A 98,545-nucleotide genomic window follows, 5' to 3' on the forward strand; every position below is an offset into this window, starting at 1 on the left:
GTCGTTCGCGCCCGCGCCCGTGCCGTCGTTCCCGCCGTCGCTGCCACCGTCGTTCACGCCCGCGCTCCCGCCGTTGCCCCCGCCGTCGTTCACGCCCGCACCCCCACTGTGGGAACCGTCGTTGGTTTCCAGCCGGACGGGAATTACCCGCCAGGCGATGATGCCGGCAACTGCCAGGATGAGTGCGGCAATCAGGGATGTCACCTGCACGGCATCCGTGAAAGCATTCTGGGCGTCCGCAATCAGCTGTGTGGCGCCGTCGTCGAGCACCTGCAGCCCGGAGGCCAGAGAATCTGTCACCGCAGCGCGTGTGCCGGCGTCGAGCTCCGACATGGCTGGAAGATTCGTACGGTACAGGGCGCTCAGGACGGATCCGAGGACAGCGATTCCCAGGGCGACACCAAGCTCGTACGCGGTTTCCGAGATGGAGGACGCCGCTCCCGCACGTTCCCTCGGAGCCGAAGCGACTACCGCATCTGTTGACAGCGTCATCGCCAGACCAATACCCAGCCCGGTCACGACCAGCGCAACAGCAATCCCGAGGTAGCCGCCAAGTTCCTCCGCACCGGCAAGCAAAACAAGGCCCGCAGCTCCCAGAAGCAGACCGCCGCCCACTGAGCGCCCGACGCCGAACCGGGTCACAGCGAACCCAATGACAAACACCACCGCCATCATGGCGATAGTGACGGGCAGCTCGGCAAGCCCGGCCTTCAGCGGACCATAACCACGCACCAGCTGCAGGTACTGGGAAAAGAAAAAGAGCAGGCCACTGAGGGCAAAGATGGACAGCCCGTTGGCGACGACGGCGCCGCGGAACGCAGGCAGGCGGAACAGTTCAATGTCCAGCATCGGGTTGCTGGAGAGCCGCTGCCGGCGGATGAATACCCACCCGGTCAGGAGGCCCAGAACCAATGCCGCGAAGCCGATGGCGTCGACCCCGCTGCTGAACGTGTGTTTGACCGCGTAGACAACGGCAACAATCGATGCGATGGAGAGCAGCGCGGAAAGCAGATCCAACTTACCCGGACGCGGGTTACGCGACTCCGGCAGCAAAACGGCGCCGCTGATCAGCAAAAGGAGCATAACCGGGATGTTGATGAGGAACACCGATCCCCACCAGAAGTTCTCCAGCAGGATGCCGCCCACCAGCGGTCCCAGGGCGGCACCGCCGCCGGCTCCGACGGACCACACGGCAATGGCGCGGGTGCGCTGAGCCGGGATGGTGAAGACGTGCCGGATGATGGACAGGGTGGACGGCATAATGGTGGCACCGCTGACGCCCAACAGGGCCCGGGCTGCGATCAGCACTTCGGGGGATGGGGCAAATGCGGCAATCGCTGACGCGATGCCGAAACCCGCCGAGCCGATAAGGAGCAGTTTCTTGCGGCCGATACGGTCGGCAACGTTACCCATGGTGACCAGCAGGCCTGCCAGCGCGAAGGAATAGATGTCGCCGATCCAGAGCAGCTGGGTCGATGTGGGTTCGAGCGATGCGCTCAGCGACGGCACGGCCAGGGCCAGGACGGTGCCATCTACCGCCAGCAGCATGACCGCAAGCGTAAGGACACCGAGGGACGCCCATTCACGGGGTCCGGCCGGTGAGGGGGCAGGGGACTGAAGGGTCATGCCTTCACCGTAATAGACCATCTGGTCGGTTCTGAGTTCGCCGTGGTCTGTGACACGCGGGGGCCCGCCTGTACAACTTACCCGACAGTCCGGTCCGCCAGCTACAAGCCAGCTACCCCGTGGCGGCTACCCAGCTACCCCGTGGCGGCTACCCGGCGGAGTCGGCGTCCAAGCCGGCATACGTGGACCAGAATGAGGCCGGATCTCGAGGCCGGTTAGTCAACAGGCCTTCAAGATACAACAGGTGGGTATGCCATCCGGGAAGGTAGCCGCCGGCTTCGGCGCCCAGACCGTCGTGTGCCAATTCCAGGTGCGTCCCGTCGCCGTCGGCCGCGAGGGAGATCCGAAGGTGGGACAACGGCTCGTCCGGAAATTCCCACGTCATGGACAGTATGCTGCCCGGCTCGCAGGTGAGGACTTTGCTGGTGCTCGAGTAGTCCTCGGCGTGCCTGATGATCACCACATCGCCGGCTGCGAAGCGGCCGGAGGATAACGTGCCCAACCAATGAGGCAATGCCTCGGAATCGGTGAGGCCCCACCAGACCCGGGCGGGCGGAGCCGGCATGGACCATTCCAGCACAACGCGGTCAGGCCCAGGTTCGATACCAGGCCCAAGTTCGATACAACGGCTGATCAGCGGCATGCCCGGAGCCTACCGCAGCAGTGTCATTCCCGGCACCGCGCGCCGCACCGGCCCTGCCACTGGCATGCCCCACGTACGTACGCAGGATGCCGCCTGCACGGCTTACCCGACAGCCCGGTCCGCGTTCGGATTGCGCATGCCCAGCACCGCTATCAGGGCAGCCGCAAAAAACAGCCCCGCCGCCGTCAGTGCCGTCTGCCGGAAACCGGGATACCCCAGCGCACCGCCGGACACCGTCCCCACCAGCGCCACCGCAATCAGCCCGGCCACCCGGGAGACGGCGTTGTTCACTGCCGAACCGATCCCCGCCTCCTCTTCGCGCAGGGCGCCGAGGACGGCAGTGGTCAGCGGAGCGACGATAACACTGAGCCCGAACCCGAAAAGCAGCAACCCGGGAAGCAGTTCGGTGACCAGGTCCACCGGCGGCTGAACGGTCAGCAGCAGCAGGAAGCCGGTCCCGCAGATCGCCGGACCGGCGGCCATAAAAGCCTGAGGCCCGTACCGGCCGGACATCCTGCCGAAATACGTGGAGAACAGCAGCATGGCCACAGGCAGCGGCAGCGAAATGAAACCGGCCTCAATGGCGCTGTACCCGGCGGCCTCCTGTACAAACACGGTCACGGCAAAGGACCCCAGCGAAATTCCCGCGTAGGCCGCCGCGGTGACCAGATTGCCGTAGCGGAAGTTCCGCGCCCGGAACAGGGACAACGGCATCATGGGAGCCGGAGTGCGTGCCTCGCGCAGGAAGAAGAACACCAGCGCCGCAACGCCACCGACCAGGGGCACGACGACGCCGGGGTGGCCCCAGCCGCGGCGCTCCTGTTCAATGAGCGCGTAAACGGAACCGGCAAGCCCCGCGACGGCCAGCGCCGCCCCCGGAATGTCCAGGGACATGCGGCGCAGCGTGCCGCGGTCCCGGAGGCCCGCGCTGAGCAGGAGGGTCACCGCCACGGGCAGCACATTCACCGCGAAGATCCACCGCCAGCTGGCCCAGTCCACCAGCACGCCGCCCAGCAGCGGGCCGATGATCGCCGCCGTCCCGGTCCAGGCCGTCCACTGCCCGACGGCGCGTCCGCGCGCCTCGTCCCGGTACGCCGTCGTAATAAGCGCCAGGGAGCCGGGCACAAGCAGAGCGCCCGCCATTCCCTGAAGGGCCCGGGCAATGATCAGAACCTCCGGACTCCAGGCCAGGGCGCAGGCCAGGGATGCGGCGCCGAAACCCAGGAGACCGAGGCGCAGGACCCGCAGGCGGCCGAACATGTCCGAAAGGGAGCCCGCGAGCAGGATCAGGGCTCCGAGAGTGAGCAGATATGCGTTGACGGTCCATTGCTGGGTCGCCAGCCCGCCGCCGAGTTCCGTGCCGATTGCAGGCAGCGCCACGGTAACGATGGAGCCGTCCAGAAAGGCGATAAAGGAGGCGAGGATGGCGACGGCGAGAAGCCGGGTGTTTCCGCCTGGAACCGGCGCGGGTGCGGTGTCCGGCATATCGGGTCCCTTTCTTCAGGTGCTGCCGTTCGCCAGCGGGCCCCCGGTCAGCAGGCCGCCCAGCTCAGCAGGCAGCTCCGGTCAGCAGAGAACCCGGCTCAGCAGAGAACCCGGCTCAGCAGAGAACCCGGGCGGCTCCAAGGTCCAGCGGCTTGAGCATGGAAGACAACCCGAGCCGCGCGGACTCGGAGCAGAAGTCCAGCGTGCCCTCGTATTCGACATGCAGCACTGCCTTGCCCGCCTCGGTGAAGGGTGCATAGCTGTCGCATTCGCTGTACCGGACGCACTCCTCATTAATCGCGAAATCAAAGTGCTCCACAAGCTCCGGAATCTGATCCAGGTCATTCTTCAGCGCAACGGACAGGCCGCGGTCCCGGGCGAGTGCGGCCACGGCACGGTTGTAGGCCAGCTGGTCCTCTGCGGTCAGCGGGAAACCGGATTCATTGACGTAGCCGTCCACGTTGTCCGGTTCCACCGCATCGAACCCCTTGGCCACACACGTGTCCATCCGGTCCGCCATGATGGGCAGCAGGATGTCCATCCGGCGGATGTCCAGCCAGCGTTCATCCGGCCAGCCGTCGAGGACGGTGCCAAGGACGGAATCCGGGAACTGGCCGGCGTCGCCGCGGTATTCCTCCCAGGATCCTGCGGAAAGGTAGCAGATGACGCCGCTTCCGGCCCGGTGCAGGGTGTCGACGTCGGCCGCCGTGGTGGTTTCGTAGTCGACGTCAAAGCTGTCGGCGGCCACGTCCAGGTCCAGGGGGCCGGAGAGCTGCCACTGCCAGCTGCCGCCGGGTGACGGCGCCCAGTTGCTGCCCGACGACGGCGCGCCGCCGGGCGACGGCGGGGAAGGGGCACCGGCGCCAGTGCCCGCCGTGTGGGCGGCCGGGGACCCGCCGCCGTCGGCCGTTGCACACCCGGCCAGAAGCAGCAGCAGTGCGGCAGCTGCCGGAAGGCGCGCCTTCACCGGTCCGCCGGGTGGCCGGCCGCCAGCTGGTCCGATACCGCAGTGGGCGGGCCGAGCCACGGATTGGGCAGGTGCCGGTCAGTAGCGAAAAGATGGCCGGCACCGTGGCGGGCGGCTGCCAGCCGGAGAGCAGGCAGTTGTCCCGGGGCGCCGGTGTGGACGAGGTGCCACAACCGTGCCGGGGGTACCCGGCGCGCCCAGGCGGGGTGCCGGAAGCCGGCGTAGGCCTCGGCGGTTCCCTCGAAGACCGAGGTGACATCAAAAAGTTCCAGATGAGCAGGCGAGGGAAACACTCCCGGGTTGGCAGCGAGCAGGGACACCCCGGCGTCCCGGGCCGCACCTGCGTATTGCCGGCAGCGGCGCACGGTCCCGGTGGTGGAGGGGACTTCATCGAACATTATGCCGTCCACGTGGTAGAGACGCTGCCATGCCCGGATTTCGCGGATGACCTCCGCGGTGCGCCGGTGTCCGTAAGCCAGGGTGACGTAGCCGAGCAGGCGGATGCGGCGCAGCCGGGCCACGGCCTGCGGATAGTAGGGATCCTCATCCCCGCCGGGGCCATTGTGGACGTTGAGCACGGCAAAGGACACCTCCTGCGCGGCGAGCCATGCCCAGTCCTGCGGCGCGGCTGCGGGGTGGACATACCAGGGGATCGCCAGCCTGGGCGGGGTCATGGGCGGTGCCGTCAGGCGAGCCTTCACAGCCGGGACTTCCTCACTGCCCGGACCTCCTCACGGCCGGGACACCCTCATGCGTACGTCCGCGGATCGGCGACGCGTGTGAGCAGGACGGTGAGGCCGATGGCCAGGAATCCCAGGGCCACCAGAAGCCCGGCAAGGTTGCCCACCACAATCCAAACCGCTGCCGAGAGTGATGCCGCCGCGGCAAAGCCCACTGCACCGCGCGGCAGGCCGAAAGCGTTGAGGGTAGTGGAGGTGGTGGCCAGGGAGCTGAAGGTGGCGGCAACAATGATTGTGGTGGCCACCCGGTTTTCCTCCACCAGGAAAAGGACAACCAGAGCGGATACCACGGCGGAAATCACCACGATCGCAGCGGATATGGCCATGGTCAGCAGCCAGGCGTTCCGGGCGGCATGCCGCAGCAGGGGAGTGCGCTGGGAGGACCACTGGAGGCGTTGGCGCATCAGGACAAGTGCCGGGTCTGTTGCCGCAGCGGCGACCACGGTGGCTGCGACCAGCGCCGTGCCCTCCCAGGCCGGCAGCCGGGTCAGGGCCATCGATAGCGCGGCGGCCAGGAAGCCGGCCTGGGCTGCCGGCGGGATGGCGGCTTTCCAGTCACCGCTGTTCAGCACCCGCCGTTCCTTAATGGTGCGCTGCTGGGCGATGAAGAGCGCGGTCACGGACACGATCACTGCTACGGCCACGATCGCCACGATAAGGGGAGCCCCACGGTAACCGAGCAGGATCTGCAAGGTGACGACGCCCGTCCCGACGGCCAGGACGGCCAGTAGGAAACGGGACCGGCCAAGAATCACGAGCATGGACACAATGCAGGAGTACCAGCACCAGGCCATGAGCAGTGCAGCCGCGGAGCCGTCGTGGCCGGGCAGCAGGAGGGAAACCACCAGATAACAGGCCAGGACCGCGGTCACCAGCAGCGTGGCTGCGGTTCCGCGGGCAATGCCGCGTTTGAGCTGTCCCGCGCCCGCGTAGGCCCAGACAATTCCGGACACTGACTGGCCGATCACCCAGGCGCCGATACCGGCTATCAGGATTTCGCGCGTGTTGGCCGCCAGCATGGTGGCGGTGAGGCCGCCAAGGACAGCACCGAGGATCAGGATGATGGCCCGCCGCGCGGCTTCCATCAGGGCGCCCTTGCCGAGCCAGCCCCGGGGACCGTGGGGAACCCGGGTGGCGCCGCGGACCTGCACCATCGTCTGCGCATAGGCGAAAACGTCGGCAGCACCGTGGCGCTGACGGACCAGGCGGTCGCTGAGCCCGGATGCCTCCAGTCGTGCCGTAATTTCAAACGTATCCACGGCGTCATAGGAAATGCCGTTTTCGTCAAAATTCGGCAGGGGGTTGCCGGAGGCGGGCAGGGTAACGCTGTCGGCGCTCATACCGAGAGTCCCAACGCGGCTTTGTCCACGCTGAACGGCGCGGTGGCGGGCAGCGGACCGGGATGTTCAAAGAGGACCCGGTCCCTGGCGGCGGCATAGGCCTTGCGGTAACGGGCGAGGCAGCGTTCCAGCGTGAACTCGGCGAGGGCACGACGTCGTGCGGCCGCTCCCATGGCGGCCCGCAGTTTGGGGTCCGTCAGCAGCGTGATGCAGGCGTCTGCGAATGCCGCAGCATCCCTGGCGTCCACGAGCATGCCCGCCGTGTGCTCGTCATCGAGGCATTCGGCCACACCGCCGACGTCTGTATTAACCGTGGCACGCCCGCACATCATGGCCTCGATCAGGGTGAACGGCAGCCCCTCGGAAACACTGGACAGTGCCACCACGTGGCCGGCGGCGATGGCGGGGCGGCTGCCCTTAGTCAGGCCTTCCCAATGCACGGCGTCGGTAATCCCGAGCGTTTCCGTCTGGCGTATCAGACCGGCACGGTAGCCCACGTTCTCGGCCGGGGTGGGGCCGAAGATGCGCAGCTGCGCGTTGGGTATCCGCTGGCGCACCAAGGCAAAGGCGGAGATGAGGGTCCCCAGGTCCTTTAGCGGATCTATCCGTCCCACAAAGCTGATGGTGGGGAGTTCGGGCTCCGTGGTGACGGGCTCGAACTTCGCCGGGTCCACGCCGTTGGTGATGGTGTGGATACGTTCCGGGCGGGCCCCGAGGCGCCGCTCCCAGCGTGCGTTGAACCGGTTCACCGGCAGCACCATGTGCGCGCTGGTGACCGCCACCTGGCACAGGCGGCGCAGGAACGCCGTCACTGCCCGCCGTACCGGCCAGGAGAAATCGGCGCCGTAGAGCGCCAGGTACCGCTCACGCAGATATACCCCGTGTTCGGTGAGCAGTATGGGGGTGCCGTGCCGCCAGGACTGGGACAGAGCGATCAGTGACGACGGTCCGTTGCTGGAGGCGTGGATGACGTCCATTCCGGACAGCCGGCGGTCTACGAGGGCCAGCGCGCGGTCCACAATACTGGCGGTCATCACCGCGTCCGCGACGGACATGGGCTCTTCGCCGGTGCTGACCAGATGCCGCGTCCAGGCGGTGAGAATGGGCTCCACCGATCCGCGGGTGGCCAGGGCACGGGCCAGTCCTACCCTGTTGCTGATGTCCACCAGATGCCGGAGGGCGTTTTCGGTCCTCCCCACCGGGTCCGCCGTATCGGACCCCAGCGCGGCGTCCCAGAGACGGGTGAGTTCATATTGGACGGCTTCGAGCGCGTACCGGCGCCGGTTGCCGTGCCGCAGCGGTGACACGGCAGGCCCCCATACCGGGACCAGGCTGACTGACCGTACATTTGGCGGCAGTTTCCAAATGGGCCGACCGGCGTCGCCCCCGGTCAGCGCCACCAGGTGAAACTCGTGCTCCGGCATGCCGGTTACCAGCTGGTCACACCAGGTGCTGACGCCGCCGGTTGCTAGGGGATACGTGCCTTCAGTGATCAGCGCTATCTTCAACGGGTCATCCGTTCGGTGCGCCGAGGGTGCCGGGGCGCCCGCGGGTCTCCGGACTGGACGGGATGGATCACATGCGGCATGTTGAGGCCTTCTCCTGGACGGATACCGTCACCTGGCGGCGGTATCGGCTTCCAGTAGACAGCTTCCGGCGGCGCCAGACATAAGTACCGGCTACGTGCGCACTACGTGTGCGGCGCTGATGTGCCAGCGGCGGGCGGCCGCCCGGCTCGGCGTCGCCGTCCTCCTCAACCCCGGGCGTCGGTACACCGGCCCGCCGGCGAGAGTTCCGCGTGCTGCTGCCGGAACTACTCGACGTCGTAGACGGCGGCCGGATCGCGCTCGAGAATGCGATCGCGCATCTGGAGCTTCAGGACCTCCAGATGGGCCAGCTCGGCGGCCGTCTTATCCGGTTTGCCCGTCAGCTCGATGAACTCGTCCGCGACGATGCCGTCATTCCGGAGCACGCAGGTCACCGTGGCATCCCCGGTGCTGAGCTCAAAGACGTAGCGGGCCAGTGTGTTGCCGCGCTCGGTGCGCGCCAGTTCGGGAAGCACGTTGTAGCGGTTTTCGGTGACTGCCCGTGTGACCAGCTCGAAGGTATCCCGGGCTCCGGGGCCGCCGAACGGGGTACGCACGGTGATATCGCGGCGCTCAACCCGGCCGCCGGCACTACTTGCCGCCAGCACCGGCAGCGCCCGGCCGAGCGCGGCGAAGGCATGCGCCACACCGCCGGGGAAACCCGGTCCGTGGTACTTCATGCAGTCAGCGAACGTGAAGGTCAGCTCGACACCGTCCTCCCACACGGTGAGGGTCCGGTCCGGATGGGGGATGGGCGTCGGTTCGGGACGTTCGGGTGTTGCTGCATGCTTGCTCATGAGGGTCTTCCGGGGTTTCGTCTTTCGGACCGGCGGGTATCCGGCGGTCGCTTCAGGGTGCGGGCGCTTGGTGCGTTTTGCTAGGCGGCGGTGTCCTTGATGACCGTGTAGGAGGCAACCGTGTTGGGTGCCTGCATGCCGGGTGCCTGGTCATCGGAGTGCGAAGCCTTGAAGGAATCCGACTTCAGCCACGCAAAGAAATCTTCCTTGGAGTCGAACTCCATTGTGGAGAGGTACGTGTTGCTCTTTCCCTCCGGACGCATGAGGGTGCTGCGGCCCAGGCCGGGGACGCCTTCCAGATTGGCCATGCTGTCGATGAAGGCCTTCTCAAAGGCTTCGGCCGTTTCCGGCCCGACTTCCAGGGTGTTGACCACTACGTACATTTTTGATCCTTCACGGTGTTCTGCGGACAAGGGATTTGTCCCGGGGACATTATATCGACGCGGTGTCGGGAACATGTCCCGGCGGGAGGTGGTTCCGCAGGGGGTTGATTTCTCTAGATCGCCTTGCTAAATAGCACGTACTCGCCTTCCTGCCCCGTGGTTGCGTAGGCCGCACCCTCTAGAGCATCCGGACGTGGTTGTTTCTATGCACGCCGAGCTTCGCGATGCGGGCCCCGCTTTGGCCTGCTCTCTGTTCAAACGCATTCAGCAGGAGACGTCCGAGCCCGTGGCGGCGGCGGCCGCCGAGAACATGGATCGAAACGAGGGTTGCACTGTCACCATCGTGGGTCCGCATGGCATACCCGAGCGGCCGCCCGTCGTCGTCGATGCAGAACAGCGTGTGCGGAAGGCACTCGATCCAGAATGCAAGGTTCACGGCGATAGCGGACATCCACCCCTGGAGCTCTTCCAGCTCGATGGTCTCCATGTACGAGTTCCCCGCGGAAGATAAAAGGGAGATCAGCTGCTTCGGCCGGTCGCAGGCGGGTGGGTGTGGTCATGGACCTGAGCATCTCACGCCGGGTAATTCGGGAGCGGTACCGTCCCGGCGCCCCGATGCCGGACCTCGCCGTCGCACCTCACCATGGCGCCCATGCGTCTCTGGAATCGGACGGCTATGCCTGGGCAACGCCCAGTCCCGCACTCGTGAACCTGCATGCGGCGTCGGGGTCCGACAATGCCATGGGTGCCCTGACCAATGCCTGGCACGCGCACACGCCGCTGGTGATCATCGCCGGCCAGCAGGTCCGGTACACCATCGGCCAGGAGGTATGCTCGCCGACGCCGACGCCGTGTCCCTGCCGCGTCCGCTGGTGAAGTTCAGTGCCGAACCGGCGTCGGCCCGCGACGTCGTCCGCACCATGGGGCAGGCCATCCATACCGCGGTCCTGGGACCGGCCGGACCGGTGTATGTGTCCATTCCCTACGACGATTGGGTGCCGGGAGAGGAACACCTGGGGGAGCGGACGGTCGAGACGGCGCAGGGCTGGGTGAGTTGGAGGGCGAACTCCGTGAGCAGGTCGCCAAGGCTCTGGCCTCAGACCGTCCCAGCCTCATCGAAGTCAGGATCAGTACGGTGTCTCCGTTCTAGGTTCTAGGGTTCCGGTGCTGAACCGCGTGCGGGGCTCCGCTTCGAGCGGGGGTGCACAACGATCCCTCCCGACGAAAAATTGAGGCATCTCAGTTTGCTTGTCCCACCGTTCTCCGTGACTTCAACCCGTCAAGTTCCGCGCTTCGGCAGTTTGAACTTCTGTGCCAGCTATGGCCTCAAGACGGGTGACGATGGTCTCCCACTCGGAAAGGAGCACTGCAGGTAGATTAACCATGCTTGACCTTCCATGGAGAACGTCTGAGGTCCGCCGATAGATGTGACGCGCAAGGCGTACGAGCCCGAGCAGTTCCGAAGGCGTCGCGCGTGACTCGTACGCAACGAGTACGAACGCCATTCGCTTGCTTATATCGGTCTGGCCAACGTCAACCAATTGACCCGGGAAAGAATCCGTGACCGCACGCACTGCAATATGCTCCAACCGTAGGCGAAGTTTCATGACGGTTAATCGCGTTCCGGAATCATTCGTGACCTCGCCGGCCGTCATGACGCATTGGCCAATGTCTTACAAGCATTACGCGCCGCACGGATGTCCTCTATTGTGGAGTCGCTCGACTGTAAATTTCCATGAATCGATTGATTCCAAGACAAAAGATACGCTTCGCATTTTCGTGCGGCGCGTGTCACTGGGTTCGTGGAGGCGTGAGTTGTCCCCTGCCAAAAGGTTGCCGCGACCGCCAAGCGATCTTTAGTTTTATATGCCTTGTCAAGCTCGGCAAGGTCCTCCTCGGCGTTTCTACCGAATACAACAGCATTTCGAAGAACGAAAGCTCTGAGCGCGTTATCGATACTCATTCGGCATAGGCCGCGAATTGAGTCGGTGACATCCCTCGTGGATCCGGTTTCCTGGAGTGCAAGGTCCAGAACCGTGCGCGCATCAATAAGCAATTGATCCCAGAAGTGGCTGCTGTCGGTGACTTCAACTTGACCTGTGGCACCCGAGCGATCCACCAACCGAGTGTCGCAGTGATGCACTCTGGCAGCGAGATGTTCCTTGAGGCGGTCGTCATGCGTCAGAACAATAACGCGACGGGTTTCAGCGAGTTTGGCCAGCGCGCTGGCTAGCCTATCAATTCTCAGTTCGTCGAAGGCGTGTACTGGGTCGTCGAGGACGAGGAATCCAAACGGCCCGCCGTCCGCCGATGCAAGCAGGGGGGCTAACAAGACAGCGTTTCTCTGTCCTGCGCTCAACATGCCGAGTTCGACAGGATTGTCGTTCTGATCGACGAGTTCCATCGATGCCTTGGTCGCAAGGACACTGATTTTCTTCAGTCTAAGCTGGGCATCTGCGAGTAGTTCCATTACGCGCAAACCGGCTTTTCCTTCCAGGGAGTCAGTCCGCCTTTTGCGCAATTCTTTTCGCAATTCGTCGACTCGACCAGAAGCTGCTGTCCACATGGCTGACTCAGCAGCTGAGTCGCCATCTATGTCCCAGACTATGGCGAATCTTTCGACCGCTCGTGCTCGGGCAATACGCCACTGCTTGGTCGCGTCAGTCCGTGCCACCGCCTCGTTCACCAATGTCTCCGCTCCTTCGGAGCACAGCCATGTCGCTAATTCTGCCGTTGCAGTTAAGACCGAATGCTGCGTGGCTAATCCGGCCTCACGGGCAGCGCCGAACTTGTTCAACATCGTCTGTCCCTCGGAACTCAAAGTTCTGATGGGATCAGAAATGGCGGCCTGAACGCCGACCTCGAGGATCGGAGTCATCAGCTGGTCTGCAAGGGCCGCAAGAGCTTTCGTATCGGTGGCGACCTTTTCCCTGAGGGACTTCAGTTTCTGGTTCCGCATCACGGTTTCGGCCAGTGTCGCCAGCCAGGCTGAACCTGTAGCTGCACACACTGGGCATTTGCCGTTATCGAGATGACGACTCTCCGCTTCGTCGTGTAATTGTTCCAAGGTTGCCGCGAGAAATTGCTCTGCAATGGTGCCGGATTCCTCGAAACTCTGGATGCTGATCTGAACATTCATGGCTGCGTTCACAAGTTGGTTCAGACTGTCAGCAGGCAAAGACTCAGAATTTTGGCCTTGCTCAAGCAGGTCTGAATCCTGCATCCATTTATCCTTAGAATCACCCACTGCTGGTACCGGCACCGGAGCAAGAGGCATCAGGTTGGTTGTGTCGCTTCGCTCATTGTCTACCTGAGCAAGAGCACGCATGGCTTCGTCCCGTGAGCTGCGCCACCGGCCCAGTGCCTCGGAGGACGCGTTCCCTCTTAAAGTGATCGTTTCTTGAAGGGCGTTGAAGCTTCCCCCTAAGGCCAATAAGCCTTCGAAATAAGTCGCTAGGTCTTTGCTCAGCTGAACTCGACGCTCAAGCGAAGCATAGGCGAAGACGGGTTGATGACTGGCTAGCGCTTGATGCCAGTCCGATCCCAGTTCTACGCTCTCCGAGCCGTTCAGATTTTCGAGGGATGCTATGTGAGACTCAACCTGTCCTGATTCATCCAGAACTGTCGCAACTACCAAGCGCTCTTCACCGGTTGTAAGCGTCACCTCAACACGAGCCGATGATGATCCCATGGCGAGATGTACCGGTTCCCAGAGAGCAGTCTTACCAGCCCTCCCGCCAGTCGTGGCAGGTATGGATCCGCCAAGCGCGACCTCTATCGCGTCACTAATGCTTGATTTACCTGCGCCGTTCAGCCCATGCAAGACCGTTATTCCTGGTGTTGGATCGAAGAAGAGCTCCAACGGATTTTCATTCAAGATTCCACGATAACTTGTGATGGAAATCCGTTCGAGTCCCCACGTCTTACTGGGGTTCAGCCAGTTTGCCTTGCCCCCAGAAGAACCAGCAAGTTCGGATGCAACAGCGTGAAGACGATCCCAACTCTCGGTGCCTTGGCGTGCGGACTCTCGTTTACGGGCGATCTCATGCACGATTTCATCAAACGAAAACATGGTGAGAGCATCTCTTTGTTCTTCATTCGCTACCAGAGTCACGTAGGTCCCCCACTTCGTGGCCACAAACGATGTTTTTCTACTAACCCTCGTAGAAAGCATGGGCGTCGCCGACTTCGTATTTCTTGGAGTATAGGCCTCTTTGGTGAGCAACATCGGCCTTCGGCAATGTGAGTCCTCCAAGCTTTGGATGATCGCCGAGGACTGTTGCTGCCCGGACAGGTCGAGACCAAACGTCATGCTGGCTAATCGCTCGTGTAGCTCCCTATACCTGGGTCTGCGCATCGATATCGTTGAGTGAGTTCCGTTGGATCTCCTCTGATTCCAGACTTCTATCGAAGTGCAAGGCGGCGGAGTCCTTAGCTTGTGTACGCCGTGCTTCTAGAGTCTCGGAGCTGACTGCGGATAAGGCTACGAACGCCGCCCTCATTGGCGACTCAACTGTGCCCCGAAGTTCTTCCATGAGGTCACCGTCCTACCCAATGAAGGAGGGTTCATATCCAAAGGACTTAGTAGGTCGGTTACCGACCTGTCTTCCATTAGCTATATCGAAATGTCCAACGAGCCCGTTCTTTCGATTTGGGTCCTTCGAGAAGCGCCCAGGAAGTGTGCGGGAAAGGTAGTGCTGGCGAATGCTCGTGGTTTTGTTGCGGATGCTCATCTTTGAAGTCCTACCTCGGCAATAAGCCATGACTAAATAAGGCTCCTACAAACTTCACCGCCTCGCGCGAGATGGCGGCGCAGTGGGCCTGCGTCACTCTGTATAAACCAGGGTTCCGGGACGATGATTTCGTCGGGGTTAGGGCTATGAGCAGGGAGCCAAACCCTCTGTGTAACTATGTGCGCAATAAGTTCTCGGCCGACGAAAGACCTATGCACCCTCCCAAGCACCAGCGACCCGTCACGCCCCACACCCCCGATTCCGTCACAGACCGCGCCACAGCGTACCCTTGAGCATGTGAAAACCTTCGAAGACCTCTTTGCCGAGCTGAGCCAGAAAGTTCAGGACCGCCCCGCCGGGTCACGCACCGTGACCGAATTCGAGTCGGGCGTGCATGGCATCGGTAAGAAGGTTGTTGAGGAGGCCGCCGAAGTCTGGATGGCCGCCGAATACGAATCTGATGCCGAATGCGCCGAAGAAATCTCCCAGCTGCTGTACCACCTCCAGGTCCTGATGCTCGCCAAAGGCCTGACTCTGCAGGACGTTTACAAGCATCTCTAGCCGCGCGCTGACCTTGCGTCAGTGTGTGGCCCGCCGGTCGAACCTTCTCAGTAAAACGAACTTCCAGCGAAAGATGCTTCCCATGCTCCGTGTAGCCGTACCCAACAAGGGTGCCCTGTCCGAATCCGCCTCCGCCATGCTCAACGAGGCGGGCTACCGCCAGCGCCGCGACTCCCGCGAACTGGTCATGGTGGACCCCGATAACGGGGTTGAGTTCTTCTTCCTCCGCCCCCGCGACATTGCCGTGTACGTCGGTGCCGGCACGCTCGACGTCGGCCTCACCGGCCGCGACCTGTTCCTGGACGCGCAGGTGGACGCGGAGGAACTGATGAGCCTCGGCTTTGGTGCCTCCACGTTCCGCTTCGCCGGCCCGGTGGGGGACTTCAGCTCCATCGAGCAGCTCGAAGGCAAGCGCGTGGCCACCAGCTACGACGGCCTGCTGCGCGCCTACCTGGCCGAACGCGGCATCAGCGCCTCCGTGGTGCGGCTCGACGGCGCCGTGGAATCCTCCGTACGCCTCGGCGTCGCGGACGCGATCGCCGACGTCGTCGAAACCGGCACCACCCTGCGCGCCGCCGGCATGGAAATCTTCGGCGAGCCGATCCTGAAGTCCGAAGCCGTGCTGATTGGACGCAGGAACGCGGAACACCCGGCCGGCCTGGACGTGCTGATCCGCCGCCTGCGCGGCGTCCTGGTGGCACGCCAGTACGTGATGATGGATTACGACGTGCGCCGCGACCTGCTGGAGGAAGCCGCCGCACGCACCCCGGGCCTGGAATCGCCCACCGTTTCCCCGCTGCGCGACACCGACTGGGTGGCCGTCCGCTCCATGGTCAAGCGCACGGACACCAACCGGATCATGGACGAGCTGTACGACATCGGCGCCCGCGCCATCCTCGTCAGCACCATCCACGCCTGCCGGATCTAGGGGAGACGCACCATGAGTGTTGCCATCCGCGTCATCCCCTGCCTGGACGTCGACGCCGGCCGCGTGGTCAAGGGCATCAACTTCGAAGGCCTGCGCGACGCCGGTGACCCGGTGGAACTCGCGCACCGGTATGACAAGGCCGGGGCTGACGAGCTGACCTTCCTCGACGTCACCGCGTCCTCGGGCAACCGGGACACCACCTTCGACGTCGTCGCGCGCACCGCCGAAGAGGTCTTTATTCCACTGACCGTCGGCGGCGGAGTCCGCTCCATTGCGGACGTGGATAAGCTGCTGCGCTATGGCGCGGACAAGGCCTCCATCAACACCGCCGCCGTCGCCCGGCCGGACGTGATTGATGAGATCACCCGGCACTTCGGCTCGCAGGTGCTGGTGCTGTCCGTGGACGCACGGCGCACGCACGACGGCGCCACGCCGTCGGGCTTCGAGGTCACCACCCACGGCGGGCGCACGGGAACCGGAATCGACGCCGTCGCCTGGGCGAAGGAGGCCGCCGACCGCGGTGTGGGGGAGATCCTGCTGAACTCCATCGACGCCGACGGCACCCGCGAGGGCTTCGACATCGAAATGATTCGGGCGGTCCGCGCCGCCGTGGACGTGCCGCTCATCGCCTCCGGCGGAGCCGGTAAGCCGGAGCATTTCCCGGCCGCCGTGATCGCCGGGGCCGACGCCGTCCTGGCCGCCTCGGTGTTCCACTTCGGCCCGGATGACGCGATCCACCAGGTGAAGCAGGCCATCCGCGACGCCGGCTACCCGGTCCGCTAGCGGCTTTCCCCTCACGGCCGCACCGGCCGTGAGGGCGGGCTCGGCCGCGCCGGACTTGCGCGGCGAACACCGACGTATGTGGCATGCTTCGCTCCATGACTATGCCAACACGCGTCCGGCGCGCTGAAGTAAGCGACCTGCCCTTCATCCTGCGCCAGGAGCGCGAATACATGGAAACCATCGAGCCGCATGCGCTCCTGGGGTGGCTGACAGTTCTCGACCAGAACCTGGAACTGTGGATCGATTGCCTTCCCCATACGTTCGTCTGCCCTGATGCAGATGGTCGTCCTCTTGGGTATGTGATGGGGAGCCTCGACGGCGACAAAGCCACTCTGGTCTCGATCAGTGTCCTCGCCGGCCTTCGTCGCCAAGGCCTCGGCAGGCTCCTCCTGGAGGCGTTTGAGCAGGACGCCGGCTCAAGCGGAGCCCGCGTGCTGGAAATCGGCGTGTACCCAGGCAACCAGGCCCATCTGCTGTACCGGGCTGCGGGTTATGAAGCCACGGGCCAGGACGGCGAGTATGTGCTGTTCAGCAAGAGCCTCAGCGCTGCCGCAGGGGGAAACCGGGCAGTGCTGCGGTAACCCGTCAGGGTCCTAGGCCGCGCGGGTCTGGACGAGATTGGCGAAGGGGAGCCGGCCGTATTGCCGGATAAACTCCGCCTGATACTCCGCCAGGGCAGGGGTGAGCTCTTCCGGCGGCAGCTCCTTCCAGGCCACGAGAAGGCTTTCCGCGTCCGCCAGCTGCCAGATCAGCCGGCCGTCCCAGTGGCCCGGCGGCTTGCCCCGGCCGAAGTCCACAAATTCGGAGATCTGGCGCCGCAGCCCCCGGTTGCCCTTGCTGCCCGCCCCGGCCTTGCCAAGAAACAGGACGTCCGCGTCATCCACCCACTCGGCGGCGAGGTCTGCCTGGGACAGGGAAGGATTCTTCTTCTTGAAGATCCCGGCCGTGCTTTTGGCCAGGAACCGCGGTTCCATCCCCGGAGGGCGCAGCACGGCGAAGATCCCCTGCCGCTGTGGAATCCGGTTGGTATCCAGGTCTCCAAGCGGCCGGAAGCCGGTGAATCCGTGCTCTTTGAGTGATTTTCGATTCAACGGGATCGGATTCCTTGCAGTGTGAAGTATGGGCGCCGCCGGCCGGGCGCCTTCAATGCTATCCGGGCCGGGCCACGGACATAGGGGGACACCGGGCTACTGCCGATAACGGTACGGTGGTTTTTGGTCGCTTAGGCGGGACCATCCGTTTCCGCCACTGCCCGAAGGGAAAAGCTTGCGTTCTGCCACCGGCCCCGGCCTGCTGTTTGTCCTGGTGTGCGCCATGGGTGCCGGACCAATGATGAACTACGGCATCTCCGCCACCAGCACCCTCATCATGGCGGACCTGGGCATCAGCGAAGCGCAGTTCGGCCTGCTCGCCGCCACCTGCTTCGCCGGAGCCGCCCTGTCCTCGATGTCCCTGGGCCGGCTCAGCGACCGGATCAGTTCCCGCACCCAGCTGCTGATCATCTTCGGCGGAACCGCCCTCGCCCTGGGACTGATGGCGGTGTCCGGGAATTACCTGTGGCTGCTGGCCGCCGTCCTGCTCTCCGGCCCGGCCCAGGCCATTTCCAACCCCACCACCAACCGGATCATCAGCCATGACGTGGAACCCGGCAAACGCCCGGGCTGGATGGGCATCAAGCAGTCCGGCGTGCAGGCCAGCCAGCTCTTCTCCAGCCTGTTCTTCCCGGCTGCCGCACTCATCGCGGGATGGCGAGGCGCCGCCGTCGGGGCAGCGCTGGTCCTGGGCTTGCTGCTGGCCTACGCGTGGCACCGGCTGCCCGCTGAACCACGGCGTAGAACGACGACGCCGACGGCGCCCACCAACCGGAGGTTCCCCGCCCCGGTCTGGCTGCTGGCAGCCTTCGCCCTGTTTTCCGGGGCGGGGATGCAGGCCACGAATGTTTATCTGCCCCTGTTCGCCCAGCGGGAGATCGGATTCACTCTGCTGATGGGCGGCGCCACCGCAGCCGCGGCCGGCGTGGTCGGCGTGGCCTCGCGGGTGCTCTGGGGCCGGCGGATGGCCGCCGGCGTCCGTGCCTCCACCCTGCTGCTGCTTCTGGCCGCAGGCGCCGTCTGCGGCGCAGTGCTGTTGCTGGTGGCTGGCCAAACCGGCGCACAGGGATGGCTATGGGCCGGCGTCGTGTTCCACGGGGCCTCAGTGCTGGGCGTGAACGTGGTGGTGATGGCCGGGGTGCTGCGGGAGGTACCCAAAGAACGGGTCGGAGCCGCCTCCGGCGCCGTGTCGCTGGGCATGTACACCGGGTTCGCGCTGGGGCCGCTCGCGATGGGTGTGCTGCTGGAAGCCTCCGGCGGTTTCCTGGCGGGCTGGCTGTGCATCGGGGCCGCATATCTGGTCTGTGCCGGCATCGGCCTGGCCTACCGGGTACGGGATGGCAGAGGCCTGTCCGCCGTCGCCCGCGGGAGCGTCGGTAAGGTGCCCGGGAAATAAACGACGCCGGATCCGCCTTGTGCTCTAAGTGCCCTACGGCACTGATTCCCCCACAGTTTGGAGAAGTATGACCACCGCACGCGCCTACGCCGCCACTTCCGCCACGGATCCGCTGGTTCCCACCACCATTGAACGCCGCGAAGTCGGCCCGCATGACGTGCTGATCGACATTGCCTATGCAGGCATCTGCCACTCCGACATCCACACCGTCCGCGGCGAATGGGGCCCCATTGCCTACCCGCAGGTGGTGGGCCACGAAATCGTCGGCACCGTCGCCGAAATCGGCTCCGAGGTCACCAAGCACCAGGTCGGCGACCGCGTGGGCGTAGGCTGCATGGTCAACTCCTGCCGCGAGTGTGAGAACTGCAAGGCCGGCATGGAGAACTACTGCCTCAACGGCAACATCGGCACCTACGCCAGCAAGGACGTGGACGGCACCATCACCCAGGGCGGCTACGCCACCTCGGTAGTGGTCAATGACGACTTTGTGCTCCGCGTCCCGGAAAGCATCTCCTACGAGGCCGCCGCCCCGCTGCTCTGCGCCGGCATCACCACCTACTCGCCGCTCGCCCACTGGAACGCGGGACCGGGCAAGCGCGTCGCCGTCGTCGGCATGGGCGGACTAGGCCACATGGGAGTGAAGATCGCCGTCGCCATGGGAGCGGAGGTAACCGTCCTGTCCCAGACCCTCAGCAAGCAGGAGGACGGGCTCCGCTTCGGTGCGAAGGACTACTACGCCACCCGTGACGAGAGCACCTTCGAGAAGCTGGCCAACACGTTCGACCTGATCATCAACACGGTGAGTGCACCGATCGACCTGCAGCAGTACCTCTCCCTGCTGCGCCTGGACGGCACCATGGTCAGCGTCGGAGCCCCGCCCGAGGCGCTGCCGATCTCCGTGTTCGCCCTGATGGGCAACCGGCGATCCTACGCTGCCTCAGGCATCGGCAGCATTGGGGAGACCCAGGAAATGCTGGACTTCTGCGCCGAGCACGGCATCGCCCCCGAGGTGGAGCTGATCGAGGCCAAGGACATCAATACCGCGTACGAGCGCGTGCTGAAATCCGACGTGCGCTACCGCTTCGTCATTGACACGGCCACCATCTAAACCTGCCTAGTCAGCAGAGGCGCCTCACCGGCTGGTGGGGCGCCTCTGCTGTGCTTACGGGTCATTACTTGCGTCTCAGGCCCGGGAATCTGATCTCTTGTTTTTAGGGCCTAAAACAGGTGTCGGGTCTGGAATTTACAAGTAGTTTTGGGTAAGTCATTGGCTTAATTGGCCTGTGTTGGTAAGTTCTCCCACGACCGGTCGCCGGCATTAAGCGCTCGGCGGGTAAATGTCATTAGAGGGGGAATTCCATGTCACGCGTGTTGTCCACCGAGCAGGCGAAGTCTGCTATCAACCAGGTGCAGTCCATCATTAACGGCGGTTTCACCGACCAGATCTCGGCATTGGATGCGCAGGGCAAGATCCTGTCTGATCCGAATACCTGGGACGGCCCGCTGGCTGCCCAGTTCCGCGGATCCACGTGGCCGGAAACCAAGGCCGCCCTGGACAAAGCCCGCCAGGAGCTCGAAGAGCTCCGCACCCAGCTCCAGAAGATCTCCCAGGACATCTTCTCCGCAGGCGGCGGCGCCTAGTTTCCGTCACCTGCAGGTGACGGGAACGGTGGGTAGCCGCCGGCTCACGCGAGCCGCCGGTTACCCACCGTTTTATCGTTCTTACGTTTCCCGACGACCCTGAACGCTACCGGCAAGGACCAGGAGTCCCTGCCTCTGGTTTTCGGCGGCGATTCCATGCCTGGCCTGTGCTTATTCCGGGTCAGGCCCTGCCGGGGTTGATGAATTCTACTTTTGCTTTTTCTTCCGGTTCATTCAGTGGGGGGCCCTGATTATGTCTGACACCAAGTTTGTTGAAGTGCCGTTGTTGCCGGAAGATTCCCGGGGACGGTTTGTCTATTCCGTGGCAGAGGAACTTAAATCAGCGTTCGAACAGGCGGCGTCACGGCTCGACGGCCAGGCAGGGGCGCGTGCCTCCTATGTCGCAACCGGCAAAGAGGACTTCGACGGAAACTTCGCCACCAAGTTCCAGGACAATGCCTTGGTGGCAGCCAATGACGCCCGGAACCTTGCTGCCGCGCTGCGGGATGTGGCGCGCTACGCCGGGCAGATGATCGAGGCCGGGCATGAGGAAGATGACCGGCGCCGGGAAAACAACGAGTGGGTGTGGCGGCACAACAACCGCTCCTGGCTGGAGGAAATCGGCGACTGGTTCGGCGGTGAGGAACCGAGGCCCAACCAGGACCGCGGATCCGCCCCAACCTTCCCTGCGGCGACGGCAGCGACCGGCCAGCGGGACACGCCCCCGCCGGGCAGCGGAGGATACGGGGGCGGCACATCCTCGGCCCGGCCGTCGAACCTGCGCTCCTTCGCCGTCGGCTCCCGCGGCCTGGACACGGACTTGTCCGCCACGCCGGGAACCCTGAGCCAGCACCTTTCCTCCTTCGCTGCGCAATGCAACTGGGGCGGAATAGACGCTCAGGGCGTCCTCAATGCCTATAAGGACTATCTGGACGCCAACGAGAACGACGCCCGGTGGGCCACCGTCGTGGCGGATGCCTTCGCTGCGGCCGGCGGGGAAGGGAACGTCTCGACGGTGTCGGATGCGGCCCTGGAAGCTGCGCTGGCCGCTGCCGGCGTGGACGTCACCAGGGACAGCCTGCAGATCGATCCGCCCCAGGCCTACGGCGCGGTTCCGACCACCGGGTATGCCAATGACCCGGTGAACACGGCAACCGGTAACTTCGTCGAACCCGAAACGGACCTCGGGTTCCCCGGAGCCGCGTCCAACCTCGTGCTGTCCCGGATGTACAACTCGCTGGCGCCGCAGGAGGTTTCCGGGGTATTTGGTCCGGGCTGGTCCTCGGTGCTGGACCAGGAGCTGGTGCTCTCGGATGAGGGCTGCCGCTGGATTATGGCCGACGGCCGCGCCGTGGACTTCCCCCGAGAGGGGGAGGCATGGTCCCGGGCAGTGGGGGAGAACTACTGGCTGACCCGCGAGCCGGACGCAGGCTTTGCCGAACTTACCTCTCGTCCCGGCGGCACTACGGAACTGCTGGTGGTCCGGAACAACGAGGGTGCCTGGTGGGCCTACAGCTTGGCCGGTCTCTGGCTCGGTGCCGGGTCCGGCCCGGGCCGGACGGTGTCCGTGCACCGCCAGAACGACAACGACGCCGACCGCCCGGGTCTGGTAACCCGTCTGTCCCACGTACGCGGCCGCTTCCTGGACATCGACTACGTCAACGGCCGTGCCGCCGTAATCCGTGCCTCGGACGGCCGCCGGGCGGAGTACGGGTACGACGACGCCGGCCGCCTGGTCTCAGTGACGACGGAGACGGGCACCCGGACGTACCGGTGGAACGATGCCGGGCTGATCGATGCCGTTTACTCCGCCGCCGGCGTGCTGGAAGCGGAGAACACCTATGACGAGCAGGGCCGGGTGGTCCTGCAGGTCACGCAGCACGGCCGCCGGACCCGGTTCGCGTACCTGCCCGGCCGCGTCACTGCCGTCTCTGATGAGGACGGCACCCGTTCCAACTCCTGGATTGCCGATGCCAAGGGCCGCCTCGTCGGGGTGCTGGATTCCCATGACCAGCGCCAGTCCATGGCCTACGACAAGCACGGCAACCTGGTCTCCCTCACTGAACGGGACGGGTCCGTGACCGTCCACGCCTACGATGACCGGGGACGGAAGATCCGCACCGTCACCCCCGAGGGCGCGGACCTGACCTACGGGTGGGACGAGCGGGACCGGATCACCACCCTGGTGACCGAGTCAGGGGCCGTCGTCACCTATGAGTACGCGGACGATCTGTCCCGTGACCCCTCGGTGATTGTTGATCCGCTGGGCGGGCGGACCGAGCTGGTCTGGGACCACGGGCTCCTGACCCGGGTGACGGACCCGGCCGGGGTATCCGTCGAATTCGACTACGACGTCTTCGGGGACCTGGTCGCCACCCGCAACGCGTTCGGCGACACCGCACGGATTGTGCGCGATGCCGCCGGCCGCCCGGTCGCCTCGATCACCCCCTCCGGCGAGCAGACCCGCTTCAGCTACAACGCCGCGGGCCTGCTGGTCCGGCGCGAAGACCCGGATGGCGCCGTCTGGTCCTTAGAGTACGACGACGCCGGGCGGCTCACCGCGTCCGTTGCCCCGGACGGGGGCCGGACGGCACTGGAATACGCGGCCAACGGGGAACTGGTTCGCACCATCGACCCGCTGGGCCGGGCCATTGAGCGGGTCTTCGATGAACTGGGCAACGTGACCGCGGCGATCCTGCCCGACGGTGCCCGCTGGGGCTTCACCCACGACACCCTCTCCCGACTCACCGGCATCACCGACCCGGCCGGGCACGACTGGATCCGTGAGTACGACAAGGTCGGCAACCTCACCGCCGTCGTCGACCCGACCGGCGTCCGCTCCGAGGCCGCCACCGACCGTGGGGCCGGCACGGCCACCGTGGCCGATGCGTTCTCCTCCTCGACCTACAGCTTCGACGAATACGGCCGTCCCGTGCGGGCCGAAGCCGCGGATGGTTCCGCGGAACTGACCACCTATGACGCGGCCGGCAACCCGGTGGAACTGCTCGACGGCGAGGGCGGACTGACCCGCCTGGAACGCGACGCGGCCGGGAAGATCATCTCCGTGACGTCGCCCTCCGGTGCGGTGACCCGGTACGAGTATGACCTCTGCGGCCGGCCGTGGAAGACCATTGACCCGCTCGGCGCCGAGACTGAGCTGGTGTATGACGTCGATCAGCGCGTCATTGCCCGGGTTCTTCCCACGGGGGAGACGGAGACGTTCGAGTACGACGCGGCCGGGCGGCTCATTCTGCGGGTGACCCCAGGGCGCGGTAATGCCCGGTACGGGTATGACAAGGCCGGCCGGCTGAGTTTCTCCCAGGACTCCTGGTACGGGACCCGCAGGTTCAAGTACAACGTGGCCGGGGAACTGACCGAGACCGTCAACGGTGTGGGCGGACGGACCCGGTTTGAGTACGACGTCCGGGGCCGGCTGATCCGCATCACCGATCCGCTGGGCGGGGTCACCACCCGCACCTATACCGCGACGGACAAGGTGGAGTCGGTCAGTGATCCGCTGGGCCGGGTCACCACCGCCACCTATGATCCGGCGGGCCGGCAGTTGTCCCAGACCGATCCGGACGGGAACACCACCCGCTGGACCTATGATGCGGCCGGACGGGAGCAAAGTACCTCCCGGAACGGGAAGCTGCTGGCGTCGGTGGACCGCGACCGGATGAACCGGCGGGTGGTGGTCACCGACTTCACCGGGGACGACGGGCTGACGGTCGAGCATGAACTCGGCTTCAACCGCCGGGGCCAGCTGACCTCCCGCACCCGCGGAGCCGAGGGCATGTCATGGTCCTATGACGCGGACGGGAACCGTACGTCCTTCACTGACACTGCCGGTACCACCACCACCTATGCCCGGGACGCAGCCGGGCGGGTGAAATCCGTGCACAACCCCCGGCTCGGGGCAGCGCAGTTCACGCATGACGCCTCCGGCCGGCTGACCGCGGTCACCGCCGGGGACCTGGTGCAGGAATGGGCGTACCGCAACGGGTACCTGGCCGAGCACACGCGCAGGATGGGCTCCGCTTCGGACGCTTCCGCGGACATCACCCTGATGGGCCGTGACGAGGACGGCCGGATCACCTGCCTGACCCGTGCCGGTGCCGTCACCCGGTACGGGTACGACGGGGCGGGACAGCTCGTGGCTGCCGCCACGACGCCCTTGGGGGAGTCCGGTGCTGCCGCTACGGTGCGGTCTCAGGTTTCGGAGTGGGAGTACGACGCCGGCGGGCGGCTGGTCCGCGAACACACCCCAGCCGGGTCGCGGCTGTATGCCTATGACGTTGCCGGTGAACTGACCTCCGTCACCGAGCCGGACGGGTCCCGGACGGAATATGTCTACGACGGGCTCGGCCGGAGGTCCCGGCTGATTCGCCCGGACGGGTCCTGGACCGAATACGCCTGGGGGCAGACCGGGTACCTGCACGGAACCGTGGACCGTACCCCGGACGGGGCCGAGACCGCCCGGCACCGCTTGTGGGTGGATGCCCTCGGTGAGCTGGCGTCGGTGGATGGCTGCCCGGTGTGGTGGGACAGTGCCAGTGCAGTGCCCAGGCTGGCCGGTGTCGGCGGGGAGCAGGTGGTAAACCTGCCCGGCGGGGTGACCGGGGTAGGGGAGGCCTGGATCGCACCGGGATGGCGTGCTGCCCGGGCCACTAATGAAACTGATCCTTGGGCGGTGCTGGGGACATCGGTCATTCCGGAACCGGGTGCGGTATCCGGAACGGGTGCTATGCCCGGGGCGGGTGTGGTGGCCGGTGGTTTGCCGGCCGGTATCAGTCTGACCGGTGACGGTGGCCTGGATATTGCCGGCCTGGAATGGCTCGGTGTCCGGGCGTACGATCCGGGAGCCAGGGGCTTCCTCTCCACCGACCCGTTGGCCCCGGTGCTCGGTGCCGGTTGGGACGGCAACCCGTACTCCTACGCGGGAAACAACCCGCTGAACGCCAGCGATCCCACGGGTCTGCGTCCGCTGACCGATGAAGACCTGAAAGCCTACGACGCCTCCAGCCGCGGTGCGCTGGCAGCTGCCGGGGACTGGGTTAAGGACAACTGGGAATACATTGTCGGCGGTGCCGCGATCATCGGCGGGGCGGCACTGATGTTCGTGCCCGGCGGACAGGTCTTCGGTGCGGGGCTGATCAGCTTCGGTGCCGACGTCGTGATCCAGAAAGCCACCACTGGTGAGGTGAACTGGGTCCAAGCCGGGATTTCCGGAGGCCTAGGCATGACCGGCGCCGGCGTGGGAATGATCGCGGGCAGGATGGTCAACAATCCCGTGATCCGTGCGGCCGTAGAAGCAGGTGTCGACGGCGCGATCACTGGGGGCGGCGAATACCTGGCTCAGACAAAAGACCCGAGCCTTGCCGGGCTCGCCCGTGCTGCGGGAATTGGTGCCGGATCGGGATTGATACCTGGTCCTGGTACTGGCGCTGGCCGGGGCGAACTAATGCCGCCCGCCAAACCAAGGCTAGGCGAGATTCCGCCGGTACCGGATGGTGTGGTCTATAAACGAGTCGACACATTAGGGGGCATAGATGACTACGTTGGGCAGGCAGAGAGCGAACAGCGGTTCCTCAAGCGACAGCGGGAACACTACAGGAAGTATCCTGATGCAGTGTTTATATTCCCCGTCTTGGACCGTGCAGAGCCAGGAGTCGAGCTAGATCGACTCGAGGAGTACTGGATTCGAAAGCTGGGCGGACCTACGAATAAGGGGAATCCGGACGGTTTGCTGTCGAACAAGCGACATCAAATGCGGGACAGTAGATACCAAGAGGCCGGAGGAGATCCATCACGGTACAGCGAATGAAGTTTCCAAAGCTGAAAGACGGAGATGTCTTTAAAGTTCCCCTAGGCGATGGACGAGCGGCGGTTGGGCAAGTTATATCGACCTATTTTTCGGCACATTATGTGGTGATTTTTGACTTTGTCGCACAGGAAGATGACATCGAGCTGAACGTTACGAGTGCCCTCCAATCTCGTCCAGCATTTGGCGGTCTGACTTTCGATGCCCTCTTCCGCCCAGGACGCTGGCAGGTGCTTGGGAATAGTGTAGTGGACGGCAGGAAATTCCTCCCCGCATACAAAACCGGGGCAAGTGAGATTGGAAATTGCGTCATCGAGGATTTCAAGGGAACGCGGAGACGGCCCGCTACCGAGGTGGAAGAGGCGATAGTTCCCTTTCGGACGACCATCTCCCCAATTATTCTTGAACGCGCTATGAAGGCTCACGTAGGCATGGAACCCTGGCTTGACGCCTTCGACGAAGTTCGTTTGGGGCAAACGGTTAAGAGTGCGGACATTTTTGACGATTGAAGAGCTCAACTCATTTTAGTGTTGGTGAAATCACTGGTTGCGCTTGATGGTGTGTGCGGGCTCCCAGGGAGCGGGTTTAGGTTTAGGAGGCAGTAATGGCTATAACAGCAACGGAAGCCCGCCGGGATCTGGCTCGTCTCATCGAACGGGTAAACGATGACCGCATCGAAATCGAGATCGTGTCTAAGCGGGGGTCGGCCGTATTGATGTCGAAAGACGAGTATGACTCGTGGATGGAAACAAACTATCTGCTTAGCTCACCGCAAAACGCGCAGCGGCTCCTGGCGTCACTCACGTCTGCACGGAAAGACGACACGGCCGAGTATGAGCATTGTGAACAGTGAGCCGGCAACACAGTGACCACTCGACCTGTTCCGCTATCCGCTCGGCGCGGAAGAAGACGCATAACAGATTGTTCCGCATCCTCGTCTCAGTTAGGCGGACGGACACCGTTTGGCTCGGAACAAAGCAAACGTCACGCCAAGTGCATGATCAAGCGAGGTCTTACGCGGCCTATCCGACATGGATGTCCCAGACAGGCATCGACTCAATCAGCTCAACAGGACCAATGAGGTCCGATGCGCCGTCAGCTTGATTATGGATCTGAAACCGGGCCGATCGGGTTAAGCCGGTATGCCACACGAGTGTGGCCCATGGCACGGTATGGCTGGGCAGACACCTGGGACCTAGGCATGTCGTAGGCAGCCAAATTGTCTTGAGGCGCGATGTAAACGCGCGTCCACTCGCCGCGTTCGGCTGTGATTGCAGACAGTTGACGGGCAAATAGTCCGTCCTGGTACAGGTGAACACCTTCGTCGGCCCGTGCATGAACCCAGTCGCTGTATCGGTCATACACGAACCTGAAGGTCACGAAAGGCGTGAAGTCCTGGGCATTGGTTAGCCAAAAGCGTCGAACGTTCTCGTCAATGGGTACCCGACAGGCAGGTCGACGCGATCCCGCAACGGTGCTTCCAGGTCGCACAGAACGACTTTTCTTTTTGTGCGTGCCTTCGATCATGTCCTGGTCGGAGCGACAGCACGGGACAAGACTGAGGACCCCGGTGAATTTGTCGATCTCGTACCTGAACGCCGTGACCGAGCATCCCCAATCTCGCAGCTCCAGGATGCTGCCAGCGGTCTGAGGATGGATGGATTCTCCGATGATCATGAGAGCCGGAGATTCATTCACGGTTTCTGGAAGCGGGTGGCCGAAGCGCTGTTGGAAAGCCACCGCCAGGTCGATACGGTCACCGTGACCAACGACGTGGATGAGCTCCTCTCTTTTCAGCTGCTTGAGAGAGTGCCGATAGTGGAGAATCTGGCCAATGACGGAGGGTTTGGCTTCGTCCCGCCTCAGCTCAACGATGTGTAGGAGGCCAGTCGAGTCGATCGCGAGTAAATCAACCTCGCCTCCGGATATCTTCACCTGTCTTCCGATGACCAATAGGTCCTGCCCGGTAAGCCATAGCCGGGTTTCCAGATAGTCCTCTAAGTCCTTCTCATAACGGAATCCCAGCAGTTTCATGAGTTGGGTCACCACCAGTCGCCCTATTCTTTGTGGAGTGCGTGGGAAGGTGCTGTGTGGTGGATGGGGCTTACACTTACCCGGACGCAACGGAAAACTGCGCGCGATTCAGGTAACGCTGTTGACTTGCAGACCCGCGAGCTCACACACAAGGGAGGAGGTCTGGCGGCCGAGCTCCTGATCCAGGACGACTTTCAGGCGAGCAGCGAGGACCTCTCGGTAGAGAGAACCTGAACCTTCCCTAATACGCTCTGGACGCTCCGGCGGAGAATTGTCACCGGACGCAGAAAGTGTGCTGTCAGCAAGGAGACGGCGTATCGCCGAGTCCCACATCTGGGTGCCGGTCGTTTTCCAGACTGTGTCAAGAAGGGCCTTCTCCTCGTTGCTGGCGGCACCGCTCTGAGCAAGCACGGTCAGCATCGCAGCACCATATCCAAACTTGAGGTCGCTAGGGGAAGAAATCGCCTCAAAGGCCCACATGGCCCGCGTCCACCATTCCCTATTGGAATAGAAGTTTCTCGGACCACAGAACGAGGGCACCATACCGTTCATGTTCACATGGCGTTCCATGCATCACCTCGAATCAGCAGCACATCATTCATTACGGAAGTCCCGGAGTGCAATCCTGACGCGGTAATCAGCATCCGACGTCGGATGCCTAAATAATAAACTAACGATGCGACTTTTGCGAGTTCTTCGAAAGTAGGCGAAATGGGCATATCTTTCGCCGTGATAATCCATTGATAAATGAGGATATATTGCATATTTAGCTATATCGTCTGGATGGGCCGGCCGTCGTTTGCTGAGGCCGTGACCTTTCGAAGGGAAGCTCAGGGCGACGAGCATCCGGTCAAGGCTGGGCAAACGAGCATCGTCCGCGCACTCCTCGCAGCAGCGCTACCTCATCCACCCCCCGTCTTCGGACCCAGTTTTTCAAGCCGGAGGGAACGCCGTTGCACAATGCTTGCACCCCCCAATAGTTTCGTCGTCGCGATTCCGCGGTGTCAGCCATCCCGGTCGCGCGCCCTGGACAACCACACCGTCGATCCCCGGGAGCTGAGGCCGGTGTGTTCGTTGCTAACGGGTGGAGCTCAGCGGGGACCTAGGCCGAGGCCACATCCCGGATCCCAACGATGGTTCTTCAGCCCGCGTTTTCTTGCTTTCTGGCGGACATCAAAATAACTGAATGGACCGGAACCAGCCCGGTTCTGGTCCGGTTCGGGGCCAGAACCGGGATATCGATAGAGGCCGCCCTGCACTGTGTCCATTTGTGGGCCGGACGTGGGCCATTGTTGGACCACGAAAGCGCTGTTGATCGCACTGGGTCAAATTAGGGTCCGATTCGTCCGGATCGTGCCGAGATCTGGCCCAAAAAGGGCCAGATACCCTTGAAAGCCCGCAAGTAATCAAAACATCACTCAAGAACACCAGTTGTCGTCCTTGGCAGGACAATTTTTGACCAGAATCGAGCCAGCTTTGTCCACAACGTTGCAGCCTTAGGGCTGCATTTTTTACCATCCCGGCGGCCGGGGGCGCCAAGCCAGGGCGGAAGGCAAGCTGCCAGGAGTGTGGACGGGTGGAGCGGGTGGCGATTCGAGCTCCGGAACGGATCCGCTGAGGCCGCCGGCTACCTCCCTTTGGGAAGGATCCACAGAGTCCGCCGGCGATCCTGGAACGACGTTCTGCAGTACCTTCGGAACAGCCGGCTGCAGCCGGCTGAGCAGTTCGTCGCGGCCACGGTGAAGCTGTGGCCACGGCACCGGAACAGAGGTCGTGACAGCCGCTGCAGCGGCTGCGTTACCGGTACGCCGGCGTCGCCGGAGAAGGCGTGTGGAGGGACCCTGACGGGCCGTTGAACCCAGTCCAGGGACAAGCTTGCAGCTGCTGCTTCGCAGCGCCTTCGGCACCCCCGTGGATCCGTCTTCGTCCCTCAGCCGTCACCGCGTGGCCACCTCGTATGGGAACGCTGTTCCTGCGTCACAGCGGCCTGCCGGTGAGTTTGGAACGGGGACTGCGTCCCCTCTTTTCGGGCCTGGAACACGCTCCTACTCCTCCGTCGCAGGACCGTGGCGCTGCGTTGCAGCAGTGCTTCCTACCGGGTGCCATGCACCTAAGAACCCGGTAGGAAGCAAAAGGCCCGAAACCCGCGGAAAGTAGCGCCACCTCTACCCTCCCTCCTACGAGTAGGAACCATAAATGGTCGGGTAGGAAGCAGTGGGTAGGCGCTACTTTCCGCTGAAACACCAGCAGAAACCCCCTCAGTCTTCCGCTAAAGCTCCAGACGTGAGGGAAAAAGGGAAAGGGCATAAGAAAGGGTGGCACCTCGCTACGCTCGGTGGTCGGCACAGCCGACACCCCTCGGTCGCTGCGCTCCCTCGCCCTTCGCTGCGCTCAGGGTTTCTACTGCGTTCGCTGGCGCTCTCTTGCCCCGCCAATGCTGCGCATCGTCGGGGTGCCCCTGGAACCATCGCTGGCGCGAGTGGTCCCAGCTCCCACTCGGGCTGCCGCCCGTCGTGGACAGAGACCCCTGCGACGTTGTCGCGGTGTCTCTGAGACAAGCGAGAAGTGAACCCGCGGCCCCTGGCGACAAGGGCTGTCTGGAAGGTGCCTCAGGGCACCGGTCGGCTACCGCCGACCCGGGGAGAGTGGGACCGATGTCGCAGGGAACCCTGCGATCTGGATCCTGGGACCGTCAAAGAGAACAATCTTAGAGAGGTGTCGGATGCACGGCGGTCCACACATACAAGATTCACTGTCCCCTTGGTCACCCGTGCGGCGAGAAAAAACGCTGATTAAGAACGTTGCCCGTCGGTGACGCACCTGCAGTTCCAAGGAGAATTGCAGTTACCGGGAGAAGAGGAAACTAGCGAAGATGGCATCTTGAGAGCGTCCGGCGAGCGGCATGGCTCCCGCCCGAGAATCCATTTCGGAAATCATTTCCGGGGCGAAACAAGCAGAAGCATCTTCGTTGGTGGTTTCAAAGAGTCGGCGTCGTGCCCCGCAGCCGCGCCTTGCCCTCAGGGACGGCGATGCCCTCGCGCGTCCGCACCGCATATAACGGGGTGTGGGGGTCTCACCTTAATGGACGATGCAGATGTGCAATGCTTCGCCGGGACCCTACGCGGCGCCCCGGAAGATCCACCTGAAGCACTCGAAGGGAAACAGGTCGCAGCCGACGAACGGAATGACTAGACGAAATGGAAGCCATAGCGGTCCGCCCCGTGCCACCGCTTCCTTTCAGTGCACCTACTTGATGACGTCTACAGGAACGTCTGTTTGTCGGTCCACTCCGGCGTAATTAAGGTAACCCCTTAGTTTCGGCGCATCCCCCAACGCTTCAAAGTGGCCCGCGGGGTATGGCGTCAGAATTTGGTTTCCGTCTTCCGTGGCAGGAATGTAATCGAAGTTTTCTTGTTTGGCTGCAATGTGATCGAAGACGAAATAGGCAGCCCTGGTGCCGTTATGGAACTTGATACCAAACTGGCGGAAGACCTCTCCGCTCCGGCTTTTCCCATGGATGCCGACGAGGAATGTCTCTCCCTGTGGTGCAGGGCTGCTCAACTCATATTTAACAAGCATGGATCCGTTGCCTTCGAAGACTGTGACAGCGGAAAGCGTCGGTATGTGAGCTGTCATAGTCACAGCCTAACTGGACAAAAGTGGTCGTCCCATGCTAAGCCAACTCGCCATTGAGAACGCACGGGAGGGGAGATCCGCCTAGGATCGTTTCTTCCGCCAGTTGTAAAGAACGTCCGATAGCCTGGAATGGCTCGGCGCCCGCGCGTATGATCCGGCGGCCCGGGGCTTCCTCTCCACCGACCCGCTGTCCCCGGTCCTGGGTGCCGGCTGGGACGGCAACCCGTACTCCTACGCGGGAAACAACCCGCTGAACGCCAGCGATCCCACGGGTCTGCGTCCGCTGACCGATGAAGACCTGAAAGCCTACGACGCCTCCAGTCGCGGTGCGCTGGCAGCTGCCGGGGACTGGGCTAAGGACAACTGGGAATACATTGTCGGCGGTGCCGCGATCATCGGCGGGGCGGCACTGATGTTCGTGCCCGGCGGACAGGTCTTCGGTGCGGGGCTGATCAGTTTCGGTGCCGACGTCGTTATCCAGAAAGCCACCACTGGTGAGGTGAACTGGGTCCAGGCCGGGATTTCCGGAGGCCTAGGCATGACCGGCGCCGGCGTGGGAATGATCGCCGGCAGGATGGTCAACAATCCCGTCATCCGGATGGCGGTGGAGAATGGGGTTGAAGGGGCAATTACCGGGGCGGGGGACTATTACAACGGTCCGGGCCCGCATACAGCCTCGGGTGCGTTGGCGGCTGCCGCACGGGGCGGCGCCACGAGCGCAGTACCCGGTCCCAGCCTCCCGTACAAAAAGCTTGGAGACTTTCCGGTAACTGTGCTCGACCCCGCTGACGTACGTTTCAGCCAGCGAAGTGTAAATGAGCTACAAGAGAAAATCGATAACATGGCTAAGGATGGATGGAAAGATCTGGATCCGGCCGACGTCGTCATCATGCCTGACGGCGGGTACACAACACTTGACCACAGGCGAGTGCTGTCCGCCCGGTACACAGACAATCCCCTTTATGCTCATGTCCATCATCACTCCGACCCTTTTGATGATCCCACGACGGGAGACCGCTTTCCAGCCACGCGTGGGCCAAATAAGGGCTTGCCTGCCAGCAACTGGGGTGAAGCGGTTGAAAATAGAATTGGAAAACAGGGGGCAGCCTTCCGCAACGCGTATCCGCAGGGGTCACCGTTCATCGGATGGTCCGGGGACTAACATTTCGAAGGAACTAATGCAATGAAAGAGATAGAATCGCTCCCCGCTTTGTATGAGCACATGATTGAGTGCGGGATTACCGATCTGGATCCATGGGCGGTGTTACGGGGAGAAATGCAGCTGCGGCGGGCTCAACATATTGAGAAGGTACTCCCAGGCTGGGGGATCATTCCTTTTGCGCGGAGGACTGATAACGATGATGTGGCGTGCTGGACCGGCAGCAAGGTTGTAGTGATCGATGACTGGGATGTCTGGCCGGACGAGAATGGCGCGCCTTGGCGCAAGGTGGAACGGGAATACGCCTCCATGGAGGAATGGTTCCTTGCTGCCGCCCGGGACTTCATCGAGTTCGACTGGAGTTGACCTGGGCCCCCAGAAGGGTCTGATAGGGGGATTGGCCCTTGTACCCGGATTGCTCCCAGGGGAGAAAATGAACAGTTCCGCCCGGCACACCGAAAGGCACCACGCAATTGACGAGTACTCCGAGCCGGTCAGCGATCAGCAGGGTGTTATCCCACGCGCTTCGCCATGCCCCGGGTGAATATGGACTGGTGCTGGATCCGGAAGGGTGGGCGCCGGTTCCTCAGGTGCTCGCTGCCCTGCATCGGTTAGGTCCGGAGTGGGAAGCCGTTGACGAGGTGATGCTCCACGGGGTGCTTGAGGCTGCTGGAAAAAAGCGCCATCAGATAAGCGATGGACGAATCCGGGCCGTGCACGGACATTCCGTGCCTGTGCGCCCGGCGGAGGAACCCATGGAGCCGCCCGCGGTGCTTTTCCACGGGACCGCGCGGGATACTGTGCCGGTGATTCGGGCTGCCGGAGTTTTGCCCATGGGGCGCCGGTATGTTCACCTGGCGGAGACCGCGGAGCAGGCGAGGGAAGTCGGGCAGCGTAAGGACAGCTCCCCGGTGATTCTTGCCATTGATACCGGTCTGGCCGTCTCGCGCGGTGTTTCCTTCTATCGGTCGGAGTCCGGAGTCTGGCTGTCCGGTCCCATCCCTGCGGCCGCGGTAAACATACTGGACGTTAGCGACTGACAACTAGGTATACGGGCGGCAGAAGGTATGGGAGTAAGGGGGGTACGAGTAAACCATGCAAAACAAGACTGGTCTGCTAACTGGAGATATGTCCCGCTTCGCCTTCATTCTGCGGGTGATGGGCCTATCGGATTTGGCACAGGGGTATGACGAAGTCGCCGGGAAGCTTCGAAAAGATCAGTCACCCGAGACTGTGTTGGAGGCTAAGGCTTGGGGTCGCGAGAAGTTTCGGAAACGGCAGCGGCAGTCTTAGCGATCGTTACGTTTACAGCGATGGAGTAATCGATGAGTCATTGAATGCCGAATACGAAGCCCTCCTTCACAAACTGACTAACTTTGCGAATGGCGCCTAGGCCGTCCGGTGCGCCCTGCAGTCCTGCGTCGGGCTAGGTCCCTGGGGCGGACAAGCAGTGCCCCGGGCCCCCGACGACGTCGTATGTCACCGCTCCAACGAGCGGCTCGATTCTCGCAAGCGCATTCAGAAGACAATCAGCAGAGAGATTGACGGAGGTGTGTCTAGGGCGGTGCCTTAGAACACACCCCGGCCGGGTCGCGGGTGTATGCCTATGACGTTGCCGGGGAACTGACCTCCGTCACCGAGCCGGACGGGTCCCGGACGGAATATGTCTACGACGGGCTCGGCCGGAGGTCCCGGCTGATTCGCCCGGACGGGTCCTGGACCGAATACGCCTGGGGCGAGACCGGGTACCTGCAGGAGAAACTGTGGACCGCACCCCGGACGGCGCCGAGACTGCCCGGCATGAGTTGTGGATAGATGCCCTCGGCGAGTTGGCGTCGGTGGACGGCTGCCCGGTGTGGTGGGACAGTGCCAGTGCAGTTCCCACGCTGGCTGGCGTTGGTGACGAGCAGGTGTTGAGCCTGCCCGGCGGGGTGACCGGGATCGGTGATGCCTGGATCGCACCGGGATGGCGTGCTGCCTGGGCCACGGACCAGGACGATCCGTGGGCGGTGCTGGGTGCCTCGGTCATTCCGGAACCGGGCGCCGTCTCCACCGGGTCCGCTCTGGGCGCCACCCCCGGAACAGCCGGTGGGTTGCCGGCCGGTATCGGTCTGACCGGTGACGGTGGCCTGGATGTTGCGGGCTTGGAATGGTTTGGTGCCCGCGCGTATGATCCGGGAGCCAGGGGCTTCCTCTCCGCCGACCCGCTGTCCCCGGTGCTCGGTGCAGGCTGGGACGGCAACCCGTACTCCTATGCGGGCAACAACCCGCTGAACGTTTGCCGGTCCCGATTTATGACTTCACCAGAAAGCACCTGTCAGAACGGCATCACGTCGGCTTGCACGTATGGGCGAATGAGAAGTGGATTAATAATCAAATAATGCAGGGCAAGGATCTTGTGGACATTGGAGCGCCGATGGGTCCTCGGGTCGGGGGATAACGCCAATGGATCCGAGCCCCTACTACGACGAGGAACTAGAGCGCGTAGCAGGTTATCCTGGCTATAGTCAGGATCCGCAGGCATCTTGGGACCTGAAACTCTAGGAGATGCACATATTATGCCGCCGAATAATCCCTCATACTTCCGGCTCGTGTCTTCACCGCGACGTAGGCTGTTTGGGTTTGTAGCCGACCCTGAGTACCTTGTCTTGTCACCTGAAAACGAGCCCAAACGTGTTCGGTTGAGGGATCTTCCTGCGGCGCTGGGTGTCCCTCCCGGAGGATCGCGCCGCGACTGGCAGGAGTGCGAGATGATTGCGACTGCCTTATACGAGGAAGGAGGGACAACAAAGTGGGTGGAATATCCCACCGGGAGGGTTTATAACGATTCCCAATTGCAGCGGTAAATTGCTTCGCATGCCGGCGGGGCCAGCTGGTCTCCCGCACCCGCGGAGCCGAGGGCATGGCCTGGTGTTATTACGCGGACGGTTACCGTACGTCCTTCACTGACACCGCCGGCACCACCACGACCTATTCCCGAAACGCTGCGGGCCGGATTAGGACCGTGCACAACCCCCGGCTGAGGGAAGCGCAGTTCACGCCGCAGGTACACATTCCCAAGTCGCACACACAGGGCAGAATCATCAACGATTGGGAGCTGAAATTGACTGAACCACGACTAGATGTGGGTATTCGACTCTTGTTGAAGCTCTCGACCTATCTTGAAGAATATGGGAAGGGTACAGCAGCTAATAGGTTTCAACGATGGGCAGATGAACTCAAAACGAATCCTTCAAAGAAGGATCTGTACGAGGTGTGCCGCGGCATCATTGAGGCCTTAGGCGCTGGATCGGGCCGGGTTACGGACATATATTTTGCTCACCCTGATGGGAGACCGAACATTGAACGCACGAATGATTACATGGAGACAATTCAGGCTGTGCGGCGGTTCGCGAGACGGGCTGTACCGCCTCGGTCGTACTTTCTTCGGTAGCCACGCAGTAGTGGGAACGTGGGGGATGCCAGCTCTCCCAGACTGATCCGGACGGGAATGCCACCCATTGGACGGACGCCGCTGGACGCGAGAAAAAGCACCTGCCATAACGGGAACGGTGCGGCCCAGGTGTTGAACCTGCCCGACGGGGTGACCGGGGTAGGGGATGCCTGGATCGCACCGGGATGGCGTGCTGCCCGGGCCACGGATCAGGACGATCCGTGGGCGGTGCTGGGTGCCTCTGTGATCCCGGAACCGGGTGCCATGTCCGGAAGCGCCGGGCCCGGCCCGGGCGCAATCCGCGGAATGGCCGGTGGTTTGCCAGCCGGTATCGGTCTGACCGGTGACGGTGGCCTGGATATTGCCGGCCTGGAATGGCTCGGCGCCCGCGCGTATGATCCGGCGGCCCGGGGCTTCCTCTCCACCGACCCGCTGTCTCCGGTCCTGGGTGCCGGTTGGGACGGCAACCCGTACTCCTATGGGGGCAACAACCCGCTGAACGCCAGCGACCCCACGGGTCTGCGTCCGCTGACCGATGAGGATTTGAAGGCGTATGACGCCTCCAGTCGCGGTGCGCTGGCTGCTGCGGGGGACTAGGTGAAGGGCAACTGGGAATACATTGTCGGCGGTGCCGCGATCGTCGGCGGGGCGGCAGTGATGTTCGTTCCCGGCGGCCAGGTCTTCGGCGCCGGTCTGATCAGCTTTGGTGCCGACGTCGTCATCCAGAAAGCCACTACGGGGGAAGTGAACTGGGTCCAGACCGGAATCTCCGGGGGCCTGGGCATCCTTGGTTTCGGCGCCGGCGCGGCGGTGGGCAGGGCCGTTCAACAACCCTGTGGTGCGTGCGGCGGTAGAAGCAGGTGTGGACTGGGCGATCACCGGGGGCGGCGAATACCTGGCCCAGACTAAAGACCCGAGCCTTGCCGGGCTCGCCCGTGCTGCCCCGAAACGCGGTGGCGCCGAGCTGGTAGCTAAGGGGCAGAGAGGTGTAGATGCATCGATTGACGCCCTCTTACAGTGCGGCGACAAACTGCTTGGTACGGAAGTTACGTTTGACGTGGGCGGTGTCCGGACACAATTGGACATTGTGGCTGAACGACCCGACGGTACTGTTTACCTTATTGAGGCAAAAACGGCCCGCACGCGGGCCCAACGAAAAACCAGAAGATTGCGTATCCCATTCTTCGTGAAATGCGTGGCATACCTGTAGGGGAACATGCCCACGAGGCCCAGTTTGAGCCCGGAGTGCCTATCGGCCCGATAGAAGTGCAAGTGGATAAGTACGTCCCGGCCATATAAGTGAAACGGAGCTTGGATGTCGTTGCAGGATGAGGTGCTTGCCGCTTGGGCAGGCTTGTTGAAAGAGCATGGTTTTCGCAAGGTCCGTGGTTTGAGCACGATACCTTTCGGAAAAGATTGGCTTGGCGTGGTAGGCGTGAATCTGGCGACGTACAACGGTGCGGGGCCGGTGGATGCACTGCCGGTGGTGGGAGTGCGGTGGAAGCCTCTGGGTACGATATTTGAAGAACTGAATCCGAAGGTTCCCAAGAGTACGACGTCCACTCTGTCCAGGCCGCTTTATACCCTCGTTCCAGGTCACGACGGGGCGCAATGGCGTGTACGGGCCGACAAAGATGCGCCGGTGCATCTGGAAGAGGCTGTTGACGCCGTGCTTCGTTGGGGTGTTCCGTTTATGGAATCTCTCTGCGATCCGTCGGTGGTTGTCGAAAGACTTCGTCCGCCTTCGCAGTTCGCGGTTAACCCTGCGGCCTCCTGGATGACCTATCCAATTGCTTTGGTATTGACTGACCGCCGATCAGAGGCCGTAAAGGTGGTGACTCAGCACTTACAGGAAGTTGCTGATAAACCGGACCTGGCTTCTAAATTCTATGTTGAATACGCCGACCGTTTCCTGGAGAAGTACGCCTGAGAGCGCAGCCGACGTACGTCAGGGCAACCAAGGTGACCCGAAGGCGCCTATCCCTGTTGTGTGGGAGGACATAATTCTTCCTAGGACGTTCGCTTTAGAGTCGGTCGGGTCCAAGAGCATGTGAACCTGGACGGTATGTTGCGAGGTGCCCGCTATCCAGCTGATTATCATACGGTGAAAGAAGGTGCGCAGGGGTGGTTGCTTATTATCGCTGTGCGACTGGGGGTACTAGGTGATTTAGTAACACCAAGATTGGAAATAGTTGGCCTCATTGAGCAGAAGATAGAGAGACAACCGATCTCTTGAGAAACGTCCGTGTATCAAGGATCAAGACACCGACGGAAAGGTAGTCTCCACGTTATGACTTACGATATTTTAGCGTTCGAATCCGACAGTGTGGTTGAAGCAGATTTCCCCGCATGGTGGGCTGAACAGTCGCGTTGGGCAGAGAATCATTCATACGATGACGTAGCCGTAACAAGTCCCTCGTTGAACAGGTTTTACAAGGAGCTAATTCAAACCTTTCCTCCCATGAACGGACCTGATTCTCCGACGGATGTGGAGCTCGACCAGGATCCCGGCTTGGAAGATCGTCTTGCTGACTACTCGATCGGAACCACAGTGGTCTACGGGGCGTTCGCGTGGAGTCAGGAGCCGGAAGCGCGGGAGCTTTTCACTTCTTTGGCTTCCAAGCATGGTGTTGCTGTTGCTTTGGTCAGCGACCGTGGAGAAATTCTTCGACCACCCGGACACTGAGGGGACGACGCCCCTGCGGAGACCCCGATGTTCGACGCGTTAGCGGCGCTGAATTGTAGTGTTTTTGCATGCGTGGGCCCATGCAGCGACGCCTAAGATGACGCGATGAGAGAAATTCAATCGCTGCCTGCTCTTTATGCCCACATGATTGAGTGTGGCATTACCGATCTGGATCCGTGGGCGGTATTACAGGGAGAGATGCAGCTGCGGCGGGCTCAACATATTGAGCAGGTATTCCCGGGGTGGGGGATCATTCCCTTTGCCCGTCGGACCGATAACGACGACGTGGCGTGCTGGACCGGCAGCAAGGTTGTAGTGATCGATGACTGGGATCTTATTTGGGATGAGAACGGCCCCCGACGTTTGGTGGCACGTGAGTATGGCTCGATGGAGGAATGGTTCCTTGCTGCCGCCCGAGACTTCATCGAGTTCGACTGGAGTTGACCTGGGCCCCCAGAAGGGTCCGGTAAGGGGATTGGCCCTCGAACAGTTCCGCCCGGCACACCGAAAGACCACGCAATTGACGAGTACTCCGAGCCGGTCCGAGATCAGCAGGGTGTTGTCCCATGCGCTTCGTCATGCCCCGGGTGAGTATGGGCTGGTGCTGGATCCGGAGGGATGGGCGCCGGTTGCTCGAGTGCTTGCTGCCCTGCATCGGTTAGGTCCGGAGTGGGAGGCCGTTGACGAGGTGATGCTTCACGGGGTGCTTCAGGCTGCTGGGAAAAAGCGCCATCAGATAAGTGATGGACGGATTCGTGCGGTGCACGGCCATTCCGTGCCGGTTCGGCCGGCGGAGGAACCCATTGAGCCGCCCGCGGTGCTTTTCCACGGGACCGCGCGAGATACTGTCCCGGTCATTCGGGTTGCCGGGATCCTGCCGATGGGGCGCCGGAATGTTCACCTGGCGGAGACCGTGGAGCAGGCGAGGGAAGTCGGGCAGCGTAAGGACAGCTCCCTGGTGTTATGGCGGGCCAACAAACAAGGGGAATCCGGATGGTCTGCTTTCGAACAAGCGACACCAGATGAATGATAAGCGATATGCAGATGCCGGAGGAGATCTATGGTAAGGGCTCAAAAATGGGCTTCTTTGAAAGACGGTGACGTCTTCAAGATTCCTCTAGGCGATGGCAGGGCGGCGGTTGGCCAAGTTGTTTCTTCATACTTGTCCGCCTATTACGTGGTTATTTTCGATTTCGTGGCATCGGAGGAAGAAGTGCCTCCGCTGGTCACGGAGGCGCTCCAGTCTGAGCCAGTCTTTGCTGGATTGTCGAGGGATGCTCTGTTCCGACCAGGGCGATGGCAGGTACTCGAGAACAGGACCGTAGACAGTCGAAAATACCTCCCGGCATACAAAGTCGGGTGGCAGGCCCCAGGAGAGTACATGGTGGTGGACTTTTCTGGTGAGAGAATGCGCCCTGCCACTGAATTGGAAAAGGAGATACTGCCCAACAGGACTACATTATCTGCTGCGATCTTTGAAGATGCTCTCCGAGTCCACGTTGGTTTGGAACCTTGGAGAGACTCCTTTGATAACCTCCGAGCAGAAAAGAATGTTAAGAGTGCAGATCTCTTCCGAGACTGAAAAGGTTGGAGAGGCCCAGACGCAGCGGGCACAGCATATCGACAAGGTACTCCCCGGCTGGGAAATCATTCCTTTTGCCCGAAGGACCGATGATGACGACGTGGCGTGCTGGACCGGCAGCAAAGTCGTAGTGATTGATGACTGGGATCTTTGGCCGGACGAGAACGGGATGCCGATACGCCGTGTGGGGCGGGAGTACTCCACTATGGAGGAATGGTTCCTAGCAGCGGCTCGAGACTTCATCGAGTTCGACTGGAGTTGATCCACGGCGAGTTCAGATCCGTAGGTACGATCCCGCGATATAACCGATAGGAGTGCTGCGTGTCAGTAGAGGACGAATTGTTCGGCGCGTGGGACGTTCTCGTCAGGGAGCACGGGTTTCGTAAGTCGGGATTCATTCATACGCTGCCTTTGGGGAAAGACTGGCAGGGTTGGCTGGGATTGAACTCGGCGGGCTATCGCGGTGCGGGGCCGGTGGATGTGTTGCCTGTGGTGGGGGTGCGCTGGAAGCCGCTTGAAAAAGTTTTTCGGGAGCTGAATCCTCAACTCCCGAAGAGCGTGTCGCCGACGCTGTCCCAGCCGTTGAGTTACGAGCTTGTGAAGGGGCCGCATAACGGCGCCCAATGGCGTGTGCGGGACGCAGCAGGGGAACCTTTTCAGCTGGAAGGTGTCCTGGACGATGTGGTCCGTTGGGGAATCCCGTTTATGGAGTCCCTCTGTGATCCTGAGGGAGTGGTCGAGAGGTTGCGGCCGCCCTCGCAGTTCAGCGCCCATCCGGGTTTACCGCGGAAGACTTACCCCATAGCCCTGGCACTGACAGGCCGACGCGAGGAGGCTGTGGACTTCGTGAGGGAGCAGCAGCGGGAAGCGGCGAATAAGACGGATGCTGCCTCTCGGGATTACGTGGCATATGCAGACCGTTTTTTGGAGAAGTACGCCTGAGAGTGAACGTCCGTACGACGGCGGCTCACCTGGTTACTGCAACGACCACGCCGTAGGGCGAGTCGGATGCTGCCGCAGAACTGCGGGCGTGGGATTCTGAGCGTCATGGAAGAGCGACTAACCTTTCCCACGCTGAAAGACGGGGATGTCTTCAAGGTTCCCTTGGGAGATGATCTGAGAGCAGGGGATATTGTCACCAGTGCGGACCTCTTCGGCGACTAACGTGAGCGATGAAAGAGGCGAAAGGATGAGAGGAGCCGAATGGGCAAGGGTCAAAGAGCAGCGACCCCGAGGGACGGTGACATCTTTACGATCCCGCTGGGCGACGGAAGGGTCAGCGTGGGACAGGTTATCTCGTCCTTCCATAGCGCGTATTACATAGTTGTACGGGACTTCGCTGTGCGGGTGGACGAACTTCCCTTGCGGCTTCCGGAAGCCCTTGGTGCTGAGCCGGTCCTCGCGGGATTGACCTTTGATGCACTGATTGGTCACGGGCATTGGAAGGTAGTGGACAATCGGCCAGTGGGTGGAAAGAAGTATCTGCCTGCCTACAAAACCGGCACTGCTGAGATGGGGAACTGCATGATTGAAGACTTCAAAGGCGAAGTCTGGCGTCCCGCCACGGCAGTAGAGGCCGAGGTCATCCCGTTCAGGGACAACACGGCACCCATCCGCTTCGAAAAGGCGATGAAGGCCCATATGGGGTTGGAACCCTGGGATGATTCCTATGAACGTATCCGCGTTGGAGACGTTGTCACCAGCGCAGATATTTTCGGCTGGTGAGCTCAAGGAGGATTCGCCTGGACAGAGACCGTGGACGTACTTCCTTTGGCGATAGGTCCTGTTGAGCCGGGAACCTGCTGCCCGCCGGTTCTATAATTCCGGTATGCCAATTTTGCGCCTCGAGGGCGCTCTCCATGACCAACCGCCCGGATCACATCAGCACGGAGCCGGCCTGTGAGCGGCGGGCTCGTCGCCCTGCTGGATGACGTCGCCGCCCTGGCACGCATCGCGGCCGCATCCGTGGATGACATCGCAGCGGGAGCAGCGAAAGCCGGAGCCAAGGCCGCCGGCGTCGTCATAGACGATGCAGCGGTGACGCCGCAGTACGTCTCCGGTGCCGACCCGTCCCGCGAACTCCCGATGATCAAAAAGATCTTCTGGGGTTCGCTGCGGAACAAGCTGCTCATCATCCTGCCGGCCCTGCTGCTGATCAGCGCCTTCATCCCGGGCGTGATTCCGTTCATCCTGATGCTCGGCGGCACGTACCTCTGCTATGAGGGCGCAGAGAAGGTCTGGCACAAGTTCTTTGGCCACCATGAGGACAAGGAGGCCCCGGCGGTAGAGCGGGGGCCCGACGCCGAGTCCAAGGTGGTCAAGGGAGCCATCACCACGGACTTCATCCTCTCCTGCGAGATCATGGTCATCTCCATGAACGAGGTGGGCGATGCCTCCATCTGGGTACGTGCGGTCATCCTCGTGGTCGTCGCCATTGCGATCACCATCCTTGTGTATGGAGCTGTGGGGCTGATCGTCAAAATGGACGACATCGGCCTGCATCTGGCGAAGAAGGAGTCAGCCGGCTCGCAGCGCCTCGGCGGCCTGCTGGTGAAGGGTATGCCTGCTGTACTGGCGGCGATCACCTTCGTGGGAACCATCGCGATGCTCTGGGTGGGCGGGCACATCATGCTGGTAGGGGCGTCCGACCTTGGCTGGCACGCACCCTATGACCTGGTCCATACCCTGGAGCATCCGTTCGCCGGAGTTGCAGTGGTGGGCGGTTTCCTGGCCTGGCTGGTGAACACGCTGTGCTCAGCCGTCGTAGGACTCGCCTGGGGCCTGGTAGTCATGACGGTGTTGATCCCCGTGAAAAAGGTGCTGCCCTTTGGTAAGAAGGACGCGCACACCAGCGGTGACACGAGGGCGGCAGCCGCCGGACACACACCGGACAAAGCGGACACTGATCCCGCAGGTTAGGCGCCGGAACCAACGGCGCCGTGCGGGGGTCGGAACCTAGATTCCGATCTCCGCACTTTCCAGCAGTGCAACCGCATCCGGCTGGCCCTCGAACATCACCAGGGCATGGCGGGTGCGGCCGTGGGCATGCATCAGCAGCTCACCGGGCTCGCCGACAATCGCCACCGACACGGGCGCCCGCTTGGCCACATGCCGGGGGCCGTCCGGGCGGACCAGGACGATTCCCAGGTCCACGCCGCGGTAGAGGATGGCAGCACGCTTGATCAGCTCGGCCCAGAGGGCATCCGAATAGTCGTTGTCCAGGGCCCGCGGCGCCCACCGGTCGGTGCCGGCACGGCGGATGTCCTCGGTGTGGACAAAGTACTCGCTGAGGTTGGCGCTGTTGTCCACGGACTTGATCTTCATGGGGGAGAGCAGCGGCGGTCCGGACCGGAACTGGCGGACAAGCCTGGCATAGCTCTCCGTGGTGGAGGCTTTCTGCGCAACTTCTTCGAGGGCACGGTCAGCCCGCCCGGCCAGCGGCTTCACGAACAGGCCCACGGCGGAACTGATTTTGTGCTCGCGCAGGTACAGGTGTGCGGCCAGCTGCCGGGTCTGCCATCCGTTGCAGAGCGTGGGCGCATCAGGACCCGCCGCGAGCAAGGTCTCGGCAAGGACTTCACGGGACGGTTCTACGTAATGCATCACTGCTGAAACTAGCACGGAACGCCGGAAATGGGCGGCGTGGCGGCACATTACCCCGGGTTGGGCAGTGAGATGGCAGCGGGCAGTAGAATCAGTACGATGTCCTCCACACCTTCTCCCCAGACTCCTCAGCTTGCCCCCGAGCTCCGCGCCGCCCTGAAGCGCGACGACGCCGGGCTGGTGGCCGCCATCGTTCAGCAGTACGACACCAACGAGGTCCTGATGCTGGGCTGGATGGATGAGGAAGCCCTGCACCGTACGCTGACCAGCGGACGGGTCACCTTCTGGTCCCGCTCCCGGCAGGAATACTGGCGCAAGGGCGACACCTCCGGACATGTGCAGTGGGTAAAGTCCGTGGCGCTGGACTGCGACGGCGACGCCCTGCTGGTCCGTGTGGATCAGGTCGGGGCTGCGTGCCACACCGGCACCCGGACCTGCTTTGACGGCCGCGAACTCGATGCCGCCGTCGGCACCCGCTGACCGGACCTCCCGCAACGCCGCACCATCATCACCAGCCGTACCCGAACCCGATAGGGAAGCAGAACACCATGCGCGATCTTGGAGCCATCCGCCCCGGCCTGGAGGAATTCCGGTCCCTGGCCGCCGACCGCCGGGTCATCCCGGTCCGCCTGACGGTCCTGGCGGACGCACACACCCCTATCGGGATCTACCGCAAGCTCACCAACGGCGAGCCGGGAACCTTCCTGATGGAATCCGCCGCGTCCGGCGGCGTCTGGTCCCGGTATTCCTTCATCGGCGCCCGCTCCCGGGCCACCCTGACCACCCTGGATGGAAAAGCGCACTGGCTCGGCCAGCCGCCGGCCGGTGTTCCCGTGGATGGCAGCCCGGTGGAAGCCCTGGCCCGGACCGTGGAGCTGCTGGCCACTGACCGCTTCGACGAGGTTCCCCCGTTCACCTCCGGCATGGTGGGTTTTGTCGGCTGGGAAACCGTGCGGCACTGGGAAAAGCTGCCCAACCCGCCCGCGGATGACCTGGACCTGCCGGAAATCGCCATGAACCTGGTCTCTGACATGGCCATCCATGACAACAGTGACGGCACGGTGACGCTGGTTGCCAATGCCATCAACTTCGACGGTTCGGACGAGCGGGTCGATGAGGCGTGGCATGACGCCGTCGGCCGCCTTCGCTCCATGCTCGACCGCCTCGCGGCACCCACACCACAGGCAGTGTCCGTGCTGCCCGCAGGCGGAGTCGACGCCGCCGACCTGACCGCCAACGTCAAGGAAAGCTGGCCGAAACCCGACTACACCCGGGCAGTGCAGCGGGGCAAGCAGGCCATCGTGGACGGTGAAGTGTTCCAGGTGGTCATTTCACGCCGCTTCGAGGCCGAGTGCCATGCTGCGGCGTTGGATGTCTACCGGGTCCTGCGCACCACCAACCCCAGCCCCTACATGTACCTCTTCAACTTCGAAGACGCCCACGGCAACCCGTTCAATGTAGTGGGATCCTCGCCGGAAGCCCTGGTCACGGTCACCGGCCGCGATGTCATCACCCACCCGATTGCCGGCTCCCGCCCCCGCGGCCGGACCTCCGAACTCGACCGGGCACTGGCCGAGGAACTGCTGGAAGACGAAAAGGAACGCGCCGAGCACCTGATGCTGGTGGACCTGGCCCGCAACGACCTTTCCAAGGTCTGCCGCCCCGGCAGCATCGACGTCACCCAGTTCATGGAAGTGGAACGGTTCAGCCACATCATGCACCTGGTCTCCACCGTCGTCGGACGCCTGGCCGACACCTCCACGGCCTACGACGTCCTCGCGGCCACCTTCCCAGCGGGCACCCTCTCCGGTGCGCCGAAGCCGCGGGCCCTGCGCCTGCTCGACGAAGTTGAGCCGCACCGCCGCGGCATCTACGGCGGCGTGGTCGGATACCTGGACTTCGCCGGAGACATGGATATGGCCATCGCCATCCGCTCGGCGCTGCTGCGGGATGGAAAGGCCTACGTGCAGGCCGGCGGCGGAATAGTCAACGACTCTGATCTGGAAGCCGAAGCACAGGAAACCGTCAACAAGGCGGCTGCACCCCTCCGGGCGGCGCTCATCGCCGGCTCGCTGAAAACTGTCGCCGCACCGGGTGAAACCGGACCGGGTAAACCGGCGGACCGCACTTCCGCGCCCTCCGCACCCGCCACCCGACCGCAGGAATCCGTACCCCAGGAAGCAGACAAGTGAGCACCACGCCCGCCGCATCATCCCGCTCCACCCCGCCGGCACCCCGCTGGCGGCGCAAGGCAACCGTTGTGATGGGAACCGTCCTGCTGGCGGCCCTCGCCTTCGGCACCACAACCCGCACCTGGCTGAACGTCACACTCCCGGCCACCGACGTCGTGACCCCGGATGTGGCTGTCGCCGGCAGTGACGCGGCCACCGCAGTCACCGCCTTCGCCGTCGTGGCCGTGGCCGCCGCCCTGGCAGCCGCCATTGCCGGACGGATTGCCCGCTGGATCATCGGCGTGATCCTGGTGATCTCCGGCATCGGAGTGGCGGTGGCCAGCTACCGGATCATCAGCGACCCGCTCCAGGGCGCCGCCGGCGCCATTGGCAAGGCCATCGGCGTCAGCTCCGCCGAGGGCACCGCGGTGGAAGTGACCGCCATGCCGTATGTGGCACTGGTGATCGGCATCCTCATTGCCCTGGCCGGTGTCTGGCTCTCCCTCGCGGGACGGCACTGGAGCACCTCGCGCCGCTATGCTGCGCCGGCGGCAGGTGCCGCGGGGGACCGCGAGGGCGGAACCGGCGCGAACACCCCCGGAGACGCCGCAGCCGGCAGCAATGACCGGGACGCGGAACCCGTGGACGAGATTGACGGCTGGGACCAGCTCTCCCGCGGCGAAGACCCGACCGACAAATAGACCCGCACCAAAGCTACATATAAGAGGGTTTCCGTCCAGCTAATGGCAGAATGGAACCCAGATTCGTTAATGAGGAGATTCACCATGAGCACAAACACCACTGACCAGCGCCTCGAAGCCGGCCAGGAAAACGAGGGCGAAGCCCACGCCAGCATCCACGACGAGACCATTGGGCACGGCAACACCCCCGCCGCCTGGACCTGCGTCCTCATCATGATCGTTGGTGCCGCTGTTTCATCCGTCGCCTACATCATGGCCAGCTTCGTTGGCTTCTTCGCCGGCATCGCCGTGATGCTCATCGGCCTGGTTGTGGGCTTCATCATGCGCAAGGCAGGCTACGGCGTCAACGGATCAAAGCTGAAGAACAGCAGCCACTAGGTGAGCGTTCTCGACGACATCATTGCCGGCGTCCGGGAAGATCTCTCCCGGCGCCGGCAGGGCGTATCGCTGGAGCAGGTGCGCGACGCCGCTGCCCTGGCTCCGGCGCCGCTTGATGCCTTCGCGGCGCTCGGCGGAAACGCTGATCCGCGTACCGAGCTGCGGGTCATCGCCGAGGTCAAGCGCAGCAGCCCCTCAAAGGGCGCCCTGGCCGACATTGCGGACCCGGCTGCCCTCGCAGCCAGCTACGAGCGCGGGGGAGCGGCCGTTATCAGCGTCCTCACCGAGGAGCGCCGGTTCGGCGGCTCGCTGGCGGACCTGGACGCCGTCCGCGCCGCGGTAGGAATTCCGGTCCTGCGCAAGGACTTCACCGTTGACGAGTACCAGATCTGGGAGGCGCGGGCACACGGCGCGGACCTGATCCTGCTGATCGTGGCGGCGCTGGACGACGCGCAGCTGCGCAGTTTCCTCGACCTCACCCACGAGCTGGGCATGAACGCCCTCGTGGAGACGCACACCCCTGAGGAAGTCGAGCGCGCCGTGGCGCTGGGTGCCCGGATCATCGGCATCAACGTCCGCAACCTCAAGACGCTCGACGTCGACCGTTCGGTGTTCGCCTCGCTCGCCGGCAGCATTCCCGCCGGGCCCGTGGTGATTGCCGAGTCCGGTGTCCGTGATGCCGCCGACGTCGAACACTATGCCTCCCACGGGGCAAACGCGGTGCTGGTGGGTGAGGCGCTGGTAAAGCACGCCACCCCGGCACAGACCATCGGCGAATTCACCGCAGCGGGGGCAGGCGCCATTGCCGCGCGCGGCGCCGTGGAAGCCAACCCATAGCTCCAAACTCCCTGTCCGGGCAGCGATAGCCCGGGCTCAAGCAGGACAGGACAGAAACCCCATGATCGGGAAGTCGGAACAGGCACAGGCAGCGGGCGCTGCCGCAGAGACCGGATCAGGAAGCGTCACCGAGGCCTTCCTCAGCGGGGGAGCCTCCCTCCGCCATGCCTCCGGTCCGTATTTCGGCGAGTACGGCGGCCGATGGATGCCCGAATCCCTGATTGCGGCCCTCGATGAGCTGGAAGAGACCTTCGAGAAGGCCAAGGCCGACCCGGAGTTCACTGCCCAGGTTGCGGACCTGAACAAGAACTACTCCGGCCGTCCGTCCCTGCTCACGGAGGCCAAACGCTTTGCGGAGCATGCCGGCGGGGTGCGGATCTTCCTCAAGCGCGAGGACCTCAACCACACCGGTTCACACAAGATCAACAACGTCCTGGGCCAGGCCTTGCTCGCCAAGCGGATGGGCAAGACCCGGGTGATTGCCGAGACCGGTGCCGGCCAGCACGGTGTCGCCAGCGCCACCGCCGCAGCCCTGCTGGGGCTGGAGTGTGTGGTCTACATGGGGGCAGAGGACTGCCGCCGCCAGGCCCTGAACGTTGCCCGGATGGAACTGCTCGGCGCGAAGGTCATTCCGGTGACCAACGGCTCCGAGACCCTGAAGGACGCCATCAACGAGGCCCTGCGGGACTGGGTGGCCAACGTGGACAACACGCATTACCTGCTCGGCACCGCCGCGGGGGCGCACCCGTTCCCGGCCATGGTGCGGTACTTCCACGAAGTCATCGGCGAGGAAGCCCGCGCCCAGATGCTGGAGCAGACCGGCCGGCTGCCGGATGCAGTCTGCGCATGCATTGGCGGCGGCTCCAACGCCATCGGCATCTTCCACGGGTTCCTGGATGATCCGTCAGTGAAAATCTACGGCTTCGAGGCCGGCGGCGACGGGGTTGAAACCGGCCGCCACGCCGCCACCATCACCCTGGGCCGCCCGGGTGTGCTGCACGGCGCGCGGTCCTACCTGATGCAGGATGAGGACGGGCAGACCGTCGAATCGCATTCCATCTCCGCCGGCCTGGACTACCCCGGCGTAGGTCCGGAGCATTCCTACCTCTCCGACATCGGCCGGGTCAGCTATGAACCCATCACCGACGCCGAAGCCATGGACGCCTTCCAGCTGCTGTGCCGCACCGAGGGGATCATTCCCGCCATCGAATCCGCGCACGCCCTGGCCGGGGCCATCAAGGTGGGCCGCAGGCTCGCGGAAGAAGGCGACGCGTCCGAAAAGATCGTGCTGGTTAACCTCTCCGGCCGCGGCGACAAGGACGTGGCCACCGCCGCTGAATGGTTCAACCTGCTGGATGATCAGTCAGCCGAAGCCGAGATCGGCAAAGAAGGGGAACAGCTGTGAGCACCGAAGTCCGGCAGAGCAAGGCCGCGGCCGCCATTGACCGGGCGGCTGCCGAAGGCCGCGCCGCGCTGATTGGCTACCTGCCGGCCGGATACCCCACCGTGGCGGAAACCATCGCCGCGGGTATTGCCCTGGCGGAGAACGGTGCCGACCTGATTGAAATCGGCATTCCGTACTCGGACCCGGTCATGGACGGCCACGTTATTCAGGCCGCCACCACCCAGGCCCTGGCCGACGGTTTCCGCGTGGCCGAGGTATTCGACGTCGTTGCCGGTATTACGGCGGCCACCGACGCAGCCGTGCTGGTGATGACGTACTGGAACCCCGTGGTGCGGATGGGCGTGGATGAGTTTTCCCGCCGCCTGGCCGAGGCCGGGGGAGCCGGACTCATCACTCCGGACCTGGTGCCGGACGAGGCCACCGAATGGTTCGCGGCCTCGGATAAGTACGGCCTGGACCGGGTGTTCCTAGTGGCACCGTCCTCTACCGAGGCCCGTATGAAGAGCACCGTCGCAGCGAGCCGCGGCTTTGTCTATGCCGTTTCCATCATGGGTGTCACCGGCGCCCGGGACAGCGTCAGCGACGCCGCCCGGGACGTAGTCAGCGCCGCCCGTGCCGCCGGCGCGGAGCGGGTATGCGTAGGCCTGGGCGTTTCGCGGGCCGGGCATGTCCGCGAAATCGGCGCCTACGCCGACGGTGTCATTGTGGGCACTGCCCTGGTGGCCGCCCTGCGCGACGGCGGCGTCCCGGCCGTGGCCGAGCTAACCCGTGAACTGCACTCCGGAACCCCGAAGGCCCGTTAATGAACCTGATGCCGGTGCCTGCGGGCATCCCCAGCCCCTCCTCCGACTTCAGCAGCTTTTCGCTGGGGCCGCTGACCATCCATGTCTACGCCCTGTGCATCCTGGCCGGCATCCTTGCGGGTCTGTGGCTGACCTCCCGGCGCTGGAAGGCCCGTGGCCTGAACACGGACGATGTCTGGGACATTGCCATCTGGGCCATTCCCTTCGGCATCATCGGCGGGCGGCTCTACCACGTCATTTCCTCTCCGGACGCCTACTTCGGGGCGGACGGGGACCTTGCCCTCATTCCGCAGATCTGGCGGGGCGGGCTGGGGATCTGGGGTGCCGTGGCACTGGGCGCTGTGGGTGCCTGGATCGGGTGCCGGCGGGCGGGCATCAAGCTCTCCACCTTCGCCGACGCCGCTGCTCCGGGCCTGCTCCTGGCCCAGGCTGTGGGACGGTGGGGAAACTGGTTCAACCAGGAACTCTTCGGCGCGGAAACAGACCTGCCCTGGGGCTTGGAAATTGACGCGGACAACCCCAACTTCCCCGCCGACGCCGCACCCGGCACCCTGTTCCACCCGACCTTCCTTTATGAATCGCTGTGGAACCTGGCCGGCGTGGCACTGCTACTGCTTCTGGACCGCCGGTTCAGGCTCCGTGGCGGACGGCTGGTCTGGCTCTACGTGGCCTTCTACACCCTGGGGCGCCTCTGGATTGAGCTGCTGCGCATTGATGACGCCGAAATGATTACGCTTTTTGGCGTCACACAACGGCTTAATGTGTGGACCAGTGCAGCCCTGCTCATCGCCTCCCTGGCCATGTTTGTTTACCTGACAATCAAGGCACGCAAGGGCGGTGAGGGTTCCCTGTACCTTCCCGGCCGCGAACCAGCCGCTGAGCTCCCGGATAACAAGAACGAAACAGAAGCCGCGAAATCGGAATCGGCGTCATCCGGGCGCCCCGTGCGTGCTAATCTCGCAGAGACAAAAACCGAGGAGTCCCATCCTCACCGGTCCAAGGACAACGGACCTCCCGCCTAAGAACTCCGGGTTACCTCCCGGTGCTGCAGGCGGTAGCCACATTGAAGTGGCGCCAACGGCTGCAGCCCGGGAGACCCATCCGGAAAGCGCCGGTCACGGCAGGCAGGATTCCCAGTGGAACCGGATTTTCCGGTTTTCCGGGACGAAGTGAGCCGTAGAATCAATAAACGCCGCGGAGGATCCCCCTGAGGATTTCCCGCCGTGGGGCCAGCGTTGTCCCCTCCCGACGCTCTAATAAGGGGGAAGGACTCACTTCTTATGACTGATTCCCTGTCTGCTTTTTCCGACACCGTCGTGTCACCTTTCACCCGCTTTGCCGCGCTCCCGGAGGACTCCGGTCTGTACCGGGCCGAAAACGAGAAGGACGCCTGCGGCCTGGCGGTCATCGCCACCCTGCGAGGCGAGCCCACCCACGGGATTGTCGACGCCGCCCTCACCGCCCTGCGCAACCTCGAGCACCGCGGTGCCGTGGGCGCCGATGAAGGAACCGGCGACGGCGCGGGCCTGCTCACCCAGGTACCGGACGAATTCCTGCGGGCCGTGGTGGATTTCGAACTCCCCGCAGCCGGCGGCTACGCCGTGGGAACCGCGTTCCTGCCTACCGAAGACCGAGAACAGCACACCGCCCGGGCCGGGGTGGAAGCCATTGCCGCCTCCGAAGGCCTGCAGGTACTGGGCTGGCGTGAAGTCCCCGTGGTCGCCGATCTGGTCGGCGCCATGTCCCGGGCGTGCATGCCCTACTTCGTCCAGGTATTCCTGGCCCCCGAAGAAGGCCTCGGCACCGAAGACCTGGATGCCCGGGCCTTCCGCGTCCGGAAGCGGTCGCAGAACAAGTTCGGCGTCTACTTCCCCTCGCTGTCCTCCAAGACCATGGTCTACAAGGGCATGGTCACCACCGCGCAGCTGGAACCGTTCTTCCCGGACCTGTCCGACCCGCGGTTCAAGACCAAGCTGGGCATTGTCCACTCACGTTTTTCCACCAACACCTTCCCGTCCTGGCCGTTGGCCCAGCCGTTCCGCACCATTGCCCACAACGGTGAGATCAACACGGTCAAGGGCAACCGCAACTGGATGCGCGCCCGGCAGTCCCAGATGAAGAACCCGCTGCTGGGGCAGACGCCGGAGGAACTGTTCCCCATCTGTACCCCCGGGGCCTCCGATTCGGCGTCCTTTGACGAGGTGGCGGAGCTGCTGATGCTCTCCGGGCGGCCCATTACCCACGCGATCATGATGATGATCCCGGAGGCGTGGGAAAACCATGCCACCATGGACCCGGCCCGCCGGGCGTTTTACCAGTACCACTCCATGCTGATGGAGCCGTGGGACGGTCCCGCTGCCGTCTCCTTCACCGACGGCACCCAGGTGGGTGCGGTGCTGGACCGCAACGGCCTGCGCCCGGCCCGGTACTGGGTAACCGATGACGGCCTGGTGGTCCTGGCCTCCGAAGTCGGCGTGGTGGATATTGACCCGGCCACCGTGGTCCGCAAGGGCCGTGTCTCGCCCGGCAAGATGTTCCTGGTGGACACCGCCGAGAGCCGGCTGATTGAAGACGAGGAAATCAAGTCCGAAATTGCCGCCGCCAACCCCTGGGCGGAATGGGTGAAGGAGAACCAGGTCCGGCTGGAGGAACTGCCCGAACGCGAGCACGTCCTGCACACCAAGGCCTCCATCAACCGCCGCCAGCGGACCTTCGGTTACACGCAGGAGGAACTGCGCATCCTGCTGGGCCCGATGGCCCGCACCGGTGCCGAGCCGCTCGGCGCCATGGGGTCGGATACCCCCATTGCGGTGCTCTCCAAGCGGCCGCGGCTGCTCTTTGACTACTTTGTGCAGTCCTTCGCCCAGGTGACCAACCCGCCGCTGGACGCCATCCGCGAGGAACTGGTCACCTCCATGCAGGCCTCCATTGGGCCCAACGGCAACCTGCTCTCGCTGAAACAGGTGAAAACCAGCCAGGTGGCGCTGAAGTTCCCGGTCATCAACAATGACGAGCTGGCGAAGATCGCCAACCTCACCGACGAGGACGGCGAACGGATCGCACTGAAGGTCCGCGGCCTGTACCGCCCCCAGGGCGGCGAAGCGGAACTGCGGGCCCGGATCAGCGAAATCTGTGAAAAGGTTTCCGGCGCCGTGAACCGCGGTGTGCAGTACATTGTCCTCTCGGACCGGGATTCCAACGCCCAGTGGGCGCCGATCCCGTCCCTGCTGCTGCTTTCCGCCGTGCACCACCACCTGCTCAAGAGCGCCAACCGCACCAAGATCTCCCTCCTCGTGGAGGCCGGAGACGTGCGCGAGGTGCATCACGTGGCCGTGCTCATCGGCTACGGTGCGTCCGCTGTGAACCCGTACCTGGCCATGGAAAGCTGCGAGGAACTGGTCCGCAACGGAGACATCACCGGTGTCACCCGTGAAGAGGCCGTCACCAACCTGATCAAGGGCCTGGGCAAGGGCGTCCTGAAGATCATGTCCAAAATGGGCATCTCCACCGTGGCCTCCTACTGCGGCGCCCAGACCTTCGAGGCGATCGGCCTCGGCCAGGAACTGGTGGACGAGTTCTTCCACGGCACGCAGACCCAGCTCGGCGGCGTCGGACTGGACGTTATTGCCGCCGAAGCCGGCGCCCGGCACGCCGAGGCGTACCCCGGCGACGGCGTGGAGGAGCCGCACCGTGCGCTGGACAACGGCGGTGAATACCAGTGGCGGCGCGAAGGCCCGCCGCACCTGTTCAACCCCGAGACGGTATTCCGGCTGCAGCACGCCACGCGTGAGCGCCGGTACGACGTGTTCAAGGCCTACACCAACGGTGTTAATGACCAGTCGAAGAACCTGATGACCCTGCGCGGCCTGCTGGACTTCCGCACGGGGGAGCGTCCGCCCGTGCCGCTGGACGAGGTGGAGCCGGTCTCCAGCATCGTCAAGCGCTTCTCCACCGGTGCCATGAGCTACGGCTCCATCTCCAAGGAAGCGCACGAAACCCTGGCCATTGCCATGAACCGGCTGGGCGCGAAGTCCAACACCGGTGAGGGCGGGGAAGACGTGGAGCGGCTGCTGGATCCCGAGCGCCGTTCGGCCATCAAGCAGATTGCCTCCGGCCGGTTCGGCGTCACCAGCCTGTACCTGACCAACGCCGAAGACCTGCAGATCAAAATGGCGCAGGGCGCCAAGCCCGGCGAGGGCGGCCAGCTGATGGCCCAGAAGGTCTACCCCTGGGTAGCCCGCACCCGGCACTCCACCCCGGGCGTGGGGCTCATTTCCCCGCCGCCGCACCATGACATCTACTCCATCGAAGACCTGGCGCAGCTGATCTATGACCTGAAGCGCTCCAACCCGTCAGCCCGCGTGCACGTCAAACTCGTGTCCGAAGCCGGAATCGGCACCGTGGCGGCCGGCGTGACCAAGGCCAAGGCCGACGTCGTACTGGTGTCCGGGCACGACGGCGGCACGGGCGCCTCGCCGTTGAACTCGCTCAAGCACGCCGGTGCGCCCTGGGAGCTCGGCCTGGCCGAAACCCAGCAGACACTGATGCTCAACGGACTCCGGGACCGCGTAGTGGTCCAGGTGGACGGCCAGCTGAAGACCGGGCGGGACGTAGTGATTGCCGCGCTGCTGGGCGGGGAGGAATTCGGCTTCGCCACCGCGCCGCTGGTGGTGTCGGGCTGCATCATGATGCGGGTCTGCCACCTGGATACCTGCCCGGTGGGCGTGGCTACGCAGAACCCCGAACTCCGCAGCCGCTTCACCGGCAAGCCGGAGTTCGTGGTGAACTTCTTCGAATTCATTGCCGAGGAAATCCGCGAAATCCTGGCCGAGCTCGGGTTCCGCACCCTGGAAGAAGCGATCGGACACACCGAACTGCTGGACACCCGGGCAGCGATTGACCACTGGAAGGCCGACGGGCTGGACCTGGAGCCGATCCTGCGCGGCGCCGAGGTGGACCCCGGTGCTCCGCTGCGGAACATGGTGTCGCAGAACCACGAACTGGATCTGCACTTCGACAACAAGCTGATCGAGATGAGCGCAGATGCGCTGCAGAACCGTGCACCGGTGCGGATTGCCCTGGATGTGGTGAACACCGACAGGTCGGTGGGCACCATGCTCGGTCACACGGTCACCAGAACCTTCGGTACCGACGTCCTGGCACCGGACACCATCGACATCACCCTTACCGGCCAGGCCGGCCAGTCCCTCGGGGCGTTCCTCCCGGCAGGCATCACCCTGCGCCTGTTCGGCGATTCGAATGACTACGTGGGCAAGGGCCTCTCCGGGGGCCGGATCATCGTCCGCCCGGACCGCGGGAACGTGTTTGCCGCCGACCGCAACGTCATTGCCGGCAACGTGATCGGCTACGGCGCGACCAGCGGGGAGATGTTCCTCAGCGGCCAGGTGGGCGAACGCTTCCTGGTCCGCAACTCCGGGGCCACCGCCGTTGTTGAAGGCATCGGCGACCACGGCTGCGAATACATGACCGGGGGACAGACCCTGATCCTGGGCCCGACCGGACGCAACTTCGGCGCCGGCATGTCCGGCGGCACCGCGTTTGTCATCGACCTGGTGGAGGCGAAGGTCAACAAGGAAAGCCTGGAGCGCGGGGAACTGCGCCTGGAGGCTCCGGATGCGGAGGACATCGACATTGTCCGCGGCCTGCTGGTCCGGCACGTCGAGGAAACCGAATCCGACCTGGCACGCAAACTGCTGGAAAACTTCGAGGACACCGTGTCCCGGATTACCAAGGTGCTGCCGCGGGACTACGCCGCAGTGCTCGGCGCCCGCGCCTCAGCCGTGGAAGCGGGACTCGATCCCGACGGCGCTGAAGCATGGACTCAGATTTTGGAGGTTACCGGTGGCTGACCCACGCGGATTCTTGAAGGTACGCGAACGCGAAACCCAGCCCCGGCGCCCCGTGCCGGTGCGCATCATGGACTGGAAGGAAGTCTACGAAGCGCAGGAGAAGGGTGTGCTGAAGGCACAGGCCGGGCGCTGCATGGACTGCGGCATTCCGTTCTGCCACCAGGGCTGCCCGCTGGGCAACCTCATTCCGGAATGGAATGACCTGACCTGGCGGGACAAGGGCGCGGAGGCCATTGAACGGCTGCACGCCACGAACAACTTCCCGGAGTTCACCGGACGGCTCTGCCCGGCACCCTGCGAGGCGTCCTGCGTGCTGGGCATCAACCAGCCGCCTGTCACCATCAAGCAGGTGGAGGTATCCATCATTGATGAAGCCTGGGGTGAAGGCTGGGTAACCCCGCACCCGCCGGAGCGGCTCACGGACCGCACCATCGCCGTCGTCGGCTCCGGGCCCGCCGGACTGGCAGCCGCCCAGCAGCTCACCCGGGCCGGCCACACCGTGGCCGTCTACGAACGTGACGACCGCATTGGCGGGCTGCTGCGCTACGGCATCCCGGACTTCAAAATGGAGAAAATCCAGGTGGACCGCCGCTTGGAGCAGATGCGCACCGAAGGCACGCGGTTCCGCACCGGTGTGGAAGTGGGCAAGGACATCAGTTGGGAGCAGCTGCGCCGCCGCTATGACGCCGTGGTAATTGCCACCGGCGCCACCGTGCCCCGCGACCTGCCCATCCCCGGACGGGACCTGACCGGCGTGCACTTCGCCATGGACTACCTGGTCCAGTCCAACAAGGCCGTGGCCGGGGACAGGGTGAAGAACCAGATCAGCGCCGAGGGCAAGCATGTGGTGATTCTGGGTGGCGGCGACACGGGTGCCGACTGCCTGGGTACCGCCCACCGGCAGCAGGCAGCGTCCGTCACAACCCTGGCGATTGGCCAGCAGCCGCCCGCCGAGCGTGCCGCGCACCAGCCGTGGCCGATGTACCCGACGCTGTTCGAGGTGGCCAGTGCCCATGAAGAGGGCGGGGAACGGACCTACCTTGCCTCCACCGTCGAGTTTGTGGGGGAGAACGGGAAGCTGACCGGCGTCAAGGTGGCGGAAACGGAGTTTGTGGACGGAAAGCGCCTGCCGAAGGCCGGCACTGAGCGGGTCATCCCCGCCGACCTGGTCTTCCTGTCCCTGGGCTTCACGGGTCCGGAACCGGCAGGCCTGGCCGAACAGGTTTCCGCGGAGTTCGATGACCGCGGCAACGTGATCCGGGACGGTTACTACATGACCGGCACTCCCGGTGTGTTCGCGGCGGGCGACGCCGGACGCGGGCAGTCCCTCATTGTCTGGGCCATTGCGGAGGGCCGGGCAGCAGCTGCAGCCGTGGACCAGTGGCTGATGGGCTCCACCCGGCTGCCGGCGCCGGTGGCTCCGACGGACCGGGCCATCACCCCGCTGTAGGCCCGCTGCCGGTCCCCGAAGTGCAGACCGGCTGCTCGAGGTACGACAACACACAGTTACGACAGAACACACAGTCACGACAGAAAACACAGCTACGACCGAACAGGCCCGAAGACCCAGCACCGGCGGCTGGGCCTTCGGGCCTTTTTGGTGCCCTGGAATCCCGTGCGGCTCCCGTGCCCCGGAATCTTCTGCCCGGCCCACTTCCCGCCGCAGCTACCTAGTGTTACTGTCTAGTGGTGGTCAGTACCACTAGGTAGTTGACGTGAGCAGGGGCGGTCCATGGGCAAACAGATGACGGAGATGCTCAAGGGCACCCTCGAAGGCATTGTCCTGGCCCTCATTGCCGCGAATCCGGCCTACGGTTACGACATCACGGCACGGCTCCGGGATCAGGGCTTCAGCGATATTGCCGAGGGCACCGTATACGCCCTCCTGCTCCGGATCGAAAAACGCGGTCTCGTCGACGTCGAGAAGGTGCCCTCGGAAAAGGGGCCGGCGCGCAAGGTTTACACCCTGAACGCACAAGGTGCGGATTACCTCCGTGAGTTCTGGGGCAGCTGGAGCTTTCTGACGGCACGGATAGAACACCTGCAGCGGGACGTCCAACAGCCGCACAACACGGGAGGCAATGATGGCCGCGAAATGGATTGAGCTTGTGACCGGACCGTTTGAGGATAAAAGGCGCTGGCGCCGCTTCAAGCAGCGCAAGGCCCAGCTGCCTGCGGGATACCGGACCGCCATGGACGGCCTCGAGCGCTACTTTATGTACGCGGGACCAATCGCCAAGGGCGACGTCTATATCCAGATGCTCGAAGACCTCGCTGACCTGATTGAGCGCGCCGCCGTCGACGGGACGCCTATCCGCGGCGTCGTCGGTGAGGATCCGGTGGAGTTTGCAGAGGCCTTCATCGCGAATTATGCGGACGGCCAGTGGATCGACAAGGAGCGCAGGCGCCTGGTCGACACCATCGACCGGTCCGAGGGAGAGGCATAACCACCGGGATTGGAGACCGGCTATGCGTACCAACCACACCCTTGACCCCGCCATCCGGGTAGAGGGCATTGAAAAATCGTTCCGGGATCTGCAGGTGCTGCGCGGAGTCGACTTTGACGTAAGCGCAGGCAGTATCTTCGCACTGTTGGGCTCCAATGGTGCGGGAAAAACAACGCTCGTGCGGATTCTCTCTACTTTGTTGGCCGCCGACGCCGGGACCGCCGCGGTCTCCGGCTTCGACGTCGGAACCCAGCCCGCCGATGTGCGCCGCTCCATCAGCCTGACCGGCCAGTTCACGGCGGTTGATGACGTGCTGACGGGCCGGGAGAACCTGGTCCTCATCGCCAAACTGCGCCACCGGAAGAATCCGGGTGCGGTTGCGGACGAGATGCTCGCCCGGTTTGCGCTCACCGACTCGGGGACCCGCAGGGCAGGCACCTATTCCGGCGGAATGCGGCGACGCCTCGATATCGCGATGAGCCTGATCGGGGAGCCGGGGGTGATTTTCCTGGACGAGCCGACCGCCGGCCTGGACCCCCAGGCGCGCAACGAGGTGTGGCGCACCGTCCGGGAACTGGCCGCGGCCGGAACCACTGTCCTGCTCACCACGCAGTATCTGGACGAGGCGGAGCAGCTCGCCGACCGCATCGGGATCCTGCACCAGGGCGTCATCATCCGGAACGGCACCCTGTCCGAGCTGCAGCAGCTCCTTCCGCCGGCCAAGACTGAGTACGTCACCAAGCAGGCGTCCCTCGAGGACGTCTTCCTCGCCCTGGTCGGCGACACCGGCCGGACTCCGGCCGCGGAAGAAAGGGAAAGCCGATGACTGCCCTCAGCGATGCCGCCGCCCTGACCGGCCGCTCCCTGCGGCATGTGCTCCGCAGCCCGGATACCGTGATCACCACTGCCGTCACCCCGGTCGCCCTGATGCTGATGTTTGTCTACGTCTTCGGCGGCGCCATCAGCACCGGATCGGGTGAGGCCTACATCAACTACATGCTGCCCGGCATCCTGCTGATCACCGTTGCCTCCGGTGTCGCCTATACGGCCTACCGGTTGTTCCTCGACAAACGGGACGGGATGTTCGAACGCTTCCAGTCGATGCCCATTGCCCGCTCGGGGGTGCTCTGGGCGCATGTACTCACCTCGGTGAGTGCAAACCTTGCCGCGGTTGCCCTGGTTATCGGTGTGGCCGTGATGATCGGGTTCCGCAGCGGTGCATCGCCGGTAGCCTGGTTCTCCGTCGTCGGGATCCTGGTCCTGTTTACGCTGGCGCTCACCTGGCTGGCGGTGATCGCGGGCCTGGTGGCCAAAACCGTCGACGGCGCCAGCGCCTTCAGTTACCCGCTGATCTTCCTGCCGTTCATCAGCTCGGCATTTGTCCCCACCGGGACGATGCCCGGACCAGTTGCGTGGTTTGCGGAGAACCAGCCGGTCACGTCAATTGTGGACGCCATGCGGGCGCTGTTCGACCAGCAACCTGTCGGCGCCGACTTCTGGATAGCGCTGGCCTGGCTGGCGGGTATCCTCGGTGCTGCCTACGCCGGCGCCATTGCCATCTACCGCCGCAAGGTCGGCTGACCGTTTCGGGTAGAGTGTGGCGTCCGTACCGGATCCGGTATTGGACAGGCATACTTTCGGACACGCATATTTGGGGGAGCGCAGGATGGTGGCAGGCGTTATCGGGACCGTTTTCGGGATCGGCGTCACGGTGGGGCTGGTGACGCTGGTTGTTTTCCTCACCGCACGCCGCAGGGCCAAAAAAGCCGGTCCGGGTGCGCGGGTGGAGTTTAATCCCCGGGGATTAAAGGGCGTGCTGCTGTTTGTAGGCGCCATTGCAGTGCTGGTATGGCTGGCGGTGCTGATGGCCATCAACTCCGACCGACCCTCGTGGGTGTTCAGTGTTGGAATAGTGTTCCTCCTCGGAATGCTTCGGCCGGTTATCCAGAAGCAGGCCGGGAGCATGTTTGTGGTCAGCGGGGAGGGCAAAGGCGCGGTCGGCACTCCGGCTACGCCGGACGGGTATTACAGCCCGGCACAGTTCCCAGCGGCTCAGTACCCGGCGGCTCAGTACCCGGCGGCGCAGTCCAGCCCGGCCCAGTACCCGGCGGCGCAGTCCAGCCCGGCCCAGTACCCGCCGACGCACTTTATGAGCGGCGAAGCGGTTTCTGCACAGTACGGGGCGCCGGCCGAGCCCGCCGGTGGAACGCCCGAACCGGACCCGCGCCCCGCGGGAACGAAGAAACCGCTCACCCGCAGGCAGGCGGACTTTCGGCTGCTGTACCTTCCGGCGGCGGCGAGCGTAGCGGTCGCCCTGGTACTGGGCTTCGGCGGCAACTGGACCGCGGCCGGCTTCCTTATGGGACTGGCAGTCATCAGCGCGCTCAGCTACGTGATGTTCCGGAGATCAGTGTCCGGCCCGGCGGGCGCCAAGGCCGCCGCGGCGGCACAAAAAGGAGAAGGTACGCCCGGATAGTGCTGATGGCGGCTGCACAGATTCCCACGGCTTGCCTTCCGCACTGCCGGATGCGGGCCCGCACGGCGCCATTTGCGCCTGTCTGTGGGAATTTGTGCAGGCTTCCGGACTGGCGGTACGGAATTTGACCTGCTTCGGAGCCGTCAAGCGCGCGGCACAGCGGCCCCGGCAGCCCCGGTCCCATGCGGAAACCGTCAAGGAAGACTAGGCTGGGAAATATGAGACGCGCAAAGATTGTTGCCACTTTTGGACCAGCGATCGCCAGCTATGAAAATACCGTAGCGGTTCTTCGCGCGGGCGTGAATGTCGCCCGTATGAACATGAGCCACGGCGACCACTCCGTACACAACGCCACGTATGAGAACGTGCGCAAGGCTTCCGCTGAGCTCGGCATGCCCGTAGGCATCTTCGCCGACCTGCAGGGACCCAAAATCCGGCTCGGCCGGTTCACCGAGGAACCCCACTTCCTGAATGTGGGTGATACGTTCACCATCACCACCGAGGACATTCCCGGTACCCGGGAAATCTGCTCCACCACCTACAAGGGCCTGCCCGGCGACGTCAAGATCGGCGACTTCCTGCTGATCGATGACGGCAAGGTCAAGCTGCGGGCAGTGGACGTTACCTCCACCACCGTGGTTACCCAGGTTGTTGTGCCCGGCAACGTGTCCAACAACAAGGGCATTAACCTGCCCGGCGTTGCCGTGAATGTGCCTGCACTGTCCGAAAAGGATGAGGATGATCTCCGCTGGGCACTGAACCGCGGCGTGGATATGGTTGCCCTCTCCTTCGTGCGCGACGCCGGCGACATTGCCCGGGTGCACGAAATCATGGACGAGGAAGGCCGCCGCGTCCCGGTGATTGCCAAGATCGAGAAGCCGCAGGCCGTGGCAAACCTCGAGGAAATCATCGACGCGTTCGACTCCATCATGGTTGCCCGCGGCGACCTCGGCGTCGAGCTGCCGCTCGAAGAGGTTCCCCTGGTACAGAAGAACGCCATTGAACTGGCCCGCCGCTGGGCCAAGCCGGTGATTGTGGCCACCCAGGTGCTCGAATCCATGATCGACAACCCCCGCCCGACCCGCGCCGAGGCCTCCGACTGCGCCAACGCCGTGCTTGACGGTGCCGACGCCGTGATGCTCTCGGGCGAAACCTCCGTGGGCAAGTACGCCATCGAGACGGTGGAGACCATGGCCCGGATCATCGAGTCCACCGAGGAGCACGGCCTGAACCGTGTTCCGCCGCTGGGTTCCAAGCCGCGCACCCGCGGTGGTGCCATCACGCGTGCCGCCGTCGAAATCTCGGACCAGCTGGACGCCAAGTACATCTGTACCTTCACCCAGTCCGGTGACTCCGCCCGCCGGCTTTCCCGCCTGCGCCCCTCCAAGCCGGTGTTCGCCTTCACCCCCGTGGAGGAAACCTACCGCTACATGACCCTGTTCTGGGGTGTCGCACCCATGCTCGTTGAGTTCGCCGAGCACACCGACCAGATGACCGCCCAGGTGGACCGGACACTGCTCGAAGAGGGCCTGGTGGAGGACAATGACCTGGTGGTCATCGCCGCCGGTTCGCCTCCCGGACAGGCCGGTTCCACCAACAGCCTCAAGGTGCACCGCGTAGGCGACATCGCCGACGCCGGCCAGCGCTACGAAGGCCAGGAACGGATCAAGGAAAAGGTCGGCCCGTGGCCGGTCAAGGACAGCAAGAAGGGCAAGGCCAAGGCCATCTAGCCTTCCGGCCGTGCCGCAGAAACAGCCCTGCCGCACCAACAGTAAAGGCCCCGTCCGATTGGACGGGGCCTTTACTGTTGGTGCTACGTTAAGATCAGTTGACCTGGTTGATGATGGTCTCGGCTACCTCGCGCATGCTCAGTCGGCGGTCCATGGAGGTCTTCTGGATCCAGCGGAAGGCCTCGGGCTCGGTCAGTCCCATCTTGGTGGTCAGCAGCGACTTGGCACGCTCCACCAGCTTGCGGGTGGCGAACTGCTCCTTCAGGTCCGTGACCTCTTCCTCGAGGGCCTTGATCTCCTCGTGGCGGGACAGGGCAATCTCAATGGCAGGGATCAGGTCCGCCGGGGTGAAGGGCTTGACCACGTAGGCCATGGCACCGGCTTCGCGTGCCCGCTCCACCAGTTCCTTCTGGCTGAAGGCGGTCAGCAGCACTACCGGAGCAATACGGGCCTTGACGATCTGCTCGGCTGCGGTAATCCCGTCCATCAGGGGCATCTTTACATCCATCAGGACCAGGTCCGGCTTCAGCTCCTTGGCCAGCTGCACGGCCTTCTCGCCGTTGTCTGCCTCGCCAACGACGTCGTACCCCTCGCCGGTCAGGATTTCGACAATGTCGAGGCGGATCAGGGTCTCATCTTCAGCGACGAGGACGCGGCGGGCCGGCGCGTTGGAGGACGCGGCATTCACGGCCTCGGCGGGCGCCTCAGTGGTAGACGGTGCGGGCTCGGTGGACTCAGACACAGGTGGCTCCTCAGATACGGTCTCTCCTGCCGGCGCACCGGCAGTTCACGTATTCAGCCTATCCGCATGTAGAGTTGTTTTGCGTCCAACACGGCAACTACCCGTTGTTCGTGACAGACGGCACGCCCGAATGGCGGAATTGGCAGACGCGCTGCACTCAAAATGCAGTATCGAAAGGTGTGTGGGTTCGAGTCCCACTTCGGGCACCGCTATGCAAAAGCACCCCGGTCCTCGGACCGGGGTGCTTCTGTTTGGCCTTTTGGGAACGGCAGTCGAAACCGGATCAGTGCTGCAGGGAACCGGCGGCAAACGGCCAGTTGCGGAACAGCTTCGGGCGGCCCGGGGCATAGGTCCGGACCTTGGAGGTGCTCAGCCCCATCCGGACCAGGGACTCTGCAACGGTCACCGCGGCTGCCACGCCGTCAACCACCGGTGCACCCGTACGTTCCGCAATACTGTCCTTCAGCCCGGCCATGCCGCCGCAGCCCAGGCAGATGACCTCCGCCCGGTCCTCCTGAACCGCAAGCATTGCCTGCTCCGTGATGGCACGCACTGCGGCCTCGGGATTCTCCTCGAGACCTAGCACCGACATTCCGCTGGCCCGCACCGAGGCGCACCGGTCCAGGAGTCCGGCCAGTTTCAGGCGGTCCTCAATCAGCGGAACCGTGCGGTCAAGGGTGGTCACCACCGAGTATTTGTGGCCCAGATACATGGCCGTGGCCGCGGCGGCTTCGGTGATGTCCACCACGGGGACATCGAGCAGTTCCTGCAGCCCCTCCCTGCCATGCTCGCCGTAGCCCGCCTGGATCACGGCGTCGAAGGGTTCGGGATAGGCCTTTACTGTTTCCATTACCGCTATGGCGGCCAGATAGCTCTCATAGTTTCCTTCCACGGATTCCGCCCCGAAGAGCGGTGTCAGCGGAATGATTTCGGTCCCGGGTGACGCGGCCGCGGCTGCCTCGGCGCCAATGGACTCGGTCATGGTTTCCGTGGTGTTGACGTTCAGCACAAGAATGCGCATTCTGTCTTCCTTTCGCTTTGCGTCGGTGTTGGCGTCTTTCAGTGCCGACGTCGTTTAGTGCCTGGGTCGTTTAGTGTCTGGGGGCGACGGCGATAGCCTCGCCGTCGACAGCCCGGAAGGTCCCGTGCCGATTGGTGATGATGAGGTAGATGACCGCTGCCAGGATGGCTCCGACAAACCAGGAGAATCCGGCCACCAGGCTGAACGCGGGAACCAGCGCCAGGACCAGTGCGACGACGGCGGCCGGCGTGCCCGCGATGATCGCCTTGCGGTTTACCCCGCGGGTGTAGGCATAGTCGCCGTCGGGGGACTCCGAATAGAGATCGGGCATGTTTACCCTGCCCTTACGCACCAGCCAGTAGTCGGCCATGATGACACCGAACAGGGGGCCCAGGAGCGCGCCAAGTCCGCCCAGGAAGTACACAATCACCACGGGGGAGTTGTACAGGTTCCACGGCAGGATGATGAGCCCGATGACTGCCGACACCAGGGCGGCCCGGCGGAAGTTCAGCCGGCGCGGGAAGAGGTTGGCCAGGGTATAGATGGGGGCGACGAAGTTGGCCATCAGGTTCACCGCGATGGTCAGGATGATCAGGGCAAGGGCCGCAAGCACCAGCAGGAACGTGTTGGGGATGGTGTTCACAATGTCGGTGGGGGATTCGATGATGGTCCCGTCGATCCGGTATTGGGCACCGGCCAGGACAATCACGATGACGGCAAAAAAGAGCATGTTGATCGGGATGCCGAAGAAGTTGCCGCGCACCACCGAGCGTTCGGAAGGGGCGCCGCGGGTGAAGTCGCAGAAGTTCAGGACAAAGGTTCCGTAAATGACCACCCACAGAGCTGCCGACTGGAAAATCCGGACCCACATTTCACCGCCGGTCAGGGACTCGGTGGTGGACCAGGCGATGGACCCGCCGGCTTCCACGAACATCCAGATGGCCAGGGCCAGCATGGTGACCAGGATGATCGGCCCGGCAAATGCTTCATACTTGCGGATCATTTCCATCCCGAAACTGACAATGATCACCTGCACCACCCACAGGGCCACAAAGGAGATCCACCCCAGCGTGGAGAGCCCCAGGAAGGAATTGGTGTCCAGCGGCGCCAGGTTCGGGGCCAGCGCGAGGATCAGCACGCGCAGCACCACGGACGCCAGATAGGTCTGGATGCCGAACCAGGCAATGGCGACGGCGCCGCGGATAACTGCGGGAATCTGGGCTCCCTTCACCCCGAAGGCAATCCGGCTGATGACCGGGAAGGGGGCCCCGGTGCGCTCACCCATAAAGCCGGAGAGGTTCAGCAGCAGGAACAACAGCACCGCCCCAAGCGCAAAGGCCAGCAGGATCTGCCAGGCGCCCAGGCCCAGGGCGAACAGCCCGATGGCGAACGCGTAGTTGCCCAGCGAGTGCACGTCATTGGCCCAGAGGGTAAAGATGCTGTAGGCGTGCCAGGTCCGTCCCTTTCTGGTGGTGGGCGCCAGATCCGCGTTGTAGAGCTTCGGGCTGACCCCCGGCGGCAACGGGACCGTCTCCGGTTTTGTTCCCGTTAGGGACGCCACGGCCGGGTCCCCCACGCCTCCCGGCTCCGGGTCCACCAGATGCGGGGGCACGCGCTTTGCGCGTTCGCTGCGGGCATTTTGAGACATTTTCGGGCCTTCCTGCAGGCGGTAATCCGGGACAGTCCAGCCAGCATAGTGTGATGTCCGTCATATTTAGTTTTGTGTAACGGCACGCCGTTAGGCTGATGCCGTCCGCCCCATTAAAAGGAGACTGATCCGCCGTGACCGACCGGTTCCGAGTAGTGCCAGCCAGCTATCTGATTCTTCCGCGGGGGGATCAGATCCTGCTGCAGCTTCGGCAGGGCACCGGATACATGGACGGCTACTGGGCAACCGCCGCTGCCGGGCATGTGGAAGCGGGGGAGTCTGCCGTGCAGGCGGCAGTGCGGGAGGCGCGCGAGGAGTTGGGCATCTCCGTAGCACCCGACGACGTCGTGCCCCTCACTGCCATGCACCGCACCAACGGAGGCGGTCAGGCTGTGGATGAACGGGTGGACTTCTTCTTCACCTGCACCCGCTGGAGCGGTGAACCGCGCATCATGGAGCCCGGCAAGGCGGCGAAGCTGGCGTGGTTTGCCCTCCACGACCTGCCCGCCGCCGTCGTTCCCCACGAACGTTTTGTCCTGGAGCGGCTGCGCGCGGACGTGCCGCCGGTTGTCACCTTCGGGTTCGAGCCCGCATGATCACCAGTGCCGGCATCCTGCTGTACCGGCGGCGGCAGGATGGCCTGCAGGTCTGGATAGGTCACATGGGCGGACCGTTCTGGGCCCGGAAGGATACGCATGCCTGGTCTATCCCCAAGGGTGAATACCTGCCGGAGGAGGATCCCCTGACCGCAGCGCTTAGGGAATTCAGTGAGGAAATGGGCACGCCCGCTCCCGCCGCGGAGTATGAACTGCTGGGCAGTTTCCGCCAGTCCGCGAAAAAGGCCATCACGGTTTTCACTGCTGAATCGGACTTTGATCCGGAGCGGATAGCGAGCAATACCTTCGCCCTGGAATGGCCGAAAGGCTCGGGCCGGATCCGTGAGTACCCCGAGATTGACGACGCCAGCTGGTTTTCCCCTGCGGTGGCGCGCACCAAACTGGTCAAAGGCCAGATCCAGGTGCTCGAGGCCCTGCTGCAGCGGCTGGTGGAGCAGGAACCGTAGAGGGCGTGACGCGCGTTAGCCGGCGAGTCCCCGCGCATAGGTACGCAGGGCGTCCCGGACATACCGGGCGCCGTCTGCAAACTCGCGGGTGTAGTGGACCGCGAACCGCTCGTCAGCGGCGTACATGTCCGCCAGCCCTTCGAGCATTCGCGGGTCGGCCTGCCGCTTGCCGGAGCCAGCGGCAATCCAGGCCGCGTGCCGCTGCGCTAGCTCCTGCACCTGGGGGCTGTCCGGTGCCAGTCCCTGGCGCTGGGCTGTGTCCCAGGCGTCCTGGAGCGCGGCGTGCTCGGCCTGGAAGCCTTGTTTCCGCGCCTCATCGAGCGAAGCCCACCAGCGATCCGATGCGGCATAGGCATCCGGGCCCCAGCGTTCCTCCACCTCCTCCCGATACTGCGTGTGGTCAAAACCTTCAAACATCTTCTCTGCCATGATGTCCTCTCCTTTTTGGAGTGCTGCCAGCGTGGAGCGGACAGCGTTGATTTGTGTCTGCAGCCGGTCCCGTTCAGCCTGCAGATGGCGCAGGTGCCGGGTCAGGGCCGCTGAGTCGTCCTGTTCACCGTCAAGGATCTTCCTGATCTGCGGCAATGACAGGCCGAGGTCGCGCAGCAGCAGAATGCGCTGCAACCGCACCAGGGCATCCCGGCCATACCGGCGGTACCCGTTGCTTCCCACACGCGTGGGTGGCAGCAGCCCGATGCTGTCGTAATGGCGCAGCGTGCGGGACGTAGTCCCGACCAGCTTCGCCACCTCCTTGATGGACCAGTCCATGCGTTTCCTTTCCATGCCCCTCCAGCCTAGAACTTGACGCAACGTCAAGGTCAAACGACCGCCGGCAGGCGCCCCGATCGAGCCGGGGATAGGCTGGATAGGTAAGCAGAAGCGCACCCATGGAGGGAGTATTTCCATGAAGGCATGGCAGTTTACCGGGACCAACAAGCCGCTGGAACTCAACGAGGTTCCTGAGCCGCACGCCGGGCCAGGGCAGGTTGTGGTGGAGGTCAAAGCGGCAGGAGTCTGCCACTCAGACGTGACTGCACTGGATGATCCGGGCTGGATGCCGTTGTTCTTCCAGCTGCCCCGCACCATGGGCCATGAGAATGCCGGCGTGATTGTCGAAGTCGGCGAGGGCATGGAGCACTGGAAGGTCGGGGACCGGGTAGGCCTGGCGCCGGTGATGAGTGACGGAGATGCCCTCGGCTACGGAAAGTGGGACGGCGGCTTCGGTCCGAAACTGCTCGCCACGGACGACAACCTGGTCAAACTCCCGGATGAAGTCCCCTTTGACCTGGCCGCCATGGCCACTGACGCCGGGCTTACCGCCTACCACGCCATCATGGCCGTAGGCGGAGCGAAGGCCGGTATGAAGGTGGGCGTGATTGGCCTGGGCGGTCTGGGATACATCGGCGCCCGGGTGGCAGTGCTCGCCGGTGCCGAGGTCTACGGCGCCGAAATCAACCCGCAAACCCGCGACCTGGCCGAGGAGATTGGGCTGGCCGGCGTTGCCGAATCGATTACCGAGTTCAAGGACAAAAACCTGGACCTGATCGTGGATTATGCCGGTTTTGGCAGCACGACGGCGGGGGCCGTGGAGACACTGGCGGAGTACGGCACCCTGGTACAGGTGGGAATGGGCAGGCTGGAAGCGAACATCAGCACCTACCCGCTCATCATCAACCAGCTCACCATCAAGGGCTCCAAGTCCGGCACCAAGGAGGACCTCGAAGCACTGTACGAGCTGATGAAGTCCGGGAAGCTGAACCCGCCGATGAACATCATTGAGCAGAAGGACATTCCCGACGCGATCGACAAGCTGCGGGCCGGCGGAGTAGTCGGCCGCTTCATCGCCAAGTACTAGGGCTGTCCGCTCCGGGCCGCCCGGCAGGAATTCGGCAGGAATTCGGCAGGAATTCGGCCTCCCGCCGGGCCGGGCGGCCCCGGACCGTATCCACGGAACAGGGCAGCGGGCTAGCCTCGAACGGTAAGGGCGAGAAGGTGCGTCCACAGTACAGCTCGGCTGCTTCGGAGGTATCCGCATGCCCGCACATTCAGCGCAACCGGATCAGCCCGGAACCCCTTCGCCGCAGACCCGCCGGGGTGCGGCGCCGTCCACGGCAGGCGTGTACCTCTCACCGCGTATGTGGCTGCTGCCGCTGCTGGTCCTCCTGCTGCTCGGCGGGGCGGGCACCGCCCTGTATATCGGCGGCCTGGGCAGCCCGGGAAACCACCTCAAACACTTCCCCGTTGCCGTCGTGAACCAGGACAGCGGGATGCAGACGCCTGCCGGCAGCGAGAACCTGGGGCAGAACATTACCGACGAAATGGTGAAGGGGTTCAGCAGCAACGACGAGATTGACCTGCGGGTCCTGTCCTGGGAAGAGGCGCAGGAACAAATGGGCAAGGGGCAGATCCACGGTGCGGTGGTAATCCCGGAATCCTTCTCCGCAAATGCCACCGCACTGGTCAGCGGCTCACTCAGCGACACGCAGGTCACGCGGCCGGACATCACCGTCTACACCAACCCCCTGGCAGGACCGCTGGCAAGTAGCCTCGCCACCTCTGCCCTGGACCCGGCCGTGGAACAGGCCAACAAGACCCTGGGCGAACAGCTGACCGCTTCGGCACGCGAAGCCCAGGGACAGGCACAGGCAGAACTCCAGGGCGAGCTGGCACGGCTGGGAGCGGACCTGCCGCCCCAGCTGCAGCAGCAGGTGGCGCCGAAGGTCGACGGTACGTCCTCCGACCTGCTGGCGGAGCCCATTTCCGTTACCCGGGACGTTTACAACCCGCCGCCGGAAGGGGCGGCCCTGGGCATGGGCGCCTTCTTCTACTCCGTGCTCCTGATGGTCGTGGGACTGAGCGGTACCGTGGCCATCCACTTCCTGGTGGACGCCCGGCTGGGGGTGGCGCCGGTGGAACTTGGGCCCCGCTTCTCCCTGGGCCCGCCACTGCAGCCCGCCCGCTGGAAGACCTATCTGCTCAAATGGGGCCTGGTGGTCCTGGGCGGGCTGCCCACCGCCGGCCTGATGATGTGGGTGGCCTCCGCCGTCGGCATGCCGATACCGAACGGCGGCTGGTTCTTCCTCACCACGTGGCTGTCCATTGTCACCGTGTCGGCGGTAACCATGGCCCTGATTACGCTCTTTGGCAGCGCCGGGATGATCCTGTCCCTGATCTACGTGGTGTTTATGGGCCTGCCTGCGGCCAGCGGCGTGGTGCCGCTGGAGGCGCTGCCCGGATTCTTCACGTTCATTGCCCGCGGCGAACCGCTGTACCAGATGACCATGGCCAACCGGGCGGTGCTCTATTTCAACGCCGACGCCGACGCCGGGGTGCAGAGCGGGGTGATCGGCATGCTCATCATCATGGTGATTGCCGTGGCCCTGGCGATGATCTTCGCCGCTGTCTATGACCGGATGTTCGGATACAGGGCACTGCGGGCAGCTGCCCCCGCCTAGGGGCAGGGCGCATTACTGACGGCGTGCCGCCGGCCGTGCCCGCAGGTGGGCCCGCTCGCCCTGTGGTCCGAACTGGAGGCGACGCTCTAAGCGGGCAGCTGCTCAGAGCAGGTAGACCGAGGACGGCTGGGCCAGGAAGTCCCCGGGGTGGGTGACCGGGGCGGCCAGCATCCCGGCGCAGGCGTCAATCAGGAAATAGCCGACGCCGGTCCAGTTGGGCTCTTCGACGCCGTCCTGGACGCGCGCTTCATAATCCGCGCAGACACTGAGGACCATGCCGCCGAGGATGGAGGAACGGCCGTACAGCACCGAGGGAGTGACGTTGCCCGCGGCAGCGTGGGTGCGGCGGACGAGTTCCTCCATGGCGGGGCTGGCCGCCGCGGCGTCGGTACTGACCGCGTGCACCGAAGGGACGTTTCTGATCTGGGATACAAAGCGTGCCCGCCAGCTCGGCACGGGCAGCGATGCCAGGTGCTCCACCCACGGAAGGATCATGGCCGCCAGCAGGTCCGGGAGGGCGGCATCCGCCGGCAGGGAACGAAGCAATTCGGTTCGACGGCGGTTGGTTTCCTGCAGATGGCGCGTCGAAAGGATCCGCAGCAACTCGTCGCGGCTGCCGAAGTGGTAGGCGACAGCGGAGTGGTTGGCGGTGCCCGCATGCTCGGCGACCCGGCGGTTGGAGACGGCATCGATCCCGTTGACGGCGAACAGTTCCTCGGCGGCATCCAGCAGTGCCCCGCGCGCCTTTTCCCCATGCTGTCCCATGGCTGAACACTCTCCTTTGAACGTCATTGCGGGCTTCGATTATCCAATTTACGCCACATGGCGTAATTTTGACGAGTCGGTCCCACTGGCCGGCCCGGGCCGCACCGGCCTGCGCCCTCGCACCGCCGTCCTTGATTCAACAGGAGCACGTTCTTGACCAATTTGTCCCCCACATCCACCGATTCACCGCCGGAGACTGAGCCGGCAACTGAACCGGAACCAACGGACCGGGATTCCGCCGCCGCCGTGAAACGGGCCAAGGCGGAAAAGATCGGGCGCTATGTCGCCATGTTCCTAATGCCGCTGCTGATGGTTTCCATGCTGGTGGGCGGATACCTGGCCGCCATGCATTCTCCGGAGCCGAACAACATGCCCGTTGCCGTCAGCGGCTCGGCGCAGCAGGCGGATTCCTTCGCCGGGGCACTGACCTCCGCCAATCCCGACGCCGTTGATGTCAGGAGGGTGGACTCCGCGGAGGAGGCCCGACAGCTGGTGCTGGACCGCGAGGTTTCCGGTGCCGTTGACCTGGCCGGTGAAACTGCCACTGTCTACACCGCCGGGGCGGCCGGCGCCTCCCAAAGTGGGACCGTCACTGCACTGCTGGCTCCCCAGGTGCTTGCACAGGGACTGTCCCTGGCGACGGAGGACCTGGCACCCCTGCCGGAGAATGACATGGCCGGACTGGGTGCGATGTTTATGACCACCGCCCTGATGCTGGCGGGGTACATGCCTCTGAGCCTGGTGCTGTCCAACTCGCCCGAGTTGCTGCGTTTCCGCCGGTTCGTCCCGCTGCTGGCGGGCTGGTCCGCACTGATTGCGGCACTGGTGTGGACCGTCGTCGGACCCATCATGGGCGTGGTGGAAGGCCATACGGCTGCTGTCCTGGGCATTTGCTGGCTCTCAGTGTTCGCCGTGGGCAGCGTCCAGCTGTTCCTCACCCGCATCCTGGGACCCATGGCGGTGCTTGCCGGCATGCTGTTCCTGATGGTGCTGGGTGTGCCCGCCTCGAATATGAGCATGTCGGTGCACACCATGCCCGCGCTCTACCCCTTCCTGCACAGCTTCCTGCCGGCGGCCGCGACCGGCGAATCGCTGCGCTCGGTGCTCTACTTCGACGGGGACGGCGCAGGCCGGCACCTGCTGGTGCTGGCCATCGGCACTGCGGTCTCACTGCTGCTGACCCTGGCACTGGATGCCCTGAAGCGCCGGCGAACACCGGACGCCAAGCCGCTGCCCGTCAACGTTGCCTCGCTGCACGGCGGACCGCGGCCGAAAAACCGCGTCTGGCGCTACCTCACCCTGGCCTTCTTCCCGCTGGCCATGGTCTCCATGATGCTGACCATGATGCTGGGCGCAATGTACCAGCCCGCACCGCGGGATATGCCGGTTGCCGTCGTGGGGGCAACCACGCAGCAGGCCGAACAGGCCGTAGCCGGACTGGAAGAGAACATGTCCGGACTCTTTGATCTGCGGGCACTTGATTCCGCCGATGAAGCACGGGAGCAGGTGCGGGACCGGGAGATCACCGCAGCGTACGTACTGCCGTCCGCGGAGAACCCCGCGGCCACTCTCTATACAAACCAGGCTGCGGGCGTCAGTGCCCAGCAGGTGGTCAGCCAGATCTTCGCCCAGGTTTCCGCGGGTCAGCAGATGCAGCTGGCCACGGAGGAGATTGCTCCGCTGCCGGGTCAAGACTCCATGGGCATGGCCACCATGTACCTGGCCATGGGCTGGATCATGGCCGGCTTCATGATCATTGTGGTGGGGGCAACCGCGCAGCCCGCGAGCCGGCCGCTTCGCCGGCTCCTGCCTGTCGTGGCCGGCTGGTCCGTAGGTTTCTCGGCGTTCCTCTGGGTCATTGTGGACGTTTTTGTGGGCGCCATCGATGGCCATTTCCTCGCACTTTGGGGCGTGGGCGCCGTCGCCATCTTCTGCGTGGCCATGTTCACCACGGTCTTTGAACGCCTGATCGGGATGCTGGCCATCCTGCCGGTCATCGGCATCCTGATGTTCCTGGGCGTCCCGGCCTCGGGTGCGGCCATGTCCATTTACATGGAACCGGAGATCTTCCGCTTCCTGCACGGCATCCTGCCGATGCCGGCCGCAGTGGAGTCCATCCGCTCCATCCTGTACTTCGGCGGAGACACCGTGGGCTCACACCTGCTGACCCTGGGCATCTGGGGCGCCGCCTCCCTCGTGGTGGTGATGATCATTGACCGGATCAAGCCGCCGAAGGATGAAGCCTGGCCGGTGGATGAGGCACCTGTTCCGGAGCCAGCGCCCGCCGAAGCCGCGCCGGACCGCGAGCCCGCCACCGTCTAGGGAAACCGCGCCGTCGGATAGGACCCGCTGCACCTGCAGCGGGTCCTATCCGATTAATTGCACGCTGCTGTGGGAAAGTTGCTGGGGGAGGAATTGTCATGCCGCGCCAGTACGTCACTACGCACATAGCCTTGATTGGCTGCGTATGTCTCGCCCTCCTGATGTTCCTGCCGCCGGCCGGCACGGAACCGGGAGCACCGGCCACCGGACCGGGCCTGGACTTCGACTCGCCCGCCAGCATCAGCGTTCTCGTCAACAAGGACCGTCAGCTCAGCGACCCAGGTTTCCGGCCTCCGGACCTTGCCGACGTCCACGGAGTGCAGCTGCGCCGCGACGCCGCGGAAGCGTACAGCCGAATGTCCGCCGACGCCGCGGCAGGCGGCTCCCCGCTAAGGGCGGTCAGCGGATTCCGGTCCGCTGAGGCACAGGCGGAGCTGCATGCCGCCTACATCCGCAACCAGGGCCGGCATGCGGCCGAAGCAATCTCCGCCCGGCCCGGCCACAGCGAACACCAGACCGGACTCGCCGTGGACATCGGCAACCCGGACGCCGCCTGTTCCCTGCAGGCCTGCTTCAAGCACACGCCCGCCGGGGCCTGGACGGCAGCCAATGCGCACCGGTACGGCTTCATCATCCGCTATCCGGAAGGCAAGGAGCTGACCACCGGGTACAGCTACGAGCCCTGGCACCTGCGCTATGTGGGGGCAGACCTTGCCGCCAGGCTCCACCGCGAGGGAATCACGCTCGAGGAATACGCCGGGCTGACGCAATAACCCGCCCGGGACCCTGTCACAAATCGGTTCCCCGCGGTGTCTTATGTTCACGACCGGTGCTCCAGCGACGCACCGGGCCCGGACAGACAGACAAGGAGCACCCCATGGACACCACGGCAGTTATCCTGGGCGGCGGATATGCAGGAGTCATGGCGGCCAACCGGCTGGCGGCCAGTGGACGGAGCGGACTGGAGGTAGTCCTCGTGACTCCCGGTCCCCGGTTCGTGGAAAGGATCCGGCTGCACGAATACACTGCCGGTACACGCGCGGATGCCACCGTGGATTATGGCTCCGTCCTGCACCCGGGGGTGCACCTGGTCCGGGATGCGGCAGCCGGGATCCTGCCGGACATGCGCACCGTCCGGCTCGCCGCCGGCGGTGACCTTGCCTATGACTATCTGGTGTACGCCGTGGGATCAGCGGCAGCCGCAGCCCCTGGCGGTGCCCTGCGGATTGAACATCTGGAGGGGGCCGCCGGCGCCCGCCGCGAACTGTCGGCACTGCCCGCCGGCGGCCGGGTGGCAGTGGTGGGCGGAGGCTTCACCGCCGTCGAAACCGCGGCGGAGACTGCGGGGGCCTTCCCGCACCTGAGCGTGGCTCTGCACAGCGCCTCGGACGTGGCCCGGACCCTGGGAATACCGGCCCGCAGGGCCCTGGTGAAGCGCCTCGGAAAAGCCGGGGTGCAGCTGCACACCGGGAGTTCCGTTGCCACCGACGGCGACGTCCGGCGGAACCTGGCCGCCGACGTCGTGCTGTGGTGTGCCGGTTTTGCCGTTCCGCAGCTCGCCGCCAAGGCCGGGCTGGCCGTGGACGGCAGCGGCAGGCTGTGCCTGGAACCCACCCTGCAGGCGCAGGGGCGCGAACGCATCTACGGTGCCGGTGACGCAGCCGTGATTGCCGGCCCGGACTATGCGTACCTGCGGATGTGCTGTGCCGCCGCTTTGCCGATGGGTGCTGACGCGGCAGGGAACATTCTGCGCGCCGTGGACGGAATGCCGGGGGTGCGGCATAACAGCGGATTCCGAGGGGTGTGCATTAGTCTGGGCCGCAGCGACGCGGTGGTCCAGTTCCTTGCTGCCGACGATTCGCCTGCCCGGCTGCACCTGCACGGCAGGACGGCGGCAGTGCAGAAGGAAATCATCTGCCGCATGACGCTGCGGTGGATCCGCGGCGAAGCCAAACGAAGTGGGGCATATACATGGCCGACGGGACCGAAGGTGCCAACGACGACGCCGGCGGCGCGGTCCGTTCACCTCATGGAGTGAGCGCCAGCCCGGACCGTGATGCCCAGTTCCTGGCACACCGCAGGCTGGTGTTCACCATTGCCTATGACGTACTGGGAAGCGTGGCAGACGCCGAGGACGTGGTGCAGGAAACCTACCTTCGCTGGCGGGAAGTGCAGGCTCCCGTGGCCGATCCGCGCGCCTACCTGGCACGGATCGCGTCCCGGCAGGCACTGAATGTTCTCCGGGCTTCCGGCCGGCGGCGTGAGGACTATCCCGGCGAATGGCTGCCGGAGCCGCTGCCCACCGGTGAGGACGCGCACCCTGCGGACCCCGAGGCGGCTGTGCTGACGGCGGGGGAAGTGTCCACTGCGATGCTGGTGCTGCTGCAGACCCTCACGGGGCCGGAACGGGTTGCCTTTCTGCTGCATGAGGTATTCGACTTCGGCTATGCGGAGATTGCCGCCGTCCTTGATGCCGGTCAACCCGCGGTGCGGCAGATGCTGCACCGCGCACGTTCCCGGGTGCGGTCCGGCACACCACGGGCCGGTGCGGATACCGGTGAACACCGTGCAGCGGTGGAACGTTTCCTTCGGGCCGCCATGACCGGGCAGGTCCAGTCGCTGGTTGATCTGCTGGCGCCGGGAGTGGTGCTGGTATCCGACGGCGGCGGCAAGGCGAGTGCTGCACTGCGCCCCGTCCACGGCCCGGAGAAGGTGGCACGGCTGATGCTGGGGCTGGCGGACAAGTACGGCGACGGGGCGGTGCCCTTCTTCATGGAACTCAACGGCCTGCCCGCCGTCGCGTTCTGTGAGGAGGGCGCCGTGACCACGGTGTTCCAGCTGGAATTTTCGGCGGGCGGAAAAGTGCAGTCGGTATTCGCCGTCCGCAACCCGGAAAAGCTCCGGCGGATGCAGGAGTGCCCCGGAAAAAGTCACTTGCCATAATGGAAAATAAGATAGACACTTGCCGTTATGGAAAATGACTTTGATAAGCGCGCCGAAGAGGCCGCGGCCGGACTCCGGATGCTGAACGCTGACCGCAGCACCCTGGCCGGTGCCGTCCGGGTGCCGAGGGTGTTGCTTGCAGGGTACGGCGGCGTGGCTGCGTGGTACGTGGCCGCTGCGGCGGCGGCCAGTCCGGGAGCGGACTATGAGCCGTCCGGTTCCGCCTGGCTGGCGCTGGTGGCGGTGCTGATCATCACTTACCTGATCCAGCGCGAGACCGGAGTGAAGTTCCGCCGGATGGGGCGCCGGGCCATGGTGGCCGTAGCCGGCATCCTGGCGGGAAGCCTGGTGCTGTTCTCCATCTCGCTGGCCTTGGTTTCCCTCGGCATCGTGTGGGCAGTGGGGCTCACAAGCCTGGCGGCGTTTGTGCTGGCAACGTGGCTTTCCGGCGTCGCCTACCGAAGCGGCCTGGACGAGCTCCGCCGTGCCTGACGCGCAGTTCAATGACCTGATCCATGCGCCCGTCCGGCTCCGGATCTGCGGACTGCTCAGGCCGGTTGAGCAGCTGGACTTCGCCGTCCTGCGCGACACCCTCGGCGTGGCGGATGCGGCGTTGTCCAAGCACCTGAAACTTTTGGCCGATGCAGGGTATGTCCGGCTGGTCAAACAGGCATCCGTGAACCGCGGGGACTCCCGGCGCCTGACCTGGGTGGGCCTTACCCCCACAGGTGCGGATGCCTTTGACAGCCACGTCCGCGCGCTGCGGGAGATAGCCGGGCAATAGCGGGCAGCCGGTGCGGCGCACAGGGCGCAGCCCCGGGCGGAGCCGGACCCCGGGGGGCTATGGTGGAACCAACATCCAGGATCCCGGCAGGGCCCACCGAAAGCAGGCGTGCGTGAGTCGAAAAACCATTGTGATCACCGGCGCAAGCGACGGCATCGGTGCTGCCGCCGCCAAAGCGCTGGCCAGGGAACAGCAGCACGTAGTGGTGGTCGGCCGGTCAAGGGAAAAGACGGCGGCCGTGGCGGAGCAGACCGGAGGGGAGTACTTCCTTGCCGACTTCGCGGACCTCAACAGCGTGCGGAACCTGGCCTCGGAACTGCTGCAGCGGTACGAGCAGATAGATGTCCTGGCCAACAACGCAGGTGCGATCTTCGGCAAGGAACGCCAGGTCACGGATGACGGGCACGAAATGACGTTCCAGGTGAATTACCTGGCCCCGTTCCTGCTCACCCGGCTCCTGACTGACCGGCTGATCCGGTCCAAGGGCACGGTCATCAATACCTCCAGCGTCGCCAACCGCTACTTCGGCCACGTGGACCTTGACGACCTGGAGGAAGAGAAGGACTACAACCCCCGTAAGGCCTACGGCGACAGCAAGCTGGAGCAGATCCTTTTCACCGAGGAATTCGACCGGCGCTACCGGTCCCACGGGGCTACCTCCACCGCCTTCCACCCCGGCGTCATCGGCTCCAGCTTCTCCAGCGCGGAAGGGTCGGCCATGCGCTCCCTCTACCAGGCGCCGCTGGTGCGCCGGCTGCTGCCGACCCCGGAAAAGGGTGCCCGGACCCTGCTGTTCCTGGCACGCGGTACACCGGGGGAGGATTACCCCACCGGAAAGTACTTTGAGCGCTGCAAGGTGGCCCGGCCCAACAAGCAGGCCGGGGACGCCGCACTGGCGCTGGGGCTGTGGAACCGGTCTGTTGCCATGCTGGATTCCTGAGTCCCTACCCGCGCCGCAGCACGAAAAAGTACGGCGCCCGGGTGCCGCGCAGGTCCATGCACCCCAGGACAGTGTTTGCGTCCACCCGTCGGAAGACATCATTGGCCGGCAGGGAATCATAAATCATGGTGGCCGACGACACGCCGCGGTACTCGGTCATTCGTAGACGGGCCCCGGCGTTCCGGGTCCGGAGCAGCCGCAACAGCGGCCGGATGCGGTGTAACAGGCCGGAGCGGCGCAGCGCAGGTGACAGCCGCAGGACGGCCCGGAGCGGAACCGGGGCCGGATTCACGGCAAAGAGGCCGACGGCGGAGGAGAAGACCAGCGGGAAAACGTCCTCCGGCCCGTCAAAGCGTTTTCCGTGCCAGCCCAGCGGTTCCAGCAGGCCGTCGAGGGGGTGGCCCGTGGGAATACCGGCACCCCGCCACGATCCGGACATTTCGGCTACCGTAACCGGTGGCAGGGCATCAAAGAAGGCGAGGATCGCGCCGGGGTCCGCCCCGGTCTGCAGCTCCCGCAGCCGCCGGGCGGTCTGGGGATCTCTTTCCATGGGTCCTGCCTTTCCTTCTCCGACCACCGCCGGACCTAGGAGGATGCCAGCCGCCGCGCGGAGTTTTCATCCAGGATCAGGTCCGTCACCAGCCCTGCATGCAACGCGCCCAGCAGGCTGGTGGTCTTGGTTTCGCCGGCCACCACGCAGATCCGCCGCGGCACTTGGCGGAGGGTCGAAAGATCGGGGCCGGTGCTGCGGCTGTTGAGCCGGATGCCGTCCCAGGTGCCGTCCGCCCGGTAGAACATGGTGGCAACGTCACCCACCACGCCTTCGGCCATCAGGTCATTGAGGTCCTCGTCATCCAGATAGGACCCGTTGTACACGTGGCTGGGCACGCCTGCTTCCATGGAACCGACACCGAAGATGGCCGTATTCATCCGGGCCTGCAGGTCCAGCACACGCTTCACCGGCCGCTCACGCCACATGGCGTCCTTCGTTTCGGCATGATCGAAAAACGCGGGGACAGGGAACTGCACCACCCGCGCACCATATGCGTGGCCGAAGCGCTGCAGGATTTCACTGGCGTAGGTGATGCCCGAGGTGCGGAAGTTCCCCGCACCGTTCATCTGCACAATAGTGCTGTCATGCGTGCTCTTGACCGGCAGATGCTGGCTCACGGCCGTGAGGGTTGAGCCCCAGGCCACGCCCACAATCGCATCCGAATCGATGAGCGGGCTGATCAGGTGCGCTGCCTGCACGGCTACCCGCTGCAATGCCTGCGCCGCGGAAACGGTCTCGGCCACCGGAACCACGTGCGCCTGGACGCCGAAGCGGGAGCTGATCTGCCGTTCGAGCGCCGGCGCCCGGTCCGAGGGGCTGCGGATCTCAATCCGCACCAGCCCCGTGCTCCTGGCGTGGGCCAGCAGACGGGACACCGTGGAGCGCGAAACCCGCAGTTCGCGGGCGATCGCCTCCATGGTCAGGTTCTGCAGGTAATACATTTGGGCGGCCCGCAGGGCGTCCCGGTCCCTGCCCTCCTTCTCCGTGGCGGGAACACCGCCATTAGCCTCCCGTGGAGGGATGGTGAGACCAACGTTCACTTGCTGACCACCGACACCGCTAGGTTTTCCATAAATCCATTATCGCAGGGTGCACGTTTGTGCATTGGTTCGATGCGGCGGGCCGCGGACTCTGAACATTGTGGGATATGGCAAAGCCGCCACAGAAGCGTTTGGAGATATCGTGGACAATTCCGTGAACCCCAGTAGTACAGACAAGACCGCCGCAGTCCGGACCCGTCCGGTTGTACAGCAGCTGAAGGACCGTCCCCGGGCCTCGGTGCTTATTGTCGGCGGCGGCATTAACGGTGTAGGCACCTTCCGCGATCTCTCGCTGCAGGGTGTGGACGTTGCCCTCGTTGAGCGCGGCGACTACTGCCAGGGTGCCTCCGGCGCCTCCTCGCACATGATCCACGGCGGCATCCGCTACCTGGAGAACGGCGAGTTCCGCCTGGTGCACGAGTCCGTCGTCGAGCGCAACGCGCTGCTGCGCCTGGCCCCGCACTACGTCAAGCCGCTGCAGACCACCATCCCCATCACCACCACATTCTCGGGTATCACCGCCGCGCCGCTGCGTTTCCTGACGCACAAGCAGGGCAAGCACACCGAGCGCGGTGCCGTGCTGATCAAGGCCGGCCTGCTGATGTACGACTTCTTCTCCCGCGGCGGCCGCGTGGCCCCCAAGCACAACTTCGTGGGCAAAAAGAAGTCCCTGCAGGAACTTCCCCTGCTGCGCCCGGACGTCAAGTACACGGCCACCTACTTTGACGCCTCGGTACACAACCCCGAGCGCCTGACCCTGGACGTGCTGCGTGACGGCCTCGAGGCCAACCCGCAGTCCCGTGCCAGCAACTACGTCAGCGCCGTGGGCACCACCGACGCCGGCACGCTGCTGCGCGATGAACTCACCGGTGAGGAATTCACCTTCGACGCCGATGTGGTCATCAACGCCACGGGCGCCTGGGTCGACGAGACCAACGACTCCTTCGGCAAGCGCACCTCCTTCATGGGCGGCACCAAGGGTTCGCACATTGTTCTGGACCACCCGGAACTGCTGGAAGCATGCAACGGCCGGGAAATGTTCTTTGAGCACACCGACGGCCGCATTGTCCTGATCTACCCGATGGGTGACCGCGTCCTGGTGGGCACTACGGACATTGACGCCGACATCCGCGAGGACTCGGTCTGCACCGACGAGGAAGTCGAGTACTTCTTCGAGCTCATTGCCCACGTCTTCCCGAGTGTTGACGTGCGCCGCGACCACATTGTCTACACCTTCTCCGGCGTCCGCCCGCTGCCCAAGCACGACGACACGCAGCCCGGCTTCGTGTCCCGCGACTACCGCATCGAAAAGCGCATGGACAACCGCGGCGGCCGGAACGTCACCACGCTGTCCCTGGTGGGCGGCAAGTGGACCACGTTCCGTGCGCTGTCCGAAAACCTCGCCACGGCGGCCATGACGGCCCTCGGCATGCCGCGCAAGACAGCTACCGCCGAACTCCAGATTGGCGGCGGCAAGGACTTCCCGCGCACCGAGGCCGAAGAGCGCCTGTGGGTGAACCGGACCGCCAACGAGGTAGCCGACCGTGACCGTGTCCGCGTCCTGCTGACCCGCTACGGCACCCGTGCCACTGACGTGATGGAATTCCTGGCCCAGGGCGGAGACCAGCTGCTGGCGTCCACCCCCGAGCTGAGCACCCGCGAGCTCGAGTACATGGTGGAGCACGAGCAGATCACCCGCCTGTCCGACGTCCTGATCCGCCGCACCTCGCTGGCCTTCCGTGGCCTGGTGTCCGAGGATATGCTCACCGAGATGGCGGACCTGCTGGCTCCGCAGCTCGGCTGGGACGATGCCGAAGCCAAGCAGCAGGTGAAGGCCACCCGTGAGCTGCTGGTCACCAAGCACGGGATGAAGATCCCGGCCATGGCTTCCTAGCCGGCAACAGTACAAATAGCAGAGGGCGGGCGCCGGATCCGGTGCCCGCCCTCTGCTGTTGTGTAGGCGGTTAGCCCTGAGACGCCTCGCCGGTGGTGAACGGCAGTACCAGCCGGGACGGGTGCGCGGCGTCGCGATAGATCTTGTGCGTCACCGGGCGGCCTACCGGAAGATGGAACGCGTCCGGCGGCAGCAGGGCATTATGCTCGTCCGCCAGCGGTTCGTCATTGGACAGTTCCACGACCAGCCGGTGGCCCGGCCGGAAGGTGGCGGCAAACGGATAGAGGCGGATCACGTACTCCTCGACCACGCCCGGTTCCACCGGCACTGCACGGGTATGCGGGTGGTAGGGGTTGCCCTCGGTGGTCCGGTCCGCGTCGAGTTCCCGGTGCGATGCCTTCAGGTAGCCGGTGGTGATCAGCTGGCGTGTGCCGTTCGGGGCGCTGTCCCACAGCCGCAGGATGAAGTTGGTGTCCGGCTGGTCAATCTCTGCAAAGATGTGCGCTGCGCCGGATCCCATCAGTTCCGTATCCTGCTCAAACGCGTCAGTGCTCCAGCTGAGGATTTCCACCTTGTCAGTCACCGTCAACGGGGCCTGGTAGAAGCCGTCCGGGGCTGCGTACTCCGTGCCCATGGGTTCGGGCTCCGGCGACAGTTTGCGGCGCGGGCGCAGGTAGAGGGGGCGGTAGTCCACCGGCTTGGGCGGCCAGGCGCTGCCGGTGACCTGTTTCCTGCTGCCCTCCACAAACACACTGACCGCGGGTTCGTCCATGACCCCGTTCTCGATGCCCTTGATCCAGTAGTCATACCATCGGAACATCTTCTCGTGTTCCTCGATAAAGGGGCGTGACTGCATGGGCGGGTAGGAACCGATATCGAGTTTCTTCGGTCCCTTGAGCGCGTCGAAAAGCTCAATGGTGCCGTCCATGGTCCAGCCGCGGCCCTGGTCGATCTGCAGGTACACCGGAATATCGATGTTCGGGGCCAGCGTGATGGGGTTGCGCTCCTCGTACCATTCGCCGTCGAGCTCGTTCATTACGATGTCGAACCAGGCCTCGTGGTGCTTGGGATAGTTCAGGGTGTGCACCAGGTTGGGCCAGGCCGCGACATCCGGATCCCGGAGCCGCTCGGCCACCAGCTTTTTCAGTTCCTCGGGGGAGTAGCGCTCCAGCATGCGGGACTTTGTGCGGTCCGTGAACGCCCAGCCGGAGTCTCCGCCGCGGCCTTCGCGTGCGGCCCGCGGCATAAACCACATCACGCCGCCGTGGTAGGTGGTCTCATAGAAGTCATAGTGGCCGCCGGAAACGAAGATGGCCTTCAAATGCGGCGGGCGTTCGGCCGCGGCCAGGACCTGCATGGAACCGAAGTAGGAGATGCCCACCATTCCGACGTTGCCGTCGCACCAGGGCTGCTCGGCGACCCATTCAATAAAGTCGTACGCGTCCTGGCCCAGGGAAACGCCGCCAGCGTTGTAGTTACCGATGTGCTCACCCCCGGAGTCCCCGGAGCCGCGCAGGTCTCCGATCACATGGGCATAGTCCTCGCGGACTATGCGGGCTATGTCACCGGCCTCGATGCAGCCGTCCCACATGGGGCTTGGGCGGCGCTGCGGCGGCATGGTGAGCGCGAGGGCCTGCAGTTCCTTGCCGTAGGGGCTCAGCGCAACCAGGGCCGGCCGCGGTTTGTCTTCGGTGCCGTGGTACACGTCCAGCGCCAGTTCAACGCCGTCGCGCATGGGGGCGCGGAGATCCTTGCGAATGGAGATGGTCTCGCCACCGGCATTCCACGTCGAGAATTCAGCCATGCAGATGTAGCTCCTTAGGGACGGCTGATGGCCAGTGGCAGGCAATCAGCGGGTGACAACAACATATTATTATAATAAACTTTTTGTGTGCAAGACCACAGTGGTCCCTGCCGCCCCGGTGCCGCCCCGCGCGGTGCCACAATCATCCAGTAGCCGGTGTCCGGTGCAGCTGAGGAGCAGAGAATGACGCAGGACGTGAAGATCCATCCTTTGGAGTCGCCGTGGGGCCGGTTTGGCCTCTACAGCTTCTTCATCGATGCCCCCGAACCAGCCATCGTGGACACGGGCATCTCCTCGTCGCCCGCAGACGGCATGGTGCCGGCGCTGGAGGCACTGGGCAGGAGCATCAGGGATGTGCGCTGGATCCTGCTGACCCACGGACATATTGACCATTTGGGCGGGGCACGCGCGCTCTGGGAGCTGACGGGCCGGCGTGCCCAGGTGGTGATTCATGAGGCGGATGCACCCCTGCTCCGCTCGCGGGACCGCCACCTCGACCAGTATGTCGACGTCCGCCAGCAGTACCTGAAGGATCCCGAAGGTGTGGCCGAACAGACGAAGACCGCCCGGGCCGTCATATCGGGGGAGCTGGAGCCGACCATGCTGGTGCGTGGCGGCGAGCGGCTTTCGCTGGGCGGCGGCGTCTCCGTTTCGGTGCATTCCGTGCCGGGGCATACCGCAGGCTCGGTCGCCTACGTGGTGGATGGTCAGAACGACGTTTTTGTCGGCGACGCCGTTCAGGTCCATGGCGCAGCCAACGGTTTTCCGGGGTACGAGGACCCGGCGGCTTACCGGGCCAGCCTCCGGTACCTTCTTGATGAGGTCCGGCCCGGCCACCTGTACCTGGGCCATCCGTACCGGCGTTCCGACGGTGAGCCCTACGGGGTGGAACTCGACGCCGGACAGGCACGGGAGGCACTACAGGAGAGCCTGGACATCGAGGCACGGATTGCAGGCGCAGCGGCCCGATGCCTGCAGGACGGGCTGTGGGAGACGGACTCCGTTTACTCGCCGTTTGAGCCGGTGGCGCGGGAGCTTGGCTACACGGGGAACCCCACCTTGGAACCCTCGCCCTTCTTCACCACCCTGGACGGCTACCGGCGGCTGCATTCCGGTTCGTAGCCGCAGGCTGTCTGCGGGGCGGGAGGCAGACAGCGCGCAGACGACGACGGCGGCCCGTCTCCGAAAGGAGGCGGGCCGCCGTCGTTGTTGCCTGCAGGGATGCTGCCGTGCTCAGCGGGGTTCGGCCACGGGGGATCCGGCATCCGCGCCCTGGAGTGCGTCCTTTGGCGTCCCCTTCCTGCCCAGCGGGACGAAGAAGAACGCCAGTGCGGCGATCAGTCCCGGGATGGCGAAGAAGAGGAAGTTCATTTCCACCGGCAGGCTTAGGGTCAGGAGCACACCGCCGAAGGTCGGACCCAGGATGGCGCCCATGCGTCCCACTCCGGACGCCAGACCGATGGCCGTTGAACGGATGGAGGAGGGATAGTACTGCGCCACGAAGGAGTAGGAGATGTTCTGCGCCCCCATGGTGCAGGCCCCGGTCACTGCCACCAGGAGCAGCAGCACGGCCATGTTGCTGCCGAAACCGAGCAGTGTCAGGGAGACCGCGGAAACCACAAACATGGGTACCAGTACGCGTTTGACGCGCCACTTGTCCGAGAGCTTGCCCAGAACCAGCGTGCCGATAATGGCACCCACGTTCAGGACAACCATAAACGTCAGGCTCGAGTTCAGGGCGTAGCCGGCTTCCACCATCAGTTTCGGCAGCCAGGTGGTCAGCCCGTTGATCATCAGCAGGCACATAAAGAAGGCCACCCAGATCATCAGCGTCCCCAGCGCCCGGCGGTTCCTGAACAGCGCCGTCACCGGACTGCCCGGTTCCTTTGCCTGGCTGACCGTGAACGTGGCGTCCAGGGCCGGAACGGCCGTCGGGTTCACCTTGCCGAGGGCGGATCGCAGTTCAGCCGTTTTCCCCTGTTCCAGCAGGCTTGCCGGGGAGTCCAGGAAGTACCTGGTCATCAGCGGCAGGAAGAGCAGGGGCAGCGCAGCCACCCAGTAAACGCTCTGCCAGCCGAACACCGGAAGCGCCAGCATGGACACGAAGGCTGCCAGGATGCCGCCCACCGAGAAGAAGCACATCACCACGGCCACCAGGGTGTTCGCCCGGTTCCGGGGCGCATAATCGGTCAGCATGGCAATAAGGCAGGGCAGGATGCCGCCGATGCCCAGGCCGCCGATGAAGCGCAGCACGGAGAAGACCTCCGGGTTCGGCGCGAAGCCGCACAGGGCGCTGGCCACGGAGAAGAGGACAACGCTGAGCGTGAGGACCCTCGTCCGGCCCAGCCGGTCAGCCAGTATCCCGAAGAGGATGGCACCCACCATCATGCCGAAGATGCCGTAGCTGCCAATCGCGCCGGCTGCCACCGGTCCCAGCGACCATTCCTCCATCAGGACCGGCAGCACCGACCCGTAGACCACCAGGTCATACATGTCGAAGGTGATGATGAAGCAGGACCAGAACAGCATGCCGGCGTGGAACCGGTTGAAGGGTGTCCCGGCGATGAACTCCCGGACGTTGATCGGATTCACGGCTGCTCGTTACCGGTGAGGAACTGCGCCGTCTCCCTGAAAGCCGCATAAAACTCCGGCAGCCAGGAGAAGTTGGCCACGAAACCGTGGTTCGCGCCGGCGTAGCGGTGCAGCTGCACGGGGACCCCGGCCTCCGCCAGGCGCTTTGCATAGAGTTCACCCTCGTCGCGCAGGGGATCATGCTCGGCAGTGATGATCAGGGCCGGCGGAAGGCCGGAGAGGTCACCGCGCTTGATGGGGGAGACGAGGGGATCCGCCGGGTCCGCACCGTTCTCGAGGTAGAACGCGTTGAAGGGTGCCAGGCCCGCAGTCTCCAGCCCGTAACCTTCGGCGTTTTCCCGCATCGAGGCGTAGCGGTCCACATCGAAGTCCAAATCCAGGGACGGGTAAAACAGGACCTGATGGGTGATGCCCTGCCAGCCGTCGTCCTTCGCCATGGCCGTGAGGGCAGCGGCGAAGTTGCCGCCGGAACTGTCCCCGGCCACCGCGAGGCTCCGTCCGTCCCAGCCCAGCTCGGCACCGTTGTCCGCCGCCCAGCGGAGGACGGCGTAGCTGTCCCGGAGTCCGGCGGGGAACGCTGCCTCGGGTGCCAGCCGGTATCCGACGGAGATCACCTTAAAGCCCGTTTCCTTGGCCAGGGAACGCGCGACGTGATCGTGGGTGTCGAGGCTGCCGAGGAAGAACGCGCCACCGTGCAGGTACACCAGCAGGCCGTAGCTGTCAGCGTCCACGGGTGTGTAGATCCGTACCGGCACGTCCCCGGCGGGCGTTGCTGCGGTGCGATCCTCAACGGCGTGCAGCGGCAGCCGGTCCGCCGGAGGGGGAACCTGCGCCGCCTCGCCGGCGCGCATGGCAGCCGGATCCAGCGGCGAGCCGTCGGGGGCGGGGATAGTGGCCAGGATTTTGGCGATTTCCGGATGTATCGTCATGTTGTTTCCTTGGTGCTTGAAAGTGCGGGGGACAGGCTGGCTCAGCGCGCCGGTGTCTGTTCCGGGAAGGCTGTTTCCGCGGACTCCGGGGTCCAGCCCAGCCGGGACAACCGCTGCAGTTCATCCGTGACGGGCTTGCGTACGGCCTGGAACTGTTCGAGGGCGGCGGGGATCGAGTCCGCAGCCAGCAGGGCGTCCGCGAGGGCGCCGGCGTCCTGGATGGCTGAGTTGGCGCCCTGGCCCTGGTGGTGCAGCATGGCGTGTGCCGAATCCCCGAGCAGGGTGACCGACTCGCTGTGCCAGACGTCCACCGGGTCGATGTCGTAGACCGAACGGCTGGTCACCTTGGTGATGTCCAGGGTGCGTGCAACGTCGATGACGCGCTGGTCGAAGCCTTCCAGGACGGCGACGAGCGATTCGTTGGTGATCACCGGTGCCCAGGAATCGTCGTCGGAGCGTGTGGTGATGTCGTAGGACACCTCGTTGCGGTGCCGCAGCGGCAGGGTGTACGCCACGGTGCCGTTCCGGGCCACGTAGAAGCGGGGGTTGTCGTCCGTGACCAGGCCAAACGCGTCGTCGATGGAAATAACGGTGCGGTAGGCATGCTCGCCGGCGAAGACCGGCGGCTTCGCACTGAACAGCTGCTGGCGGACCAGGGAGCGAATGCCGTCCGCCGCGATCACCAGATCGGCGGTTACCGTGCGGCCGTTTTCGAACGTGAGGGTGGACTGCGCGCCGTTGTCCGTGATGGAGGTGAGCTTGTGATCGGTGTGGACCATCTGCTCCGGCAGCGCACCGAAGAGAGCCTCGATGAAGTCGCCGCGGTGGATGATGCGGGTGTGGTTGGTCTGGGCGTAGCCGTGCAGCATCGGCCATTCCTCGCGTGCCAGGAGGTGGGCGCCGTCGTCGGACAGGATCCGTAGGTGGTCGCTGGGTGCGCTGACCGCCGCAATCCGGTCGAAAATGCCCCACTGGCGGAACAGTTCCACCGTGGTCGGGCGCAGGCCGATGCCTGCGCCCACCTGTCCGAAGGCCGGAGCCTGCTCATAAACGTGGACGTTTTCGGCGCCAATGCTCTTCAGCGCGATGGCCGCCGCGGCGCCGCCGTATCCTCCGCCGACAATGGCGATGTGCAGATCTTTGAATTCAGAGATTTCCATGGGTATCGCTTTCCCTGTCCGGAGCGTCGCTGCGCCGGGCAGTGTGTAGGGCGTTTCGGGAATGGTCAGGCGGAGATGGAGAGGAATTCTGCGGGGTTATCGACAAAGAGGGTCTTGATGTCTGCCTCGTCGACACCGGCATTGCGCAGGTCCGGCATCAGGTCCTCGAAGATGTAGTTGACCGTGTGTCCCTTGACCCCGGGCCAGCCAAGCGGGCTGCAGTTGGCGTCCGCGGACGCCAGCAGCCGGTTCAGGTGTCCCTTTGCGATCAGGTCAAGGAAATGGTCCAGGCGTTCCTTGCGCGGCCGGGCCCAGAACGGCGGATCGGGCAGTTCGGTCTCGTAGCCGAAGGTATCGAAGCCAATGCGGCCACCCTGGCTCATGATCCATTCGCTCGGAGTGTTTTCGGCGTTCAGGCCGTCATCTGCATGGCCGAACAGCACCCGGTCCAGCGGCAGGCCTTCCTCATTGAAGATCCGGATGGCGGGTGCCGGATCGATGGCGAGGTGGGTCAGGATCGGAACGCCGGTGGCTACGGAGGCCCGGGCTGCGGCACGGTAGATGCGCTTGTCGAGCTCGGTCATCCGGCCGCCGCGGCTCACCCCGACCTTGATGACGCCGGCCCTGCTTCCGGTGTCCCCGATGCCCACCGTGATTTCGTGGACAAAGACCGAGGCCAGGTAGGCCACGCTTGCGCGGGCAAAGTGCGGCAGAGCGGTGTCTCCGCCCACAAATCCGGTGCACGCCACAATGTGCACGCCGGTCTTTTTGGACAGGGACTTGTAATAGTCCACATCGCGGCCGTTGCAGATGCCCGTGGCGTCCACGATGGTTCCGCCCCCGTACTCATGGAACTGCCGCAGCTTCGGCACCGTTTCGGCGTACCGCTCTTCCGGCGTCTTCCACCACTTTTCGTCCAGTTCGCTGCCGGGCATGCCGTAGCCGATATGTTCGTGCACGGCTACGATGCCGAGCTCTTCGGCCGGAATGGTACCCAATACAGTGTTTACTTTTGCCAACACCAACACCTCAGAAAATAGATAAGTTTTTGATTGTTCAGACGCCGGCCGCTGCCGGGGCAGGCACGGCGCCGCGCACGGAAAGCAGGGCGCGGGGGTTATCGACCAGGAATTGCCGGGTGACTTCCTCTCCGAGTCCCTGTGAGTGCAGGAACGGAACGAAGGTGGACAGGACGTAGCTGAACGGCAGGTCATAGCCGGGGTGGCCCTTGGCCACGCCCACGGAACCGCCGGAGAGCAGGATCTGTGCGGCGTACCCGGCGTTCACCAGCTCCTGAACCAGGCCGGCCCGCCGGCTGTCGTCCACATATGCGTCCTCCCCGTTCGTGCCCACCCGGTCAAGGACCACGTAGGCTCCGCGGCGGGCCACCTCCAAGGGTGCTCCTGCCTCCACGGCGTCACGGCGGTCCAGTCCGCCAACAAGCACCCTGTCCGCCGCCAGTCCCTCCTCGAGGACAACATCAAGGTCATGCAGTGCGTCGGCGCCGAAGCGGATGGATACCGGAATGCCTGCTGCCTGCGCGGTGCGGGCCGCGCCGCGGAACAGGCTCTCCTCCGTTGGCGTCATGCCGGCGCGGTCCGCAGCCGTTGCCACCAGGCCGGCAGCTGCCCGGCGTTCGAGGCGGGGGATCACCATGCCGTCGATGGCTTCCCTGGTGAAAAGGTCGGCAAACTTGTCGGCCGGCCACGGGGTAGGCGGGTTGGTCTGCGGGGTCAGGAAGTAGCCGCCCAGCATCTCTTCGGGCCCCATGCCCGTGGAGGCGACAATGTGCACGCCGGTGGAGCGGGAAAGGGCTTCATACAGGGGAAGGTCCCGGCCGTGGAACATGCCGGTGCTGTCCACGACGGTGCGTCCGCCGTGCCGGTGGAACTCGGTCAGCTTAGCTGCCAGGGTCTCGAAGATCTCTGCCCGGTCCATGGAGATGTCGGGGGCATACTCCGCACCGGGAAGCACTGAAAGGAGGGCCTCATGCACTGCCACTGGGCCCAGCTGATCGGCGGGAACGGGGCCCAGCACGGTATTGACGGTGGCGCTGCGGCTCTGCTGTCCGACGGCGCCCGGGGAAGTACTTGCGGCGTCGCCGCCGGCGAAGTGGCTCACTTGCCTCTCCTTTGAAGCTCGGGTGGGTGCGAGGCGCATATGGCGCTGCTCACACCCGTTGTTGATGTGTGGGTAGCATCACAGATTCCTTTACACCGTGTCAAGTAAGACATCAGAACGTCAGGTTTATATGTGATGCTTGACACACTGTAAAACTTCCGTCCAGACTGTTTGCAGTTGTCTTCGCAGCCCTTGCCCCTGTCCCTCGAAACAAAGGAGTTTCACCATGAGCAGCACAAAGGTGCCCATGAACGCACCCGCCGTTTCCGACGTTGACCTCTGGGACGACGCCGTCCTGGCCGATCCGTATCCCGTGTACGCCGAACTGCGTGAGCTCGCCCCGGCGGTGTACCTTCCGCGGAACGATGTGTATGTGCTGACCCGGTACGAAACCATCCGGGATGCGCTGGGTGATCCCGAAACCTTCTCCTCCACCTCCATCGGGTTCAACCCGATGGTCAACGAGGCACTGGCAGGCACCTCCCTGGCGTCGGACGCACCGCTGCATACCCAGCTGAGGGCCACGCTCTCCGCGAACCTGACGCCGCGGGCGCTGCGCGGGCTCAAGGTGGTCATTGAGGAGAAAGCAGACAGACTGGTTGCCGGGTTGGCAGCCGGCGGCGGTTTCGACGCCATTGATTCGCTGGCCCGTGCCTTTCCCCTGGAAATTGTGGCGGACCTGATCGGCTTCGACGGTGCGGTGAAGGAGAACATGCTGCGCTGGGGACAGGCGGCCATGCAGGTGATCGGACCGCTGAACCAGCGCACCCGGGAAAGCTTCCCGATTGCCGGGGAACTGTACGAGTGGTGCTCATCCGTCACTGCCGGGGATCTGCTTCCCGGCTCGATTGGGCGCGGGATCTTCGACGCCGAAGCCCGGGGCGAGATTCCGGCGGGCTACGCCGGAAACATCATCCACCAGTACCTCGGGGCCGGCGTGGACACCACCATCGCCTCGATTGGCAATGCGGTGGCGCTCTTTGGCCGGCATCCCGGGCAGCTGGACCTCATCCGGGAGGACCCCTCGCTGGTGCCGTCCGCCTTCGCCGAGGTGCTGCGGTACTGGGCACCCATCCATGTGTGGGGGCGCCGCGTCACCGCGGACGTGGAGATAGGCTCCGCGACCGTTCCGGCCGGGTCGCAGGTGGGCATCCTCTTCGGCGCGGGAAACCGCGACCCCCGGCAGTACGCGGACCCGGACCTGTTCGATGTCACCCGCAATCCCGTGGACCACCTCTCCTTCGGCTACGGCCCCCACGGCTGCGCCGGACAGGGGCTGGCGAAGCTGGAAGGCCACGCCATTGTCGGTGCTCTGGCACGGCACATGAAGTCCTGGACAGCAGGGGAGGAAATCCGCGTCCCTGGCAACATCACGCGGAGCATTGATGAACTGCAGGTAACGAAGGTGGAGGCAGCATGAGGATAGAACTGGACCGGCCGCGGTGCGAGGGCCACGGGTTGTGCGAGGAGGCGGCCCCGGAACTGATGCACCTCGATGACGACGGCGAGCTGGTGATCGATGTTGCGGAAGTGGATCCGGCGGACGCTTCGGCGGCGAACGCCGCCGTGCGGATCTGCCCCGTGGCAGCTCTGCGGCTGAGCGCATGACACACCAGCGCATAGTGGTGGTGGGTAACGGGATTGCGGGCCTGACGGCCTGCGATGCCCTGCGTGCCGGCGGGTTTGACGGGGAACTGACCGTAGTAGGGGCCGAAACCCACCGGCCCTACAGCCGCCCGGCGCTCTCGAAGGCACTGCTGCACGGCGGGGAAGACCTCTCCGCGCATGAACTGCCCGCGCCGACGCACGGTGCCACCGAGATGCTCGGGGAATCCGCTGCCGGGCTCGATCCCCGGGCGCGAGTGGTCCGGCTGGACTCGGGAGGGGAGCTGCCGTACGACGGACTGGTGATCGCCTCCGGTTCCCGGGCGCGCCGGCTTGGCCCGGCAGCGGACGACGGCGGCGCGGGGCACGAAGTCACACTGCGGACCTTTGAGGACGCTCTCCGCCTGAAGCGGCTGGCCGCTGCCGGGCCTTCGGTGGTTGTCGTGGGTGGCGGCCCGCTGGGAATGGAAGTCGCTTCAGGATGTCTGAAATCCGGCTGCCGGGTGACCCTGGTTTCCGACGGCCCGCCGCTGTCCCGGCAGCTGGGCGGTTACCTGGCGGACATTTTCGCCACGGCGGCCACCCGGCAGGGGCTGAGGATCATCAGCGGCGGCGGCAGGGCGCAGCTCGAGCGCTCCGACGCCGGTACCACGGTTCTGCTGGCGGACGGAAGCCGCCTGGAAGCAGATCTGGTGGTGACGGCTGCCGGCGATATCCCCAACACGGAGTGGCTGGCCGGGTCCGGGCTGCTGACCGGCGGGACACTGCAGGCGGACTCCCGCGGCCGGGTGCGGCCGGACATTGTCGCTGCCGGGGACGTAGCCTGTTTCCCCACCGGCAGGGGAGTGGCCCGGGTGCCGCTGTGGACCAGCGCCATTGACCAGGCCAAGGTTGCCGCCGCCGGACTGCTGCACGGGCAGGAGGCACCCGAACTGGCTTTCCAGCCGTACTTTTGGACCGAAGCATTCGGCCTGTCGCTCAAGGCAGTCGGATTTACGCCCGTTCAGGGTGCGCCCGGCTCCTCGTCGGACGGGCCAAACGAGGACTCGCGGCTGATGTGGTGGGGCAGCCCGGACGGGGCAGGGACCGCAGTGTCGGTGAACTACCGCATTCCGGTTCCCAAGCTGCGCCGTCTGGCCAGCCAGGGACCCGGCGTGCTCAGCCCGCCGGTGCCTGTCCGCACCTGACTGACTGCTACTGTAAACAGCATGTCGTCGCTGCGTGAGGCCCAAAAACAACTGACGCGGGACAGGATTGTCGAGTGCGCCCTGGAGCTTTTCACCGCCAAGGGATACGCCGCCACCACCATCGATGAAATTGCTGTGGCGGCCGGTACTACCCGGGTCACTTTCTACGCTTACTATCCGTCACGGACCGAGCTGATGAAGGATTTCATGGGCCGGGTGAACTCTGTCCTGGAACGGGCAGCCGGTGCCGGGCAGCCGTCCACGGCCCGGGAACTCGTGGAGGTGGTCCGGGCGGGCCGGATGGCGGGCGTCCTGGACTGGCTGGAATCGCGTGCTGCGCTCTGGCCGGTGTTCCGACCCTATCTGGACGTGCTTGAGGAGGCTGCCGCCCTTGATCCCGAGGTGCGTGCACTTATGGACGGGTGGCATGAGGAAGTCATTTCCGACATTGTCCGCGGCCTGCAGCTGGCCGGACGCTTCCCTGCCGAAACCCACCACATCCGGGGCACCCTGGCCTACACGCAGTTGGATTACGTGGCCACCCTGTGGACCCGGCGGAAACTGGAGCCGAACCGGGAGCACGCGCTGGAGGTGCTCGCGGACAGCTGGTACCACCTGCTGTGCGACGATGCCTGACAGGTGAATGTGAGCAGAAGGCCCGCCGGAGTCCGGCGGGCCTTCTGCTTTGTTCTTAGTGCTCAGTGTTTCCCCAAGGACCCGTGCTTCCTAGAGCTCCGTGACCGCCGTGGCGTAGTCGAGGCGGGGCAGGCGGGGGTGACGCGGTTCCGTTGCGGCGGGAACGCCGATGTTCACCACCAGGAAGGACTGGCGGTCCAGGCCGGCATGCAGATCGGCGTCCAGCCCTGCGGCGTCAAAGCCGCCCATGGGACCGGCGGACAGGCCAACGGCACGCACCGCAAGCAGGAAGTACCCGGCCTGCAGGTGGGCGTTGTTGTTGCCCATCATGGCGCTGAGCTCGGCGTTGGCGGCAAAGACGGCGCCCTGGGCGGGAGCCGGCGGGAAAACCGTGGCGAAATGCCGGTGCCAGCTGCGGTCAAAGCTGAGGACGGCCGTCAGCGGAGCCGCTTCGGTCTTTGCTTTGTTGCCCTCAGCCATGTGGGCCGCCAGACGCCCGCGGGCCTCAGGCGAGCGTACCCAGGTGATCCGCAGCGGCTGGATGTTCATTGCCGTGGGGCCCATTTTGGTCAGCTCATAGATGTCCCGGAGCTGTTCATCCGTGACCGGCTGGTCCGTGAACTCGGCAACGGTCCGTGCGTCGCGGAACAGCAGGTCCAGGGCTGCTGAATCGAGCGCCGAGGTTGATTCGAGAGTGCCGTCGCTCATGCCCAGCAGTCCTCCTTCAAAGTAGATGGTTGAAGGTTTAACGATACGGCTGCGTGGGTGTATGTCCAAAACGAAGTCCTAGCGCCCGGTTACGAATCTGTACCTGAACTGGTCGGCGCGGTGTACCGCGGAACGCCAGCCGGCCAGCCGCCCGTCGGTGGTATAGAAAACCGTTTCGATAACCAGCAGCGGACTGCCTTCGCGCACCCCCAGTGCGGCAGACTGCTCCGCCGTTGCGGCGGTAGCCCAGGATTCATGCTCGGCCCGGCCAAGGGCAATGCCCAGCTCCCGTTCCAGCAGCTCGAAGCCCGAGCCGGACTCCTCCAGTTCGAGGACGGTCGGAGCAAAGCCCTCCGGTGCACGGATGTAAATGCGCGCTTCGAGCAGGGGTTCACCCTCCACGGAAATCACCCGGGTAAAGTGAAGCACCCGTTCCGCGGGGTCAATGCCGAGGACTTCTGACATCTTCTCCGGAGGTTCCACCCGTGCGATGTCGGAAACGATCGATGCCGGATGCAGGCCGCTTTCGGTCAGGTAATGGTAAAGATCGCCGGTACGCACGTGGGCCGGGCGGAGAATGCGCGGGCCGGTGACCGGAAAGGTGCCCCTGCCCTGCTTCCGGTAGACATACCCTTCCGAGGAGAGCTCCTTCAGGGCCTGCCGGATCGGCGCCCGGCTCACGCCGAAGCGCTCCAGCAGCCGGTCCTCGGTCATGGGCGTGCCCGGATCCGCCGTCCCGTCGGAAATCTCCGTGCGGAGGATGTCCTTGATCTGCCGATACAGGGGGACCCCGGACGAGGGATCAAGTTCGCCAGCGGCCATGGTGTTCGTACTCCAAGTGATAAACAGCGGGGATCACAGTCAACCACGATTCGGAGCCGATACCCGGACATTACGGGCGTCCGGGGCCCGCAAACCCGCCCTAGGCGGCCGCGCCTGAACTTGACCAGACGGCGTCCAGCCGGCCGCCGGCGTCGTCCTCCGAAATACCCAGGGAAAGGGAAATTTCGGTCAGCAGCGGCCGGCGGGCATGCCGGAGCATTTCCCGTTCCGCCTGCGAGAGCCCGCGGTCCGCATCGCGCAGCATCAGGTTGCGGACGACGGCGGCAATCACCATCGGATCGCCGGTTGCGATCTTTTCGCTGTTGTCCTTGTAGCGGCGGGACCACTGCGGATCCTCAGTATCCGCGGGAGCCTTCAGGACGGCGAACAGGGCAGACAGCCCGGCGGAATCAAGTACCGGCCGGAGGCCCACATGTTCAACCTGGTCAACAGGAACCCAGACCAGCAGTCGGGAGGACCGGACCTCCAGGACAATGCAGTCCTTCTGCATCCGGGGGTGGGTCTGATAGGACATCACGACGGCGGGGCCGTGGTGGGGGTGGACCAAAACCTGTCCCTCTGAAAATGGCAAGTAATTACCTCCTGGCGGAAGTCCGGGGCCACGCTCGATGCCCTTCCGGCAGGTCGCCGGCGGTAACCATCGTTTCAGCTGCGGACAGAACTGCCCGGCGTGCCAAAAGCACGGATGCACCCGGCCACCTATGGATGGAAGCAGCTGCACCTGCGAGCCCGGCCACTGGATCTATTTTACGCCGGAAACCCCGGCAAAATCCGGTGCCTGCGGCCGGATGCGGGTCCGAGGTCCGTGAAAAAACCTGCAGCGGCGCTCCTTTGGGCCGGGAAGAACCCGGCCGGAGGGCAGAATGGAAAAGTGAATGCTCCATCCTCCCCGTTTCCGCCGGACCTGCAACGGCCTTTTGACCTGTCCCGCATAGGTGCCGGCCTGGCCTTCGCAGAGTCACTCCCGGAGCTGGCGGCCCTGCTTGCCGCCGGAGCCGGGAGCGCAGTGGTCCAGGCACCGCCGGGCACGGGCAAAACAACGCTGGTGCCGCCGGCGGTAGTCAACGCCGCTGCGAAGGCAGCCGGCACCCGGGGCCGGGTTCTGGTCACCCAGCCACGCAGGGTTGCCGCCCGGTCAGCGGCCCGCCGGCTGGCCCAGCTTGACGGGTCAGCACTCGGACAGCGCATTGGCTACACGGTCCGGGGAGAGGCCCGCACCTCCGCGGAGACCATCATCGAGTTCGTGACGCCGGGAATCCTGCTGCGCAGGCTCCTGGCTGATGCAGGGCTGGAAACGGCTGCGGCCGTCATCCTGGACGAGGTCCACGAACGCGGACTGGAAACGGACCTGCTGCTGGGCATGCTCGCCGAAGTCCGGCAGCTGCGCGGTGACCTGACACTTATTGCCATGTCCGCGACCCTGGATGCGGAACGGTTTGCCGCCCTGCTCGGCGACGGCGACGGCGGCGGGCCGGCGCCGCTGGTCGACTGCCCCTCGGCCCTGTACCCGCTTACCGTCCAATGGCGCCCGCCGTCCGTGCCACGGTTGGATGAACACGGTGTAACGCGCGGGTTCCTGGATCATGTGGCAGATACCGCTGCCCTGGCGCACTCCGACGCGCAGGCCGGTGACCCCGCCGTCGACACGCTGGTGTTTGTCCCCGGTGCCCGGGAAGTGGCCCACGTGGCCAGCCGCCTGCGTTCCCGGACTCCGAAGGGAACGGAAGTGCTCGAGTTGCACGGCCAGGTCCCGGCGCGGGAACAGGACCGGGCGGTTTCCGGCCGGGGGGCGGGAGAACCGGTACGGATTATCGTGTCCACGGCGCTGACGGAATCCTCGCTGACCGTCCCGGGCGTGCGCCTGGTAGTAGATTCGGGCCTGGCGCGTGAGCCCCGGCGGGATGCTGCCCGCGGCATGTCCGGGCTCGTCACGGTCTCCTGTTCCCGGGCATCAGCCGAGCAGCGGGCCGGGCGGGCCGCCCGCCAGGGGCCGGGCCGGGTGGTGCGCTGCTACGACGACAGGGCCTACGGTGCAGCACCGGCCCACCCGACTCCGGAAATCGCCGTCGCGGACCTGACCGGCGCGGCCCTGATGCTCGCCTGCTGGGGTGCGCCGGGAGGCACCGGCCTGGCGCTCCCGGATGCACCTCCGCCCGCTGCCCTGCAGGAGGCCGTCTCCGTGCTGCGGGGACTTGGGGCTGTTGATGCCCAAGGTATGGCTACCGCGACCGGTAAGGCGCTCGCCGCTGTTCCTGCCGACCCCCGTCTGGCCCGGGCCCTCCTGGACGGGGCGGCGTCCGTGGGGGCCCGCCCGGCCG

At 64.4% G+C, this 98,545-nt stretch carries 93 protein-coding genes, 1 tRNA gene and 1 pseudogene; 63 read left to right on the plus strand and 32 right to left on the minus strand.

Translation table 11 applies throughout. From position 1 onward, the window contains the following. The 10 genes from AC5RVB_RS07875 to AC5RVB_RS07920 all read right to left on the minus strand — a co-directional run. The coding region (locus tag AC5RVB_RS07875; protein WP_494142413.1) for an MFS transporter at positions 1-1,626 on the minus strand (1,626 nt) is incomplete at its 3' end. 148 nt (positions 1,627-1,774) lie between these two features. After that, positions 1,775-2,191 (minus strand): SRPBCC domain-containing protein, encoded by a 417-nt coding sequence (locus AC5RVB_RS07880; RefSeq protein WP_227902115.1) that lies wholly within the window; start codon positions 2,189-2,191, stop codon positions 1,775-1,777. A gap of 180 nt (positions 2,192-2,371) precedes the next feature. Then, on the minus strand, positions 2,372-3,754 hold the full coding sequence (locus AC5RVB_RS07885) for an MFS transporter (RefSeq protein WP_494142414.1): 1,383 nt from the start codon (positions 3,752-3,754) through the stop codon (positions 2,372-2,374). A 115-nt stretch (positions 3,755-3,869) separates the two neighbouring features. Next, positions 3,870-4,721, minus strand: coding sequence for an endo alpha-1,4 polygalactosaminidase (locus AC5RVB_RS07890; protein ID WP_494142415.1), 852 nt, complete (start codon positions 4,719-4,721; stop codon positions 3,870-3,872). Further along, positions 4,718-5,422, minus strand: coding sequence for a spherulation-specific family 4 protein (locus AC5RVB_RS07895; RefSeq protein ID WP_494142416.1), 705 nt, complete (start codon positions 5,420-5,422; stop codon positions 4,718-4,720). The genes AC5RVB_RS07890 and AC5RVB_RS07895 overlap by 4 nt, the downstream gene beginning before the upstream one ends. Before the next feature lie 47 nt (positions 5,423-5,469). After that, on the minus strand, positions 5,470-6,801 hold the full coding sequence (locus tag AC5RVB_RS07900) for a hypothetical protein (RefSeq protein WP_494142417.1): 1,332 nt from the start codon (positions 6,799-6,801) through the stop codon (positions 5,470-5,472). Then, positions 6,798-8,309: a GT4 family glycosyltransferase PelF gene (gene pelF, locus AC5RVB_RS07905; RefSeq protein ID WP_494142418.1), complete on the minus strand. Its 1,512-nt coding sequence runs from the start codon at positions 8,307-8,309 to the stop codon at positions 6,798-6,800. Before pelF ends, AC5RVB_RS07900 begins: the two co-directional genes overlap by 4 nt. Positions 8,310-8,614: 305 nt before the next feature. After that, positions 8,615-9,184 carry a hypothetical protein gene (locus AC5RVB_RS07910; protein ID WP_494142419.1) on the minus strand — a complete coding sequence of 190 codons (570 nt, stop codon included), beginning with the start codon at positions 9,182-9,184 and terminating at the stop codon, positions 8,615-8,617. An 80-nt stretch (positions 9,185-9,264) separates the two neighbouring features. Further along, positions 9,265-9,567 (minus strand): antibiotic biosynthesis monooxygenase family protein, encoded by a 303-nt coding sequence (locus AC5RVB_RS07915; RefSeq protein WP_227902108.1) that lies wholly within the window; start codon positions 9,565-9,567, stop codon positions 9,265-9,267. Positions 9,568-9,745: 178 nt separating this feature from the next. Further along, positions 9,746-10,054, minus strand: coding sequence for a GNAT family N-acetyltransferase (locus AC5RVB_RS07920; RefSeq protein ID WP_494142420.1), 309 nt, complete (start codon positions 10,052-10,054; stop codon positions 9,746-9,748). Between the two features lie 71 nt (positions 10,055-10,125). Here AC5RVB_RS07920 and AC5RVB_RS07925 point away from each other — a divergent pair, with 71 nt between their 5' ends. After that, the gene (locus tag AC5RVB_RS07925; RefSeq protein WP_494142421.1) at positions 10,126-10,443 is read left to right on the plus strand and encodes a thiamine pyrophosphate-binding protein; all 318 of its coding nucleotides are present in this window, start codon (positions 10,126-10,128) and stop codon (positions 10,441-10,443) included. After that, positions 10,398-10,724 (plus strand): hypothetical protein, encoded by a 327-nt coding sequence (locus tag AC5RVB_RS07930; RefSeq protein ID WP_494142422.1) that lies wholly within the window; start codon positions 10,398-10,400, stop codon positions 10,722-10,724. Before AC5RVB_RS07925 ends, AC5RVB_RS07930 begins: the two co-directional genes overlap by 46 nt. A 494-nt stretch (positions 10,725-11,218) precedes the next feature. Here the strand turns inward: AC5RVB_RS07930 and AC5RVB_RS07935 are convergent, their stop codons facing one another. Further along, the gene (locus AC5RVB_RS07935; RefSeq protein WP_494142423.1) at positions 11,219-13,681 is read right to left on the minus strand and encodes an AAA family ATPase; all 2,463 of its coding nucleotides are present in this window, start codon (positions 13,679-13,681) and stop codon (positions 11,219-11,221) included. 916 nt (positions 13,682-14,597) lie between these two features. On the opposite strand from AC5RVB_RS07935, the gene AC5RVB_RS07940 reads away from it, so the two are divergent. The 4 genes from AC5RVB_RS07940 to AC5RVB_RS07955 all read left to right on the plus strand — a co-directional run bounded on the left by AC5RVB_RS07940 (position 14,598) and on the right by AC5RVB_RS07955 (position 17,153). Then, positions 14,598-14,861 (plus strand): phosphoribosyl-ATP diphosphatase, encoded by a 264-nt coding sequence (locus tag AC5RVB_RS07940; RefSeq protein ID WP_227902106.1) that lies wholly within the window; start codon positions 14,598-14,600, stop codon positions 14,859-14,861. Between the two features lie 82 nt (positions 14,862-14,943). After that, positions 14,944-15,789 carry an ATP phosphoribosyltransferase gene (gene hisG, locus AC5RVB_RS07945; RefSeq protein ID WP_494142424.1) on the plus strand — a complete coding sequence of 282 codons (846 nt, stop codon included), beginning with the start codon at positions 14,944-14,946 and terminating at the stop codon, positions 15,787-15,789. 12 nt (positions 15,790-15,801) lie between these two features. Next, a complete protein-coding gene (hisF, locus tag AC5RVB_RS07950; RefSeq protein WP_227927931.1) occupies positions 15,802-16,572 on the plus strand; it encodes an imidazole glycerol phosphate synthase subunit HisF in 771 nt (256 codons plus the stop codon). Positions 16,573-16,667: 95 nt separating this feature from the next. Then, positions 16,668-17,153, plus strand: coding sequence for a GNAT family N-acetyltransferase (locus AC5RVB_RS07955; protein WP_494142425.1), 486 nt, complete (start codon positions 16,668-16,670; stop codon positions 17,151-17,153). Between the two features lie 12 nt (positions 17,154-17,165). Here the strand turns inward: AC5RVB_RS07955 and AC5RVB_RS07960 are convergent, their stop codons facing one another. Then, on the minus strand, positions 17,166-17,669 hold the full coding sequence (locus AC5RVB_RS07960; RefSeq protein ID WP_290245296.1) for a hypothetical protein: 504 nt from the start codon (positions 17,667-17,669) through the stop codon (positions 17,166-17,168). Between the two features lie 169 nt (positions 17,670-17,838). Between AC5RVB_RS07960 and AC5RVB_RS07965 the strand changes: the two genes are divergently transcribed. The 6 genes from AC5RVB_RS07965 (at position 17,839) to AC5RVB_RS07990 (ending at position 27,374) form a co-directional block, all read left to right on the plus strand. Further along, positions 17,839-19,059, plus strand: a complete 1,221-nt coding sequence (locus tag AC5RVB_RS07965) for an MFS transporter (protein ID WP_494142426.1) — start codon at positions 17,839-17,841, stop codon at positions 19,057-19,059. A gap of 67 nt (positions 19,060-19,126) precedes the next feature. After that, the gene (locus AC5RVB_RS07970; RefSeq protein ID WP_494142427.1) at positions 19,127-20,167 is read left to right on the plus strand and encodes an NAD(P)-dependent alcohol dehydrogenase; all 1,041 of its coding nucleotides are present in this window, start codon (positions 19,127-19,129) and stop codon (positions 20,165-20,167) included. 251 nt (positions 20,168-20,418) lie between these two features. Beyond that, on the plus strand, positions 20,419-20,700 hold the full coding sequence (locus tag AC5RVB_RS07975) for a pyrophosphorylase (RefSeq protein WP_227902099.1): 282 nt from the start codon (positions 20,419-20,421) through the stop codon (positions 20,698-20,700). Positions 20,701-20,953: 253 nt separating this feature from the next. Further along, entirely contained in the window at positions 20,954-26,524 is a 5,571-nt protein-coding gene (locus tag AC5RVB_RS07980) for a DUF6531 domain-containing protein (protein WP_494142428.1), read from the plus strand. Beyond that, entirely contained in the window at positions 26,521-27,030 is a 510-nt protein-coding gene (locus tag AC5RVB_RS07985; protein ID WP_227902097.1) for an Imm26 family immunity protein, read from the plus strand. The genes AC5RVB_RS07980 and AC5RVB_RS07985 overlap by 4 nt, the downstream gene beginning before the upstream one ends. A gap of 95 nt (positions 27,031-27,125) precedes the next feature. Continuing rightward, positions 27,126-27,374 carry a type II toxin-antitoxin system Phd/YefM family antitoxin gene (locus AC5RVB_RS07990; protein WP_227902096.1) on the plus strand — a complete coding sequence of 83 codons (249 nt, stop codon included), beginning with the start codon at positions 27,126-27,128 and terminating at the stop codon, positions 27,372-27,374. A 251-nt stretch (positions 27,375-27,625) separates the two neighbouring features. On the opposite strand, the gene AC5RVB_RS07995 is transcribed toward AC5RVB_RS07990, so the two are convergent. From AC5RVB_RS07995 to AC5RVB_RS08005, 3 genes are all read right to left on the minus strand, one after another. After that, the gene (locus tag AC5RVB_RS07995) at positions 27,626-28,570 is read right to left on the minus strand and encodes a hypothetical protein (RefSeq protein WP_494142429.1); all 945 of its coding nucleotides are present in this window, start codon (positions 28,568-28,570) and stop codon (positions 27,626-27,628) included. A gap of 93 nt (positions 28,571-28,663) precedes the next feature. Continuing rightward, positions 28,664-29,125 carry a hypothetical protein gene (locus AC5RVB_RS08000; RefSeq protein WP_227902094.1) on the minus strand — a complete coding sequence of 154 codons (462 nt, stop codon included), beginning with the start codon at positions 29,123-29,125 and terminating at the stop codon, positions 28,664-28,666. Positions 29,126-31,801: 2,676 nt separating this feature from the next. Further along, positions 31,802-32,191 carry a hypothetical protein gene (locus tag AC5RVB_RS08005; protein WP_494142430.1) on the minus strand — a complete coding sequence of 130 codons (390 nt, stop codon included), beginning with the start codon at positions 32,189-32,191 and terminating at the stop codon, positions 31,802-31,804. 124 nt (positions 32,192-32,315) lie between these two features. Between AC5RVB_RS08005 and AC5RVB_RS08010 the strand changes: the two are divergent. The 16 genes and pseudogenes from AC5RVB_RS08010 to AC5RVB_RS08085 form a co-directional block, all read left to right on the plus strand. Next, positions 32,316-32,456, plus strand: a pseudogene (locus AC5RVB_RS08010) (RHS repeat-associated core domain-containing protein); the annotation flags it as partial. 147 nt (positions 32,457-32,603) lie between these two features. Further along, positions 32,604-33,353: a hypothetical protein gene (locus AC5RVB_RS08015; protein WP_494142431.1), complete on the plus strand. Its 750-nt coding sequence runs from the start codon at positions 32,604-32,606 to the stop codon at positions 33,351-33,353. Positions 33,354-33,374: 21 nt separating this feature from the next. After that, positions 33,375-33,716: a hypothetical protein gene (locus AC5RVB_RS08020; RefSeq protein WP_494142432.1), complete on the plus strand. Its 342-nt coding sequence runs from the start codon at positions 33,375-33,377 to the stop codon at positions 33,714-33,716. A gap of 107 nt (positions 33,717-33,823) precedes the next feature. Beyond that, the gene (locus tag AC5RVB_RS08025) at positions 33,824-34,390 is read left to right on the plus strand and encodes an RNA 2'-phosphotransferase (protein ID WP_494142433.1); all 567 of its coding nucleotides are present in this window, start codon (positions 33,824-33,826) and stop codon (positions 34,388-34,390) included. Positions 34,391-35,113: 723 nt separating this feature from the next. Next, complete coding sequence (locus tag AC5RVB_RS08030) at positions 35,114-35,731, plus strand: RHS repeat-associated core domain-containing protein (protein ID WP_494142434.1); 618 nt, start codon at positions 35,114-35,116, stop codon at positions 35,729-35,731. A 1,109-nt stretch (positions 35,732-36,840) separates the two neighbouring features. Further along, positions 36,841-37,380 (plus strand): RHS repeat-associated core domain-containing protein, encoded by a 540-nt coding sequence (locus AC5RVB_RS08035; protein ID WP_290245160.1) that lies wholly within the window; start codon positions 36,841-36,843, stop codon positions 37,378-37,380. Then, on the plus strand, positions 37,381-37,692 hold the full coding sequence (locus AC5RVB_RS08040; RefSeq protein ID WP_227927921.1) for a hypothetical protein: 312 nt from the start codon (positions 37,381-37,383) through the stop codon (positions 37,690-37,692). It abuts the gene before it with no gap. A 406-nt stretch (positions 37,693-38,098) separates the two neighbouring features. Next, positions 38,099-38,713 carry a hypothetical protein gene (locus AC5RVB_RS08045; protein ID WP_227927920.1) on the plus strand — a complete coding sequence of 205 codons (615 nt, stop codon included), beginning with the start codon at positions 38,099-38,101 and terminating at the stop codon, positions 38,711-38,713. Between the two features lie 360 nt (positions 38,714-39,073). Continuing rightward, the gene (locus AC5RVB_RS08050) at positions 39,074-39,469 is read left to right on the plus strand and encodes a hypothetical protein (protein WP_227927919.1); all 396 of its coding nucleotides are present in this window, start codon (positions 39,074-39,076) and stop codon (positions 39,467-39,469) included. Positions 39,470-39,574: 105 nt separating this feature from the next. Next, positions 39,575-39,913 carry a hypothetical protein gene (locus AC5RVB_RS08055; protein WP_227927918.1) on the plus strand — a complete coding sequence of 113 codons (339 nt, stop codon included), beginning with the start codon at positions 39,575-39,577 and terminating at the stop codon, positions 39,911-39,913. Continuing rightward, positions 39,849-40,499, plus strand: coding sequence for an RNA 2'-phosphotransferase (locus AC5RVB_RS08060; protein WP_494142435.1), 651 nt, complete (start codon positions 39,849-39,851; stop codon positions 40,497-40,499). Before AC5RVB_RS08055 ends, AC5RVB_RS08060 begins: the two co-directional genes overlap by 65 nt. A 57-nt stretch (positions 40,500-40,556) precedes the next feature. After that, entirely contained in the window at positions 40,557-41,051 is a 495-nt protein-coding gene (locus AC5RVB_RS08065) for an Imm26 family immunity protein (RefSeq protein WP_494142436.1), read from the plus strand. Further along, complete coding sequence (locus AC5RVB_RS08070) at positions 41,029-41,313, plus strand: hypothetical protein (protein ID WP_227927916.1); 285 nt, start codon at positions 41,029-41,031, stop codon at positions 41,311-41,313. Before AC5RVB_RS08065 ends, AC5RVB_RS08070 begins: the two co-directional genes overlap by 23 nt. Before the next feature lie 59 nt (positions 41,314-41,372). Further along, positions 41,373-41,993, plus strand: a complete 621-nt coding sequence (locus AC5RVB_RS08075) for a hypothetical protein (RefSeq protein ID WP_494142437.1) — start codon at positions 41,373-41,375, stop codon at positions 41,991-41,993. Positions 41,994-42,254: 261 nt separating this feature from the next. Beyond that, positions 42,255-42,776, plus strand: coding sequence for an Imm26 family immunity protein (locus AC5RVB_RS08080; RefSeq protein WP_494142438.1), 522 nt, complete (start codon positions 42,255-42,257; stop codon positions 42,774-42,776). Positions 42,777-42,950: 174 nt separating this feature from the next. After that, positions 42,951-43,970, plus strand: a complete 1,020-nt coding sequence (locus AC5RVB_RS08085) for a DUF808 domain-containing protein (protein ID WP_494142439.1) — start codon at positions 42,951-42,953, stop codon at positions 43,968-43,970. Positions 43,971-44,006: 36 nt separating this feature from the next. Here AC5RVB_RS08085 and AC5RVB_RS08090 read toward each other — a convergent pair whose 3' ends face one another. Continuing rightward, positions 44,007-44,654 carry a TIGR03085 family metal-binding protein gene (locus AC5RVB_RS08090; RefSeq protein WP_227902270.1) on the minus strand — a complete coding sequence of 216 codons (648 nt, stop codon included), beginning with the start codon at positions 44,652-44,654 and terminating at the stop codon, positions 44,007-44,009. Between the two features lie 99 nt (positions 44,655-44,753). Here AC5RVB_RS08090 and hisI point away from each other — a divergent pair, with 99 nt between their 5' ends. The 16 genes from hisI (at position 44,754) to pyk (ending at position 63,472) form a co-directional block, all read left to right on the plus strand. Next, entirely contained in the window at positions 44,754-45,134 is a 381-nt protein-coding gene (hisI, locus tag AC5RVB_RS08095; protein ID WP_227902089.1) for a phosphoribosyl-AMP cyclohydrolase, read from the plus strand. A gap of 68 nt (positions 45,135-45,202) precedes the next feature. Then, positions 45,203-46,846, plus strand: a complete 1,644-nt coding sequence (locus AC5RVB_RS08100) for an anthranilate synthase component I (RefSeq protein ID WP_494142440.1) — start codon at positions 45,203-45,205, stop codon at positions 46,844-46,846. Next, entirely contained in the window at positions 46,843-47,526 is a 684-nt protein-coding gene (locus AC5RVB_RS08105; protein ID WP_494142441.1) for a Trp biosynthesis-associated membrane protein, read from the plus strand. Before AC5RVB_RS08100 ends, AC5RVB_RS08105 begins: the two co-directional genes overlap by 4 nt. 84 nt (positions 47,527-47,610) lie before the next feature. Next, entirely contained in the window at positions 47,611-47,904 is a 294-nt protein-coding gene (locus AC5RVB_RS08110) for an HGxxPAAW family protein (protein ID WP_227902086.1), read from the plus strand. Continuing rightward, positions 47,905-48,741 (plus strand): indole-3-glycerol phosphate synthase TrpC, encoded by an 837-nt coding sequence (gene trpC / locus AC5RVB_RS08115; protein WP_227902085.1) that lies wholly within the window; start codon positions 47,905-47,907, stop codon positions 48,739-48,741. It begins immediately after the preceding gene. 61 nt (positions 48,742-48,802) lie between these two features. Further along, a complete protein-coding gene (trpB, locus tag AC5RVB_RS08120; RefSeq protein ID WP_227902084.1) occupies positions 48,803-50,146 on the plus strand; it encodes a tryptophan synthase subunit beta in 1,344 nt (447 codons plus the stop codon). Then, a complete protein-coding gene (trpA, locus tag AC5RVB_RS08125; RefSeq protein WP_227902083.1) occupies positions 50,143-50,949 on the plus strand; it encodes a tryptophan synthase subunit alpha in 807 nt (268 codons plus the stop codon). The genes trpB and trpA overlap by 4 nt, the downstream gene beginning before the upstream one ends. Next, entirely contained in the window at positions 50,949-51,971 is a 1,023-nt protein-coding gene (gene lgt / locus AC5RVB_RS08130) for a prolipoprotein diacylglyceryl transferase (protein ID WP_290245156.1), read from the plus strand. The genes trpA and lgt overlap by 1 nt, the downstream gene beginning before the upstream one ends. Positions 51,972-52,229: 258 nt before the next feature. Beyond that, positions 52,230-56,819: a glutamate synthase large subunit gene (gene gltB, locus AC5RVB_RS08135; RefSeq protein WP_494142442.1), complete on the plus strand. Its 4,590-nt coding sequence runs from the start codon at positions 52,230-52,232 to the stop codon at positions 56,817-56,819. Further along, a complete protein-coding gene (locus AC5RVB_RS08140; protein ID WP_227902080.1) occupies positions 56,812-58,269 on the plus strand; it encodes a glutamate synthase subunit beta in 1,458 nt (485 codons plus the stop codon). The genes gltB and AC5RVB_RS08140 overlap by 8 nt, the downstream gene beginning before the upstream one ends. 282 nt (positions 58,270-58,551) lie before the next feature. Continuing rightward, complete coding sequence (locus AC5RVB_RS08145; protein WP_227902079.1) at positions 58,552-58,923, plus strand: PadR family transcriptional regulator; 372 nt, start codon at positions 58,552-58,554, stop codon at positions 58,921-58,923. Continuing rightward, positions 58,904-59,266 (plus strand): DUF1048 domain-containing protein, encoded by a 363-nt coding sequence (locus tag AC5RVB_RS08150; RefSeq protein ID WP_227927908.1) that lies wholly within the window; start codon positions 58,904-58,906, stop codon positions 59,264-59,266. Before AC5RVB_RS08145 ends, AC5RVB_RS08150 begins: the two co-directional genes overlap by 20 nt. Positions 59,267-59,288: 22 nt before the next feature. Beyond that, complete coding sequence (locus AC5RVB_RS08155) at positions 59,289-60,092, plus strand: ABC transporter ATP-binding protein (RefSeq protein WP_494142443.1); 804 nt, start codon at positions 59,289-59,291, stop codon at positions 60,090-60,092. Beyond that, a complete protein-coding gene (locus tag AC5RVB_RS08160) occupies positions 60,089-60,847 on the plus strand; it encodes an ABC transporter permease (protein ID WP_494142444.1) in 759 nt (252 codons plus the stop codon). Before AC5RVB_RS08155 ends, AC5RVB_RS08160 begins: the two co-directional genes overlap by 4 nt. Positions 60,848-60,932: 85 nt before the next feature. Continuing rightward, entirely contained in the window at positions 60,933-61,742 is an 810-nt protein-coding gene (locus tag AC5RVB_RS08165; protein WP_494142445.1) for a hypothetical protein, read from the plus strand. Positions 61,743-61,960: 218 nt separating this feature from the next. Continuing rightward, entirely contained in the window at positions 61,961-63,472 is a 1,512-nt protein-coding gene (gene pyk / locus AC5RVB_RS08170) for a pyruvate kinase (RefSeq protein WP_227902074.1), read from the plus strand. Positions 63,473-63,566: 94 nt separating this feature from the next. Here the strand turns inward: pyk and AC5RVB_RS08175 are convergent, their stop codons facing one another. Further along, the gene (locus AC5RVB_RS08175) at positions 63,567-64,160 is read right to left on the minus strand and encodes an ANTAR domain-containing response regulator (RefSeq protein WP_227902269.1); all 594 of its coding nucleotides are present in this window, start codon (positions 64,158-64,160) and stop codon (positions 63,567-63,569) included. A 178-nt stretch (positions 64,161-64,338) separates the two neighbouring features. On the opposite strand from AC5RVB_RS08175, the gene AC5RVB_RS08180 reads away from it, so the two are divergent. Then, positions 64,339-64,420, plus strand: a tRNA-Leu gene (locus AC5RVB_RS08180). 77 nt (positions 64,421-64,497) lie between these two features. On the opposite strand, the gene AC5RVB_RS08185 is transcribed toward AC5RVB_RS08180, so the two are convergent. Both AC5RVB_RS08185 and AC5RVB_RS08190 read right to left on the minus strand, forming a co-directional pair. Continuing rightward, positions 64,498-65,235, minus strand: coding sequence for an aspartate/glutamate racemase family protein (locus AC5RVB_RS08185; RefSeq protein ID WP_494142446.1), 738 nt, complete (start codon positions 65,233-65,235; stop codon positions 64,498-64,500). Between the two features lie 70 nt (positions 65,236-65,305). Beyond that, the gene (locus AC5RVB_RS08190; RefSeq protein ID WP_494142447.1) at positions 65,306-66,883 is read right to left on the minus strand and encodes an NCS1 family nucleobase:cation symporter-1; all 1,578 of its coding nucleotides are present in this window, start codon (positions 66,881-66,883) and stop codon (positions 65,306-65,308) included. 155 nt (positions 66,884-67,038) lie between these two features. Here AC5RVB_RS08190 and AC5RVB_RS08195 point away from each other — a divergent pair, with 155 nt between their 5' ends. Beyond that, complete coding sequence (locus tag AC5RVB_RS08195) at positions 67,039-67,479, plus strand: NUDIX hydrolase (protein ID WP_290245149.1); 441 nt, start codon at positions 67,039-67,041, stop codon at positions 67,477-67,479. Continuing rightward, positions 67,476-67,946, plus strand: a complete 471-nt coding sequence (locus AC5RVB_RS08200) for an NUDIX hydrolase (RefSeq protein ID WP_227927901.1) — start codon at positions 67,476-67,478, stop codon at positions 67,944-67,946. The genes AC5RVB_RS08195 and AC5RVB_RS08200 overlap by 4 nt, the downstream gene beginning before the upstream one ends. Positions 67,947-67,961: 15 nt before the next feature. Here AC5RVB_RS08200 and AC5RVB_RS08205 read toward each other — a convergent pair whose 3' ends face one another. Next, positions 67,962-68,714 carry a MerR family transcriptional regulator gene (locus AC5RVB_RS08205; RefSeq protein ID WP_227927900.1) on the minus strand — a complete coding sequence of 251 codons (753 nt, stop codon included), beginning with the start codon at positions 68,712-68,714 and terminating at the stop codon, positions 67,962-67,964. A gap of 136 nt (positions 68,715-68,850) precedes the next feature. On the opposite strand from AC5RVB_RS08205, the gene AC5RVB_RS08210 reads away from it, so the two are divergent. Next, positions 68,851-69,801: a zinc-binding dehydrogenase gene (locus tag AC5RVB_RS08210; RefSeq protein ID WP_494142448.1), complete on the plus strand. Its 951-nt coding sequence runs from the start codon at positions 68,851-68,853 to the stop codon at positions 69,799-69,801. Between the two features lie 178 nt (positions 69,802-69,979). Next, complete coding sequence (locus tag AC5RVB_RS08215) at positions 69,980-71,401, plus strand: YhgE/Pip domain-containing protein (RefSeq protein ID WP_494142449.1); 1,422 nt, start codon at positions 69,980-69,982, stop codon at positions 71,399-71,401. Positions 71,402-71,503: 102 nt separating this feature from the next. On the opposite strand, the gene AC5RVB_RS08220 is transcribed toward AC5RVB_RS08215, so the two are convergent. Then, positions 71,504-72,166 carry a TetR/AcrR family transcriptional regulator gene (locus tag AC5RVB_RS08220; RefSeq protein WP_227927897.1) on the minus strand — a complete coding sequence of 221 codons (663 nt, stop codon included), beginning with the start codon at positions 72,164-72,166 and terminating at the stop codon, positions 71,504-71,506. A 153-nt stretch (positions 72,167-72,319) separates the two neighbouring features. On the opposite strand from AC5RVB_RS08220, the gene AC5RVB_RS08225 reads away from it, so the two are divergent. The 7 genes from AC5RVB_RS08225 to AC5RVB_RS08255 all read left to right on the plus strand — a co-directional run bounded on the left by AC5RVB_RS08225 (position 72,320) and on the right by AC5RVB_RS08255 (position 79,155). Continuing rightward, on the plus strand, positions 72,320-74,488 hold the full coding sequence (locus tag AC5RVB_RS08225; RefSeq protein ID WP_227927896.1) for an ABC transporter permease: 2,169 nt from the start codon (positions 72,320-72,322) through the stop codon (positions 74,486-74,488). A gap of 98 nt (positions 74,489-74,586) precedes the next feature. Next, on the plus strand, positions 74,587-75,261 hold the full coding sequence (locus AC5RVB_RS08230) for a M15 family metallopeptidase (protein WP_227902064.1): 675 nt from the start codon (positions 74,587-74,589) through the stop codon (positions 75,259-75,261). A 104-nt stretch (positions 75,262-75,365) separates the two neighbouring features. Then, positions 75,366-76,526 (plus strand): NAD(P)/FAD-dependent oxidoreductase, encoded by a 1,161-nt coding sequence (locus tag AC5RVB_RS08235; protein ID WP_227902063.1) that lies wholly within the window; start codon positions 75,366-75,368, stop codon positions 76,524-76,526. Next, the gene (gene sigJ / locus AC5RVB_RS08240; protein WP_494142450.1) at positions 76,460-77,431 is read left to right on the plus strand and encodes an RNA polymerase sigma factor SigJ; all 972 of its coding nucleotides are present in this window, start codon (positions 76,460-76,462) and stop codon (positions 77,429-77,431) included. Before AC5RVB_RS08235 ends, sigJ begins: the two co-directional genes overlap by 67 nt. A 27-nt stretch (positions 77,432-77,458) precedes the next feature. Further along, entirely contained in the window at positions 77,459-77,923 is a 465-nt protein-coding gene (locus tag AC5RVB_RS08245) for a hypothetical protein (protein ID WP_290245138.1), read from the plus strand. Continuing rightward, positions 77,916-78,215, plus strand: coding sequence for a transcriptional regulator (locus tag AC5RVB_RS08250; RefSeq protein WP_494142451.1), 300 nt, complete (start codon positions 77,916-77,918; stop codon positions 78,213-78,215). Before AC5RVB_RS08245 ends, AC5RVB_RS08250 begins: the two co-directional genes overlap by 8 nt. Positions 78,216-78,327: 112 nt before the next feature. Further along, positions 78,328-79,155 (plus strand): SDR family NAD(P)-dependent oxidoreductase, encoded by an 828-nt coding sequence (locus AC5RVB_RS08255; protein ID WP_494142452.1) that lies wholly within the window; start codon positions 78,328-78,330, stop codon positions 79,153-79,155. Positions 79,156-79,159: 4 nt separating this feature from the next. Here the strand turns inward: AC5RVB_RS08255 and AC5RVB_RS08260 are convergent, their stop codons facing one another. Next, on the minus strand, positions 79,160-79,705 hold the full coding sequence (locus AC5RVB_RS08260; RefSeq protein ID WP_494142453.1) for a DUF4334 domain-containing protein: 546 nt from the start codon (positions 79,703-79,705) through the stop codon (positions 79,160-79,162). Between the two features lie 35 nt (positions 79,706-79,740). Further along, positions 79,741-80,649, minus strand: a complete 909-nt coding sequence (locus AC5RVB_RS08265; RefSeq protein WP_231709776.1) for a sugar-binding transcriptional regulator — start codon at positions 80,647-80,649, stop codon at positions 79,741-79,743. Positions 80,650-80,890: 241 nt separating this feature from the next. On the opposite strand from AC5RVB_RS08265, the gene AC5RVB_RS08270 reads away from it, so the two are divergent. Continuing rightward, entirely contained in the window at positions 80,891-82,642 is a 1,752-nt protein-coding gene (locus tag AC5RVB_RS08270; RefSeq protein WP_494142454.1) for a glycerol-3-phosphate dehydrogenase/oxidase, read from the plus strand. A 70-nt stretch (positions 82,643-82,712) separates the two neighbouring features. Here AC5RVB_RS08270 and AC5RVB_RS08275 read toward each other — a convergent pair whose 3' ends face one another. Beyond that, positions 82,713-84,446 carry a CocE/NonD family hydrolase gene (locus AC5RVB_RS08275; RefSeq protein WP_227902056.1) on the minus strand — a complete coding sequence of 578 codons (1,734 nt, stop codon included), beginning with the start codon at positions 84,444-84,446 and terminating at the stop codon, positions 82,713-82,715. Between the two features lie 183 nt (positions 84,447-84,629). Here AC5RVB_RS08275 and AC5RVB_RS08280 point away from each other — a divergent pair, with 183 nt between their 5' ends. After that, positions 84,630-85,568 carry an MBL fold metallo-hydrolase gene (locus AC5RVB_RS08280; protein ID WP_494142455.1) on the plus strand — a complete coding sequence of 313 codons (939 nt, stop codon included), beginning with the start codon at positions 84,630-84,632 and terminating at the stop codon, positions 85,566-85,568. 111 nt (positions 85,569-85,679) lie between these two features. On the opposite strand, the gene AC5RVB_RS08285 is transcribed toward AC5RVB_RS08280, so the two are convergent. The 5 genes from AC5RVB_RS08285 to AC5RVB_RS08305 form a co-directional block, all read right to left on the minus strand. Further along, entirely contained in the window at positions 85,680-87,038 is a 1,359-nt protein-coding gene (locus tag AC5RVB_RS08285) for an MFS transporter (RefSeq protein ID WP_494142456.1), read from the minus strand. After that, complete coding sequence (locus tag AC5RVB_RS08290; protein WP_290245134.1) at positions 87,035-87,967, minus strand: alpha/beta hydrolase; 933 nt, start codon at positions 87,965-87,967, stop codon at positions 87,035-87,037. The genes AC5RVB_RS08285 and AC5RVB_RS08290 overlap by 4 nt, the downstream gene beginning before the upstream one ends. 41 nt (positions 87,968-88,008) lie before the next feature. Beyond that, a complete protein-coding gene (locus AC5RVB_RS08295; protein ID WP_227902052.1) occupies positions 88,009-89,127 on the minus strand; it encodes an FAD-dependent oxidoreductase in 1,119 nt (372 codons plus the stop codon). A gap of 65 nt (positions 89,128-89,192) precedes the next feature. Beyond that, positions 89,193-90,155, minus strand: coding sequence for a phosphotriesterase family protein (locus AC5RVB_RS08300; RefSeq protein ID WP_489884321.1), 963 nt, complete (start codon positions 90,153-90,155; stop codon positions 89,193-89,195). Between the two features lie 28 nt (positions 90,156-90,183). Beyond that, positions 90,184-91,248 carry a phosphotriesterase family protein gene (locus AC5RVB_RS08305; protein WP_227902050.1) on the minus strand — a complete coding sequence of 355 codons (1,065 nt, stop codon included), beginning with the start codon at positions 91,246-91,248 and terminating at the stop codon, positions 90,184-90,186. 226 nt (positions 91,249-91,474) lie between these two features. Here AC5RVB_RS08305 and AC5RVB_RS08310 point away from each other — a divergent pair, with 226 nt between their 5' ends. The 4 genes from AC5RVB_RS08310 to AC5RVB_RS08325 are packed head-to-tail and all read left to right on the plus strand — an operon-like array spanning position 91,475 to position 94,676. Further along, positions 91,475-92,668, plus strand: coding sequence for a cytochrome P450 (locus AC5RVB_RS08310; RefSeq protein WP_494142457.1), 1,194 nt, complete (start codon positions 91,475-91,477; stop codon positions 92,666-92,668). Continuing rightward, positions 92,665-92,856, plus strand: a complete 192-nt coding sequence (locus AC5RVB_RS08315; protein ID WP_227902048.1) for a ferredoxin — start codon at positions 92,665-92,667, stop codon at positions 92,854-92,856. The genes AC5RVB_RS08310 and AC5RVB_RS08315 overlap by 4 nt, the downstream gene beginning before the upstream one ends. Further along, positions 92,853-94,040, plus strand: a complete 1,188-nt coding sequence (locus AC5RVB_RS08320) for an NAD(P)/FAD-dependent oxidoreductase (protein WP_494142458.1) — start codon at positions 92,853-92,855, stop codon at positions 94,038-94,040. The genes AC5RVB_RS08315 and AC5RVB_RS08320 overlap by 4 nt, the downstream gene beginning before the upstream one ends. Positions 94,041-94,061: 21 nt before the next feature. After that, positions 94,062-94,676: a TetR/AcrR family transcriptional regulator gene (locus tag AC5RVB_RS08325; RefSeq protein WP_227902046.1), complete on the plus strand. Its 615-nt coding sequence runs from the start codon at positions 94,062-94,064 to the stop codon at positions 94,674-94,676. Positions 94,677-94,766: 90 nt separating this feature from the next. On the opposite strand, the gene AC5RVB_RS08330 is transcribed toward AC5RVB_RS08325, so the two are convergent. The 3 genes from AC5RVB_RS08330 to AC5RVB_RS08340 all read right to left on the minus strand — a co-directional run bounded on the left by AC5RVB_RS08330 (position 94,767) and on the right by AC5RVB_RS08340 (position 96,798). Beyond that, positions 94,767-95,384: a malonic semialdehyde reductase gene (locus AC5RVB_RS08330; protein WP_227902045.1), complete on the minus strand. Its 618-nt coding sequence runs from the start codon at positions 95,382-95,384 to the stop codon at positions 94,767-94,769. A gap of 78 nt (positions 95,385-95,462) precedes the next feature. Then, positions 95,463-96,206 (minus strand): GntR family transcriptional regulator, encoded by a 744-nt coding sequence (locus AC5RVB_RS08335; RefSeq protein WP_494142459.1) that lies wholly within the window; start codon positions 96,204-96,206, stop codon positions 95,463-95,465. Positions 96,207-96,306: 100 nt separating this feature from the next. After that, positions 96,307-96,798, minus strand: coding sequence for a CarD family transcriptional regulator (locus AC5RVB_RS08340; RefSeq protein WP_227902043.1), 492 nt, complete (start codon positions 96,796-96,798; stop codon positions 96,307-96,309). A 300-nt stretch (positions 96,799-97,098) separates the two neighbouring features. Between AC5RVB_RS08340 and AC5RVB_RS08345 the strand changes: the two genes are divergently transcribed. Beyond that, a partial coding sequence (locus AC5RVB_RS08345) for a DEAD/DEAH box helicase (protein ID WP_494142460.1) occupies positions 97,099-98,545 on the plus strand: 1,447 nt, incomplete at its 3' end.

The organism is Arthrobacter sp. Y3225209 (genome assembly GCF_059090685.1).

Coding starts and splice junctions, on each gene's coding strand:
- AC5RVB_RS07880 (WP_227902115.1), bottom strand. CDS start 2,191: ATGCCGGCTCCGCCCGCCCGGGTCTGGTGGGGCCTCACCGATTCCGAG.
- AC5RVB_RS07885 (WP_494142414.1), bottom strand. CDS start 3,754: ATGCCGGACACCGCACCCGCGCCGGTTCCAGGCGGAAACACCCGGCTT.
- AC5RVB_RS07900 (WP_494142417.1), bottom strand. CDS start 6,801: ATGAGCGCCGACAGCGTTACCCTGCCCGCCTCCGGCAACCCCCTGCCG.
- AC5RVB_RS07910 (WP_494142419.1), bottom strand. CDS start 9,184: ATGAGCAAGCATGCAGCAACACCCGAACGTCCCGAACCGACGCCCATC.
- AC5RVB_RS07915 (WP_227902108.1), bottom strand. CDS start 9,567: ATGTACGTAGTGGTCAACACCCTGGAAGTCGGGCCGGAAACGGCCGAA.
- AC5RVB_RS07920 (WP_494142420.1), bottom strand. CDS start 10,054: ATGGAGACCATCGAGCTGGAAGAGCTCCAGGGGTGGATGTCCGCTATC.
- AC5RVB_RS07925 (WP_494142421.1), top strand. CDS start 10,126: ATGGACCTGAGCATCTCACGCCGGGTAATTCGGGAGCGGTACCGTCCC.
- AC5RVB_RS07930 (WP_494142422.1), top strand. CDS start 10,398: ATGCTCGCCGACGCCGACGCCGTGTCCCTGCCGCGTCCGCTGGTGAAG.
- hisG (WP_494142424.1), top strand. CDS start 14,944: ATGCTCCGTGTAGCCGTACCCAACAAGGGTGCCCTGTCCGAATCCGCC.
- hisF (WP_227927931.1), top strand. CDS start 15,802: ATGAGTGTTGCCATCCGCGTCATCCCCTGCCTGGACGTCGACGCCGGC.
- AC5RVB_RS07955 (WP_494142425.1), top strand. CDS start 16,668: ATGACTATGCCAACACGCGTCCGGCGCGCTGAAGTAAGCGACCTGCCC.
- AC5RVB_RS07970 (WP_494142427.1), top strand. CDS start 19,127: ATGACCACCGCACGCGCCTACGCCGCCACTTCCGCCACGGATCCGCTG.
- AC5RVB_RS07975 (WP_227902099.1), top strand. CDS start 20,419: ATGTCACGCGTGTTGTCCACCGAGCAGGCGAAGTCTGCTATCAACCAG.
- AC5RVB_RS07980 (WP_494142428.1), top strand. CDS start 20,954: ATGTCTGACACCAAGTTTGTTGAAGTGCCGTTGTTGCCGGAAGATTCC.
- AC5RVB_RS07985 (WP_227902097.1), top strand. CDS start 26,521: ATGAAGTTTCCAAAGCTGAAAGACGGAGATGTCTTTAAAGTTCCCCTA.
- AC5RVB_RS07990 (WP_227902096.1), top strand. CDS start 27,126: ATGGCTATAACAGCAACGGAAGCCCGCCGGGATCTGGCTCGTCTCATC.
- AC5RVB_RS08000 (WP_227902094.1), bottom strand. CDS start 29,125: ATGGAACGCCATGTGAACATGAACGGTATGGTGCCCTCGTTCTGTGGT.
- AC5RVB_RS08005 (WP_494142430.1), bottom strand. CDS start 32,191: ATGACAGCTCACATACCGACGCTTTCCGCTGTCACAGTCTTCGAAGGC.
- AC5RVB_RS08015 (WP_494142431.1), top strand. CDS start 32,604: ATGTTCGTGCCCGGCGGACAGGTCTTCGGTGCGGGGCTGATCAGTTTC.
- AC5RVB_RS08020 (WP_494142432.1), top strand. CDS start 33,375: ATGAAAGAGATAGAATCGCTCCCCGCTTTGTATGAGCACATGATTGAG.
- AC5RVB_RS08035 (WP_290245160.1), top strand. CDS start 36,841: ATGCCACCCATTGGACGGACGCCGCTGGACGCGAGAAAAAGCACCTGC.
- AC5RVB_RS08045 (WP_227927920.1), top strand. CDS start 38,099: ATGTCGTTGCAGGATGAGGTGCTTGCCGCTTGGGCAGGCTTGTTGAAA.
- AC5RVB_RS08050 (WP_227927919.1), top strand. CDS start 39,074: ATGACTTACGATATTTTAGCGTTCGAATCCGACAGTGTGGTTGAAGCA.
- AC5RVB_RS08055 (WP_227927918.1), top strand. CDS start 39,575: ATGAGAGAAATTCAATCGCTGCCTGCTCTTTATGCCCACATGATTGAG.
- AC5RVB_RS08060 (WP_494142435.1), top strand. CDS start 39,849: ATGGCTCGATGGAGGAATGGTTCCTTGCTGCCGCCCGAGACTTCATCG.
- AC5RVB_RS08080 (WP_494142438.1), top strand. CDS start 42,255: ATGGGCAAGGGTCAAAGAGCAGCGACCCCGAGGGACGGTGACATCTTT.
- AC5RVB_RS08090 (WP_227902270.1), bottom strand. CDS start 44,654: ATGCATTACGTAGAACCGTCCCGTGAAGTCCTTGCCGAGACCTTGCTC.
- hisI (WP_227902089.1), top strand. CDS start 44,754: ATGTCCTCCACACCTTCTCCCCAGACTCCTCAGCTTGCCCCCGAGCTC.
- AC5RVB_RS08100 (WP_494142440.1), top strand. CDS start 45,203: ATGCGCGATCTTGGAGCCATCCGCCCCGGCCTGGAGGAATTCCGGTCC.
- AC5RVB_RS08110 (WP_227902086.1), top strand. CDS start 47,611: ATGAGCACAAACACCACTGACCAGCGCCTCGAAGCCGGCCAGGAAAAC.
- trpB (WP_227902084.1), top strand. CDS start 48,803: ATGATCGGGAAGTCGGAACAGGCACAGGCAGCGGGCGCTGCCGCAGAG.
- lgt (WP_290245156.1), top strand. CDS start 50,949: ATGAACCTGATGCCGGTGCCTGCGGGCATCCCCAGCCCCTCCTCCGAC.
- gltB (WP_494142442.1), top strand. CDS start 52,230: ATGACTGATTCCCTGTCTGCTTTTTCCGACACCGTCGTGTCACCTTTC.
- AC5RVB_RS08145 (WP_227902079.1), top strand. CDS start 58,552: ATGGGCAAACAGATGACGGAGATGCTCAAGGGCACCCTCGAAGGCATT.
- AC5RVB_RS08150 (WP_227927908.1), top strand. CDS start 58,904: ATGGCCGCGAAATGGATTGAGCTTGTGACCGGACCGTTTGAGGATAAA.
- AC5RVB_RS08155 (WP_494142443.1), top strand. CDS start 59,289: ATGCGTACCAACCACACCCTTGACCCCGCCATCCGGGTAGAGGGCATT.
- AC5RVB_RS08160 (WP_494142444.1), top strand. CDS start 60,089: ATGACTGCCCTCAGCGATGCCGCCGCCCTGACCGGCCGCTCCCTGCGG.
- AC5RVB_RS08165 (WP_494142445.1), top strand. CDS start 60,933: ATGGTGGCAGGCGTTATCGGGACCGTTTTCGGGATCGGCGTCACGGTG.
- pyk (WP_227902074.1), top strand. CDS start 61,961: ATGAGACGCGCAAAGATTGTTGCCACTTTTGGACCAGCGATCGCCAGC.
- AC5RVB_RS08185 (WP_494142446.1), bottom strand. CDS start 65,235: ATGCGCATTCTTGTGCTGAACGTCAACACCACGGAAACCATGACCGAG.
- AC5RVB_RS08190 (WP_494142447.1), bottom strand. CDS start 66,883: ATGTCTCAAAATGCCCGCAGCGAACGCGCAAAGCGCGTGCCCCCGCAT.
- AC5RVB_RS08200 (WP_227927901.1), top strand. CDS start 67,476: ATGATCACCAGTGCCGGCATCCTGCTGTACCGGCGGCGGCAGGATGGC.
- AC5RVB_RS08205 (WP_227927900.1), bottom strand. CDS start 68,714: ATGGACTGGTCCATCAAGGAGGTGGCGAAGCTGGTCGGGACTACGTCC.
- AC5RVB_RS08210 (WP_494142448.1), top strand. CDS start 68,851: ATGAAGGCATGGCAGTTTACCGGGACCAACAAGCCGCTGGAACTCAAC.
- AC5RVB_RS08215 (WP_494142449.1), top strand. CDS start 69,980: ATGCCCGCACATTCAGCGCAACCGGATCAGCCCGGAACCCCTTCGCCG.
- AC5RVB_RS08220 (WP_227927897.1), bottom strand. CDS start 72,166: ATGGGACAGCATGGGGAAAAGGCGCGCGGGGCACTGCTGGATGCCGCC.
- AC5RVB_RS08230 (WP_227902064.1), top strand. CDS start 74,587: ATGCCGCGCCAGTACGTCACTACGCACATAGCCTTGATTGGCTGCGTA.
- AC5RVB_RS08235 (WP_227902063.1), top strand. CDS start 75,366: ATGGACACCACGGCAGTTATCCTGGGCGGCGGATATGCAGGAGTCATG.
- sigJ (WP_494142450.1), top strand. CDS start 76,460: ATGGCCGACGGGACCGAAGGTGCCAACGACGACGCCGGCGGCGCGGTC.
- AC5RVB_RS08245 (WP_290245138.1), top strand. CDS start 77,459: ATGGAAAATGACTTTGATAAGCGCGCCGAAGAGGCCGCGGCCGGACTC.
- AC5RVB_RS08260 (WP_494142453.1), bottom strand. CDS start 79,705: ATGGAAAGAGATCCCCAGACCGCCCGGCGGCTGCGGGAGCTGCAGACC.
- AC5RVB_RS08265 (WP_231709776.1), bottom strand. CDS start 80,649: ATGTATTACCTGCAGAACCTGACCATGGAGGCGATCGCCCGCGAACTG.
- AC5RVB_RS08275 (WP_227902056.1), bottom strand. CDS start 84,446: ATGGCTGAATTCTCGACGTGGAATGCCGGTGGCGAGACCATCTCCATT.
- AC5RVB_RS08280 (WP_494142455.1), top strand. CDS start 84,630: ATGACGCAGGACGTGAAGATCCATCCTTTGGAGTCGCCGTGGGGCCGG.
- AC5RVB_RS08290 (WP_290245134.1), bottom strand. CDS start 87,967: ATGACGATACATCCGGAAATCGCCAAAATCCTGGCCACTATCCCCGCC.
- AC5RVB_RS08295 (WP_227902052.1), bottom strand. CDS start 89,127: ATGGAAATCTCTGAATTCAAAGATCTGCACATCGCCATTGTCGGCGGA.
- AC5RVB_RS08310 (WP_494142457.1), top strand. CDS start 91,475: ATGAGCAGCACAAAGGTGCCCATGAACGCACCCGCCGTTTCCGACGTT.
- AC5RVB_RS08315 (WP_227902048.1), top strand. CDS start 92,665: ATGAGGATAGAACTGGACCGGCCGCGGTGCGAGGGCCACGGGTTGTGC.
- AC5RVB_RS08320 (WP_494142458.1), top strand. CDS start 92,853: ATGACACACCAGCGCATAGTGGTGGTGGGTAACGGGATTGCGGGCCTG.
- AC5RVB_RS08325 (WP_227902046.1), top strand. CDS start 94,062: ATGTCGTCGCTGCGTGAGGCCCAAAAACAACTGACGCGGGACAGGATT.
- AC5RVB_RS08330 (WP_227902045.1), bottom strand. CDS start 95,384: ATGAGCGACGGCACTCTCGAATCAACCTCGGCGCTCGATTCAGCAGCC.
- AC5RVB_RS08335 (WP_494142459.1), bottom strand. CDS start 96,206: ATGGCCGCTGGCGAACTTGATCCCTCGTCCGGGGTCCCCCTGTATCGG.